The sequence below is a fragment of the Lactiplantibacillus daoliensis genome (genome assembly GCF_005405005.1).
Classification (GTDB): Bacteria; Bacillota; Bacilli; order Lactobacillales; family Lactobacillaceae; genus Lactiplantibacillus; species Lactiplantibacillus daoliensis.
On record NZ_BJDH01000004.1, the window covers coordinates 1 to 115,343 of the forward strand.

A 115,343-nucleotide genomic window follows, 5' to 3' on the forward strand; every position below is an offset into this window, starting at 1 on the left:
CTACCACTATAAAGTAATAGAGGCATAGGAGCACCCCGTCGGGTAACTTCTATGCCTCTAAGCTTAGTATTTTTTTATTTTGGTGTCAGTTATTTTGAATGTTTTAGTCTAAATATGACTCGGGCTGATCAAAGACCGTTTGTAACTCGTTTAAAAAGGTACTGACATGGTAACCGTCCGCTACGGCATGATGAACTGTCATGGAGAGTGGCATCATGGTACGTTGGTCAGTATTAGTCGTAAATTTACCAGCCTGAAAAACGGGTAAAAATGATTGGAGCGGTGTAAACGGCAACGGTGTATAACTTGTAAAATCAAGCCACGGTAAACTCCCAATCGTGAACAAATTAGCCGATAAGGGTGTTTTAGGCATTGGCCCTGGCAATTGACCGTATTGTTGTTGATCAGCTAAATACGCGGCGTAAAATTTTTGGAAATTTTGATCATAAGCGGTCCAAAGATTGGCAATGCTATGATCCGCATGTATCACCGTGTAGGAAGGATGGACGACGTCATAGGTCACGAGTTGGTCATCAACGCGGCCAATCCGAAATTCAGAATGACTGGTCAACAAGCGACTGACCAAGTATAAGTAGACGGCATTGAACTTGAGATTATTTGCCTTAACCCAGGTCAGTGTTGCGCTGATATCGAGTGTGACGGTAACGGTAAAGCCAGTTGGCATCATTTTAGTAAAATAGTAAAAATAATCCCGTCGCGACCAATTTTGCTGGTCGATTGGTGTGAAGTGGGTATTTAACATGTTAGTCATTATTTTCCTTCCAATCTTTCGGCCGACGATTATAACCAATTTCATCAAATGGCTGAAGGCGGTGAAGCCAAGTGTTTTTTAATTCCTTTAAGGTTTGTCGCATATTGAGAACATCAGCGGCATCTTTTTTCCAAAGAATTTGATAATCAAAATCTTGACCAGCTTGATGCTGCCAATCTTGTTGTAGTGGTGTGCCATGATAAAAATCTTTATTCAGATTTAGCTGGTAAAAGGCCCAGCGATTATGCAGATTCGCGGCAGTATCAATGAAGATTTTATGGTTCCGACGATTCTGAATTTGAATCACGCCATAATAGGTCGGCTGTAATTTGTACGCTTGTTGCAGTTGTTGTTTTCTGTTAGTATCCATAAATTAATCCTTTCGATTGTCATTGGGACGTCGATACTCGCGACCATCGGCACTACGCTGTAAAAAGCCGTAGTCAACCAGATAGCGTCGCACGGTCACATAGTCAAAGTAAACGGGTTTTAAGAAGCTGTTGATTTCTGGCTCAGTTAGCGGTTGTTCGATGGGGATTTCCGTAATGATCCTAGTCAATACGATGATGATCGTTTTTTGCTTTTGGGGCCACCGTTTTAGGCGAATGGGTTCTTGGTCAAAGTTAAAATAGTGCTGGAGCGTCTGGGCAATTTCGTCTTCTGTAATGAGCCAACGGTCGTCAAGCATCGTTGCTTGAGCTGGTGGCTCGATCAATTGATCTGACGAGTCCGGATGAGCAAAGACACTTTCGTAAGTGGCCAAATATAATTTAGCTTGTTTGGCTTTTTCACGAAAGGTAAATTTTTGATGGCGAATTGTCGCCGCCGCCACTTGCAATTGATCAGCGAGTTCTTGATCTTTGATACCGCTGGCAAAAGCAGTCAGTAGATCTTGTTGCTTAGGAGTTAAGGTGTTGTAACGACTTTTTAAATGTAATAATTGTGCCTGATTACCGCCGTGAACGAGCTCGAGGTGTTCCTGACGCTGTTGGGGTGACGATGCTTGCGGCCAAGTGGCTTGGCAGTAATTACAAGCGAACCCGGTCTCAGTTGAATGCCAACCATTTTTTAAGTCGGTTAGACTTAAGTTTGCTAAATTCATGAGTGCTCCCCCTTGGTGAGTACATATTAACAATGTTTACAGAAATCGTCAACACTATTGTCCATAATGTTTACCATATCTATAAACGTTAGCTCTTAGATGACTGTATTAAGAATAAAAGATACAATAAATATTAATATTTTCAATTATTATTGTATCTTAAGTACATCAATGATATTCTTATTTCAACAAATGAAAACGATTACATTGGTGAAGGAAGGTTTAAGTATGATTGGTTTTTCGGTCTATTTAAATGATGATTTAAGTCAAACGAAGCTAGATCAACTCGTTGCGTTTAAACAAGCCGGTTTTACGGGCGTATTCACATCGCTACATATTCCTGAGGATGACGCTACCAAATATTTGCCGAGGCTTAAGCAGTTGGGAAGTGCATGTCAGCAATTAGGGTTACGCCTGATCGCGGATGTTTCAGCGACCGGCATGAAACGATTAGGAATCGATATTGAAAATGTGACTGCCATCACCGAGTTGGGAGTCACTGGATTACGAATCGATGATGGGATTGAAATGGCGGTTGTCGCCCGATTGTCACTGAAATTGCCAATCGCACTGAATGCTAGTACGATTACAGCGGCCAATATTACGGCGCTAAAAACTAATCAGGCCAATTTTGATCATTTGGAAGCGTGGCACAACTATTATCCACGACCAGAAACTGGACTAGATGAAACTTGGTTAACGGCCAAGAATGGGTGGCTCAAAGCACAAGGTTTTAAGACGATGGCTTTTGTTGCCGGCGATGGGCAACGCCGAGGGCCACTAGCGGTTGGACTACCGACCTTAGAAACTGATCGTGACCAATTACCCTTAGCCGCAACGATCCGTTTAATGAAACAAGATCAGGTTGATGATGTTTATGTGGGCGATCCTGGCTTGACTGAACACAGTTGTGAGCAATTTAAACAATATTTTACACAACAGGTTTTATTGCTTGGTGTACAAACCGACTCGACTTGGCTGACGGATCAAGTTTGGCATCAACGCGCAGATGTGGCTCGTGATGTGGTTCGGTTGGTCGAAGGACGGCAGCAGTTCAAACAAGTTTCGCCCGATCGAATACGGGCGCGTTCAGTTGGGAGTATCACGTTGGACAATGATCACTATGGTCGCTATGTCGGTGAATTACAGCTGGTCAAGCGACCACTCTTGGCAGATCCACGTGTGAATGTGATTGGCGAGGTCGCACCAGCAGATTTAGCATTGCTCCCACTCATTGACGGTGGTCAAGCCATTAAATTTATTCAGGAGGATTGAGCTGATGGATTTAGAGAAATTAACAACCGAAACACGCAATCAAAAGACGATGCGGTTGGACACGATGTCAACACATGACGTACTCGTGTTGATGAACCAGGAAGACCAGCAAGTGCCAAAGGCGGTTGAAAAGGTATTACCTCAAATTGAAAGCGCCGTCGGGATTATCACGACAAATTTTAAACGTGGTGGGCGGTTATTCTACATGGGCGCCGGGACGAGTGGCCGCTTAGGTGTGCTGGATGCAGCTGAATGTGTCCCAACCTTCGGAACCGATCCCGAAATGGTCCAAGGCTTAATTGCCGGTGGGATGTCCGCGATGACGGTTGCAGTTGAAGGCGCCGAGGATTCGGCTAAGTTGGGACAACAAGATTTGTTGCATGCCAAATTAACGGCAAATGACACGGTCGTAGGGATTGCAGCAAGTGGTCGGACGCCTTACGTGATTGGTGGTCTGGATTATGCGACGACCATTGGCGCAGCGACGATTAGTCTGGCTTGTAATAAAGACGCGGTCATTAGTGCACATGCCCAAACGGTGATTGAAGTTGAGGTTGGACCAGAAGTTTTGACAGGATCAACACGGTTGAAATCTGGAACCGCCCAAAAATTAGTTTTAAATATGCTATCAACGGTTTCGATGATTGGCATTGGCAAAGTTTATAAGAACTTGATGGTCGATGTGAAACCAACGAACGAAAAACTGGTTGAACGGTCAAAGCGGATTATTATGGCGGCGACGGATTGTTCGTTAGCAACGGCAACTCAGGCGTTCAACGCTGCTGATCAAGACGTTAAGTTAGCGATCGTGATGGTTTTAACCGACCTGAGTCGTGCCGAAGCCACCACCAGATTACGTCAGGCTAAAGGATTCGTTCGTCAGGCAGTCAACTAAAAGGAGGACTTAATTATGGCTGAAGATAAATATGTGCGGCTTGCGCATGCGATTTACGATCATGTAGGGGGACCACAGAACATTTCAAAACTGATTCATTGTATGACCCGTGTTCGGATGACGATTCGTGATGAATCATTGGTTGACATGGACGGTTTGAAGGCAATTAACGGTGTGATGGGGGTCGTTCAAGAAGATACCCTGCAAGTGATCGTTGGACCGGGAACCGTTGATAAAGTTGCTGCTGAAATGGTGAAAGAAGTAGGGGTCGGTCTTGGTGAACCATTCCCTGACCCTGAGACATTTACGTCACAGCCGACTGCGAACAAGTCGGAACATCAACTTGATAAGGAAAAAGTTGAAGCCAAGGCTAAAAAGGTCCATGCCAAGCAAAAAGCTAAAATCAAACAGACGCCAATGCGGAAAATTTTAAGTGCCATTTCTAGTATTTTTATTCCATTAATTCCCGTCTTTGTTGGCGCTGGGCTGATTTCTGGGATTGCAGCGATCCTTTCAAACATGATGGTGGCCGGTGATATTGGTAAGAACTGGACGGACTTCATTAATGTGTTGAAGGTCATCAATGGTGGGTTATTCTCCTACTTAGTGATCTACGTTGGGATCAATTCAGCGACCGTCTTTGGTGCTACCGCTGGTCTAGGTGGGGTCATTGGGGCCGTTACTTTATTGACTGGGATTACCCCAGAAGCCCCAATTCACAACATTTTTAATGGCCAAGCCTTGTCTGCTGGTCAAGGTGGGATTATTGGGGTGATCTTTGCCGTTTGGGTACTTTCAATCGTTGAAAAATGGTTGCATAAAGTTATTCCAGATTCAATCGATATCATTTTGACGCCAATGATCACACTGCTTGTAATTGGCGTGTTCACCATCTTCTTAGTCATGCCAATTGCTGGCGTCATTTCGACCGGATTAGTTGGTGGTATCGAATGGGTCTTAAATGTTGGCGGCGCATTCTCAGGCTTTGTTTTGGGGCTGTTCTTCTTACCGATGGTGATGTTCGGCTTACACCAAATTTTAACGCCAATTCATATTGAAATGATCAACAAATTAGGCTTTACGCCACTCTTACCAATTTTAGCAATGGCTGGTGCTGGTCAAGTTGGTGCCGCTTTTGCACTTTGGATTCGTTGTCGGAACAACAAAGAATTATCGAACTTGATTAAAGGGGCACTTCCAGTTGGGATTCTTGGTATCGGCGAACCATTGATCTATGGGGTCACCTTACCACTTGGTCGGCCATTCATCACTGCTTGTATCGGTGGTGGGATCGGTGGGGCCGTGATTGGCGGTCTTGGTCATATCGGAGCTATTGCGATTGGTCCTTCCGGGGTTGCTTTGATTCCATTGATTGCTAATGGTCACTGGCTCGGTTATGTGATTGGCTTGTTAGCAGCCTATGCTGGTGGCTTTGTGGCCACCTACTTCTTTGGGATTCCCAAAGATGCCATGGTTGCTAAAGACAAGGATGGTCATTTAATTAACGCTTAAAAAATGAGGACGGAGGCAGCTAATGACTAACATCTTATTTACAATTCACAGTCGGCTGACAGATTTTTCTAAAGCTGACCAAAAAGTTGGCCGTTATATTTTGGCGCATGCCCATGAGGTAATCAAAATGAGCACCAATGAGTTGGCCACTGCCACCGGTGTTAGCACGGCAACGGTCGTTCGCTTTGGTAAAATGCTCATTCCGGACGGCGGTTTTCCGGCGCTGAAATTAAAACTGTCGGCCGAAACTAATGTTGATGAAAAGTTATATGCAGAAATTAATCCGCAAGATAGTTTGGATGCCGTTAAGTCAAAATTGACCCTCCGTATCACGCATACTTTAGAAGAAACAAATCTTTGTTTGACCAATGTCGCGCTGGCCCAGGCCTGTCAGTTGATTAATGACGCTGAGACGGTCTATGTTTATGGCATCGGCGCGTCGGATGTGGTTGCCGCAGACTTGCAGCAAAAACTCATGCGAGTTGGTAAGCCCGTCATGCATACGCAAGACACGCATTTGATTACGGTGGGGCTAACCACCCACAAGCAGCGTGGGTTGCTGGTATTGATTTCTAATTCTGGTGAAAAACAGGAGAGTGCCCGGTTAGCCGCGGTGGCGGCGTCGGTCAAGATGCCAATTGTGGTGATTACTCGCAATGTGAAGAGCACCTTAGGCAAATTTGCGGATGTTGTGTTGTTAAATGATGACAGCGAAGAGAATCAAACGGCGCGGAGTGCAGCGACGACATCATTGATGGCGCAGCTCTATGTGATTGATTTACTGTACTACACGTATATCAAGACGGACTATCAGACGCATATTGCGCAATTAGTCGAATCACGTGAAGCAATTAAGGCTAATTTTTCGACGGATTAAGCTAGGAGGCATTTTATGTTTGGATTTAAAAAGAAAACTAAGGTTGAGACACTCGGCGCAATTGCGACCGGTCAGTTAATCCCGATTACTCAAGTTGCGGATCAAGTTTTTTCGCAGAAGATGATGGGCGACGGGGTTGCGATTGAACCTAGTAACGGTCAAATCGTGGCACCAGCCGCTGGTGAAATTACGATGGTTGCGGAAACGAAACATGCGATTATGATGACCACCGGTACTGGGCTGGAGATAATGTTACATCTTGGACTAGATACCGTGGAACTCAATGGCGCCCCATTCACGGTTAGAGTTAAAGTTGGAGACCAGGTGAGTGCTGGTGCACCATTAGCAACCATGGATCTGGCAGCAGTTAAAGCCGCCGGTAAGGGAACGACCGTGATGACGGTGATCACTAATATGGACGCCGTTGACCGGTTGACTGTTGAAGCAGCGCAGACCGTTCAAGCCGGCAATGAGGTTGTCAAAGTAATCGTTCAATAATGTGAGTATTTATCGTCTGTTAAAATAAAACGCCCAGCAAGTCACCTGACCAATTTGATGGTGGTGACTTGCTGGGCGTTTTTATTATTTCTTTGGTGAAAGCTGATCGACTAAATTAGCGTCAGGTGAGACATACAAGGTTTTTTGGCCTTCGTAGATAACAAAGCCAGGTTTTGCCCCGTTTGGTTTACGAATTCGTTTCACTTGGACGTAATCAACCGGTACAGTGGCTGAATCACGGGCCTTTGAGAAGTATGCTGCCAGATTTGCGGCTTCAGTCAAAGTCTGTTCGCTGGGTTCAGCGCTGTGAATAATGACGTGTGAGCCGGGAATTTTTTGCGTATGCAACCAGAAGTCAGTTTTGCGTGCAGTTTTTAGTGTTAACTGATCGTTTTGTCGATTGTTTTTACCAACAGAGATTTCTGTGCCGTCGCTTGCCAAGAATTCTTGGGGTTGACTAGGTTTACGCGAGGCACGTTGCTTCTTTTTCGTTTTACGTTGCTTCAGATAACCTTGTTGGGTTAACTCTTCACGAATTTCAGCAATATCGGCCGGGGTGGCAAGCTCAATTTGAGTTTGAATATTATCCAAATAGTCAATTTCGCCTTGAGTGATGGCTAACTGTTCATTCACATAAGTGACGGCATTTTTTTGCTTTTGATACCGTGAAAAATATTTTTGCGCATTACGTGAAGGCGATAATTGGTTGGATAACTGGATTTTTAAGGGCACATTGTCGTGATAATAATCGGGCAGAGAGATTTCAGTCATCCCACGCTTGACTTCATGTAAGTAAGTCGTGAGAATTTCGCCTTTCAATCGAAGCTCGTCAGCCTGTTTGGTATTAGCAAGCGTTTGTTGTAGTTTTTTATACTTGTTCCGATTCTTCTTCAAATCATTACGAACGACACGAACCAGATTACCAGCTTGTTGTTGGACGCGTTCACGTTGTGCGGCGTCCTGATAGAAAAAGTCTAGCAAGGCACTCAGTGAATCGAACCGCCGACGTTGTTCGCCAAACGCGGCAAAGGGACCTGCAGCGAACATGGTTTTATGATTACTGAGGGTGATCAGGGTTGGTTGTGGTGCCTCAAATTGGGTTAAGAAATTTTGGTAGTGTTCGGCTAAATCGCCTGGTTGATGCAAATCCGCTGCGAGTTGAGTTGCACTATCACGGCCAAGACCTTGATAATGTTGCTGCAACTGCTGAGCCAGCACGGTGTCCGTTGGATACTGTTGGACGAGGTCGCGGTAATCCTGATTGGATACAAATGGATTCTTCTTTTCCTGTTTAGGTGGTTCAATATAAGTTGCACCGGGCAATAACAAGCGGTAGCGGTTTTGATCGGCACCGACGTGTTTAATAACGTCGAGGATTTTCCCGGTTTTATTGTCGACCAAAATGACGTTACTGTGACGGGCCATAATTTCGATAATCAAGGTTAGCGTTTCGGCATCACCAAGTTCGTTGCGTGTGGTAATCGTAAAATGAACCACGCGGTCGTTAGCTAGTTGTTTGATTTCAGTAATAATGGCACCCTGCAAGTATTTGCGCATCATCATGGCAAAATTAGTTGGAACGGCGGGATTGACATAAGGAATCTGCGTGACTTGGACGCGGGGATAGGTCGGATCAGCCGAGAGCAAAACGGGCCAATTTTTACCGTTGGCACGGACTGTCAAAATGAGTTCGTTTTGATAAGGCTGATGAATTTTTGCAATCCGTCCGCTGACTAAGTTGTGTTGTAGTTCGGTGACCATGGCATGGGTAAATAGACCATCAAAAGACATGTGATCACTCGCTTTCGTTTTATAGGATCGTTTTTTGACTGTGAAAAGCAGTCAACCTTAACTAGTATACCGTGTGGCACGGTTCGGTGCAAAGGAATTGGTCGGGCCTATCAAGGGTGGGGATACTGGCAACGAGGCAGTTTGCGAAATGATTTTCGGAAGACAAAACTCAATGCTATATGCAATAACGGTTAAAGCAACATTTTGGTTAAAAATTGGTTTCATCAACGACACCCTTATTGTATAATACAAGATGAATTGAAACTTTTTGGGAGGGTCCATCATGAAATCGAGTTTAGCCGCGTTGGCGGCCACTGCTAAGCAACAAACGGTGGTTTTAAAACAAATCACCAAAGCGCAAGGCGTGACAGTCGCCGAATGGCAACTATTGGCACAGTTATTGGCTGGCTTTAATACACAAGAAAAGTTAGCTACAGAGATGCAATTAGATACTTCGACACTGAGTCGCCAATTGGCGAGTCTAGTTAAGAAGGAAAAGCTAAGTAAGGAGGCTGTTGGCCGTGATCGGCGCCAATTGATTTATACGGTCACACCCGCGGGTGAATCGGCAGTCTCAGACATTAATCAAGCTTACAATGACTATGAAGCGGCGGTGTTTGACAAGTGGCCTCAAGATGAACAAAATTTATTAAAAATCTTGTTAAACCGCTTAAATAAATCAGTTGATCGTACCTTGGTCGAGTAAGCCACTTTAACGCGTTGTTATCAAGCTGGAGGCTGCTTTAGTTTTATGCTATGATAATGAGTATTATTTTAGATGAGAAGTAGGTGTATGTCATGAAGATTGCTGTTGTTACTGACAGCACCAGCTATTTGACGCCGCGAGAACTTGCTGACAACGATATTCGTGTTGTACCGATTCCGGTGATCATAGATGGCAAAGTGTATCAAGAAGGCGTCGACATTACGACGGAAGACTTTTATGCCAATATGAAAACATTTAAGTCTTTCCCAAGCACGTCCCAGCCACCCGTTGGGGAAATGATTGAATTTTATAATAAGTTGGGTGACGAAGGCTATGATGCGGTCATCAGCATTCATCTCGCAAGTACAATTTCTGGGTTCTACAATAGCCTGGAAAAAATGCGTGAACTGGTGACCAACATTAAGTTGATTCCTTACGACTCACAAATTACTGTTCGCTTGATGGGATATTTAGCGATTGAAGCGGCACGGATGGCTAAATCCGGTCATTCGGTTGAGGAAATCCTAGCACGTTTGGATGACTTACGGGCAACGATGGGTGAGTATTTCATTGTTGATGATTTGCAAAATCTTGTTCGTGGTGGACGTTTATCCAATGCATCAGCCTTTATTGGAAGTGTTCTGCGAATCAAACCAATTTTGACGTTCAATGAGAAGCATGAAATTGTGGCGTTTGAAAAGGTGCGGTCGTCGAAAAAAGCCATCGCGCGGGTTGAACAGTTATTTGCGAAAGCCCAAGCTGAAATCAATTATCCGTTGCGTGCCATTATCGTGCAGGGAAATAATTTAGATGCGGCTCAGGCTTGGAAAGTGAAGTTACAACAAAAATATCCAGATATGCCAATTGACATTACTTACTTTGGACCGGTCATTGGGACCCATCTGGGGGATAAGTCACTGGCACTAGCCTGGTTGAAAGACATTGATAAGGCGTATTAAATGTTAACTTTTAAATTTTCAAAATCAGCAGCGACCCAGGCCGCCGCGTATGCTTTACGGCAAGCCGTGTTTGTTGAAGAACGTGGCATTGCCGCAGAAATTGAGTTTGATGAAAAAGACACGGATGACCGGTTGTATTTAGTGGCCTATGCTGATTCAAACTTGCCAGTCGCCACGCTGCGTTTGGAACCACAAGCGGAACGGACGATGCGCTTTGGTCGTGTTTGTACGCGTCAAAGCTATCGCGGTCATGGTATCGGCCAACAATTGTTGACGGCCGCTGAAAAGTGGGCCAGACAACAAGGCTATACGCAAGGCCTGATTCATGGTGAGGTTTCTGCACAAGGGTTTTATGAACGTTGTCATTATCAGGTGACTGCCGGGCCATATGACGAAGATGGGGCACCAGTCGTAGTCATGATGAAGCAGTTTTAGCAATTTATAAGGCGTTACGGCCGGTGTCGTGACGTTTTTTTAGTCAAGCAGGGTTCGCCTAAAATTAGGATAAAAATAATTATCGGGGGTGCGTGATCGAATGAAAACTCGTGGGGAATTGAAACAAGAAGTTAAGCAATTATTTAAGGGGCACTGGATCAGTGCGATTTTGCTCTGTATCGTCGTGAGCTTATTGTCAGTATTCGGTATTCTCACACAAGCTTCAAATGGTGTGAACAACTCAACCTCACATACACCGACGGACTATTCGCAATTCAGCCATTTACCAGCGTTCAGCTGGCAAGAGTTGACGGTGATTGCAGGCGCGATGGTAGTTGGACTTGCGATTCAACTGGTCTTTTACTTTGTTGTAAAGATTTTTGCGATTGGGACCGTGTATTCAATGCTTGATTGGGTACGTAATCCGCAACGTGAAATCCATCCAGTGAGTGATTCGACCATTGGCTTTACCAAAGCATACGCTTGGCCAATTATTTGTCTGCAAATCTGTCAATCAGTGCTGGTTTTCCTCTGGAGTTTATTGCTGATTGTGCCTGGGATTATTAAAGCATTTGCATACTCACAGACTTATTTTGTGTATAAAGATCTATTGGCTGCGACTCCGGCTGGGCAACCACGGCCACGGTACCGTGACGCAATTACCCGCAGTCGTCAATTGATGGTCGGCCATAAATTCGAGTATTTCGTCTTGCAACTGAGTTTTATTGGTTGGGCGATTTTAAGTGGGCTAACGATGGGAATTGGACAGCTATGGTTGACTCCTTATCGTTTCGGGGTCTTCGCTGCTTATTATGATAATTTAGTGGCACTTGACTCAGCTGCTTAGGTTGAAATTGAAGTGTCACGAGTCGTGAAGTTGATTGAGTCCCTCACGACAATTTTTAAAAAATATGGTAAACTTGCGGAAGCAAGAAAGGAAGTGCGATAGTTAATGCCTGAACAACAGCCGACGCGCATGTCGCGGTTAAAAGCGCGGCAAGAATCGACGAGTCGTAAGCGATCGAAACCTAGTGCACCAAAAGGGCCGAATACGCCTAAAAAGCCACAGTCGCCGAAGACACCAAAAACGCCGAATAAAAAACGTCATCTTTCGTTATGGTTATTGGCTTTAATCGTGATTGCGCTTGGGGGGACAGCCGTTTACTTTGTCAAAGCGTCTACCAACCAAGACTTAGTTGAAACAACGAGTTCCTCAAGCAGTAGCAGTTCACGAGAAAGTTCATCATCAAAGAAGAAGTCTTCAAAAAAGAAATCTTCAAAAAAGAAATCAAAGCATTCCAGTTCAGCGAGTGAGACAGCGACGGACAATGGTACGCCTGTCACGAGCGCTGGCAGCAATACGACCACGAACAGTGCAGCGAACAATGGTAATTCTTCAACTGGGGGAACCGACCATACCAGTCAAGGGACTACCACTGCGGCCAGCTCAACGACTAATAATAACAGTCAACAGAGCGCGACAAGCTCATCACAGAGTACTGCCTCAAGCAGTGCGACGAGCAGCTCGGCAACTAGTGATGGGTCGAAAGATTTCAGTACGCTGGATGAAGCGACCAAGTATGGTCAAGCTCATTCTGGTGACTATACGATCAAAAATGGGGATACCAATGGGACGTATTATACCGTCACGCCCAAGTAATCAAAGTGCCTAGTTATTGAGGTCTGACTTGGCGTTCACCGTTAAACTCGGTATAATGTCCAGTGAAGTACAAGGATCGGAGTGGTGAGATTGACTCACAATGTTGAAATCAAATACCCCGCAATTTTTCGTGACGAAGGCACCTATTGGGATGTCCGTTTTCCGGACGTGCCAGCAGCGCAAACCTTTGGCGCAAGTGTTAAGGTTGCCGCGGATAATGCCGCGAATGCCTTAGCAATCGCTTTATTTGAACAAGATCCACCGCAAGCTTCCAATCCGCAATATTGGCGGTTAGCTTCGACTGAGTTTGTGGTGTGGATTACAATGGCTGACGTTGAATTCGGTCCGGGTTCAGAGTCACCTAAACCCATGAATTAAAATTTCTCTAGAACGGTTTGCCGCTTGGCAGACCGTTCTTTCGTCTTAGAAAGGATCGAATTGAATATGCAAGCACATCCGTTAGTTTTTGATACGGCGATTGCCAAGGACAAACCAGAAAATATCCGGCATCCGCACAATGATTGTCCGTTCTGTGAGCCAGCAGCGTTGACCGACATACTCGCCCAAGATGATGACCGTATTTGGTTAATGAATAAATTCCCAACGTTACAGGCGACGTGGCAAACAATCGTGATTGAGACGCATGATCACTTAGGCGATATTGCGAGTTATACGGCAGCACAGAATCGACGTATTTTTGCCTTTGCGTTACAACATTGGCAGGAGACGATTGCGAGTGGTCGTTTTGAGTCAGTGCTCCTATATAAGAACTTTGGTCCCCATTCAGGTGGCAGTTTACGGCATCCACATATGCAAATCGTTGGCCTGACTGATGTTGATGGCTACGCCAATGTGACCGCGGAAAATTTAACCGGCTATCCAATCATTTCAACCGGCGATCTTAGTGTGACGGCTTCTGATCAGCCAATCATGGGATTTGTCGAGTTTAATGTCAGTGTCCCTTGGGAAGCGCACGACTTGTTAGCGGATGCGGTTCAAAAGGTCGTTCAATACACCCTCAACGATTACTTCAATGGCCGTTGTGATAGCTACAATTTATTCTTTTATCCAGTAAAGGATCGCGTCGTCTGCAAAATTGAGCCACTTTTTAACGTTTCTCCATATTATATTGGTTATCGCTTGTCACAAGTTGATACGCCAGAACGAATGCGAGAAATTGCCGCGGCGGTCCGTCGCCGATTCGAGCGCTAAAAAAATAAGCTTGGACTTTTTGTCCGAAGCTTATTTTTTAGGCTGTCTCGTTGTTGGCAGTGAGTTTTGCCTGAATGGCATCAATCAACGGTTGGCGTTGATCTAAATCATCGTCACACTCAAAAAATGCCCCCAGTGGTTGGTTGAGCAGTTCTTTATCAGTGTCCATGTAGCGGCAATCATAACTCGTGAGTGAGTAATGGGTCGCATCGTCCACGCGGGCGACGACGCAACCTTGCGCCGCCTTATGACTGTCATCAGTGAACTCAACCGCGTAAACGACACAGTCGTTGTGTTTATTGTGCTGATAAATTTGGATACTTTTGGCGATATTACTAGCAATATCGGTTAATTTCATTTTTCGACACCTCATTGCAAAGTATAACGATTCTTAACCAGAAACGCTAGCCCTAATTAAGCTTTGGTTCAGTCGAAATTGAGTCAATATGGTATGATAATTAGTAAAGAAACAGACCAGATTGGTCTAGTGAGATAGAGTGGAGGAATGTCACGTGCAAAACTTAATTCCAGGTGATATGCTGGAGGTCAATCAAAAGCTTAAATGGGAACTCGATACTGGGATGACTGCTGATGAAAGTAGTGTTATCAATGAAGCAGTATTAGCTGGTACGCAATATTTTGTAGATGAAGCGCTTGAAGGCAGCTATTGGACGGTTAAATGGGACGCTAACCATCAGAATATCGATATTTATGGCATAAATGCTGTCGTCGTTGGGGCAATTAAACCAGTTGGTGCGAGTTTAGAGGCCGATTTCCGGCAAGATTCACAGGGACTATTCATTCGAATTGAAAAAGAAGTGGCGGTCGTCGTTCGAGACAATTAGGTGAGAAGTGAGGTGGCAACGATGTTTAATCAAAATGCAGAGCGGTATGCAACTTTCGGCTTGGTCGCTAAATTGCCAAGTGAGGTCATTGATGGGATTTGGGGCGTGATCGATCAGGATCTGCGTGGGGTAGTTGAATTACCACGGGTTCTACAGTTTGCGCTGATTGCCCGGCACGGTCGTGTGACTGTGGTTTTCGATGATCATCAGGAGTCAATCTTTGAATTTGACTTGCCATTTGATTATCAGCGCAGCTTTCCTGAAACCATTGCTGTCTTAGATGATGGCGAAAATCAAACGATGATGTTGCTTGAAGAATTAAATGCTTAAGGTTACGAGTCTGGACAAAACCCCAGGCTCTTTTTGTTCTTCCAAATATTATAGCCGAAACGTGGAACAAGGGGCTATGCTCGGTAGCAGACCGCCTTTTGTCCCACTTTTTTTGCATAATGTTTGTTTGCTCAGTGAGCATTACTTGGCAATTCGTCGTTTTTAAGTGAGGTAAAGCTTATAATCAAAGCAGTCAAGCAAAGGGAGTGAGCCGAATGCCCAAAACTGCAACCTGTTTAATTGACCATGCCACTTATGATCTAGTCGATGGCATGACCGTCCAAGAATTAGATCCACAGTTACAGTCTGCGATTCAACGGGATAATCCAGCGGCAACGCCGACGTCATTTATTTGCAGTGAACATCTAGTCGGGTATCGGATGCAGAAGATGGATCGGATGATTGCCAAAGATTATCAACAGAATAAAAAAATTAATCAGCAGTTAACGCATATTATGCAGAAGAATACCTATCAAGTGGTCGATGTTAATCGACAATTAGAAAACTCGTTGACGGTTGGTCAACGAGTTGCGGATGCCGTGGCCCGTTTTGGCGGGAGTTGGGCGTTTATTTTGTCATTTTTGAGTGTGATGGTCATTTGGATGTTACTGAATGTCTTACCATTATTTTGGGCGCATTTTGACCCTTATCCTTTTATATTGTTGAATTTATTCTTAAGCATGGTAGCCGCGATTCAAGCCCCATTAATTATGATGAGCCAAAATCGAGCCGCGGAATATGATCGGTTGCAAGCGGTGAACGACTTTCGGGTCAATTCAAAATCCGAAGAAGAAATTCGAGTCTTGCACAAAAAGGTTGATCATTTGATTCAACAAGATGAACCCAATATGCTAGAAATTCAAAAAATGCAGACTCAGATGTTGGGTGAAATTCAGGCTCAGGTCAACGAATTACGCCGGTTGCAAGCTCGACAGCATTAACCAGGTTATTTATACTTCATTTCTAAGCGACTCATCCAATAACCTAGCGCGATGCCAGCAATTAGTGAGAGCACACTGTAAACCAAAGTCATTGGCGTGGCACCAGCGTATGAAATACTTTCTGCTGCTTTAGGGTTAGGCACTAAGATTAGAATCGTGCTAGCGACCACGATACCTAGAATAAAGTGGTGGACTCGGGAATGAAAACGGTGAATCAAGAGTTCCATTCCCTTGGAGAAGAGGACCATCGCCAAGGCACCCCCGATAGCGATGGGCAGATAGACACCTAGCATATTGAAGCGTTTAAAACCGGTTAACATTGGTGTAAACAGGCCTAAAATTAACAGCAGGTTTGATGGGCTCAGGCCTGGGACTAAAACGCCTAATGCAATTAGCACGCCCGCAATCACAAAACCACCGAAATTGGCCGGTATTTGACCGAAAATATCGCTCATAAAAAAGAGCAGGCCGCCACTAATAATCAACGTTCCGAAAAACCATAAATAGTCGATGCCATCGCGGGGAGTCTTGGCACTGGCCGTTTTTGTCAGTGCTGGCAGGGTGCCAATAATGGCACCAGCAAAGCCCCATAACAGAATGACTTGTGCGTGGGCTAATAGGTATTCAAGTGGGGCTGACAACAGGGCAATGCCCACGATACCGCCCAGGCCAACCGGCACAAAGTACCAAAAATCGCGTTTGAAATTTTGCCGAAAATGGGCCATAAATCCCAATAGCCGTTCATAGATTCCTAAAATTGCCGCTAAGACGCCACCGGAGACCCCAGGAAGAATAAAGCCGAGGGCAATGATTACACCTTTAAAGAATCGTTTTAGGACACTGTCGGTTGGTTGAGTTTGCATAAGTAAGCTCCTTTAAATTGCCATCTAAATTAAGTAGTCTAAACATATCAAATCTAGGGTCTGAAAGCAATTGAAAACGATTCAATCAGCGGTTACGGGCACAATTAAGGTTGCCCGTAACTGCTTTTTAGCCTAAAATAGGCTAATATGAAAATAGCAATGATTTTATGAAAATAATCTCCAAGAAAGTTGAGGACTTATGGAAGATCAACAGCTGGCACGAAAGTTAAAACGACGACATGTTCAGATGATTGCGCTTGGTGGTGCGATTGGGACCGGACTATTTTTAGGCTCGGGAGCAGCCATCAAACAAGCTGGCCCATCAATTTTATTGGCATATGCAATTGGTGGGTTCTTTTGTTACCTCATGATGCGTGCATTGGGTGAACTGTTACTCTCAAATACTAAATTACATTCATTTTTGGAATTTATAAATTTATATCTAGGCAAGAAGTTTGAATTTGCCATTGGCTGGACCTACTGGTTATGCTGGATCAGTTTAGCCATGGCGGATTTAACGGCGAGTGGGATTTATATTCGTTATTGGTTTCCTTGGATCCCTCAATGGGTAACGCCACTCGTGATTATCTTGATCTTATTAATTTTTAACCTCTTATCAGTCAGTGCATTTGGCGAATTGGAATATTGGTTCTCAATGATCAAGGTTGTCGCCATTATTGCCTTGATTGTGACCGGAGCTATCTTGATTGGGTCGTCGGCGCACGTTGGTGGTCAAACTGTGACGATGGGTAATCTGGTCAATCACGGTGGCTTTTTTCCTAAAGGCATCAGTGGCTTTCTGACCTCGTTCTCGTTAGTGATTTTTGCTTTCACTGGGATCGAAATGGTTGGGATTACCGCTGGTGAAGCCGAGAACCCCGAAAAAGAACTACCACGGGCCATTAATAGTTTACCAATTCGGATTTCATTCTTCTACGTGGGCGCATTGTTTGTAATCATGTCGATTTATCCGTGGAATCAGATCACGACGACGCAGTCACCATTCGTCCAAGTTTTTAGTGATGTTGGGATCAAGGCAGCCGCAAGTATTATTAACTTTGTTGTCCTGACCGCGGCCTTGTCCGCCTGCAATAGTGCGATTTTCAGTACGAGTCGGACGTTATTTACGTTGGCTCACGGAGACAATGCCCCAAAATGGATGGGAAAAGTCAATCGTTATAATGTTCCAGCACGTGCACTGTTCTTTTCATCCATGATTTTACTGGTCATCGTGGTGTTGAACTATGTGATTCCAAGTACCGTGTTTACACTCATTTCAAATGTGGCGACCACGAACTTTATTATCGTGTGGTGTTCATTACTTGTTTGTCATTATGTGTATAAGAAAACGACGGATAGCCGCCAGAATCCGTTCAAATTGCCACTCTTTCCAGTGTCAAATATTGCGACATTGGTCTTCTTCATCGCGGTGACGGTCGTCTTATGTTTTGATGCAGTCAACCGTTGGGCCGTCATTGGGTCAATTGTTTGGTTTATTGGCTTATTGTTAGTCGAGACGGTTATGCGGCAAAGTTCAAATCGAGTGTAAAAAAAGCGCGACAGAATTAATTTTCTGTCGCGTTTTTATTTGGGTGTTTGAGTTGTTGTTCGATTGCCGCGGTTGTTTTTAATAAAACAGCTGAATCACTGAGGGCGAGACAGTAATGCTGACTCAGTAATTCCGGGGTCAGCGCATTGTAAACTGCGGTTGAAGTTAACCAACAGGTCTCATCCTGATCTGCGATTGGGGCTTGGCGTAAATCGTAACCATCGCTGGCGTCAACGTATACTTGAAAGCCAATACCAAGCTGTGCTTGTAATCGTTTAGCGTAACGCTGGTAAAGCGCTCGATTGGCTTTGGCATCGGTGGTTGGACCTAAGAGCCGGGTTCCGAGTTGGAGATTAGGAACGAGTATAACTTTCACAGAACAGACCTCCTTGATTGATCGATCAATTTAGGTTCATTTTAGCCTAAAATGGGACAAATTTCAGTATTGCTGCCCAGAAAAAAATAACCGATTCTAAGTTGTCCCAGTTAGGACACTCAGAATCGGTTATTTTTAAATTAAGGTCATTAAAGTAAGTCCAGCAAGTCCGATCAAAGCGGCGTAACCCAGGGCAGGTAGAATCGTTTGTCGTAAAATTGCCCCTTCCTGGCCGTTGAGACCGACGACAGAGCTGACGGCGACGATATTATGCACACAGATCATATTGCCAGCGGCGGCCCCGATTAACTGAGCAGCTAAGACGATGGGTTCGTTTAAGTGCGCGTTGGTGGCGATATCTGCCTGAATCTGTGCAAAGGTCAAGGTTGAAACCGTTGTGCTCCCAGTGACAAAGGAGCCAAGCTCACCTAAGAATGGCGCAATGATGATCCAGATACCTGCCAGGTACTTGGCGACAAATTTGGCGATATACATCGGCATGCTCGGTAAGTTTGCCGAATTTAGGCCAGAATTGGTGAAAACTTGGACCATAATCAGGGTCACAATCAGTGCTAGTGCGGTGCCACCCATTGAGCTCACTACTTTTTTGGCGGTGGGTGCAAGTGGGCGCAATGATCGCGCCTGGACGAGTAAACCGATGATGGCGGCCAATGCTAAGATGGTCCCTGGTGAGTAGAGAAACTCCCAATCGGAATTAATCGATTTAAATCCTAAAATATGTTGCCAAGATAAGTTCAACGTGGTTGTGAGTAACGCTTTCAGAGACTGCCAAACGCGGGTCGCTAACAAGAGAATGACGACAAGCAAGTAGGGAAACCAAGCTTGTAATAAGGGCATGGTGGATTTTGGCGCTGAGTGACTCGGTGCGGGTACATCGGCGACTTGCCACGGTGTTTCTCGAGTACTTGCGGGTAAAAGCCAGTGGTAGCGGATGCTGACAATGGCAACAATTAATGTCCCTAGTGGCGCTAAGATCGAAATAAATTCATAGCCGATCAGCCAGGCACTCAGTAACGCGATGCTACTGTATACGAAGCCAATCAGAAGTGCCCAGGGTAGGACGGTGAGCCACTGTTTGAAACGGTTAGTTTTAGGACCGAAGCCCATAATCAAGATGAGAATGAGTAGGGCCGGCATTAACGCTCCGACAAATAAATCTAGCTGCGTCACGCGCAAGCCAATTAAGTTTAGTCGGGTCGCATTTTCAGTCACGTTACTTAAGCCAACGGTGAGTGGGGTCCCAACCGCGCCGAATGCGGCGGGCGTTGAATCGGCTACCAGTGCTAAAACGACAGCGGCCATTGGTGAAAATCCCAGGGCAATTAATAGTGGGGCGGTCACCATCGCTGGGGTACCAAAACCGGAGACCCCTTCGATGAGGCCACCAAATAAGAAGGCCACCAACACCGTCTGGAGACGCATATCGGCAGACAGTGCCTTGAAGCCTTGATTGATGCGATCAATCGCGCCGGTTGCGCGGAGACTATTCAGCATTAAGAGGGCACCGAACAGGATCCAGAGAATTGGTAGCGACTTATGCAAGGCCTGTAGGATTGATGCCCCCAGGACCGCTGGTGATAGGTGCCAGAATAAATAGCCGGTGATCACCACGACGGCCGCGCTGATACTCATCCCGCGAGTGGCCGGCAGGTTAAGCCCGCCTAACAGGATCAAAGGTAAAATAATGGCAGCTAAAGCCACGAAAATCATAAAACAGCCTCCTTAGTGGTGCAAATGTGACGGACGTGATGATTTGAAAAAATGTTGTCCGTAAATTGTAACTATCGAGAGTAACAATGAGATGAGTAATAGCGGCCAAGCAACACCGTGTAAATAAGTTAACTTCAAACTGGCGCTACTTGGATTGAAAAAGGCCATTAGTTTTAAATTTTGCCAAGCACTGACGGTGACGAGTAAAGCAAATAAGCACAATTGACAGAGTAAACCACCGTATGTTGAGAAACGATATTTATTAATAATCGCCAAATCAGGGTCATTCTCATCGGCAGTGTAAACGCTGGTATTGATTGCTGGGTTTTCATAGCCAACATATAACGCAATTAGGAGTAACCCAATCGAATATAAGGCTGGGTTAGTGGTAAACGCCAGCAAGTGTCCTAAGATTAGGCCGACTTGGGCCAACTGTTTGCTACGGGCAGGATCTCGCCGACCGAGTGCTCTAAAGAGTGGCAAGCCGCCTTCAAATCCCAGCAGGTAGATGGCAAAGATGAGGTACATGCCGTTTTTACCTAGGATAAAGAATCCAAAGAAACTATTAAAGAGCAGCACGAAGCTGACTAAGAAGCCACGATTAACAATTCGTAATTTATTGGCCGGCATAGCGTGCCAATCGGCAGCAAGTTCTAGGTTCAGTAAAATGATCGCGAGTAAGACGATACCTAAGACGTACGGCAATGCAATCGACAAGTTAATTTTTCGTAGTAGTGTCAACAGGCCCATCAAGCTAAAGAAGACAATGAAGCCAGCCACGCGCCACGGTTTGACCGGATGGGCCTCGGTAATGGTATGCGTGTCATAGAAGGCCATTGAAAAGCCCTTTAACAATCTTCCGGCTGGCAGAGCAGCTAAGAAGAGTAATCCCAAGATCACAAATGCTAATTGGTAATGCAAGTCAAAGCTGAAGTCGGCAACGAATAGCAGACCTAAAGCGGCAAAGATCAACCAATAGAGACGTTTTAGTTTAAAATCAGTACTCGTGGTTAAATGTAGCTTGATCGTCAGGTAATATGGCCAAATGTTAGCGGATGTATAGCCGAGACAAAGGCCGCCAATAATTAACCATGGCAGGCTGGTTGTGATGCTGTAGATGACGCTGCCAATGACGCCTAACCAGAGACAAAGTAACAGATACGTGCTCGCCTTGAGCCCTAATCGCTTGGTCGAAAAGATGCTGGCCGCACGGGCAATGTAAAATACAATGATCGCAATTAGATAGGTCACGCTGTGGGAGACTTGATACTTAAAAAGAATCAAAACATAGGGCAACACGATCCCGATATTTGCCAAAAAGTTCAGGGTTGCAATTGAAAAATCTAAAAAAGAATTCCGTAATTTCTGCAATAATTTCACACACCATTCGTTAGTATCCTAGTAACAAGTATAGCAATTTATATCGTTAAAAGCTGTTAAAGTGACGAATTGTCGTAGATTACTTCGGCGGATGTCAGGCCTTGAATGAGACTTTACAGTGTCGAGAGAAATGCGTATGCTAAATGAAGTTGTTCCATCGAAACAGTGCAGTTGTAATATGCTACTTTAACTAAAATAATAACAACCCACAAACCCAAAACCACCAACAACATGGTCGCGACTTATTCAAGCGAACCACCTTTGGAATCAAAACTACCTTTTCAGTCGTGAACAAGTAATATTAAACAGTTAACAAATTAATTGCACTAGTGATCGCCAGCTTTACTGACGATTGCCAGTGCTTTTTTAAGGCAAATTGTCAAACATTCGTTATGATAGGGGCGTAAAGCATAAAAACTTGTTTGTTAGCATTTAATTGTTAACAATTAAATTGTCTAACACCGATAAATGATTTATAATAATAATGACCATTGAAGGAGGGCCCCAATTCACCATGCGTAAATTAGAAGACCACTTTTGCTTTTTAATGTATGTCACTTCCCGAGCGATTCAGCGCGCTTATCAGCCGGAATTAGCGGCTCAAGGATTAACTTATCCGCAGTATTTAGTTTTAGTTTTATTAGATGAACATCCAGATTTGACGGTCAAATCAGTTGGTAATTGGCTAGATTTGAGTACTGGGACAGTCACACCTTTGCTTAAGCGTATGGACGAAGAGGGGTTAATTACCCGTCAACGCAGTCAATCCGACGAGCGCCAAGTCAGTGTTAATTTGACTATTGCCGGACGCCATAAACGGGCGGCTGTTAGCGAAGTTCCAGAATTGCTCTTAGATCGTGGCGAGTTAAGCGACGAAGAGTGGCAAACACTCTCACATCTGACACACAAATTAATGATGAATCTGAAAAATTAAATTTATCTAAAACCAAGCTCCTCATTGTGCTTTTGCATGATGAGGAGCTTTTGTCTGTGAAAGGCTGTTTTAATGGGACTAACGCCATGGTAAGCTGAACCACAATTTAGTCGCTGCTCGAAAAAATCTATGATTATCATCAAGCTTTCGTCACAACCCGCTACGAAAAAATCACATTTTACCTTTATGCTTGATTCTATCAACCGAACGAGAAGTGGTAATGGGCAACAATCAGCTTATTATCTCTTTGAAATGTTGGATTTCAAAGCTATTTATGAAGCGCTACATGAGGACTATGTCTTCCTGCTTAAAATTCACCCATTTGTTCAGAACCAGCCCAGTTTCCTGTATGAATATGCTGATTTTTATTATGACGTCTCAGATTATCGTGAGATCAATGATATACTTTTAGTGGCGGATCAATTGATTACGGATTATTCATCGGTTTGTTTTGAATATGCACTATTGAACCGACCGATGATTTTCTTTGCCCCAGACTTAGCGGATTATATGGCAACTCGAAACTTTTATTTCGACTATTTTGACTTTATTCCTGGTCCATTGGCCGAAACGACGATTGACCTGATTACTCAACTGAAAGAACCACGTGTAGAGCAAGAAAAGTGGACTAGGTTTGTACATTTTTTCTATGATCAGCTTGATGGGAAAGCCAGTACACGGTTTGTGGAGGCGCTCGAAAATCAATTCGGTGACGCAACTCAACCGGCAACTCAGGCAACCACTATAGTTAGCGATGACGGCAAGGCCATTCCTAGTTGGGGGAAGCACGCCACTAAATAACTTATTTCACGACTATCACGATTTAACTGATATTGGTCGCTGAAATACAATTTGGAGGAAACGTATGAGCACGACTAAAATTCGTCAGTTAACGCTGGCAGACACAGAAGCATTACAACAGCTGAGTGTAGAAACTTTTCAAGATACTTTTGGCGATCAAAATACCGCGGCAAACATGACTGCCTTTTTAAATAGCGCCTACAACCTGCCTAAGCTTGAAAAAGAATTACAGCAAACAGGATCACGCTTTTACTTTATTGAAACTGATGGGCAGCCACGGGGCTATTTAAAGTTAAACGTGGACTCAGCACAATCTGAAAAAATGGGACCAACTAGTTTGGAAATTGAACGGATTTACATTCGTCCGACCCAAAAACATCAAGGGTTAGGAAGTCAGTTTTTAAAATTTGCAATTAATGTTGCTAACAACGAGGGAAAAGATCTCATTTGGTTGGGAGTTTGGGAACATAACGAGCCTGCTAAACGTTTTTATGAAAAGTGGGGTTTCCAACGCTTCAGTCAGCATGACTTTGTGATGGGGACAGACGTACAAACCGATTTCTTAATGAAGAAGCCATTAAAATAAACTCCTGCTAAAAAGGCGACCGACAAATCCTGTTGGTCGCCTTTTTAAACGCGTTTCTGTAACTTCAACAGCCATACCCCATAGGCGAGCAGCGCTAAAATAGCTAGCAAGTTAATTCCGAACCACAGCATAGTCAGTGTTTTGGAATTGAGATATAAATTAGTCAGAACTACTGGATCGCTTACCCCTAACCAGTAAATGAACACTTCACGTGGTGAACGTAACCACCAATATCCTGATTGGATCGGCGTGGTCGGTAAGGTTGTCATTGCTAGGATCAGTAACGGTAATAGGAAGGAAATCGTGAGGGCAACCCAAAAGCCTTGCTGGTCACCACGCACCCACGCATCGGGACCAAACAGGCTATAATGTACCGCCACGGGTCGGCGGATCTGGGTTCTAAAGAGTGCCACTAAGATTGGTTGGCCAACAATTAGGCTAATCAAAATCCATCGTAACTGTTTCATGTGATCACCGTCATTTCTAAATGAATAAGGCAATTATGGGCTTACCATCAGTCAACTGAATGCTTGATCCTGTTAAGTTTTTGTAAACCAATTGTAAATCACGAGCGGTAAAAATTTGATATAAGCAATTTCATTAGTTCACTATGCTTTCACAGCCCAATTGGTAGGGATATTTTGTGTAGCTGTTTATAATGTAGAACACAGTCCTAATAAATTAAATTGTTTTGTATGGGTTTCGAGGGGAGTCACTATGATAATTTTGAGTCGTATCGCAATCACGATTTCCAGTCTGTTTTATGGCTATTTCTTGTTAAATATTCTATTGATCAACCACTATCGTGAACCGAGTCAGTCTTTCAAAAAAGGGACTCAGCCATACCGTTTGTACCTGATTATCCCAGTTTTGAACGAAGCCGGTGTGATCACGACCACCATCAATCGGTTGTCGCAAGAATTAGCTAAACTACCAGACAGCATTGAACCACAAATCATTGCGGTTGATGATAACTCCAGTGATCGTAGCTTAGCAGAGTTAGCCGCATCTAAATCGCCTTTTCTACAGATCCTGCATCGTGCTGGTAATGAACGGCAAGGTAAAGGCGCCGTTATCAATACCGCGGTCCATTACTTACAAAATACCTTAGCCCGCCAGGCATCGCCGGAAACGACGATTATCGGCGTTCTGGATGCCGACGCTTTTATGAATTCTCAAGATTTGACCAAAGTCGTCGCGCAATTTGAAGCAATGCCTAAAATGGCAATGTTGCAAACGGGGGTGAGCATTAACAACCAAACAAACTGGCTCACCCGTATGCAGAACTTTGAATTCATGTGTATTAATAGCTCAACGCAACAGCTTCGTAACCGTCTGGGACAAGGAATTGCTTCCGGTAATGGGCAATTTGTGCGGCTGTCACTAGCCCGGAACAACGCCTGGGGAAATAGTCTATTGGAGGATTTGGAATATACTTTGCGGACTTGGTTATTAGGTGGACAAGTCCGGTTTACGCATACGATCGTGGTTCAACAAGAAGCAGTTCGTCAGTTACCAGCGTTCTTCAATCAACGGGTGCGCTGGTGCCAAGGCGCCGTGCAGTGTATGCACTATTTACCGGTCCTTTGGCGTTCACGCTTTGTTAATAATTTTCAAAAGTTTGATACGACTTTTTGGATTACCATGCCCATCACAGGTTGTCTGGTCCCGATTACCAGTTTAGTGGCACTGGTAACTTTGATCACTCATAGTTTACAAAATTGGTCCGATGGCTGGCATCATTTGGCACTTATGACCATTTTAATCATTACCGTACTCAGCTGTATTGTTTTCACAAATTTGTTTGAACGCAATACCCGCGATGCCCATTTGCCGTTCAAACTTTGGTCAACATTACTGGATAGTTTCAGCTTTCAAGTTTATTTGTTGATTATTGGCCTAACGCCGTATGCCGCCATTACGCGCCAATTGATTGGCCAAACTAAGTGGACAAAAACGACTCATGGCTCAGCACCAGTCACTGAGGATCTAAAGTCGCTCGTCAAGGGGGATGAGTAGATGCTAAAACGACATGTCTTAATCACGCTACAAGGTGTCACCTTAGCGACAACTATTGGCCTGCTAATCTGGATGATGTTTGCAGCGGCAAGAAATGCGCAACAAACGAGTGGCCTACAAGTGAATTTTGCACTGCTCGTCGCTGGACTGACGATTGGGTTCATCGTCCTCAGCATTGTGTTACTGACCAAGTGGTTAAGCCGGAAAAAATCGAGTTGGCTGGTCACAGTTTTTATTGGCCTGACGTTGCTAAAACTCCCACTATTAGGCCTATTCAAAATTGCGCCAACATCTGACTTTTGGAACTATCATGCACTCGCAGCGTTTAGCGCACAGGGCCTAACGTGGAAACAACTCTTCTTAAAAGGGGCCATTGGAAACTATGTCATCTTTCCACATGCCATTAATATTGCGAATTTTTTCAGCTTGGGGACGGCCTTTTGGGGTTCTGCCTTTGTCATTAGCCAACTGATCAACATTGCTTGTACTTTATTAGATTTATTCTTGATCTACTGGCTAGTCGCTCGTTGGCTCTCACGGCCATTGGGGATTGCAGCGGCACTGAGTTTCAATTGGATTCCCGCTTACTGGCTGTATAGCAGTTTGCTGAATGGCGCGGAACCAATTTTCTTGACTTGTCTCTTAATAGCCATGTTGGCACTGACCAACATGGTTCAACCGCTACCGACAGCTACCCCCAATGATCACTGGGTCAACTTTACAATCGCACTGCTTGCTAGCTTTGTGGCTAATATGGTCCGGCCAATTATGATCATCTGGCTCATTGCCTTAGTTTTTCTGGGAACAGGGGTCTGGTTGCACGGCAGGGGACCGCTTCCGCGTTCGTCGGTTAAAGGCTTCAGTCTCTTTATCGTCTCATTAGCCGGTTTAATGTTGATTTCGTCACCGGTCTATAACTGGTTGTATGGTTTTAATGTTGCGCCTAATCGGGTTAGCACAGCCTATAGTCTTGCGACTGGCACTGATCCCAAGACCGATGGCGCCTATGATGCCGCCTTAATGACAACGGTGACGCATGAGTTAAAAGTTGCGCCAGTTTCTGGTCGGACCTACACCAAAATTGCCGCTAAAATGACACAGCAGACACAGCGTCAGCTTGATGAGCTCTCGAAAGCAGGGCGGTGGGGGCCATTCTTAAGTAGAAAAATGCAAAAATTTATGGCTGAAGATTATGGTTATGATTGGGTGTTATATAATCTTGGTCATCAACGGTCGCAGCAAGCTCGCAATCACTGGTGGCTATGGAGTCGCGGATTCTGGAATTGGTTAGCCCTCATCTATTTTGAAATCTTGATGGCTGTGGCCCTGATCAGCAGTTGCTTAGGCGGCTATTTATTGTGGCGGCGTCACGACCACTATCTCAATCAATATTTCTTTTACGCTACGTTATTGCTTGCGGGCTTTACAATCAGTAATATGTTTGTCGAAGTCCAAGGACGTTATCATATTATTTTATACTTGCCATTAATTTTCTTAGGAATCTGTGGTTGGGCAACACTCAAATCACGTGCTTGGCGCGTTAAAACGGTCAAAACTGCCTCAAATCAAAGATTGTCGTAATTAGCGGCAATCTTTTTTGGCATTCTGAGTGATTAATTGAAAAAAGTTACCGTTTTTGTTGACTATGACCGAACGGGACGGTTTATCATATAGTGTGATGGTTTGTTTTTAAAACAAACTTTTTTAAGTTAGGGTTGAAGTCGAGGGTGATTATTTATGGTAACTGATCAAAAACAAGTTGAACATATCAGTGTTCGGGGCGGAAACGTCCATAATTTAAAAAAAATTAATGTTGATATTCCTTTAAATCAATTCGTGGCAATCTCAGGCCCATCTGGTTCTGGTAAAAGTTCTTTGGCCATGGGAATTTTATACGCCGAAGGGTCACGGCGTTATTTAGAGGCGCTGTCGACTTATACACGCCGGCGAATTGGTCAGAGTAAACGCTCGCAGGTTCAGGAAGTTAAGCATATTCCTTCCGCCATTGCGTTACGCCAGCGGCCAAGTGTTCCTTCAGAACGTTCGACAGTCGGTTCCATGAGTGAACTGTTTAATGTCGTCCGACTCATTTTTTCGCGGCTAGGATCAATCGTCTGTCCGAACGGTCATCGCATCGCACCGAGTTTAAAAGTCGCACAATCAATGGATTTGCCTGGTGGTGAAGACAGTAAAATGGGCTATATTACCTGTCCAGAATGTGGCGTTGAATTCATGGCTAAATCAGCCGAAGACTTCGCCTTCAATTCTGGGGGTGCCTGTCCAGAATGCCATGGCACTGGTAAAGTTCGCGAATTAGATGAAAGTAAGTTGATTGGCGATGAAAATCTGACGCTCGCTGAAGGGGTCGTCGCTGCATGGCACTTACCAGGTCGTAACTTTATGCCTACCGTGGCAGAAACATTGGGTGTTCGAACTGATGTTCCGTATAAAGATTTGACGGCAGCTGAAAAAGACATTATTTTAAACGGTGAAAAAAAGCAGTATCCCGTTGACTTTCGGACTTCAACCGGCCGAGTATTCCATACTGATAAAACACTATACGAGAATGCCCATGCAGCCGTCTATGATTCACTAAAAACCGTCAAGAGTGACCGTGCCATCAATAAAGTCAACGAATTCTTTCATTTTTCCGTTTGTCCGACTTGTCACGGCACTCGTTTGAATCCAGAATTATTGACTCAGTTGGTTGGTGGCAAAAATATTGCCGAAGTCGCTGACCTGACGCTAGGTAGCTTATCTGATTGGCAGGCAGACGCACAAAAAGCCTTACCTGCTGAAATGCAAGGCATGGCCACGATCCTGTTCAAAAATTTGACGGACACATTGCGGCCACTACTTGAATTAGGGTTAGACTATTTAACCCTATCTCGCAATGGGAATACTTTGTCCACGGGTGAATTACAGCGATTACAGTTAGCCAAAACGATTCGGACAGAGACGACCGGTGTCTTGTATGTGTTGGACGAGCCTTCGATTGGGCTCCATCCCGATAACGTACAGGGGCTCATTCGGATCTTTAGAGAACTGATTGCGCAAGGAAACTCATTGGTGGTAGTCGATCATGAGGTTGATATTATTGAAGCAGCCGATTGGGTTATTGAAATTGGTCCCGGATCTGGTGATGCTGGTGGTAATGTGATTGCTGAAGGCACACCACAGGACCTGGTAGGTAACCCGCAGTCTTTGATTGGCCCGTATATCTCAGGTAAGGCGTCAATTATGCATGACAAAGTCCCGGTTGGAAAAAAGGCATCCGATCTGCGTACGGATTTTGAAGTGAAAAACTACTTTAATTTGCGAGATGTCGCTGTTTCAATCCCAGGTAATGAAATCACCGCAGTTACGGGTTTTTCTGGTGCGGGGAAAACAAGTTTGATTTTAGACAGTCTGGTCCCAGCCATCAAAGCTCGCAAAGAAAATGCAGCACTGCCTAAACAAGTTGCGACGCTTAAGACGCACTTAACAGACGTCGTATCGGTTGATGCGAAGCCAATTGGGAAAAATACCCGTTCAACGATTGCCACCTATACAACAATTATGGATAATCTAAGACGACTCTTTGCGGCTTTGCCAGCAGCGAAAGCTAAGAAGTATGGTCTGGCTTATTTCTCATATAACAATAAACAGGGCGCATGTGAACATTGTGGTGGTCTGGGGACAATCACGCTGGATATTCAGTATTTACCAGATATGGAAGAAATCTGTCCCTATTGCCATGGCGCACGCTATAAAGACGAAATTCAGCAAATTCGTTGGCATGATTATAATATTGTCGATTTATTGAACCTGTCTGTACGTGATGCGTTATCCGTGTTTGAATCGGTTCCCAAGATTGAGAAACAGTTACAGTTACTCAATGAAATGGGACTGGGCTATTTGCACCTGGGTGAAAGTACCCCTAGTTTATCGGGTGGTGAGGCCCAACGTCTCAAGCTTATGAGCCACTTAAATAAACGTCAAAGTAAGACACTGTTCATTTTCGATGAACCCTCTGTTGGCTTGCATCCTCAAGACGTGCAAACCTTGTTAGGCGTGATTAATAGTCTAAATGCCAAGGGTGCAACGATCATTATTATTACACATGACCTTGATTTGATGACTAATGCTGATTATTTAATCGATTTAGGGCCAAAGGGGGGCCAAGCCGGTGGGCAACTCATGGCCAGTGGCCGGCCACAGCAACTTATTCATGATAAGACCAGTCACAGCTTGACGCTCACGTATTTAAAGGCCCATTTTGAAAAATTTAACTTAGCTTAACAGCTACTTAGGCATCTGGAAAACTTAACATGATACCAGTGATTAGCCCTTTGACTTTATAGACTATGTTCCATTCGTGATCTTTTGTTCTACGTTTCGACTATATGTTAGCAATCATGATTGGAAGAGAACAGGGATAGTCAACGATATTGTGTAGTGGAAAGTAACGGTTTCACTTTTTCATACCGACATGGTATAATTACTTTTGAGGTGAAAGAAAGAATGGATTACGTTGCTGAGAACCGCAAGCTTGCAAAGATTTTAAATGATTCCCGGTTACTAGTTAAAAATTTTGGCCGCGACCGGGCTAAAAGAATTCAAACCAGGCTTGATGAGTTTGACGCTGCGACTAGTTTACAGCAGATCCCATCTGATCCGCCGCCTCGTTGCCATCGTCTACACAATAATTTAGAGGGTAAATTTGCTGTTGATGTCAGCAAAAATTTTCGTATCATTTTTGAAGGCTATGACAAAAACGATCAGCTTTCCGTTGAAAAGTCAGAAATCGTGACCGTTCAGATTATACAGATTGAAGACTATCACTAAGGAGTTGACTATCATGTTACATCGCGACAATAAAATTCGGCAGTATCACACCAGTTCGGCTGCTGACCTCATTAAAGAAACGATGGAATTTTATCGGATTACACAAATTGATTTAGCTGACCGATTAGGGGTTAGTCAAAAAAACATATCCGATATTCTCAAACGTAAACGATTTATTAATGAGATACTAGCTTTGAGAATTGAAACTGTGATGGGGATTTCTAGTCAATTATTGTTAAGCTTAGACGCAAATTTCAAGTTGCATCTTGCCAAAAAAACTGCTGAAAATGCTGTACCACAAAATAAATCAGATAAATTCCTCAAACGATATGATTGGGTAACAGCCTGATTTTGATCGAGTTGATTACCTGATCAAAAACAAGAACATATTCTTTTACAAACTGTATCACCACGACATTTTTTGTGGTGATACAGTTTTTTCATGGAAACTATGTTGCTAGCTTTGTCTGAACTGTTTATGTCACTAGATTCAGCAGAAAATAAATGATTACTCAAAAAAAGCGTTTGTAAATGCTCCCGATGGATAAAGAAATCACTGTAACATCTGTTGAATTAAAAGTGATTGGAATCAGTATTTGACCGAACGTCAAATCAGATTAGAAAGCTGAGCTCATACTGATTAATGAGCTTCATGTATTAACATATTTAGCTGACAGACTAGATTTAGAATTATTAATTGTAAATGATGACTATAAATCCAGTCTGTCAGCTTAGTTATTATTGCGACATAAAATTTTTGGCTCGTTTTAGATTCATCTTTAGTGATTAATCTCAGTAATTGCAACGTTTTTGATAAATTTAAAACAAAAAGTTAAGACTTCAGTGTCGTAAAACAGAGAAAAAGATGTCACTTTGGCATCACTGCACAAGTCGCACACGTAAATCCAGCGGGGCGCTTTTTTAATTATTCTAGTTTACATAATATATATTATACGAAGTAGAAGTAAGAAGTAAAATACTCCCCCACGATCTAATTTAGACCCCCCTGAACCCATTTCGGCGTTTTTGTAATTAAACTTGGTCTATTATTACTTAGCAAGTAGCTATCTGTATCAATCAAAAAAAGTTTTATTTGTGTTTTGTTGGTAACTTTCGTTTAAGTTCTGGTTAAAATTAAATCAGAACTTAAACGAAAGTTGGTTCTAGAAAAATAACACGTAATTACTGGTAAAACCATATTAACGTGTTTTAAATACATTAACTTAGACGATTACTTGTGTGTTTAAAAGTTGAACTGATGCTTAGAATGCGTCTCTCAGCAACCTTGGCTAATAGCTTGTTTTTGTATTGAATTTGTGTTTAAGTTAAAGTAACAATTTATACCTAGAAAGTATGTGACCTACTAATGACAGCAAGTTTCCCGTTTGAAAAAAGCTTTATTGATCAACTGACTGTTGACGGCAAACAACCGCAGACCATCGTCCAATACCAGCTCACATTACGCGACTTTTTCAATTACCAGCAACATTTTAATCCCACATATCAGTCCAGTGGCTTGCTGATTGATATTACCGAAAATGATATTCAAGCGTACTTAGGTATGCTCAAGGACCAACGTCAATTTAAAACAAGCACCTTAAATAAAAGCCTTTCTAATTTGAACGGCTATTTTAGCTTTCTATTTGCACATCGTCGAATTACAACATTGCCAACGTTTGCAATTAAAGGCCAACCAATCACTGGTAAACAGCCTGCTGACGATTGGCCAGAATTGTTGCCACAATTATTAGCTAACGATGACTTGCACGTCTATACGCGAGCATTTTTGCTGTTTACTTGTCACAGCTTTACTGCTAGTGAAATCTTGAAACCTAATTTTTACGAGCAACTTAATTCTCTCACTTTCTCCAACGACGAACAAGTGTTCTTAACGAAATTCAGGGCCTTTTTAGCGCCATTACAAGCGACGCTGCAGACTAAAGATCTATTCTTAAAACAACGCAAACGTGGCGTCGATCCACGACTCAGCTTAGCCGCACTTCATAAATATCTCAGTGGTGATAGTCAACGCGCTGGCATGGCTCTAAAGCCAGTCTGGTTGCGTCAGAGTTACATTCTCTGGTACTTACGTGAACATCGCGTAACCGACCTAACTGTTGTCATGACTAATTTGCGCTTAGATTTAGCCAGTTTAGGTTATTATCAAAACTTAGCACGCCAACAAGAGTTACGCCGACTGCGAGCGTCAAAAAACTAACTGTGTGTTGCAATCTCTTTACAATAATTTACAATCGCATCACAAACTTTACAACTGATTTGCAAGTTAGTTAAGCTCCCTTTGAATCCTGTACATTGCTTTGAAATGCCGTTAAGATAAGGCTTATCAAGTTTTGAAAGGATGAATCTAGATGATGACATTTTATCGCTGGCTAGAACCATTTATAAACCAACGGGGGCCCTATAATTCGGCTGCCTGCTACGCGCATGCTGATTTTGATTTTCCGCAAACGAGCAACATCACCGAATTATCCGACTACATTACTTATCTGAATACTCGTGATACGGTTAAAGATTCACTTTATTCGGCATTGGACGCCTATCAAGCAGCTTAAAAAAGCAATTCCGCCTAGTTGACATAACTGGGCGGAATTTTTTACAATCAGAGCTAATCTTTAAATAATTCGATATACCGCTCGTAACCAGACCGAGCTAACTCAGACGCCGGAATGAATTTCAAAGCTGCTGAATTGATACAATAACGCAGCCCACCTTTGTCTTTGGGACCATCAGTAAAAACATGACCCAAGTGTGACTTAGCTTGTTGACTTAATACCTCAGTCCGATGCATGCCATACGTGTCATCAAAGTTTTCGGTCACTTGATCTTTTGCGACTGGCTTAGTGAATGAGGGCCAACCGCAACCAGCATCATACTTGTCACGTGAGCTAAATAACGGCTCACCACTCACAACATCCACATAGAGTCCTTCCTGATAAAAATCATCATATTGACCGCTAAACGGCCGTTCAGTGGCTGCTTCTTGTGTAACTGCATACTGTTCAGCAGTCAATTTTTGTTTTAATTCTTCCTGATCCACGAGCAATCAACTCCTTAATATATAATCGATTCGACTAGCATTACCAATAATTTTATTGCTGTAGCGCAGTAAAATACTTTCTGAACTTTAATCTTGTTTTGGCAATTATGTCACAAACAGATGTTCAAAGTCTAAAAAAAAGACACCCAACAAAGGATGTCTTTTACAATTCAAATTTAAGCGTTGAATGCGTCAGTTAATTGAGGCACAACTTGTTTCTTACGTGAAACGACGCCTGGCAAACTCAAGCGATTATTCTTAATCGTTTTACCGAAGGCTTTTTCAACCGGTTCAGTTGGTGCACCAACGACTAACAATTCAGAATTGCTATCCAAGATGTTCGTTGCTAAGATCAAGAATAAGTCGTAACCTTCAGCTTCGTTTTCAGCCTTGGCAGCAGCTTCTAAAGCGGCTTGACGGTCAAAGACTTCTGGCAAATCAACTGTATTGATTTGGGCCACACGGACGGACTTCCCAGCCATTTCGAATGACTTAGCATCGGCATCGATTAGTTCCTTTTCACTCTTGCTAGCTAAGTTAGTCCCAGCTTTGAGCATTGCTAAGCCGTAGCTTTCGTAGTCGACATCAGCAATCTTAGCTAAGTCCTTAACAACTGCAACATCGGTTGGTGTGGTAGTTGGTGATTTCAATAATAAGGTGTCTGAAATAATGGCAGATAACATCAAACCAGCTAATTTAGCAGGAATTTCAACGTTATTTTCCTTGAACATCTTGTAAATCACTGTACTACAGCAGCCAAGTGGTTCGGCACGATAAAACAATGGTTGTGCCGTTTCAAAACCAGAAATCCGGTGATGATCAACAACGACATCAACTGTCACGTCAGCGATATCACTGACACTTTGTTGTGGTTCGTTGTGGTCAACTAACATCACTGAGTCAACTTCTGGTGCAGCCTTAGTGATAATCCGGGGTGCGGGTTCGTTAAAGTGATCCAAAACGAACTTAGTTTCTTCGTTAGGTTCGCCCAAAGCAACGGCTTCAGTATCTTTACCTAACTTGTTTTCTAAATATGACAAAGCTTTGGCCGCCACAATAGCGTCAGTGTCAGGACTTTGGTGACCAAAAATTAGTTCTTTACTCATTATCGAAAAACTCCTTTTGTGTTATTTTTGATTAATTTTTTGTAACCGTGAGATATAGTCTTCTTTACGAAGATAATTATCAAATTCATCCAAGAAATTCTTAATTCGAGGAATCTGGTCCTTATCTTTACGGAAGACAAAGTTTAAATCAAATTTGATGGCCGGTTCAAACGACACCGTATGGAGATTATCGTCGGCAGGATTAGCAACCATAAATGAACTTGGCAATGCTGTGTTCGTCCCAGTCGCAGCTACGAAACGATAGATCTGTTGTGGTGTTGTAAACCGCGCAATCGGCGTCGGTAAATCAGCAAGCTGATTCTTGTAAGACTCCTTAATAACTTGATCCAAATAATAATTTTCAGGATACATGACCCAAGGTTCACTGGTCGTATCCTTAAATTTGATGCGCTTCTTTTTCGCTTGCTTAGGATCACTAGTGATGAACAACAAATCTTCCTGGACAATCTTTTTCGATTGATAAGGTTTCCAGTTTTTGATGCTTTCATCTGGTAAATACATGACTGCTAAATCAATCCGGTTATTCTCTAAACGTTCCCAGATTTCCTTCCGTGTTAACATATGGAAAGAAATGACCACGTTCGGATTGGCTTCATAATATTTGATGGCAAAATCTTCAAACACGTGGTCCTCAATTGAAGCTAACACCCCAATATTAATTGACCCTTGCGTTGCACTTGTCGTCTGTTGAATTTCATCGGTCGCCTTATTCAACACATTGTAAATATTATGTGTTGCATTTAACATCGTGTAACCAGCATCGGACAATCGTAACTTTTTCCCGACAGAATAGAATAATGGTGCCCCAACCGTGCGTTCCAACTTTTTAATTTGTTGTGTTAACGCGGGCTGAGTGATTCCCAAAATCTGAGCAGCTTGCGTATAATTCATTGTTTCAGCTAATTGCAAGAAATAGGTCAATGTTTTAGAAGAGAAAATACTTTCTTGAGTTGTTTTCATGAATTTTACCTGATCCTTTCGTCTTATCTTCATCTTATGATGTCTATAATATATACAAGATTAGATTTTAAAGCAAGCGATTGTTATCGGTAAATAAACCCCACCTAATTATTAAGTGATCATTTTTAACCTATTTTCATAGTAAGCTAATGCTAAAAGCCTTGCAAGCGTTGGCGTTCTATTTTTAAACTGTCAACGGAATTGGGTGAATCTGAATGGCCACTGGGACCCCTTCAGTATCAGTATCCACGACAAATGAGCCATTGGAGTATCGGGCACTCACTGGATGATCATCACTGAGAATCGAATGTTCTTTCAAACGATCTGTCAGCACTTCCAAAGCAACACCAGTCTGATCAGCACCAATCAGCACATAATCAGCAATGCGATGCGGGTTACTCTTCAATTCTCGCAAGACTTGAACCCCACGACGCGCACGACTCGTGACTGGAATGTCACTGACTTTCATCTGTTTAAAGGACCCTCGTTGTGTAATCATCGCCAGTAAATCATTTTCACCAGCAATCGTTGCTCGAACGATCAAATCATCACGCAAATCCATCGATTTCACACCCACCGCTTTGGCTCCAACGGTTGGCACCTCACTGAGGTCATAGCGTAACCCATAACCGTGCTGCGTCAACAAGACTAGCGTACCATTAGGAACAGTTGGCAAGTAGTTGACCGTCACAACTTCAGACGTGTCAGACTTTAATTTGATGAATTGGCTGGCCCGCGTCTTATAAGTTCGGCCCGGCGTGTAATCGGCAAAGTCAGTTTGCTTGATATAGCCGTCATTAGTGGCTACCAAAAATTTCCCAGTGGCTTTTAAATCGGCAAAATTAAAGACCCAGGTAATGCGTTCATCAGCAGCTAAGCCGATAGTTTGCGAAATGTGTTCCCCAGTATCTTTCCATTTGGCATCAGCAATCTCATGCACTGGTCGATAAATCAAATGGCCCTGATTTGTAAACATCATCAAATGGTCCAAAGTATTATTTTTCGCCAAATAAATTGGGAAGTCTTCATCCTTTAAGCCATTATCGTCAATATCAGACGCCGTGTATGAACGCAAGCTCGTCCGCTTGATATAACCATCATGGCTAATCATCACCACCACATCTTCTTGTGGCACAACGACTTCGGTATCAATCTTCAATTCTTGAACTTCGGATTGAATTTCAGTAAACCGTTTGCTTGGATAAGCCTTCTGAATCGCTTTTAACTCACGACGCAACACTTTGTCCAATTCTTTCGGCTCAGCCAAAATAAGTTGATACGTTTCGATTGCTTGTGCTAATTCAGAGGCTTCTTTTTCCAGCTGCGTCACATCGGTATTGGTCAAGCGATATAACTGCATCGTCACAATAGCTTCCGCTTGCAACTCGGAGAAGTCAAATTTGGCAACTAAGTTCGCTTTGGCATCCTTCTTATCCTTGCTGCCACGAATAGTCGCAATCACTTCATCCAAAATGGACATCGCTTTAATGAGTCCTTGGACGATATGCTGACGGTCAGCGGCTTTTTGCAAATTGAATTGCGTCCGTCGCGTAATCACATCGCGTTGATGTTCCAGATAGGCGCTAATAATCGTCTTTAGACCAACATGTTCTGGCCGTTGATGATAAATCGCAACCATATTGAAGTTATACGTAATCTGCAAGTCGGTATTTTTGAATAAATAATTCAAAATTCCTTCCGCATTCACATCACGCTTCAATTCGACCACGATTGATAAACCTTTACGATCACTCTCGTCGCGAACTTCCGCAATGCCTTCAATCTTCTTCATAATGCGAATCTCGTCCATCTTTTTAACAAGTTGGGCTTTATTCACTTCATAAGGAATCTCTGAAATCTCAATTTGTGACTTATTCCCCTTGATTGGGACAATCTGCGTACGTGACCGCACCACAATCCGGCCACGACCAGTTTCATACGCCTTCTTAATGCCGTCAATCCCTTGAATAATCCCACCAGTTGGGAAGTCTGGACCTTTAACAAAGTCCATCAGATCAGCCATTTCGGCCTTGGGATGATTCATCAAATACAAGACGGCGTCAATGACTTCCCCTAAATTATGCGGTGGAATTTCCGTTGCATAACCTGCTGAAATCCCAGTAGCTCCGTTAACCAGTAAATTGGGAAAACGCGCTGGTAAGACTGTTGGCTCATATTCCGTGTCATCGAAATTCAAAACCATATCAACGGTCTTTTTATCGATATCTTGTAACATTTCACCGGCAATCTTGCTTAAACGAGCTTCGGTATACCGCATGGCAGCCGCCGGATCACCATCCATTGACCCGTTGTTCCCGTGCATTTCAATGAGGGGTTCCCGTAGCTTCCAGTCTTGGCTCAGGCGAACCATCGCTTCATAGATTGAAGAATCCCCATGAGGATGAAAGTTACCCATGACGTTCCCAACAGATTTAGCTGATTTTCGGAACGCCTTGTCGTAAGTATTCCCATCCTGATTCATGGCATAGAGAATCCGGCGTTGAACCGGCTTTAAACCGTCACGAATGTCGGGTAAGGCCCGTTCCTGGATAATATACTTAGAGTAACGGCCAAAGCGGTCGCCCATGACGTCTTCCAGGGTTAACTCCTGAATTTTTGGTTGTTCAACTGTCAAATTGCGACCTCCTTATTGCTTTAATTGTTGTGCGAGTTCTTCGTCAGCTTTTTCGTGAGCCGAACTAAGCGCTTGATTATCGAGTAACGAACCGTCTTCATCGAGACTGAATTGAACGTTATTTTCAATCCACTTTCGACGTGGTTCAACTTTGTCACCCATTAACGTAGTGACCCGTTTTTCGGCTAAAGCTGCATCATCAATCCGGACACGCACTAAGGTCCGTTTTTCTGGATCCATCGTCGTTTCCCAGAGTTGTTCCGCGTTCATTTCACCGAGCCCTTTGTAACGTTGTAAGGCATAACCTTTGCCAAAAGTCTTAGTCCGAAGCTCAAGTTCTTCATCGGTCCAAGCATATTCAGTCCGCATTTTTTTGCCTTGCTTTTTCTGCAAACGATATAACGGTGGCAAGGCAATATAAATCTTCCCAGCATCGATCATCGGTCGCATGTACTTATAGAAGAAGGTCAGCAACAGAATCTGAATATGCGCCCCATCGGTATCGGCATCAGTCATAATAATGACTTTGTCGTAGTTGCTAGCTTTGAGGTCAAATTCAGTCCCAACACCAGCACCGATCGTATAAATCATCGTATTAATTTCTTCATTTTTAACAATATCTTGTAGCTTGGCCTTTTCGGTATTCAGCACTTTCCCACGTAATGGCAAAATTGCTTGAAACTTACGGTCACGGCCTTGCTTAGCAGAACCGCCGGCAGAATCCCCTTCGACTAGGAAGAGTTCATTCCGCTTGGCATTTTTAGACTGGGCTGGCGTTAATTTACCAGACAACAGCCGTTCCTGTTTATGCTTCCGCTTCCCATTACGACTCTCATCACGAGCTTTACGGGCGGCTTCACGGGCTTGTCGGGCTTTAGTGGACTTACGAATCAGCATTTGGGCAAATTCACCATTTTCCATTAAGAAAAATTGTAATTGCTCGCTGACCACACTATCGACGATCGTCCGTGCTTCCGGTGTCCCAAGTTTTTCCTTCGTCTGACCTTCAAATTGAAGCAGATTTTCAGGAATCCGTAATGAAATAACAGCAGATAGCCCTTCACGGACATCGGACCCTTCAAGATTCTTATCCTTTTCCTTCAACAAGCCTACTTTACGAGCATATTCGTTGAAAGCTTTGGTCCAGGCACTGCGGAACCCAGCCTCATGTGTCCCACCGTCTGGCGTCCGCACATTATTAACAAAGGAGAGGAGGTTTTCAGAGTAGCCGTCATTATATTGCGCAGCGACTTCAACTTCGACCCCTTCCTTAGTCCCATCGAAGAACATCACATCACCAAGTGTGTCCTTATCTTCGTTGAGATAAGTGACGAACTCTTTGATGCCTTCTTCATAATGGAAAACTTCTTCTTGTTGCTGTCCTTCACGTTCATCGGTCAACGTAATCTTGACGCCCTTCAATAAGAACGCAGATTCCCGCAACCGCTCGGACAACGTTTGGAAATTATAAACCGTCGTCGTGAAAATGCTAGCATCAGGTTTAAAGGTTAAAGTGGTCCCAGTGGGTTTATTGGTCTTACCCTTTTTCTCAAGTGTTCCAACTGGATGTCCGCCGTTTTTAAATTTTTCTTGATAACGATAACCATCACGAATAATCGTCACGGTCAGTTCCGTTGAGAGCGCGTTAACCACACTAGCACCGACCCCATGCAGCCCACCGGAAGTTTTATAGCCACCTTGGCCAAACTTCCCGCCGGCATGCAAGACCGTCAAAATGACTTCTGGGGTTGGAATTCCAGAAGCGTGCATCCCAACTGGCATCCCACGGCCATGATCGACGACCGTAATACTATTGTCCGCGTGAATCACAACGTTAATTTCTTTACCGAAACCAGCCAAAGCTTCATCGACCGCGTTATCGACAATTTCGTAAACCAGATGGTGTAAGCCGCGACCGTCCGTTGACCCGATATACATCCCAGGTCGTTTGCGGACGGCTTCCAATCCTTCAAGTACTTGAATTGAAGAATCGTCATATTTTAGTCCTTTTTTAGCCATTCATGAATTGCTCCTTCGTGTTTCTGGTCATAACCGGTTAATTAGTCATAGTGCCTAGTTACTAGGCTTGACAACGCTAACTTAAGCCATGCAAATTAAATTATAGCACAGCACCTTGAATATTCAGATACTTTTTTACTTTTTAACGTCTCTGAGACGCTTTTTAAGCGTCACTTCAGATAAATTTAAGCAAAATTGTAGTTTTCAGTCTTAGATAAACATTGTCCACACACGAACGTGTGTTCACTACATTGTAATGACTCGTCACCTTGCTTGTCAACTGAAAGTTTTTTAGGTAAAACTGACCCATCAATCGGCAAAGCATGCTAAAATATTGGTTGACTCTATTGCAGGAGGTTTCAATCGTGGAAATCATACTTATGCTGATCGTCGCCTATTTATTAGGCTCGATTCCTTCGGGTGTCATCATTGGCAAGCTATTCTTTCATACAGACATTCGACAAGCCGGTAGCGGCAATATTGGCACAACGAACACGTATCGTGTCTTAGGTCCCGTTGCCGGGACGATCGTCATGGTGATGGATATCCTAAAAGGGACCTTAGCAGCGGCACAACCGGCTATCTTCCATTTACCAGTCAATGCCCTCCTCATCGGACTAGCGGCGATTCTAGGTCACACCTTCTCCATCTTTATCGGTTTTAAGGGTGGTAAAGCGGTCGCAACCAGTGCCGGGATTCTCCTCGCCTACAACTGGGAATTTTTCCTAATTGCTAGCGCGATCATGTTCACGTTGGTCTATCTGACTAGCATGGTAAGTGTTGCCAGCATGGCGTCACTCACATTGGTCAGCCTAATTGCAATCTTTTATTACCAAGATTGGATTTTATCGATCGTGGCCGTCGTCTTGACCATCTTTATTTTTTACCGCCATCGTGCAAATATCGCGCGGATCAAAGCTGGCACAGAATCACTCGTCCACTTTGGGCTCGGTTGGCGTCGTTACCAAGCAAAGCAGCACTAATCAAAATGGTCACCGCTAAGGGTGGCTATTTTTATGGCCTTTTTTCACCCAGACTGTTAAGCTTGTTACTGGTTTTGATTTTGAATTGTGATGAATTAGTTAAAGTAACATGTTACAACTATACTATTTTGCTTATTTTTCAACAGCTAGCTAACCTACTTCCAAAAAGTGCACACAAAAAAGTTGCCAGCATCCCATTTTAAGGAAGCTGACAACTTCGTCAATCACTAACGGTCATTAAAAGAACTTAATCGCATAGTGTTGATTAAAGGTCTGGTTAGCTGCTAAGTGGTTAATACCCATCTTATGGCTCAATTGACCATCATGATCAACATTGTCCGCAATGCCCCACCATGGTTCCAAACAAACGAACGGTGCATCCGCGGGATATGGTGACCACATGCCGACGTACGGCGCATCCTCAATCGTCATTGCCACACCATGCTGATCTAAGTCAGAACTCAAGGTTAACGTGGTCGTTTGATTGGCTAAGCCTAAGATCACAGCGTCATCTTTGAAGAAATCCCGTGTCAATGACAAAGGGTTGCTCAAATCCAAGTCCGTTGCATTTGCGGCATCGTTATATGGCGCTTGTAATGGAATGTGTTGATACTTATGTCCTGGCGTAACCGTGAGCCGGTAATCGTCTAAAGTTCCCGTAGACGTCACTAATGGGACGTTAAATGCAGGGTGACCACCGATTGAGAACAATAAGTCGTGGTTAGCTGGATTATGAACTTCGTAGCCGACCGTTAATTCTTGCCCAACTAAGGTATAAATTAACCGTAACCGGAACGCAAACGGATAAATTGCCCGCGTTTCACTGCTGTCAGCTAATTCTAACGTCGCTGTGGTTGCCGTTTGGCTCACCAAGCGAAAGACATGATCACGCGCAAAGCCATGTTGACCCAAATGATAAGCTTGTCCCGCAACTGTATATTGATCATCCTTCAGCCGACCAACAATTGGGAACAATACAGGTGCATGCCGACCCCAAAACTTAGGATCCGCTTGCCACATGTATTCAATACCATCCGCTGATTTGACACTGCTGAGTTCTGCCCCGGCTTCATTAATCTTGACCGTGAGTAACTCGTTTTTTAATTCAACTGTCATTCACCCTGACTCCTTTGATTTAATTAAAGAATGTAACGACTGAGATCCTTATCCTTGGCAATGTTACCAATGCGTTCATTGACGTAATTTTCGGTAATCGTGACCTCGCCCATTTCCATATCTGGGCCTTCGTACAATAGTTCTTCCAATAACTTTTCCAAGACCGTGTGTAAGCGTCGAGCACCGATATTTTGGGTCTCATGATTAACCTTATAGGCAATCCCCGCAATCGCTTCGATGGCTTCAATCGTAAACGTCACCTTAATGTTATCCGTCCCAATCAAGGCAATGTATTGCTTGATCAACGCATTCTTTGGTTCCGTCAAAATCTTCACGAAGTCTTCCTTAGTCAAGTCGTCTAATTCGACCCGAATTGGGAAACGACCTTGCAGTTCGGCAATTAAATCACTTGGCTTGCTTTCCGCAAATGCCCCAGAAGCAATGAATAGAATGTGATCCGTATTGATCGGACCATATTTAGTTGAAATTTGTGAGCCTTCCACGATTGGTAAAATATCACGTTGAACCCCTTCACGCGAAACTTCACCAGAATTTTGTTGGCCACCACCGGTAATCTTGTCGATTTCATCAATGAAGATAATCCCGGTGTTTTCTGCCCGGACGATCGCGTCATGATAAATATCGGCACTATTAACCAGTTTTTCAGACTCTTCTTTGACTAAGATCTCACGCGCTTCTGAGACAGGCATGGTCCGTTTGATCCGCTTCTTTGGCATGATCTGGCCTAAGGTATCGCCTAAATCAATTCCCATCTGACCGAGCATGTTGTTATTGCCACTGGCAGTTTGTTGGGGATCATCCATTTCGATGGTTACTTCGGAATCTTCCAATAAGCCATTTTTCAATTGGTCTGAGACAGATAAACGAGAATTGCGAATATCATCCGTCACTTCTTCATTATCCGCATTATCGGCAGTTGGCATTTGACCGGTTTGTTGCATCTGGTTAATCATGCTCATCATGTTTTGGAAATCATTACCATTAGACTTCGCTTGTTTCTTCTGAGCAGGCACTAGGAGCTTGACTAACCGCTTATCGGCTTCACGCACGGCTGAAGAACGTACGCTTGAATAGGCCTGTTCCTTTTCCATCTCAATCGAAATATCAACTAAGTCACGCACCATGGATTCCACGTCACGGCCGACATAACCAACTTCGGTAAACTTAGTGGCTTCGACTTTGACAAAGGGGGCATGGACGATTTTAGCTAAACGCCGAGCAATTTCGGTCTTCCCAACCCCAGTCGGTCCGATCATTAACATGTTCTTCGGGGTAATCTCTTCTTGCATATCGGCTGAGAGTTCCATCCGGCGGTAACGGTTACGTAACGCAATCGCGACGGCTTTTTTAGCTGCGCCTTGACCAATGACATAATTATCAAGGTCAGCGACAATTTGTTTAGGGGTCTTATTTATCATTTCCATCAGGGTTGCTCCTTTTATAATTCTTCCGAAATAACGTTGTGGTTCGTAAAGATATCGATGTCACCGGCAATGTTGATTGCGGCTTCGGCGATTTCTTTGGCACTCATGTCTTTGGCATGGAGTTGCATGGCCCGCGCTGCAGCTAAGGCAAAATTACCACCAGAGCCGATTGCTAAGACATCGTTATCCGGGGTGATGACTTCACCGCTCCCAGAGACAAGTAGCATCTCATCCTTGTTCATGACGATGAGTAAGGCTTCTAGCTTTTGTAAAGCTTGGTCACTCCGCCATTCTTGAGCTAATTCCACGGCCGAACGCTGTAAATTGCCAGAAAACTCGTTAAGTTTCTTTTCAAAGCGTTCTTCCAAATTAAAGGCATCCGCCACACTACCGGCAAAGCCGACCACTACTTCATTATTATAAATGCGGCGAACCTTGTGAGCAGTTCCTTTCATAACGACTTTCTCACCCATGGTGACTTGGCCATCTCCGGCCATTGCATTATGCCCGTTTTGACGAACGGCACAAATCGTAGTTGCTTCAAATTTTACTGTCATGACAACTCTCCTTAATTATTTCCGCGTGGCGCGGGGAAAAAAGTTTCGATAATCTTGTTGTAAATGTTCTTTAGTGACGTGCGCATAAATCTGCGTCGTCGACAGGCTGGTATGGCCTAATAATTCTTGCACAGTCCGTAGATCCGCCCCATTGTTCAGCATCTGGGTGGCAAAAGTATGCCGCAACATATGCGGATGGATGTCGGCCGTGAGACTGCTTTTCTTAACCAGCTGATTCAAGACGTACTCAATGCCCTTGCCGGTGATTGGCCCACCGTGACGATTAATAAACACCGTCTGATGCACCTGCTCATACTGCGCCATGATCGGCGTCCGACAACTCTCAAAGTACTGCCGCAGTGCATGGGCCGCATACCGACCAAAGGGGACGTAGCGTTCTTTATCACCCTTCCCACGGATCAACATCATTTTGAGGTCAAAGTCGACATCCGCCAACTGTAAATTGACACATTCACTGAGTCGAATCCCGGTGCCATACAGGACCTCCAGTAACGCCGCATTCCGGGTACCCATGATGGACTCATCCGCATAAACGGTCTTAAAGAGCACATCCAATTCCTTTTGGTAAAAGAATCGCGGTAATCGGGGCGCATGCTTCTTCAACTGCACATAGACGAATGGATTCAGCTTGGCAAGGTCATTTTTGACTAAAAAGTTATAAAACGACCGTAAACTGGACACCTTACGCGCAATTGAGTTCCGCGTTAAATGTCGATCATATAATGAACTTAAGTAAACGTTCACATCCAAATGGTCAACTTCAGTATACGCTTTGACGCCACCGTTCGCCGCTAAAAAATCATGAAAGGCTTGAATATCTTCTTGGTAGGCCTCAGCGGTTTCTTCTGAATATTGACGCTCAACACGAATATACTTTAAAAATAAGTCTAATTCAGATTCTGCCAATCAAAAAACCTCCATTCGTTGCTACTTTAGCAAAGTCTGGAGGAAAACACAATTAAGTGTCTTGATTATTGGTCAACTTTAGTCAAATTTAAGGCATTGGCTTTAAATTCCGTTAATTCTGCTAAGGCCCGTTCAGAGACAGCGGTATTTCGTTCCCGCTTATCACGAATACGTTTTGTCAACTTCGGGACAATTCCAAAGTTCGCATTCATCGGCTGAAAGTGAGCCGCATTCGTATGCGTAATATAATGGGCCATCGCCCCCATCATCGTGTCCTTTGGGAAAACGACAGGGTCTAAGTCTAAGGCCAACCGCGCTGCATTAATACCAGCAACAATCCCACTAGCCGCACTTTCGATATAGCCTTCGACCCCAGTCATCTGACCAGCGAAGAATAAGTCCGGACGCTGCTTAGTTTGATAGGTCGGTTCCAGTAATTTAGGCGACTTCATAAACGTGTTGCGATGCATGACACCATAACGCACAAATTCTGCTTTTTCGAGTCCAGGAATTAGCCCAAAGACGCGCTTTTGTTCGCCCCACTTGAGATGGGTCTGGAACCCAACGATGTTATAGAGTTCGCCGGAAGCATCATCTTGCCGTAATTGCACGACCGCGAATGGTTGGCGACCCGTCTTAGGATCTTCTAGACCAACTGGCTTCAACGGACCAAACAGCATGGTTTGTCGACCACGTTGCGCCATGACTTCGATGGGCATACAGCCTTCAAAAACATCTGAGTTTTCAAAGTCATGTGCTTCAGCCATCTCCGCATGAATCAAGGCATCATAGAAAACATCAAATTCTGCTTCGGTCATCGGACAATTCAGATAAGCTGCTTCACCACGATCGTAACGGGATTTTAAGTAAACCTTATCCAGGTCAATCGAGTCTTTCGTCAAAATCGGCGCCGCCGCATCAAAGAAATGCAGATCATCTTCTTCATTGAACGCCTGAATCGACTTCGCTAATGACGCCGCCGTTAAAGGTCCGGTCGCCACCACGGTAATCCCTTCCGGAATCGTCGTCATTTCTTGATTGATCACTTCGACATTTGGCAAGTTGGTAATCTGATCCGTGATCTCTTGTGAAAAGGTCTCACGATCAACTGCCAAGGCACCACCAGCAGGCACCGCATGATGTTCAGCGGAACACATCACAACGGAATCTAACTGACGCATCTCGGCCTTTAATAAACCGGCCGCGTTACTGAGCTGGTTAGCCCGTAACGAGTTCGTACAAACTAATTCTGCAAACTGTGGCGTGTGATGCGCCGGGGTCATTTTTGTCGGTCGCATTTCGTAGAGCCGAACATTAACGCCCATGTTCGCAATTTGCCACGCTGCTTCGGAGCCAGCGAGGCCCGCGCCAATCACATTAACTGTTGGTATTGATGCCATCCAGAATTCCTCTTTTCATTTAACAGTACCCTTGATAGTACTTGTTGCTAATGATACCGGAAATCCCAGTCTGATACAAATAAAAGCGTTACCAAAGTCCAGCTTTTAACCGAACCTTAATAACGCTTCAACTATTTATTTTTGAACATTTTCTTTGTAATCGCCATTAGGACAAAGGACTTGTTTACCGCCCTTGACCTTCTTTTCGACCAAATAATGACCATCCTTAGGACAATCACGACCGATGGGCTTATCCCAGGAAACGAAGTCACATTCTGGGAAACGGGAACAGCCGTAAAAGATCCGGTTCTTCTTGGATTTCCGTTCAATGACTTGTCCCTGCTTACATTGCGGACAAATAACGCCAATTTCTTTGACGATTGGCTTCGTATTCCGGCAGTCTGGGAAGCGTGAGCAAGCAAAGAACTTACCGTAACGACCCATCTTAACGACCATCGGTGCCCCGCAAAGCTCACAGTTGAAGCCGGCAAGTTCATCCTTGATCTGGATCTTCTCCATGCCTTCTTCAGCTTTGGTCACTTCCTTGGAGAACGGCTGGTAGAAGCTATCGACGACTTTAACCCAGTCTTCTTGACCTTCTTCGGTCGCATCCAATTGTTCTTCCAACTTAGCCGTAAAGCCAACGTTGACGACATCTGGGAAATATTCCAAGATGATGTCGTTGACGATTTCACCAAGCTCGGTTGGCACAAAGCGCCGGGCTTCCAATTTGACGTAATACCGCCGTTGGATCGTATCCAGGGTTGGCGCATACGTCGATGGGCGACCCACACCGTTTTCTTCCAAGGCCTTGATTAAGTTGGCTTCAGAGTAACGTGCCGGTGGCTGGGTGAAATGTTGTTGCGGATCGGTCTTGCTTAGCTTGACCACGTCGCCTTCCGCTAAATCAGGCAAGACATTGTTCTTTTCGGTCTTGTCATAGATCTTCGTGAACCCGGCGAACTTTGTCTTCGACCCATTCGCACGAAATTGCACGTCATTTTGGTCAATGGTGACGGCCATCGTATCTAATACTTCCGGCGTCATTTGGCTGGCTACGAATCGTGACCAGACTAATTGGTACAACCGGAATTGGTCTTTTGATAAATAGTCTTTAATACTAGCAGGGGTCCGGAAAACGGATGACGGCCGAATCGCTTCATGGGCATCCTGAGCACCTTCTGGTAACTTGCCCTTAACTGGCTTCGTTGCCGCGTATTCAGCCCCATATTCTTTGTGTAAGAACTGTGACGCTTCGTGCTTAGCAATAGACGAGATCCGCGTTGAGTCGGTCCGCATATAGGTGATTAACCCCACGCTACCTTCTTTACCGCCGACGTTGATTCCTTCATACAATTGTTGGGCCGCCATCATGGTCTTACGTGTCCGGAAATTTAACTTCCGGTTCGCGTCTTGTTGCATGGTTGACGTGGTAAATGGCGGTGCTGGGAACCGTTTCCGTTCCTTTTTAACGACTTTAACCACGTCAAAATCGCCTTTGCGATCCAACTGACCCAAAATCTTTTGGACCGCGTCATTATCGTCCAACGGTTGTTTCTTGCCATGAGTCCCGTAAAAGCTGGCCATAAACTTCGAACGACCCTTTTGGAACTCACTTTCGATCGTCCAATATTCTCGTGGGACAAACGCTTTGATTTCTTTTTCGCGTTGAATAATCAAATCTAACGCAATGGATTGTACCCGCCCAGCGGAAAGGCCTTTTTTGACTTTTTTCCACAACAATGGACTGATCGAATAACCCACTAACCGGTCTAAAATTCGCCGTGCTTGTTGGGCATCCACCAGATCCATATCAATCGAACGGGGCTCCTTGAACGCATTCTTGACGGTGTCTTTCGTAATTTCGTTGAAGACCACGCGGTTCTTATCCTTAGGGTCTAAACCCAACAAGTAAGATAAGTGCCAGGCAATGGCTTCACCTTCACGGTCCGGGTCAGATGCGAGATAAACGGCTTTGGCCTTTTTGGCTTCACGCCGTAATCCCTTGATCACATCACCCTTACCACGGATAGAAATGTAATGGGGATCATAATTATTATCAACATCGACGCCCATTTTACTTTTTGGTAAATCTCTAATATGACCTAAACTGGCCACGACCTTATAGGAACGGCCTAAATATTTTTCAATCGTTTTTGCTTTTGATGGTGATTCAACAATCACTAATTTTTTGCCCGTTTGCCGAGTGCGCCGCTTGGTAGCGGTCTTCTTGGCTGGTTTTCGGGTACTAGTTTTCTTTGTTGCCGCCTGCTTGGCTTTTGTTGTTGTACTAGCAGCCACTTGATCAGCTCCTTACGCTTTTGATCATGATTATTTGGGGCATTTGCACTTGCAAATCCTTGTAATCATATTTCAAAAATTCGGGCTTGTCAAATTTTGTGGTAAATCTCTTCTATTATATGTCGCGAATTTAGTACCGGTTTGGCTCCCGCTAGAATTAATTGGTTACACCCAACGGACATTGGTGCGTCAATTGGTCCAGGCACTGCGAGGACATTGCGGTTGTTTTGTAACGCCAAATTCGCAGTAATCAAGCTACCAGAATGTTCACGGGCTTCAACGACCACGATTGCCTGGCACAAGCCGGCGATAATTCGATTCCGCTCGGGAAAATGAAATCGTGCCGGCGGACTGCCAAGGGGATATTCACTAATTAGTAAACCAACCTGACCAACTTCTCGCTGTAAGGCTAAATTGGTACGGGGATAGACCACGTCAAGCCCAGTCCCAATCACGCCGATCGTTGGCAATTTGAGTCGGAGTGCTTGGTGATGTGCACAACTATCCGTCCCCTGCGCTAAACCACTTACAATCGTCAAATTGCTCGTCGCCAGTGGGGTCAGTAGTTGTTCGACACAGCGAGCAGCATACGGACTGGCACGGCGAGCGCCAACCACCGCCAACTGAGTGGTGGCCAACAAGCTCCGGTTGCCTTGCAAAAATAACACTAATGGTGGCTGGTAGCTCTCCATTAGTGTTATTGGATAATCGGTATCTAAAATCGTCAAAATAGCCAGCCCACGGTGGCATTCAATCGCCTGATTAAAGCGGTCACTTCCCCAATCTGTCCGAAATCGACGGGCCGCCTTGGTCGTTAAGTGTGCCGCTTGGCTAATCTCCGCGACGGTCGTCAAAACACGATGCTGGCGCAAACAAACGTGTAAGACCTTCGCGATGCCAGCATACCCGATTCCCTCGGCCAAGTGTAAACGAATCAATAAACTGCGTAAATGCATTTAGTCACCTCTTTAAGAGTTAACTACGCAACCGCAATTATTCTGCGTCTCGCACCGGCGAAAAAGAATGCCGATGAATTGGTGTGACGCCGAATTGTTGCAACCCAGCAAGGTGTTTGGCCGTACCATAACCCATGTTGTCCGCAAAGTCATAACCTGGGTATACTTGATCATACATCGTCATCAAGTGATCACGGGCAACTTTAGCAACGATACTGGCCGCAGAAATACTGGCACTCTTCGCATCACCCTTGATTAAACGGTTTTGGTGAATCGGCACCGGAATCTGCATCGCATCGACTAATAACAACGTCGGCTGAACGGTTAAATTTTCGACCGCTTGCCGCATTGCCACCCGCGTGGCTTCATAAATATTCAGTCGATCAATGGTTGGTGCATCCGCCACGCCAAGACTAACCGCGACCGCTTCGCTCAAAATTTTGGGCATCAGTTCAGCGCGCTTTTGGGCCGTGAGTTGCTTGGAATCATTCACTTCAACGAGATCAAAATCCTGTGGTAGCACAACTGCTGCCGTGACGACCGGCCCAGCGAGCGGTCCTCGGCCGACTTCATCGATACCGGCGACATATTGCCCACCGGCTTGCCAAAAATGACGTTCCAAGGACATATGTTGATTAAAACGGGCCAACAATTTAGCCTGCTTTTCGGCCTGTTTCAAATAACGTTGATACGCTTGTTGCACCCCTTTGCGGGAGTCAGCCTGTGCGGTGGCAAGTACCGCGTCACTAGGCTCATCAGCTAATAAGCGCTTATAGTCTGCGACCGTATACTCAGGCATCTGGTTGCGCCCCAGTCAAATCTAAGGTAAAGCGGCCTAACCGTCCTTTACGGATATCCAATAGGAACGCCACGCAGAACCGTTCCCAATCATCGCGCATCCCGACATTTTTCGTCATGGTAACGAGCAGCTCTGGCTCGCTTAACGCCAATTGCTCCGGCGTCACATGATAACGGGCAATCAATTGATCTGCATGATATTTTTTGAAGAACGTCAGCGCATACAGGGCGACATCATCATTGGGATAAATGTTTTCCTTGATGGCACCAGTAACGGCTAATTTCGTCCCGACAATGGGATCTTCAAACTTCGGCCACAGAATCCCCGGGGTATCCAAGAGTTCCAGCTTTTTAGAAGCTTTCAGCCACTGTTGGCTCTTCGTCACCCCAGGCCGATCACCGACTTGCGCGATTTTCTTATTAACGATATGGTTCAAAAGTGTTGATTTACCCACGTTAGGGACCCCAACACAAACGGCTCGGACTGGTCGATTGGTGATCCCACGTGCTTCAATCTTGGCAATTTTGTCCGCCAACATCGTCGTCGCGGCATCCGTGATCTGCTTGGCGGTATTCCGATTCCGTGAATCGACCGCAATCGCGACTTGCCCTTGCTCCCGATAATGAGCAACCCAGGCGGCCGTCATTTGTGGATCAGCGAGATCCTTTTTCGTCATGATAACTAATTTAGGCTTATTTTGAATCACCTTTTCGATGGCTGGGTTCCGTGAAGCTTCGGGGATTCGCGCATCGACTAGTTCAAAGACCAAGTCAACGAGGTGTAGCTTATCCTCGACTTGATGGATGGCCTTCGCCATGTGACCTGGATACCATTGTATGTTTGCCATGTCTATAAATTCCTTTCATCTTGCGGGTTTCAAGACCCGATGTTCATCATTTTATCGTTAAAAATTCCTTTTTGCTCGCCGAACGACTTCTGTTTAATTAATCCGTCACTCTCGCTCGACGCCATAAATCAGCATTTCCATTTTAACACATAACCAGTGGTATCTTCCGACCATTCGCGTCACGACGACACTGACTACTCGCTGCCGACCAATCTGCCAGCTTGACGTGTTTGGCCCGCTTGAGAAACCAGCCCAAGCCCCAGACGCCAAGGCGTCTATTTTAGCCCATGGTTCAAAAAAATTTATGGAGGCTATCACTATGAACAACACTCATTTTCAAGCAGTACTGGACGAGATCACCGATGATTTAGAGACTCAGGCTGGCATCATCTTAACGCCCACTCAGCTACGGGAGTTACAACAAACCAATCAGCTCTGTTTTGACCCCGCGGAACTCACAGCTTACAACATTGCCGGACTTAAAGTCTATTTGCAGGCGACACCGGTGCAGAAACGTGTTTGGGATTGCTACCAACGGCTCTCAGACAACAGCTTAATTGTGACCATCCTGACCACCGCGCGCTTCGTTACCATTCAGGCCAGTTAGCCTCAGCAACCTCGACTGCGGTCGGGGTTCTTTTTTCAAACGTCGTGCAAAAGAAAAACGCCACTATTTCAAGTGACGTTTCTTAGCAATCTAACTATTTGTGAGTGACGACTGACCTTCAAGTGAATGTCAGTCGCTCACTTTTGTCTTAATACTATTAACAAAAAAGCTTAATCTTGAGCATGCTTGCCACGACGATAACCAGCAAAACCGAACAAACTGATCACAGCGGTCAATCCCAGCAGGAACATTCCTCGACTTTGATCGGTGGCATCACCAGTTTGTGGTAATTGTTGGCCTTCAGCGGCTTTGCGGGCAACCCGACTCATGGTCGTTGCGGCCGGCGTAACCGTGGCGGTATTAGCGGTTTGCTTTAAACCGGTGTTATCGGTCGCTACCTTGATAATATTACCGTACGCATCAACCATTTGACCGTTAACGACTTTCCAGCCATTGACGACTTGGTTGTGACTGTCAAGGACTTGATCGCCAGCAATGTGATATCCGTTTGCTTGGGCCGCCTTTTCGCTGGCAAGCCGATGTTGTTCACGGGCAACATTTTCGGCCAAGGTCTCGGCGTCCTGAGCTGATTTCAAGTTGGCTTTCGCCGTTGCGAGTTCGGCTTCGGCAGTCTTCAAGTTAGCATTGGCTTGATCTAAGGTCGCTTTGGCTTGGGCAGTGGCGGGTTGTGTCGCTTCCAGCGCACTCTGAGCAGCTTTCAATGTGGTCTGAGCATCAGCATACTTATCCTGAGCAGCGGTTAAATCAGCCTGTGCTTTGGCTAAACTAGCGTTGGCATCTGCTAAAACTTGTGGGGCATTCTCGAGCTTAGCTAAGGCAGCTTCAGCATCGGTAACGTCTTGGTTCGCTTTAACTAAAGCTGCCTTGGCCGTCGTGAGGGTCGTTTCATCACGGGTTAAGGTATCTTTGCTAGTCGTTAAATCAGCATTAGCGGTATCTAAAGCGGCTTGGGCTTTGGTTAAATTGTCAGCCGCAGTCGCAGCGGTCGCTTTAGCTGCATCTAAGGCCGCTTGCTTAACTTCAGGATCTTTCAAACTTTCTTGGTAGACGGCTTGAGCGTTCTTCAGGCTCGATTGAGCGGCCGTCAAATCCAGGTTAGCCCCCGCTAAATTATCATTAGCCGTCTTCAAGGCGGTTGCCGCAGCCGTTTGCTTGGCAACAGCATCATTATGCGCAGTCGTTGCGGTGTTAACGGCATCCTTGGCATTGTTATAAGCAGTTTGGGCTGTTTGTAAGGCCGTCTGAGCGTCAGCGTGCGCGGCATTGGCCGCAGTTTCTTTATCAGAAGCGGCTTGGACCGCTGCCTTCAAAGCAGTGGTGTCAGCCGTTGAGGCAACTTTCAGTCCAGGGGTTGGCAAAACGGCCTTATTGTAGCTGCCTGGTGTGATGATGGCATCTTCCGTATCAGGGATGATTGCCATGCGGAAAACAAGTGGTGTGTTGCCGGTGTTTCCGAGTTTACTTTCCCACATGCCGAAGAAGCTATTGGCACCGTTCGGGTTGTTGTTAAGTTGTGCCTTAGTAATGCCTAAGACTTGCTTGCCAAGTAATTCATTAGCGTCACTCGTAACGGCAACGGATGGGTTTGAATACATTGAAGTACCTAAAATTTCAACAGGCTGTGTAATGTAGTAGTCAATCATGAATTGTTTGACATCTTTTAAGGTTAACGATTTCTTGATAATCCCGCCACTGTCAATAATACCGAAATCTTGATTGTCGGAATTGACGATTTTTGATAACATGCCTTTGGAAACACCAGTGCTATTAGCCAAGTTGTTTAACGCCGTGGTGATATTGCCAGACATGCCAGTTAAAGTCTTGGCGATATCTTTGGCTTGTTGGTTAACTTCAACGTAACCGACATCTGGAATGATGCCTAATTGGACCCGTAGTTCGTTAATCGCACCGGCTAAGGCTTGTTGTAATTCCGCAATTTCATCATTGTTCAAGGCTTCTAAGGCGTGGTTGTAACCGTCAGAATCATTTTGGGTGCTGAATGATTTGGAATCATTAGCTGTGTTACCGGTGTAGCTGATTTTGATTGCACCGTTATCAATTTGATTACCAAGCGCGTTGCCGATAGCGGTCATGTCATTAGTTAAGGTTCCGGTAGCGGCACCGGCTTTGGAATCTTTGATGTAGTTTTGTACGGCACCACGGAAGGCTTGTGAGACCGATACCGACGCGTTAGTCGGCGTGCTGACACTCGTTTGAGCGGCGTTTAAAGCGTTTTGCGCAGCAACCACGGCAGCGTGAGCATCACTAGCCGCCGTCCCCTTCGCAGCTTCATCACTAGTGGCATTGTTCAAAGTCGTGTTAGCGGCATTTTGAGCATCCGTCTTTGTTGCCAAATCATTGGCTGTATCGGTGACGTTCTGGTCAGCAGCAGTTTTATCAGCGGTGGCGGTATCAACTTTTTGTTGCGCGTCCGTTTGATTTTGTGTCGCAGTGTCAACATTATTCTGAGCCTTGTCAACATTTGCTTGAGCCGCAGCGGTGTCCATAGCCGTTTCGGCATCAGTTACAGCCTGATCAGCACTAGCTTTGTCAGTCGTAGCAGTCTTTTGAGCATCCGTGGCAGTGTCAACCGTCTTTTGGTTATCGGCAACGGTTTGGGTATCCGTATCAACTGTTTTCTGCGCTGAGTCTTGTGCTGCTTGGGCATCGGTTTGCGTTTGCTTCGCTGAATCAATGGTTGATTGGGCATCAGCCTTTGCTTCTGGTGTCGCCGCATCGGCATCTTTTTGGGCTTGATCCGTGGCAGCTTGATTTTGATCGACCGTCTTTTGACTATTATCAACGTCAGTTTTAGCGTCTGACACGCTCTTAGTTGCTTGATCAACGGCCTTTTGAGCAGCAGCCGTCTTACCCGCAGCAGTATCGTAGTTACCTTGTGCTGCCGATTGGTCTTGCTTAGCACTATCAACATTTGATTGCGCGTCATTGACATTTGACTGTGCTGATTCGACCGGTGTTTGACTCTTAGTGGTCGTCTTCGCGGTGGCGGTCACTGAAGTGTCAGTCGTGGCTGTTGCAGTATCGGCATGTGCCGTTGTCGTAACGACCCCCGTCGTAGCTAAAGCAGCTGTCGCCGTTGCAGCGGCCATTACAAGCTTGTGATTTTTAACATTCTTATTCATATCTAAAAACCTCTCCTTGTTAACTTAATTAATTTAAATCCAAAAACGTCAACCTAATTTAGGCCCTGACCCGTCCAATTGGAACAGTCGGAATGTGCCAATGGTCTGACGAGTCCAAACAATGATTAAACCAAAAACCTCTAAATTTTCCGACCCATATCACGCCCCGCCTACACTTGATAATTTTAATAATTAATTAAGACCTATTTGTCTTATGTGTCTATTAGAACACTTATTTTATAATCCGACAAGAACTTCTTTTGTACTCTAAAAATATTTAGCCTTTGTTGTAAGTAGGATAAATTATGACAAGGGGGTATTTTATGTATGGATAACAACGTTGGCGCCAACATTGCACAGGAACGACATAACCAGGGCATGACCCAAGAACAATTAGCAGAGTTGAGCGATTTAACGATCAATTATCTGTCTAAAGTTGAACGGGGCGCCGCTAAGCAAATTAGTGCAAACACTTTATATAAACTCTCCAAAGCCCTTGGACTGTCGATGGACTCATTAATGACTGGCACGAACACACAGCCCATTGATCAGGGTGGGCCGAATCAGCGGCAACTAAACACCTATTTGAATCGATTGACTGACAAATCGCGGGAAGAAATAAGCAAACAAGTTTTAGAATTATTAAAAGTGAGTCAAACTGAATAAACCTTATGTACTTTACTGGGGTAAATATTTCCTTTACGAAAAAAAGACAAGCTGATTTTAGATAATCAGCTTGTCTTTTCCTCTATATTGGATATTTCAAAAACAAAATTGTCAGTCACGCCTGTATTTCTTTGACCGAGTTTCTCCGTTTAATAGGCAATTTTATGACTAATAACTTGCCACTTTGTTAGTCATTTTTTACGAGTACTAACCATGACGGTACTCAGTACTGGTATTTCCCGTGCCTCTCCTTGTTACCATAAACATAGCGTGAATAACCGTAGTCTCAGAAAAAAACTTCAAGGAGATTTATCAAATAATGACTAATTACCCAGAAATCATTGCTCAAGTTGTGGATGACTTGGAAGACCAAGCAGGAATCATCCTGACCCCACAACAACTATACACTTTGCAACAAACACATCAGATTAGTCTTAAACAGTCTGAGTTAGCACCCTACAATATTGCTGGGATTAAACACTATCTGAAACAAATTCCTACCAAAGTACGCTACAGGAACTGTTACAAGAATTTAGCAAATGGTCGTTTAGTCATTGTAATCGCTTAACGACTTACAACATACGTAGCCCAATAAAGAGAAATTCACCCATTCTCCTACTTGTATCTATCATCTTCAAAATAGACTTCGACTCTCAAAAAAGATCATCAGATATCCATTAAACACCATTTTTCAGAATTTAGTTACCTGCGTAAATTCCCAACTACCAAAAAGTTGCATATTCAATCGTTTTACACAGTACATTTTTTCTTGAATCCATGCAATAGTATAAAGTTTTTAGAATGTATCTCTAGCCCAACCACCTAGACCTATAGACCATTTACACGTTACTTTAAGATTTTTAATAACCCTTTCGAGGGTGACAACTCGAATGATAATTTACACTTTGACTTGATACCTGTTCTTTGAGAATCTTAATATTTACGTCTTCCAATAATATAATAGTTTCATCTAGCAAACTATTTGTAGCAGTGAACACATACTTTTTAACAACCCTAATACCAGGCACAAACGAAATTGCATAAAGCCAAAAAATAAGAATTTCGAGTGCTATTCCTGTCCAAGAATTTGTTTTTGCAAATCCATTAACCGTGTATGCCAACATAACAGATAGAAAAATAGTTGTAATGCTCATAAACGTTGCAAAAACAGTACCATTTTCTTTTCGCTGCTTTAGACGTCTCTCCTTTTCAATGTCAATGTATTTAGTAATTAAAGGCAGTGAATCCATTTGTTGCTGTTAAAAAAAAATGTAAAAAGTATTAATCATTTCATCATCTGTTTTTTTTTATTGAAGAACGTCCATATTTATACAAGCTAAGCCATATTAGCACTATCAAAGTAGCCCAAATCGCTACAAAAATCCATACTCCTTCAAGACTACTGGCCGATGTCAAAATCAGGACAAAGATAAAACACCATAACCGCATAACTCGCACTACCTAATCGGGCATACGACTCCGCCCGATTTACGTTTGTTAGATTACCAACTACACCTTCAATTGCTTCAACATCTCTCATATGTTTCTCCACCCTAACACGTCTTTTAATTAGATACTACATTACTTTCACTCATCAACATTAATTAGTCAATGATATTTTACAAGCAATTATCCTTCTAATTTTGGTTTATTTCCATTGCAGAAATGTCCACTTGATTGCTTCTGTCAGTAGTTATCTCACTTGATTTTGCATGTCATTCTTTGAATCAGGCCAATAAAAACCCAGTGAGGTTTTTATTGGCCTGATTCAAAGAACGCTCATAAATTGGACTGACTTGACCCATATCTAAATTTGTTCCATCTTGCAACAATTCAACCAGTGCACGTTCCTGGGAGTTCGCTCGTATAGGGTTCACTAATTGTTGATATAAGTTTGCTTAACAACAAGGTTTTCCGATAATTTATAGCCTCACTAGAATGCCATTTATATCTGGTAAATGAATCGATTCGACATTGAATTTTCGAAAAATTCTTCGCAAACTAGATTATTTAAAAAGTGAATGTTATCCATAATTCGTTATAGCATTCATTTCGCTAATCAATGAAGTCAAAAACTGCACATCTGACATATTCACTTCAAACGTGCACTGATTTTATTGTCGGTGTCATTTTTCGAAAAAGAATGGCTACAAAAAAAGCACCCAGCTCTTAAACTGAGTGCCTCGTATATACTATTCTGACATCAATTTCAACGCGGCATCATACGCTTTGTCATTATCACTGATTTTAGTAGCTAATTCAGTTTCCAGCTTCGTCAACGTGTTCTTGTCAACGTTACCGGTCACTTGGATATTAGCGTGTTTTTGATAAGCCTTCACGGCAGCCGTCGTTGTACTACCGAAGTAGCCATTGACGTCATCCTTGAAATAGCCCATCGCTTTCAAGTATTCTTGGAAGGTCTTCACATCATCGTTGACCTTGCCGGCTTTCAAGTCATCCGGTTTACTGATAACCGTCAAACTCGCGTAACTCGGTTCAGTTGCTTTAATATCTGGGGTTAAGCCCTTCTTGTTGATCCAAGTGCCATCTGGCGTTAACCATTTAGCCACCGTGATCTTCATTTCGGTCTTATCCTTAAAGCTCGTCACCGTTTGCACGGTCCCTTTACCGTAAGATTGCGAACCCACTAATTTAACATTAGCGGATTGATGTAATGCAGCGGAGAAGATTTCGGCGGCGGAAGCACTCCCACCATCAATTAAGACCGTGGTTGGCTTGGTTTCCTTGAACCCGCCATCGTACTTCTTACCGGCAACGTATTTTTCGGCTTGGGCACCACGCGGCTGCACTTGCATGATGGTCTTCCCATTCTTCAAGAACATGGAGGCCATCTTCAAGGCCGCCGTCATCAAACCACCCGGATTGCCCCGCATGTCAATGACTAACTTCTTCGCGCCTTTTTTGTCCAGGGCCTTCAAAGCCGTCTTGAATTCCTTAGCCGTATTCGTTGAGAAGGTCGAAACGGTAATATAACCGATCTTCTTGTCACCACCGACCAGTTTGTAATTCACGGTCGTCACTGGAATTTTGGCCCGCTTCAAGTTAACCGTGAACGTCTTACCAGCACGCTCAATCTCAAGTGAGACGGACGTCCCAACTTTCCCACGCATTAAATTAACGGCTTGGGTCAACGTCTTGCCGGCAATCGACTTGCCATTCACTTTTTTGATGACATCTTTAGGCTTCAAGCCAGCCTTTTTAGCAGGTGTATCTGCGATTGGCGAGATGATTTGTATATAGCTCCCAGCCTTTTGCACCTGAGCACCAATCCCGGAGAACGAACTATCAATTGTATCATTCAAGCTCTCAGTCTCACTTTTATCCATGTACTCAGAGAACTTATCACCCAGCGAACTGACCATCCCATTGATGGCACCGTTCGCCAATTTATTCGAGTTAACGGGTTCATAGTAGTTATCACTGATCGTTGCGTAAACTGATTGAATCTTCTGCATCGCACTGTTCGTTTGTTGCATACTATTGATCTGTCGCGTCACCGCACGACCTAGGACCCAATAAGTCCCGCCAATCCCAATCACGAGTGCCGCAATCACCGAGAGAATATAGGTCCATAGACCGACACGGCGCTTACCCTTTTTAGGCTTGACTGGTGGCTTAACACTTTCGTCCGTGTTTGTTGCTGTTTGCTTTGGTTGTTCTGGCATGCCAGACTCCTCTTTCCTCACTAAATTGGCTTAGGCTTCACTTGCCAAATAGGCCTGCCAGCTGTCATCGAAAATGGTCATCGATGGCAAATAACCAGCATTTAATTCTAAATATTGTGACACCTCGTGAAAATCCTTACTCTGTTTTGGAAATTGGGGATCGAAGAAGGCGTTATTAGCGAACTCGGCCTCGCTCTCCGTACTATCAGGATTCCGCTGGGTCATTAAATATTGATAAAACGTTTTGTGCATGAACACGCCTCACTTAGTTGGTCTTTGGAATGTGCATTTCAAAATTGAACTCATTGTTAGGAATATCTAATTTATCAACACTAAACCGGACATCATTTTTCCCAACGATTTTGTTCAAATATAAGTTAATGGTCTTGTTTCTAGCGCTCAACTTAGCCCATTTTGGCAGCTTGTAGTTATTATTAATATAATTAATCACAAAGCTAATTGGCAACGACATCGTTCCCACGGACAGCTTCGTAGCCTTTAGTGAGATATTACCGTCGCTAATAACTGTTGGCTGCATCGTAATGACAAACGACACATTTTGACCGAGGACTTGGGTCGTCCCAAGTAAATAAGCTGCATCAGCCCGAACGACAAAGCGATATTTCAAATCTTGACCTTTTTGCAAATCAGTTAAGTAATAATCTGCTAAAGCGTTCAATTGATGCCGATTCATTTTAATTGGCACACTGGCGGCATCGGTCGTTTTGGTACTAGTGACCAATTGGGCTTCATTCGGTGTCCGAAAGACTTGGATCCCGAAGTACGCGCCACCGCCTAAAATAAGGGCTAGTAAGATAATCGCCAGCCATTTCCAAAAATTAACGGGACCACGGGACTTTTTCTCAACCGGTTGTTTTGCTGCCCGTTTTGCTTCTCTCATCTAAACGCCCTTCCTTACTTTTTAATTAGCCAAGCATCATGCGCCATCATGGTTTGATACAGCTTGGTCGTAAATACGTGATAACCTCGTTTATTCGGATGGAAGTTATCGCTATTTGAAATTAAATCATTGTCCTTGGATTCGGTCGTTAAGGCGGTACCCAAGGCCTTCGAATTGGTGATCTTCGTCAAATCCGTATTCGTCGACGACTTTTCAAGTTGCTTGATCTGTGCCGCCGTCTTGTACTGACCATGTGACATAACCGAATTAATATCCATAAAGTAAGCATGCGGATAGCTGGCTAACGTGGTTTCAGTCTGATGATTCCACTGATCGACATATTGCGAGATTGCCGTCACATTAGGAAAATTCACATAAATTGGATTATAGATACTAAACACAAAAATCGAAGCATTGGCATTTAAACTTTTCAATTTATCAAATAGCTTGGTCAACTTTTGCGCGTACGTATTTTGAGCCTTCGTAACAGTCGCATCGTTCTTCGTGGTGTTATTCGACGTCACTGAACCTTCCAGTGTCTGGAGCAAATCATTACCACCAACGGTCACCGTTAACACATCCGCATTCGCAATCTTGGTTTGTAACGTTTTGGATTCGTTGATCCGTGCCAAAATTTGGTCACTGCGATCACCGGACTTACCGGCGTTCGTCGCTGAGACCGTCAGTTTTTGTTTCTTCGTCAAGGTTTGCTTAATTTGACCAACGTAGCCACCTTCAGCTTCATCACCGACACCTTCCGTCAGCGAATCGCCGACCGCCACCAAGTTAATGGCTTTTTTATGCGCGATCGTTGTTTTTTTCTTAGCGCTCTTTTTAGGTGTTTTAGCGGCTTTTTTCTTGGTTGTCGTGGTGGTCGTCGTTGCTGGTGCTGGGTGCAACACATGATTCAGACCCCAAAAGGCCCCACCACCAACGATCGCCAAGACAAGCACGATTTTAACAACTTCCCATACTTTCCGCATGCAGTTCTAACAACCTTTCTTTCAGGGTTAACTTAAAACAAGAAGAGCTTGGGGGGTGTCCCAAACTCTTTTTTACAACGACAACTATTTAAGCAGGTGTCTGCGTATGGAATTCCACGGCAAAGGCACCGGGACCACCATGGGTCGCAATAATTGGCACCGTTGGTTGGACACTGACTTTAAGACTGGGGAGCGCTGCTTGGAGTCGAGACTTGTATTCTTCAACCCGTTCCGTCGCACCCACGTGTGAAATTGCGACTTCGACCACATTAGGCGTATTAATAATTTCTTCGATGACTTTGTCAAAGAATTTGTTAATCGCCTTGACCCCGCGACCTTTCATCTTCACGTCTAAGGCGCCATCGTCGACTTCCAGCGCAATTTTGACGTTCAATAAGGTACTAATCGCACCGGTGATGCGGCTAATCCGACCACCAGCAACTAAGTTATTTAACGTCATGACACCCATAAATAATTTAGTGTGCTTCTGCGTCGCATGGACCATGTCAATAACAGCTTCTTTGTCAGCACCCGTTTGAGCTAATTTTGCGGCGTTTAAAACTTGAAAGGCCATGGCACGATCGGTCGTACGCGCATCAATGACGGTCACATCCGTCTTACTGATTGAAGCCGCCTGTTCAGCGGTGTGCACCGTCCCAGAAATGGCTTCCAGCATATTGATGCAGACCACGGCAGAACCATCGGCACCTAATTTATCAAAGGTTTCGATAAATGTCCCTAGTGCTGGTTGGCTGGTCTTTGGTAACGACTTGGCCGTTGCCATCTTCGCGATAAATTCATCACGAGTAATTGTTTCATCTTCAATATAAATTGTGCCATCGATCATGACGGACAACGGAATCACTGTAATATCGTATTTTTCAATTTCGGCGTCCGTTAAATTTGCCGAAGAATCGGTCACAATCTTGATTTTCGTCATACTTTGCCACGCTTTCTTATACATGTAACGTTTACGGAACCATTACAATAAAATTAATGATTTTAGTATAGCAGAAAAAGCGTCTAGTTTCACTGTTACTTGTCGATTTAACGCCGTTGGTAATCCGTAAAACTAAACGCCCAAGGGTTCTGATCATCAGCATCGACCGTCTGCTCAGCGGTAACTCGCCACTGCGTATAATCAATTGCCGGCATCCAGGTGTCACCGGTAAACGCTTGTTGAATCTTAGTTTGATATAACCGATCAGCATGCGGTAAAACGGCGGCATAGACCGTCGCTCCACCAATCACAAAGATCAGCTCATCCGGTTTTTGCGCATTTAACGCCCACAATTCCGCCAACGATTGGAATTGTTGGACACCCGCGGGCAAAGCTAAAACTTGATGGGATAAGACGATATTTTGTCGATTGGGCAGGGGTCGTTTGAATCCATCAAAGGTTTTGCGGCCCATTATGACCGTATGATGACTGGTCAGGGCTTTAAAACGCTTGAGATCGGCGGATAAATGCCACGGCATTTGACCATTCGCACCGATCAGTCCATTTTCATCCTGCGCCCAAATTAAGGCAATCATGGCAGCCTCCTAAATAGCGACCGGCGCTTTGATGGCCGGTGCCGGATCATAACCAACGAGTTTGATGTCACTCATCTGGTAATCGAAGATACTTTGATGCTCGCCACTCAATTGCAACTGGGGTGCCGGTTTCGGCGTCCGTTGCAACTGTTCCCTAATTTGATCCACGTGATTCGTATAAATATGCGCGTCACCCAAGGTATGCACGAACTCACCAACTTGCAACCCAGTCTCTTTGGCAATCAACGCCGTCAGTAAGGCATAGCTGGCAATGTTAAACGGCACGCCCAGGAAAACATCTCCAGAACGTTGATACAATTGACAACTCAACTTGCCATCGGCCACATAAAATTGAAACAGCGTGTGACAAGGTGGTAAAGCCATGCTAGGCACATCTTCTGGATTCCAAGCAGAGACGATCAGGCGCCGTGAATCCGGCGTTTTTTTGATCATGTCGATGACGTTCGCGATTTGATCAATCGTTTCACCACTGCGCGTTTGCCAGTGGCGCCATTGCGCACCGTAAACATCACCCAAGTTACCGAATTTAGCCGCGAAGGCATCGTCATTGAGAATTTGGTCATCAAATTGTTGCATCGTCGCTTGATAGATCGGCTTAAAGTCGGCATCATCCAACCGGCGATGTTCAAAATTAGTCATGTCAGGGCCCTGATAAGCGGGACTCGTGACCCAATTTTTAAATGCCCATTCATCCCAAATATGATTATGATGTTTTAATAAAAACTGAATATTAGTATCACCATGCAAAAACCACAATAATTCACTTTTAATCAAGCCAAATGGGACTTTTTTAGTCGTGAGAATTGGAAACCCGTCGGCGAGGTTAAATCGCATTTGAGCCCCAAATAAACTGTAAGTTCCAGTTCCGGTACGGTCATCTTTGTAAGTTCCGTGATCTAAAATATCACGAGCTAATTGCAAATAAGGTTCCTCTAACATGCGGCACACATCCTCTCATTAATCGGCGTATTGACTCAAATAATCCCAACGATCCATTTTTTCATCAATCGACTTTTCAGTCGCGGTGAGTTCCTTTTGTAAATCAGCCAACTTGCCATAATCACTAGCGTTGTCGGCCATCGCAGCTTCAAGCTCACTCTTATGACTATCTAGGTCTTCAATGACCCCTTCGATCTTGTCATATTCGAGCTGTTCGGCATAAGTCAACTTCACCTTTTCTTTAGGTTTATCAGCTTTTTCCGGCGTTTTTTCTTCCGCTTGCTTCGACTTGCTCGTGACTGGTTTGGCAGCTTCTTTTTGATCTTTTAAGTAGCTTGAGAACCGACCGGCGTAACGCTCGATATGGCCTTGACCATCAAAAATCAACAGCTTCGTTCCCACTTTATCCAAGAAATAACGATCATGTGACACCGTAATTACGGTGCCCGCAAAACTCGCCAAGTAGTTTTCAAGGACGGTCAAAGTCCCAATATCCAAGTCGTTCGTCGGTTCATCTAGCAATAGAACATTCGGTTGTTGCATCAATAATTTAAGCAAATACAACCGGCGTTTTTCACCACCAGAGAGCTTTCGAATCAGCGTTCCGTGCATGGACCGTGGGAAGAGAAATTCTTCCAGCAATTCCGTGACGGAAACACGTTCGCCTTGTTTATTCAAGACATTTTCCCCGACCTCCTGCAGATAAGTAATGATGCGCTTATCTCCCGGAATCGGTTCCGTTTGTTGCGTATAGTACGCCATTTTGACCGTTTCACCGATCGTGACAGTCCCAGAATCCAGCGGCAACCGTTCAGCAATCACGTTCAACAGACTGGACTTACCTGCCCCGTTGATCCCAGTAATTCCGATGCGGTCATTAGCCTGAATCAGCATGGAAAAGTCATTCAGAATCGTCTGGTCGTCAAATTTCAAACTCGCATTTTTCAGTTCAATAACTTTTTTACCGAGGCGTTGCTGACCAAGCGAGATATCAACGTCGCTATCGACTTGTAAGGTATTCAAATTACCTTTCAAATCGTTAAAGCGATTAATTCGACCTTGTTGTTTCGTGCTACGCGCTGGCGCCCCAGCTCGCATCCAAGCAAGTTCTTTTTTATATAGTTGTTGCTGTTTGTGTTCGGCTGTCACGTCGCGAGCGACCCGTTCGGCTTTAGCTTGCACAAATGCTTGGTAGTTACCCGTATATTTGTACAGCTCACCGAAAGATAATTCAAACATTTGGTTAGCGACTTGATCCAAGAAATACCGATCATGGGTCACGACCATTAGTGCTCCTTTATACGAAGCCAAATAGGTCTCTAGCCACTCGATTGAATCAAAGTCCAAGTGGTTGGTCGGTTCATCCAATAGCAACAAGTCTGGTGACTGAATCAAGACTTGTGCCAGGCCGACCCGTTTTCGTTGTCCACCAGACATCGTTTTAACGGTCTGACTCAGATCAGTGATATGCAACTGCGTCAAAATCGTTTTAACGTCACTTTCAGCGGTCCATGCATCCTCTTGGTTCATCTTCGTTTCCGCATCCATATAGGCTTGTTGCGCCTGGGGATCTTCGGGATGTTGGCCATAGACAGTCAAGGTTTGTTCATAGTGTCGAATTGTCCGAAAAACTTGTTGACTACCGGCAAGGACGGCATCGATTACTGTCAAATTTTCGTCCAAATCTGGCTGTTGTTTCAAGTAACCAATTTCATAATTTTTAGGCATGACTAGTTCGCCAGCTTCTGGCGTCGTGATGCCCGCTAAGACATCCAATAAACTCGTTTTACCAGAACCATTGACGCCAATCACGCCGATACGGTCATGTTCATTAATAATAAACGAAATCGCTTTAAATAGTGTTTTCTCACCGTATGTGCGGGTCAGATTTTCTGCTCTTAATGTTTGCATGTTCTACGATCCACCCTTTTTACATCATTACACATCTTGTTCTAGTGTTAGACTTATTTTACCGCCTGCCGGTTGGGACCTAAAATGCTGGAACGCCATGGGCCGTTTTGAAGCCCAAAAGCGGTCTTCAAAGCCGACCTTGGTCTAAGTCCGGGGAAACACCCGCACTAAGACCAACTTCATGGCTGAGCATTTTAGCTCCTAACCTCTCGGCTAAACTTGTAGTATTTCTACTAAATAAAAATAGCAAGTCATCTAACGCCGGACGGTTCGAAATTGGCTCAGTGGTGTCGTTTATCTTTGACGGTGGTTTTCTGTCTTAGATAAAGCCCGGCTTGGAAGACCGCACTTTGGCTTCCAAACGTGGCCACCACGTTCCAGCCAATTTCGAACCGTCCAGAGTGGCAAAAGTTACACTCCAATACAAAAATGCATCATTACGTTCTATCTTAGCTAGAATTCAAGGAAAACACAACTCGCAGGTTAAATTTCGACAATAAAAGAGCTCAGGTTTTCACCCAAGCTCTCAGTCGGATTACTGCTTATTTCTGATCGCCGTAAACATCTAAAACAGTGTTTTCAGCATCAACAACTAGATGTAATAACCCATCCGTTGACAGTGAACTGGTTTGATAAACATTATCTAACCCATCCACGTCCTTGGCTTTGAATGGCAAGTAAACTTGTTCACTCCCACGTTCGTCACCAAACAAGATATCAACTTTTTCAATATCTTGGAAATGTGTGACCCGTTCGAACATCCCACTAGTTACGGATGCCAAATGAGTTGTATCTGGATCGACGGCGTCAGCATCTGGTTCAAATTCAGCCTTGAATGACTTGCAAGGATGAATAATCGTCATTTTGCCACCTTTGATCCGGCCATAACTGGTCGTGACCCGGCTGATCCAAAGGTCGGAAATATCCTTATGATTAACGACCCAAGTATCACCATTGCGGAAATAAAACTTTAATGCTTCTAATGCTCTATCCATATATGATCACCTCATTGAAGAATTAGTTTCACCTCAATCGTAACAGATTAACAGAAAATATCAATTATTTTCTGTATCCGCTACCATCGTTGCAAAATCAAGCAATTTTTCAAGTTCATTTGGAACTTGGCTCGTCACTACAGCCACTAACAGTTGCGCTAAAACCTGACCCATTTGTGGCCCTGGTTGCACAATTTTCTGTTTTAACAAATCGCCACCATTAATTGCCAAGGCGTGCTTGTCTTGAATCGGCAAAGCCGCATATGCCGCTGTCAATTCCGACTGTGGTCGACCGAAGCCGAGCAAATTAGCCACAGTATTAGCCGTTTTAAGCGCTGCTGCCCCCGCTGTGAACAAAGTCATTGGTGCCAGGGTCGCGTCCTGCTGCAAGGCTCGCATGACCGTCCACGCCGCTGTCACGTGGTCAATCAGCTCATTGCTGGTCTTCCATGCTTTTAACAACTGCCTGATTGCCGCTTCATTAGGCAATGCCATCAGCCAAGCCAGCAAGGTCCAAGTGCTCTCGATACTGTCCAAATGCCATTCTGGTAGGACAATCAATTTTTGTAACATTGGCAACTGATCGGCCATTTTTGGCATATAACGATACAGTTCCGTTTGCACTAGTGCCTGCAGCCCACGGTCTGGTCGTTGACCCATTAATAGTTTTTCCCATTCAACGCGAGTACGTTCAACGGCGATCTTGGTCAAAAGTAGCGCATTGTCCGCAATTGCCTGTTGCGTGGCGGGTTCAATATTAAAGCGGAGTTGACTAGCAAAGCGAACGGCGCGCATCATGCGCAACGCGTCCTCGTGGAAACGATCTTCAGCGACACCCACGGCCCGAATCACCTGAGCATCCAAATCTGCGAGACCATCGAATAAATCAATGACTTCACCATTTGCCCGCATTGCCAACGCGTTGATCGTAAAATCACGGCGTTTTAGATCTTCTTTGAGTGATCGGACAAACGTGACCTGATCCGGCCGACGAAAATCTTGATAGCCAGATTCCGTCCGAAATGTGGTCGTTTCATAACCCTTACCGTGATCCAAAATCATTACCGTGCCATGCTCGATTCCTGTATCAACGGTTCGCTTGAACAAGCCTTTGACTTCGGCTGGAAACGCGCTCGTTGCAATATCCACATCGTGAATCGGTTTGCCTAAAATGGTGTCACGAACGCTCCCACCAACAAAGTACGCTTCATAACCAGCCGCTTCAATCGTGTCAATAATGGGCTTAGCTTGTTCGAACTCGGTCGGTAATTGCGTCAAAATCATAGTAAGTTCTCCAAGCCGATAAAGAGTTCATGATACTGGTTAATTTTTTCAACCGCAACCTTCACACCAGTCATGAATGAAATCCGGTCGTATGAATCTTGACGAATCGTCAAGCCTTCACCGGGACCACCAAACATCACTTCTTCATGTGCGACTAAACCAGGTAAACGAACGGCGTGGATACGCATGCCTTCATATTCCGCCCCACGTGCACCAGGTAAGGTTTCAGTAGCGTCTGGGTTGCCTTGTTGCTTAGGCTTACGAACTTCCGCAATCTTCTTAGCAGTGCTAATCGCCGTCCCACTTGGTGAATCAATTTTGTCATCGTGGTGCATTTCAATAATTTCAACATCTGGGAAATATTTAGCGGCTTGTTGTGCGAATTGCATCAGCAAAACTGCACTAATCCCGAAGTTAGGGGCGATTAAACCGCCAACTTGCTTTTCTTTAGCTAATTTTTGTAAATCAGCCACTTGTTCATCGGTCATCCCAGTCGTCCCGATCACTGGTGAAATGCCATGATTGATTGCAAATTTAGCATTCTCGTAAACCGCGGTTGGAATCGTAAAGTCGATCCAAACCGTGGCGTCCGTTTTAATCGCGTCTAAATTATGGAAAGCTGGGACATCTTGACCCTTGAACCGGTCGTCTTCACCCAAGTTACTATCCTTACCGCGCGCATCAAAAACTCCGACCAATTCAAAATCAGCGTTATCGATCACCATTTGAGCAGCCGTGCTACCCATCCGACCATGATAGCCGGCAACCATTACTTTAACCAAATTAATTTCCTCCTCAAATTTAACTCGGCTCGGTGTCGAACACTGAGTCCAGTTAATAATCACTATTACAGTTTAACAGATAACCGCGCATTGGTTAATCGTCAACCTTTTAGATTACACTTTCCGCTGTGATCAGACTGGCAGACGCCGAAATGTGGCTTTCACTACTGTGCATCCACCCAAACAAAAAAAGGACTACTAGTGGCGCTAGCAATCCTAATTTAAATTAACTAACATTTGAAAAATCGATCACGACAACCTAATCACCAATCTGCGTGTTAAATCAAACCATCGATCGTATCCAACACACCATCATGGTTGTTGTCTAAGGCGGTTTCATAATTAGCCATCGCTTTGACCGTTGGGATAGCATTTCGCATGGCATAGCTGTAATCGGCCTCACGTAACATTTCCAAATCATTACTATTGTCGCCAAAAGCGGCGGTCTGGCTCGCGCTGATCTGCCAACGACGCTGTAAGAACGCTAGTCCAAACGCCTTATCAACATTGGGGGCAATCACATCTAAACCACCGTAACCGCTCGCAGTAGCCCGTAAACGACCCTTAAAGTGGTCATTAATCACCGTGGCGTGATATTCAGCGCGGTGATCTTGCCAACCAAAAGTCGCCTTGTAAATATGATCATCAACTGCGGCCAGATCATTGACCACCGATAGATTGCTCAAGAAATACTGCATCACTTCATTATCATCTTGTGGCCGAATATAAGCCCCATTTTTACCAGACAACGAAGCCCCGGCACCGGCTAACTCGGGGGCCGTCGCCACAAAAGTCAGCAACTCCTGTAAAACAGTCGGTGTCAACAAGCTTTCGCTCAACACATTGCCATGATTATCAATCACTAAGCCGCCATTTTCAGCAACATAAGTAATTTCGCCCTCGATTTTGTCGAAAACTTCAATACAATGTTGTAACTGGTTCCCGCTAGCAACAGCGAAATGTTGCCCATTCGTCGCCATTTGAGCCAATTGCGCTTGAAAACGGCCGTGATCAAAGCCATGATCATCTCGTAAAAAAGTCCCATCCAAATCGGATGCAATTAACGCTACTTTCAATCCAATGCCTCCTAGTTTAGTCAACCTCTTGTTTTATTCTACCAAACTTGTAAGCATTTTCAATCGCTTAGTAGCCCTGATCCTCGAAATCTTCTAACATTGCGACCATTTCACCATCATCCGGTTCAATCGCCAAGTAGTTCCGTAACGCCATGACTGTTTGTTCCGGCATCCCAGCTTCACGGAAGAAGTAAATCGCTGGCTTCAAGAAGTCCTCATTATGCTCAAAGAACGGATAGGCCGCAACATAATTGTCCTTCGCCGCCTTAACATGATCCAAATGATTATTAGAAATCGCTAGGTTCCAATAGAACTGCGGATCAAACTCATTAATTTGCAAATATTGATCCAGCAAGTCGATATTATCTTGATAGCGCTCCTGTTTGACCAACAAGTTAGACAGCTCCAAGACAGTGGTTAAATTATCCGGATCAATACTCAAGCCTTCGCGTAAATACTTCTCCGCCAGATCTTGATCATCCAACTTCAAGGCAATTCGAGCCGTCTGCAAGTACAATTTTTCATTATATTGGTCGACGGAAAGCCCTTCTTGTAACGTCATCAAGGCATTATCAAGTTCGTTTAGCTTTTCTTGGGCCTCCGCCAAATATGGATAAACCGTCGCATATTGCGAATCTTGTTCACGTAACTTGTTGAAAACATCAATTGCTTTGCGCGGTTCATCTAATTGTAAATACGTAAAGCCGAGTTCAAATTGACTATCTGGCGTCAACTTCGCCGGTTTAATCTGTTCCAAGTAGCCGACCGCTTGTTCAAAGTGACCGGATTCGGCGTATGAAACACCTAAACGTTCGACCAAGTTCACCTTAGAAATTTCAAGCTGGCCCTTTTTGATCAGGTCTAAATAGAACCGAACGGCTTTAGCATAATTACGAACCAAGAAGTAAAATTCAGCCAAAGCAAACTCGACCACGGGTTCATCTGGTTCTAACTGATACGCTTCGACTAATTTCTGTTCACTCACCTCAAACAATTCCTGTGTTTGATAGAGGTCCGCTTCAACCAGCAAGGCTTGCACATAGGCGGATGAGTCCGGCTTGACTTCAGACAAGTAGTTCAAAGCCAGGTCCGTGTCATCCTCATCAATCGCAATATCAGCCAAACTGGTCCGTAAATCATCTTCATCTGGATAACTTGCTAATAATTTTTTATAAATACGAGCAGCTTGCTTCAAAAAGCCTAAGCCATATAGCTCTTCTGCCAAGCTATATAGCGTCTCGTCATCATCTTTACGTAACGCCCAAGCATAGTGCTTATTGGCGGTTTCTAGTTGCCCGTTGGATAACGCCGCGAGCATTTTTTCTGAATAAGTCATCGCACCCATCCTTTAGCCATTTTTTCTTATAACTCGACTTACTATCATAACGCAAACGACAACAAAAAAGCCAGTATAACGGTTGCTATACTGACTTCTCAAGTAAACTTTATGACGCTTATTTAACTGCATCCTTTAAAGCTTTCCCTGGCTTAAATGCAGGTACTTTGCTTGCAGGAATTTGGATTTCATCGCCAGTTTGTGGATTGCGGCCCTTACGAGCGGCACGTTCACGTACTTCGAAGTTACCAAATCCGATTAATTGAACTTTTTCACCCTTTGCAAGAGTGTCTTGGATTGATGCAAAAACTGCGTCTACCGCAGCGGTTGCGTCTTTCTTAGTCAAGCTAGTTGCAGCAGCAACGTTGTTAACTAATTCAGCTTTGTTTGCCATGTTTGATTCACCTCCCCTTTACAGAGTGAAGATGTATGTATTCGAGTACGTACATCCAGATGATCATTTTTGAGTGGTCCAAAAATGAGAGAAACGATGACAAGCATCATTTCTTCATCAAAGATAGCATAGGAATGCTGTAATAGCAAGCTTTTTTGGCCTTTTTACACAAAAAACGAAAAATAAGTATTAATCGTTTACAACTTTTAAGCCTTATGCTAAAATGCCGGTTTCAAGCCATTTCGACTACTTTCGACGCCGTTCGATCATGTGGATCGGGGTCCCGGTAAAATCGAAGGCATTCCGAATCTGATTTTCCAAGAAACGTTCATACGAAAAGTGCATCATATCAGGGTCATTGACGAAAACGACAAAGGTTGGTGGCTGAATGGCCACTTGCGTCGCATAGTAGACCCGCAGCCGTTTACCATTATCACTTGGCGTTGGATTCATCGCAATGGCGTCCATGATGACATCATTTAAGACAGACGATTGAATTCGACGTGAATGGTTCGTATTGACAGTCCGAATCATCGCTGGCAATTGGGCCAAACGTTGCGTGGTCTTCGCAGATACGAAGATAATGGGCGCATATGCTAGGTAGACGAATTGATCACGAATGTAAGCTTCGAACTCTTGCATCGTATGATTATCCTTCTTGACCAGGTCCCACTTGTTGACCACGATAATGATCCCTTTACCGGCTTCGTGTGCATAGCCCGCAACTCGCTTATCTTGTTCACGAATCCCCTCTTCGCCGTTAATGACGAAGAGAGCCACATCACTATTATCAATGGCCTTTAAGGCCCGCATGACCGAATAACGTTCCGTATTTTCGTAAACTTTACCCTTTTTACGAATCCCGGCCGTATCAACCATCACGAACCGATTGCCATCGGCATCAGTAAATTTCGTATCAATGGCATCCCGCGTCGTCCCAGCCACGTCTGAGACAATCACCCGGTCTTCACCAAGCAACGCATTCACGATGGATGATTTACCAACGTTAGGCCGCCCAATCAAACTAAACCGAATCGTTCCGGGTTCATCCTCACCCGTTGAATCTGGAAAGTTTTTAATAACAGCATCAAGTAAATCCCCGAGACCTAAGCCATGGGCTCCAGAAATTGGGAATGGTTCGCCGAAACCTAATGAATAAAAATCATAGATTTCTGCCCGCAGTTCCGGATTATCAACTTTATTGACTGCTAAGACAACGGGTTTGTCCGAACGGTACAAGATTTGAGCCACATGTTCGTCAGCGTCCGTGACGCCTTCTTTAGCACTAACCAAATAGACGATCACGTCAGCTTCATCAATCGCAATTTCAGCTTGTTGGGTAATTTGTTTAATAAATGGGGCGTCGTCGATATCAATCCCACCAGTATCAATTAAACTGAATTCCCGACCTAACCATTCACTGTTGGCATAAATACGATCCCGAGTAACCCCAGGCGTATCTTCAACAATTGAAATACGGTCACCGGCAATCCGGTTAAAAATAGTGGATTTACCAACGTTTGGTCGCCCGACAATGGCGACAACTGGTTTTGGCATTTAAATTCCTCCTTCACAGAGTAAGTCATTGTTATCGATTCATAAAAAAATATCCTTCAAGGCCAGCTTGAAGGGTATTTTTAGAAGCAATCAATGATTACTTTTCATCATCATTGTGTTCAGCGTTCTTCAAAGCGTCACCAACTAAATCACCTAAACTGAAACCAGTTGATTCTTCCGGTGCATTAGCCGTTGAGCGTTCAGATGCAGAACGGTTGTCGCGACGATTGTTGTTGCGACGGTTGTTGTTACCGCCACGATTGTTGTTGCTGTGGCTTTGAGGTTGTGCTTCTTCTTCGCCTTCAGCAGCTTGTGGTTTTTCTTCCAAAGCTTTGATTGACAATGCCAACCGTTTTTCGTCTGGACGAACATCCAAGACTTTAACTTTGATTTCTTGACCCACTTTTAAGACATCGTTTGGTGTTGCAATATGTTGATGTGAGATTTGTGAAATATGAACCAAACCTTCAACACCAGGGAATACTTCAACAAAGGCACCAAAGCTAGTCAAGCGTTTAACTTTACCATCAAGAACGGCGCCTTGAGGAGCTTTTTCTTCTATCCCGTCCCAAGGTTCTGGTAAGGTTGCTTTAATTGAAAGTGAAACCCGTTCGCGGTCTACATCAACAGATAAAATCTTAACTTGAACTTCTTGACCAACCTTCAAAACATCAGCAGGCTTTTCAACACGTTCATATGAAATTTCAGAAACGTGAACCAAACCATCGATGCCGCCAAGGTCAACAAAGGCACCAAAGTTAGTCAAACGAGCAACTTTACCACTGACAACAGAGCCAGCTTCTAAGGTTTGTAAAGCTTCAGCACGTTGCGCTTCGCGAGCCTTTTCAACAACGGCACGGTGTGACAAGATCAAGCGGTTTTCGCTAGGTTCAATTTCAATAATCTTAAGTTCAAGTTCTTGGCCTTTGTAAGCACTCAAATCTTCAACGTAATGATCATCAATCATTGAGGCAGGGATGAAGCCACGAACGCCAGCATCAACGACTAAGCCGCCTTTAACTACTTGCGTTACAGGAGCTTTAATCGTATGACCTGCTTCGTATTCTTTTTCTACATCGTCCCAAACTTTGCGAGCTTCTAACCGACGATGTGACAGTAAGTAACTGCCGTTTTCTTTATCGGTGCCAATTCGAGAAATAACAACTAAGTCTAATACATCGCCAACTTTAGCGACTTCATTGACATCTTCAACCCGTTGTGTTGAGAGTTCCTTCAAAGGAACGACCCCTTCAACGCCGGTACCTTGGATACCAACAATAACTTGTTTGTCGTCGTCAATTGCTAAGACTTCACCCTTAACAACGTCACCGACGTTGACTTCTGAGACACTGTTTAAAGCGTCTAAAAGTTCTTTTTTCTCATTTTGACTGTTTTCATTTTCACTCATGCAAATTTCCTCCTGTCAACAATAACTCTAACCTATATCATAGCTGAAAATGCCATGAAAAGCTAGTCTAAAGCACCAACTTGTGCAATTAGATTGTTGAACTTTGTTTTTTTATGATAGCCGCAATGGCAGCCACCACTTCTTCGATCGACATTGGCGTCGTATCGACCAAGACCGCGTCTGCGGCTTGGGTCAGTGGTGAAACCTTGCGAGTTGAATCCTTATGATCACGGAGCTCAATTTCTGCTTGTAATTGTGCAAGCGGTGTATTGATCCCTTTGGTAATATTTTCAGCGTACCGGCGCTTAGCGCGTTCCGCTGCAGAAGCAACCAAGAAAATCTTCACTTCTGCTTTTGGTAAAACGGTCGACCCAATATCGCGGCCATCCATGACGACACCGCCAGCCGCAGCAATCTGACGCTGATGGTCCGTTAACAATGCGCGCACTTTTGGCAAGGCGGCAATTGTTGACACATTATTAGTCACGTCTGGTTGGCGAATTGCAGCGGTGATGTCTTCATCGTTAGCAAATACTAACTGATCAGGTTCACCTGGCTTGAAACTAATCGTCAGTGATCCCATCATCTTGGCCACCGCGTCGTCATCTGCTAGTGGCACCTGATGGGTCATCGCCCAATAGGTTACTGCGCGATACATGGCGCCAGTATCCACGTAAATATAGCCAAACCGTTTGGCAACTAGTTTAGCAACGGTACTTTTCCCAGCCGAAGCTGGACCATCAATGGCCACTTGTAATGCTTGTTCTGCCATAAAGGTTAAATCCTCACAATTCTAAAAATCGCGTTTTTAACGGACACGTAACCGTTGACCAGCTGAAATTGTCGAGCCAGATGATAAGCCATTCAATTGCAATAACTCATCCACTGAAATTCCAGCGTTGGTCGCAACCCGGTAAACCCCTTGCCCAGCAGCAACCGTCACATACTTTTCACCAGATTCTGATGATTCGCTGCTACTGTCACTACTCGCCGAGCTCGAAGATTCAGCCGTACTAGATTCAGTTGACTTGGACTCAGCCTTACTACTAGCCTTAGCTGCGGCTTTGGAACTTGCTAATGCCAAGCTACTACTTTTAGCAGCAGCCTTCTTCTTAGCAGCAACCGACTCACTCGACTTGTCGGCTGCTTTTGACGCTGATTTGGCTGCCGTACTTGAAGCTTTTTTCTTCGAGCTGGAGCTGGCAACCTGTTCAGTCTGTTGCGGATTATTCAATGAATTTTTCTTCACCAAAAAATAACCAATTGGTGCAAGCGCAAGCAACAAAATTAAAACCACTAGAACGGTGGTTAACGTAGAATTACTGCTATCCTGTTTACGTTTTTGAGTTCGCGATAAATTGCCTGAATCATCCCGATCGTCTTCAAAAGTTTTATCCCATGGTTTGTCTTTTTGGGATTTTTGATCATCATTTTTTTGACTCATAGGGTGTTCCTCCTCAAAAAACTTTCACCAAATATTGTAACATAACGCCTAACTGATTTCTTTAAGAATTTTGTAAAAACAATTGTGCTAAAATCTGTTGCCATGGGGTTGTTGCCGCTTGCGGCGTCTTTGCACTGGCGGTTAACCCTAGTTTATCGAGTGGGAGTGGTTCCCCAGCAAGCTGGCAACAGTGCGGTGTATGGGCCGGCGCGGCCTCATTAAAGTAAGTCATCAAAACCGCCCGCCGACAGGTTTTCGTCTGGATATAAGTTAATAGTTGCGCCAGTTCAGTTTCTTTCGCCCGTTGACGTTTTTCAAATTGGGCCGTAACCTGCTCAACTGAATAGCCATGGGTCCAATAATACTGCAAAACCGCGCTTAAATCCGTCCCCGGCGCTTGTTCTTGTTGAAATCGTTGCTGATCACGTCGAATTTCGATGGGACTCGCCATCGTTAGATCATTAAGATTACGGACCAATTGTTCATCGCCAGGCGCATACAGTAAAACTGCTAATGCTGGCTCGCCATCACGACCAGCCCGCCCAATTTCTTGGACATAATCAGCTAAATTATTAGGCAAATGATAGTGAATGACTTGGCGAATATCCGCTTTATTAATGCCCATGCCAAATGCCGAAGTTGCACAGATGACATCTAGGTCACCGGCCATAAACTGCTGCTGAATCTTGAACCGGTCTTCCGCCGACAGTCCGGCGTGATAGGCAGCGACCCGTAAGTTCGTGGTAGTCCGCAGCCACTCCGCAATCAGGTCCGTCTGACGTTTGGAGCTAAAATAGACGATACTTGGTCGTTGCACGGCCAAGACTAGTTGCTGCAACCGCGTCCGCTTGTCCGCCTCGGAAGCCACTTGTTCGACCGCCAAGTAAATATTGGGTCGATTGACCGAATAGATCACTTGTTGGGCGGCTGGAACTTGCAATTGCGTCAAAATATCCTGACGTACCTTGTCAGTCGCCGTCGCGGTTAACATCAGTGTTAGTGGCTCACCAAGGGCTTGCTTTAACGCGCCTAACGATAAATAATCAGGGCGAAAATCCGGTCCCCAAGTCGAGATACAGTGTGCCTCATCAATCACTAACAAGCTGATTGTCGTCGCTTTGAGTGCCGTTAAAACTGGCGGTTGTTTCAACATTTCCGGTGAGATAAATAAGAATTTTAATTGGGTTAAATGAGTCAAAATCGACTGACGACTACCGTAGTCCAACTGAGAAGTTAACGCCGCAACTTGCTTCTCACCCTGATAATTCAGTCGGGCAACTTGATCCTGCATCAATGAAATCAATGGTGAAACCACAATCACTAGCCCTGGGACGAGTGATCCAACCAGCTGATAAATAAGTGACTTACCGGTACCGGTCGGCAGTACTGCTAACACGTCTTGACCGGCCAACAAATCGCTAATGACTTGATATTGCCCTGGCCGAAATTCGTCGAACCCATATTTATTCTTTAATAATTGGTAAAGGGCTTCACGCTGCATCATGACACCTCATAATCTGATAGAGTCGGAACCAAAAAAAGTCCATCTCCGGCAAGACCGCTTGCACCGTTTGAAAACGCCAAGTCTCAATGACCGGATTGTCAGCAAAGATTGCCGCAAGTTGTGTTACCCGCGTGGGCGTCAACAATTCCGCGGCCGGGAAATCCGGCCACAAGATAGCAACTTCTAACAAGTGTTCACGCACCGTGCTCAATTTCAATCGACGGCGCTGCGAAATCTGTGCCAAACTCTCACCAGTTTTATAGTCCTGATAAGTTTGCCAGGCGCTACTGCTCACCGGATTCGGTTTTAAGTACGGCTGTAACAACGCCGCCAGTGGCGTCCCTGGATTTTCTTTCAACCACGCAACCCAGTGACAACTCAAGTCTTTCCGCATGACCAAAATTTCAATTGGCTGCCGATCAACTTGTGCTGCCAACTGTTGATCCGTTTGGCCCGGAAAGTTAAAGCCAGTTAAGCTTTGACTGAACACCGTAGCTAATTCTGACGACTGTGTTTGTAAAAAAGATGTTAGTTCCTGATAAATTTGTTGTCCAAGTGTCGGACGCTGCCACTGTCGAAACCACTGTTTGACCGTCCGCTGAATGCGTCGGTCGGTAGTAATCGGATAATATCGGCGTTGCTGGTGGACGGCTTCTGACACCACTTGCAAAGCCAGTTGGCTCGTAGCCGTGAATTGGCGGACATCCGCCGATTGAAAGCCTTCCCACGCCGTTGGCAAATATAGCGTAGTCATTAACTGCTGTTGATGTTGTTCCCCAGCCGGGGTCAACTTCAAATACCCCGGATCGGTTGTGACTAACCAACCCGCAGTCACTAACTGTTGGGTCGCCGCTTCAAAGGTCGGTAGCGCGACACCATGCCAACTGTCTAATAGGGACAAGGTCCCCGTCGTTAGCCCCGCAAATAATGTTGAGACCGTTCGCTTGCCGCGTAAGACATTAAACAACGCTTTCGGTCGGCGTGGTGCCGTTGTAAATAACAATAAGAGATAATCAGCAAACAATCCGGCACCTTCTTTCAACGAGTTAAGCTCATTAAGCATAGCATGTAACCACCCTGCTGACCAACTCAAAAAGGAATCAAACCGGTCACGTCGACTGATTTGATCCCTTGATTTTAATTGTTAATTAGCGATTGAAACTCGCTTAATTTAAATGCGGCTCATTAATTGGTTACGACTGCCTAGCCACTTTGCCAAGCGATGGTAGACCAACCAGAAGACGCCACCGACCAAGAGTCCCTTGATCAGATTAAACGGCACGACGGCGATCAAAACTAATGTATTTAGTGACACACTCAATTTCATTCCCATGACCTGCATGTAGAACGGCAGGACAAAGGTTAGATTTGCCAACGATTCCACAATCACCAGTCCAACTGTCGCTAACACAATCGCCAACGGCATCCGCCACTTTTCATTACCCCGGTAATAACGTAAAACCAAGGCAAACGCTAAGATTAAGACGGCTGATCCTAAGAAGCTCGCCAAAGAACCAATCAAATCCGGTAAAGCGAACCCCATTGTAGCTGAATGAAGGAATAATTTGACCAAGGTGATGGCAAAAGCACCACCCATCCCGTATAAAAACAGCCCGATCAAGATCGGAATATCTGAGAAATCAATCTTCATCCAAGCGGCAATTGGAATAATTGGAAACTCCAACAGCATCAAAATATAAGCACACGCGCCGAGCAAGGCAATGCCCACTAGTCGGCGTAACGTTGTTTGTTGCATAACGCACCCTCCTATGGGTCATCTTCAATGAACCGCTTTGACCTTTTCCACAAAAAAACGCCCGACAACAAAAGAACTGTCATCAGGGCGGGTTTATTTGCGAATTTATGCCAAATAAGCTCGATCTTCTTTATACCAGACTTTAACTGTCGACTTTGGAATTACACCAAATCACTATGCTTGCACATAGGTCGCGGGCTTTAACCGCCGGTCGGGAATTACACCCTGCCCTGAAGATGAACCAAGTATTATTTTTTTAACAACTCCAGTTTACACACTTAAACCGAGAATTGCAAGCGCTATCGTTCACCTTTTAACTTGCTAATTTCAATTGGTTTAAGTTTTCGATATTCACCCGCTTGCAAACTTTGCAAGTCTAGGATGCCATAGCGCTCGCGCTTTAGCTTAGTTACAGGGTGTCCGATTGCAGCCATCATCTTCTTAACCTGATGATTGTGACCTTCGTGAATCGTCAGTTGAACCAACGCATTTTGCTTCTTATGATCACTATCTAACAAATTCGATTTAGCCGGCGCAGTCGTGCGGCCATCAATTTCAACGCCTAAACGCAGTTGTTTTAGGTCAGCATTCGTGGGCACACCTTCGACCTTCGCCAAGTATGTCTTCTTAACTTCGTATTTCGGATGAGTCAAGCGGTTGGCTAAGGCACCATCGTTAGTCATAATCAATAAACCGGAAGTATCGTAATCTAACCGACCAACCGGATAGATTCGTTCAGGGACATCTTTAAAGTAATCCATGACCGTTTTACGGCCGCGCTCATCATGGACCGTTGTCACGACACCACGTGGCTTATAAAAGAGATAATAAACGAGTTTTTCAGCTAGAATTGGCGTGCCATCGACCTCAATGTGGTCATGCCGTTCAAACTTCTCACCTAATTCAGTCACCGTTTTACCGTTGACCTTCACATGGCCGGAAGTGATTAAGACTTCTGACTTGCGTCGTGACGCAACCCCAGCTTCAGCCATAATTTTTTGTAATCGTTCTGCCATTAATTTTCCTCACTATCTGGATGTTCTCCGTTGAGTTTTGCTTGAAATGCGGTTAAAAACAGATCCGTTTCCGGCGCCGGATGCTCACTATCTGTCAGGGCATCCAGATCAATCGCCGGTAAGTCATCGAGTGATTTTAACCCAAAATAATCTAAAAATAATTCGGTCGTGCCATAAAGAATCGGCCGGCCTGGTTCGCTTAAGCGTCCAGTTTCAGTGACTAATTGACGTAAGACTAACTTTTGAATCGTCGACCCACTTTGGACACCGCGAATCTCATCAATCTCAATTCGCGTTAGCGGTTGTCGATAAGCGATAATTGCCAAAACTTCCAATGACGCTTGCGACAAACTAGTCGACAACGGCGCTTCAAAGTAACGCTTAAGCACTGGCGCCAGTGCGGCCTTAGTGGCTAAGCGATAAGTATTCTCGGTTGATAAGATGACCAGTGCACAGTCGGTATCGTCAGCGTAGCGCGTCGCCAATGTCGTTAGCATCGTGTTGATTGCTGGTTTGGCAAAGCCCGTGGCGTGTTCAATCTCTGCAACCGTCACGCCCTCGTCTCCAGCGACAAAAAGTAATCCTTCAATCTGTTCAATGTTCGTCATGCGTTTCATCCTGTCGTAAATATAAGTGAATGGGACCCAGTTGTGCCGTTTGTAACAGGGTTACCTGAGCCTGCTTGGTTAATTCTAACACAGCCATAAAAGTTGTGACTAGCATATCATCACTAGCGCTCGGCGTAAACAGCGTCGCAAAATCAACGCCTTCTGGCTCAGTCACTAAGCGCTGACGCACTTGTTTCATTCGCGTCTCAATCGTCACTGGGTCTGCGGTCACCGTTTTTGTTAACGGTTGGGCCCGTCGCCGCTTCGCAACCAACTGTCGAAAGGCCGCTTGCAAGTCAGCTACCGTAATACCAGACGTGAGCTGTGGTGTCGGCAATTCCGCCGGCATCAACATGGCTTCACGGGTAAAATGCTGACGACGCGCTTGTTCCTTCACTCGGAGTTCGCCTGCCGCTTCTTGATAGACTTTATAGGCTAACAATTCCGCCACTAACGAATCACGAGGATCTTCATCTTCTTCAATATCCTCATCATCTGCTGGCGCTTGCGGTAAGAGATAACGGCTTTTAATTGTCATTAACGTTGCCGCCATCACCAAATAGTCCCCCGCAATATCGAGCTGGAGTGCTTGCATCGAGTGCAAATAATCCAAGTATTGCTTCGTGATGGCCGCGATTGGAATATCATAAATATCCATTTTATTTTGGCGTATCAAATGTAATAAGAGGTCCAAAGGCCCTTCAAATTCCGAGATTTTAATGGTGATCGGTTGTTCGTTGTTCATCACGACTTCGCTCCCATGCACCAATGATTGGTGCCATTTCTAACGTTCCCATGACCCGTTGTTGCGGGTACAGAGCTGCCAATTCGTCCAGCATTTGTTGTAAATTTTGTGGATGCCGTTCTTCCGGCGATAATGAGGCATGGTGGACCAGCACAAAATCGGACCCAACTTCGATGCCAATGATCCCACAAAAGTCCCCATCCGCTTGACGCCACAAGTAGAGTTGATGATTATTCGTTGCTTGGTACCACTGCATTTCAGTTTGTAAATGGGTAATTTCTTTAAAATCTGGAATAAAGGACAGTAACCCCATGGCAACTTTTTCATAATCCTTGCGATATTTGACTAGCATCTGAACCTCCTAACTACGCCCGCGGATGATACTTGTTATAGACTTCCGCCAGCCGTTTCTTCGTAATATGGGTATAAATCTGTGTCGTTGAGATATCGGCGTGGCCCAATAATTCTTGAACCACCCGCAAATCAGCACCATTCTCTAAAATATGCGTTGCAAATGAGTGCCGTAACGTATGTGGTGTTACGTCTTTTTCAATCCCGGCAGCCTTAACTTGGGCTTTCAGATTTTTCCAAACGCCTTGCCGCGTCAATTGACCCCCGTGATTATTTAAAAACAGGTAATTATTGCGGCGTTTAGCTGAGACCAGTTTTGGGCGGGCCGTTTTTAAATAACGCTCCACAAAGTCAATCGCAACATCCCCAATTGGAATGATCCGTTCCTTATCACCCTTCCCAATGGTTTGAATCAAGCCAAGGTCCAAGTGTAAATCATCCAGCTTCACATTAATCGTTTCACTGACACGTAACCCAGTCGCATACATCACTTCCAACAACGCCCGATCGCGGAGTCCTAGCGTCGTATCGATTTTCGGCACCGCCAGTAGTCGTTCCACTTCATGAGCCGATAATACTTGTGGCAAATGTTGCGCCCGTTTGGGGGTGTCGATTTTAAGCATCGGATCACTGTCGATCACATGCATCTGTGCCAGATATTGGAAAAACTTCCGTAAACTAGACACCGCATGGATAATCGTATTGCGGGCCTTGCCTTGCTCATCCAACACTTGTAAATAGTTTAAAACAACGTAACGATCAACCTGATTAAACGACGTCATTTTTTGCGTGGTTAAATAGCCAGCAAATTCAGTCAGATCCTGCTGATAACTTTTTAAACTGTTCGTAACTAAACCGCGCTCGACACGCAAAAAATGCAGGTAATCAGCAAGCTGGTCCTGCATCGTTTGATTAATCGTCGGCTTCGTCATTATTAACCTCAGTTAATTTAATTTCGCCCGGTTGCTGCGTGATCAACCGTTGTTTTAATAAATTACCGACAGCCCGTTTGAATTGGCCCTTACTAATATTAAAGTAAGTTCGAATATCTTCAGGATCGCTCTTGTCCCAGAATGGCAAACTATGATCGGCTTGATGTTGCAGTGCTGCCAACAACATTTGCGCATCATCACCGATTTCTTCGTAGCCGCGGGGCTTCAAAGACAGGTTTAGTTCGCCATCACGAAGATGACCAATCACCCGTGCCTTCATATGTTGGCCTAACCGAGGTTCTTGATCGCGTTCAGAAGGATGTACGAAGCCTAAATGGCCATCATCAGTAATCACAGACGTCCCCGCCATCTTTAATCGAAAAACCGTCACTTGGGTATCTGTATTCTTCATTTGATCACGGTCATACGGCGTCGCCATATCGGCGAAAACCGTTTGATCCGCCAAAGTACCCCATAGACGGTCTTTATTGTCACGATCTAACTTGACTAATAACCGATCATCTTTTTTAGGCCAGAGGCGACTAATTGTTGGTAATTCATCCAGTGAAACCACTAAATCCTTGTTGGGTAACCCAACGTCAACGAACACACCTAAATCATGACGGGTCCGCACCACGGTTCCCCAGACATAATTTTCAAATGAGATTTTTGGAATAAACCGCGTTAATTGCGCTTGATGGTTTTCATTTTCATATACAAATCCTTCATACAAACCACCGATATGCAATGGCTTTTCAGGTTCTTGTTTGTCGACCCATAATGTTTGTCCATTGACTTGAACAAAATAGGCGTCATCATTTTCATCAGTCACTTTTGCAGTGACAACTGTTCCCATAATACTAGCTTCCATAGTTAACTCCTTTAAATTACTGCAAACTTAAATGTAAGACCTGAATAATGCAATAAGTAATGCCGGCCGCGATAACCGGTCCGGCCGCAATGCCACGTAATAACACCACACCCATGATGGTTCCAAAAACTAGGGCCACGGTGATTTCTGGTGAGGCACTCAATAGCCCCACACCATGAAATGACAGCACCGAAACCAAGACACCACAGGCCACAGCAATCCAACCCACGGGTGACTTGAAGGCATGCCATAAATCACGAAAGCCGATTTGACCCGTCGCGATGGGGATCAAGATGGCAACGGTAATTACCGTGACACCCCAATTGATGCCTTTTTGACCGATCGTCGTTAATAACTTACTCGTGTTGGGAATTAGTTTAATCACCAATACGACCAAGGTAGCAATTTGAAGTGATTGATTTTTACCCAACCAGGCGATTAATAATATTGCTAATAAAAATAGCCAGCTTTCCATACGACACCTCACGTGTTATTAATTGTAACCGAAAACGCCCCAGATAGCGAGGATTGGTCATAAATTATCAGTCGACCAATCTTTCACCGGAACCAGATAAAATGGCCGTGTCGTGCAATAACTATGTAATAAAAAAGCCGCCGCTAAGCGACGACTTTTCAAATTCAGGTTTAAGTGAATTTTATAAGGCGTTTGAAGCACCGCGGTAAACGATCCCACGACGTGAATCAACGGTGATCAATTGACCATCAGAGATTACAGTAGTAGCATCCTTAACACCAACGATGACAGGAATACCCATTGAGATACCGACAACAGCAGCATGTGAAGTTAAACCGCCATTTTCAACAACCAAAGCGCTAGACTTTTCAATTGCTGGCAAGTAGTCTTTGTCAGTGGTCTTAGTAACTAAGACGCCACCTTCAACGGCCTTGTCGATTGCTTCTTGTGCAGAAGTTGCGATAACTGCTTTACCGATAACAGTTTCGTCACCGACACCTTGACCATCAGCTAAACGAGAACCAATTAATTGGATCTTCATGATGTTAGTTGTACCGCGTTCGCCAACTGGCACACCGGCAGTGATCAAGATTAAGTCGCCTTCCTTGGCAAAGCCAAGTTCAACAGCCTTTGAAGCAGCTAAATCGAACATGTCATCAGTAGTTTCTGGTTTGTCAGCGATGATTGGTTGAACACCCCAGTTAACCATTAAACCACGTTGAGTCCGTTCGTCAAAAGTGATAGCTAAGATATCAGCATCTGGACGGTACTTCGAAATCATCTTAGCAGTGTAGCCAGATTCAGTCGCAGCAACGATAGTCTTGATACCAAGGTTCTTAGCAGCACGAGCAATCGCGATACCGATAGTTTCAGTAACACTAGTCTTGTCGAAACGGTTCAATTGTAAGTTGCCGTTTTCAGCTAACGTGTTTTCGGCCTTTTGGTCGATCTTAGCCATCATGGCAACTGATTCAACAGGGTAAAGCCCATTAGCACTTTCACCAGAAAGCATCGTTGCGTCAGTACCGTCAAAGACAGCGTTGGCAACGTCAGATGCTTCGGCACGAGTAGGACGTGGGTTTTCTTGCATTGAATCAAGCATTTGAGTAGCAGTAATAACTGGCATGCCCAAAGCGTTACATTTCTTGATCAAGCTCTTTTGTACCAAAGGCACATTTTCAGCTGGAATTTCAACACCCATGTCACCACGAGCAACCATCAAACCATCACAAACCTTAAGAATTTCATCGACGTTGTCGATACCTTCTTGTGATTCGATCTTAGGGAAGATTTGAACGTGTTCCATATGCTTTTCTTCAAGTAATTCACGGATGTCTAAGACATCTTGTGGCTTACGAACGAAAGAAGCAGCAATGAAGTTGATTTCATGATCCAAACCAAAACGAATATCGTCTGAGTCTTTTTCAGTAATCCCAGGTAAGTTGATAGAAACGCCAGGAGCGTTAGTACCTTTACGTGAACCTAAGACACCGGCGTTTTGGACAGTGGTAACCAATTCGCGGTTAGCTTCGTCTTTTTCGTCGATCTTCATGTCTAATAAACCATCATCGAAGAGGACATGACCACCTACATGAACATCGTCAAATAGGCCATCATAGGTAACGGCAATTTTATCCTTGGTTGATTCAAGTGAATCGTCCATGGTAATACGTACCTTATCACCGATCTTGTATTCAGACTTACCGTCTTTTTGAACAGTCGTCCGAATTTCAGCACCCTTAGTATCAAGCATGATACCAACGGTCTTACCCGTAATCTTTTCTGCTTCATGAACCTTGTTTAAACGATCCAAATGTTCTGCATGGTCACCATGTGAGAAGTTAAAGCGGAAAATATTTGCGCCGGCTTCGATCAATTTAACAATAGTGTCAGTATCGGTGCTGGCAGGACCAAGTGTTGAAACAATCTTGGTTTTCTTCATAAGAAAAATCTCTCCCTTGAAAGTTTTTATAAAAAGACATTTACGTCATTTTTATCAAATTAGTAAGAAACAAGTTAGTTAAATGAGATTTCGTCATTTAACTTGGCTAGTGACGCTTCAGTTTCATGCTTTGAATCAAAAAGATCAAGCATACTGTGGTTCACTAACTCATTGTGTTGGATGCCGACTGCTAAGCCACCCTTACCGCTAAGTAAGAGTTCAATCGCATAGGCGCCCATCTTGCTGGCCATGACACGGTCTTTAGCAGTTGGACGACCACCACGTTGCATATGGCCAATCGTGTTAGCACGAGCATCAAAGTCACCATATTGTGATAACTTTTCAACAAATTCATCCGCACCCATAACGCCTTCTGCCAACACAATAATATTACTGCGATGACCGTTAGCGCGGTTGTGTTTGATTTTGTTAGCGACACTTTCCATATCCCAATCGCGTTCAGGTACGATAATTTCATCGGCACCGGCAGAAACACCAGCCCACAATGCAACGTCCCCAGCGCCACGACCCATAACTTCCACAACGAATGTCCGGTCATGACTGTGAGCCGTATCCTGAATCCGATCGAGGGCTTCAACGTCGGTGTTAACCGCCGTATCGAAACCAATCGTGAAATCAGTGAATGGAATATCATTATCAATGGTCCCAGGAAGACCAATTGTGTTGTAGCCATGTTCAGTTAAACGTAAGGCTCCATGATAAGACCCGTCGCCACCGATAACGACCAAGGCATCGATACCGAATTTCTTCAGTTGTTCGATCCCTTTCAATTGACCTTCGACGTGTGCGAATTCTGGATAACGGGCAGAATAAAGTAACGTTCCGCCTTCACCAACAACACCGTCTAAATCTACTGATTCTATTTTATGAATGTCACCAGCAACTAATCCGGCAAAGCCGTAATTAATGCCGTATGCTTCTAACCCTTCGGCCATTGCTTTACGAGCAACGGCACGAACGGCCGCATTCATACCAGGCGCGTCGCCGCCACTGGTTAAAATACCAATGCGTTTCATTTTTTCACCTCAGGCAATAAATTGAGTTCGTAACTCCATAAGTGATTTTAACACTTTTCATAAAAGTTGTCTGTTCTTTTTTGAAAATAGTAGCAATTAAAAACGCCGTCATATCAAGGGATTACGCTTTTCATAACAACATTATCGCGACCTAATAGGCTTGTAAGCGCTCCAATCATTTTAGCATCATCGTGGACCCAATACTGTGAATTTAGTTCAACGGTCTTACGAGCCACGCTGGAATAAATCAAGACGGGATTTGGTCCGGAAAATTGACATAAAATTGCCAGGATTTCCTTTTGAACAGATGCTGTCGCCGTTTCCGGTTGTAACCGCAAGAACAATTGACCAGTCGGTGCCGGGAAACTATCGGCGAGTTGCCATTGATTAACAATGACTTGTAACCCACGCTTCACTTCGACTTTGCCGCTAATCAAGACAATACTGTCAGGCTTAAGCGTCTCTTGCAGCCGTTGGTACGTGGTTGGAAAAATCGTCAAATCGATTTCACCAGACAAGTCGCTGCCCGTCGCAAAGGCCATTTGTTGTCCGCGCTTCGTCCGAATGACGCGAATCTTGGTAATATAAATTAATAATTTAACATTTTGCTCAGCACTGAGCGCACTGACTAGCGTCGTTTTTTGCTGTTGAGCTAACCACTTATATGATTCAACTGGGTGACCAGAAACATAAGCACCCAGCACCTCAGCTTCCTTGGCTAACCGTTCGGCCAAGGGCAGCTCCGGTTGCTTTTTGATTTTAGGGGCCAGCGTCGCAAATAAGCTCATGCTGTTGCCAGCCAGTTCAGCACTCGACATTAACTCGGGCACACTTGTCAGTAATTCTGCTCGATTCAAGCCAAAATGGTCTAAGGCCCCCGCATAGATCAACGCGTTCATTAAATCGGCTTTCAGCCACTTGGGGTCTAAACGTTGCATGAGTTGTTGCAAATTTTTAAACGGGCCATTCGCTTGTCGCTCAGCAATGACACTCGCAATAAAGTCCCGTCGTAGCCCCTTGATCGAACTCAGGCCAAATGTCAGCGCCTGACCGTCCCAATCAAAATACGCCCCGCTGACGTTAATGTCCGGTGGCACCACTTTGACGTGATGTTGTTTGGCTTCAGCCAAGTATTGTTTTAGTTTAGTCGCATTGCCAAGAATTGAATTCATCAGTGAAGCAAAGAAAGCACCAGAATAATGAACTTTCAAATAGGCCAATTCGAACGCCATTTTACTGTAAGCGACCGCATGGGAACGATTGAACCCATAGTTCGCAAACTGTTCGATATATTGATAAACCTGAGTCGCGACTGCTGGCGTAAAGTGTTGTTTCTCGGCACCATCAATGAATTTTTGTTGCATTTCATCGATAACAGTTTTTTTCTTCTTACTCATGGCTCGCCGCAATAAATCGGCTTCGCCAAGACTAAAGCCTCCCATGACCGCCGCTACCTGCATCACTTGCTCCTGATAGACCAAAATACCATAAGTTGGTCCCAAAATCGGTTGAAGTTCCGGCGCAGCATACGTCACTGGCTCACGCCCTTGTTTGCGCGCGATGAAGTGATCAATGTTTTCCATTGGTCCTGGCCGATACAAGGCATTGACTGCTGCGACTAATTCAAAATTGTCCGGGTGCAATTTACGCAACACGTTGCGAATTCCGGCCGATTCAAACTGGAAAACACCAGAAGTATCGCCCGCCTGAAACAGTTTTAACGTTTCGGGATCGTTTAAATCAATCTTAGTAATGTCTAAAGCCTGCCCCGTTTGACGCTGGACATAATGCAAGGCGCTCGCCAGTAATGACAGATTCCGGAGTCCTAGGAAGTCCATTTTCAGCAATCCCACGGCTTCCACGGTGTCCTTCGTATATTGCGTCATCATCATCGTTTCACTGCCCGCTTGAAGCGGCACGATTTCGATTAACGGCACTTGACTGAGCACGACTCCGGCGGCATGCGTTGAATAGTGCCGAGGCAAACCCTCGATTCGTTTGGCAGTTTCAAATAATAGTCGATTCTTGCTTGAATCGGCTATTAAATTTTGCAACCGCCGTGAATCTTGGTAAGCCTGTGTTAGCGTAATGTGAAACTGATTAGGAATAGCTGCACTCCAATCACTCATTTCAAAGGTCGACAGCCCAAAGACACGGCCAACGTCACGTAAGGCTTGTTTGGCCGCTAATGTCCCAAACGTAATAATTTGCGCCACGCGGTCATGGCCGTATTTATCATGAACATAAGCTAAGACTTGCTCACGCCGATTATCGGGAATATCCAAGTCAATATCGGGCATGTTCGCCCGTTTGGCATTCAAGAAACGTTCAAACAATAGCCCATACTGCAACGGATCAACATCCGTGATTTTCAGCACGTACGCCACCAATGACCCAGCTGCCGAACCACGACCAGGACCAGTTGTGATGTCAGCGCGATGCGCATAATTCATGACATCCCAAACAATCAAGAAATAATCGTCAAAGCCCATCTGATCGATAACTTGCAATTCGCGATCTAAGCGATCATGATAAGGCGCCGGATCAACATCCGTAGTCATCACTTTGAGACGTTCATTCAGCCCTTGTTCACAGAGTTGCCGTAAATATTGATTGGCTGGCTGCTGTTGTGGGGTTGGAAAATGTGGTAATTGCGGCTTTTTAAAGACCAGCTCAACCTGACAAGCCGCCGCAATCGTGTTGGTTGCTTCAATCGCCGCCGTCAAATTTAATGATAAATATGCAGCTACCAGTTCAGCTGAAGATCTGAGGTAATGTGATCCAGCAATTCCTTGCAAATTTTCTGGCTGATCGATTTGTTGCCCACTTTCGATTGCCCGTAACACCGAAACGGCAAAATAATCCGTGGCCTGAACGTAATCGACCGGATCTAGTGCGACAATCGGTAGCTGTTGCGCGCTCGCAAACGACACAAGTGTCGTGCGTAACGCCGGCGATTGATCTAAGGAAACGCCTAGGTATAGGCTGTCTGCATCACAACTGTTTTTCAACGCTTGGACCCAGCTGGCCGCCACTTGTGATTGGTCTTGTTGCAACAAAGCCACGAGTTCGCTGTCCTTAGCCGGCGTCATCACAATTAAATGCCCCAAGTGTGGCAAAATCGCACTCAGTGGCAACGGCGTGTCTGCCGGTGCCGTTTGCTTCAGCGTTGAGAGTTGCATCAAATTTTGATAGCCGGACCAATCTTTAGCTAAGACGACTAATTTGAAGGTTTGCTCAGCTAACTGACTGCCCGCCAATTCTAGCGTAATGCCAAGAATTGGCGTCATCTGAGCTTGACGACAGGCATTGTAAAAATCAACGATACCATACATCACATCCACATCCGTTAAAGCCAAAGCCGTATAACCCTGCTTCTTAGCAGTCTGAACCAGCTCCGTGACCGTGCTCGTACTCTGTAATAGGCTGAAAGTACTCATCACCTGTAATGGCACGACCTGCATGTTTACGTCTCCCTTCTTTAGTTTAATTAAACTTATTATACCAAACCCTTGTTCCATAAAGCAGTGATAAGGCAATTGCTTTTCTAGTTGGTTGTGCTAAAATTACTTTCATTGGGAGGTGTTAGAAGATGACGAAACAACTTGTAGTTATTTTCTGGAGTGTCCTTTTTGGTGAAGTTATCGGTTATATTGGTAGTGCCTTGGAAACGATGACTTACAATCCAGGCGAGATCGGCATCGTTGCCGCGGTATTCGCTTTGGTTGTGGTAAATGGCATTTCACTAATTACTAATCATTCTATGCCCTTTAAAGGTTCAGAAAACAAATAAGCAAGACTAAACGAAAAAGCCACTGCAATTTTGACATTGCAGTGGTCCTTTTGTATACTCGATTATTTTTGCGTTGGCTTTTCATTTTCGAAAACCAAGTGATCATTCAACAAATTAATTTTTACTGTTGATTGTGGCGCCACCCGACCGGCAATAATCTCTTTTGCCAATGGTGTCTCCACATTATTGGTGATAAATCGCCGTAATGGTCGTGCACCATAAGCTGGTTCATAACCTTGCTTTGCTATCCATTGTTTCGCTTCATCAGAAATTTCAAGCGTGATTTCACGATCCTTTAAGCGCGAGGACAACCGGTCGATCAACTTGACCACGATTTGTTCAATCGCAGTTAACGTTAATGGTGTAAACATCACGATGTCATCAATTCGGTTCAAAAACTCCGGTTTGAAACGCGTTTGAACCAGTTGCATGACCTGCTGATGCGTCTCCGAGGACAAGTGACCTTGTTCATCCACCCCGGCCAACAATAATTCAGAACCAAGGTTAGAAGTCATAATTAAAATCGTATTCTTAAAGTCCACCGTCCGACCTTGACCATCCGTCAAACGACCATCATCGAGCACTTGTAACAAAATGTTAAAGACATCCGGATGAGCTTTTTCGATTTCATCAAATAAAACGATGGAATACGGATTGCGCCGGACTGCTTCGGTCAGTTGACCGCCTTCTTCATAGCCGACATAACCTGGTGCAGCACCAACTAGCCGTGATACGGATTCCTTCTCCATATATTCACTCATATCAATCCGAACCATATGGTCATCCGCATCAAATAAGTTTTCCGCTAACGCTTTCGCTAGTTCAGTCTTCCCGACCCCAGTTGGGCCAAGGAACATGAATGACCCCAACGGCCGATTTGGATCTTGCAGGCCAGCTCGTGATCGCAATACCGCATCGGAAACCGCATTAACCGCGGCGTCTTGTCCCACTACTCGTTCATGCAAATGATCGGCTAAATGCAGCAACTTCTCACGTTCCCCAGCCACCAACTTATTGACTGGAATCCCAGTCATCCGCGAAACAACATTGGCGACTTGGTCAGCCGTAACTGATTCTTCAACGAGCCAGTCAGCATGATGATCATTGGCCTCCATTTGCTTGAGCTCATCCGCCAACTTAGGGATTATGCCGTGTTGCAGCTTGGCGGCAGTTTCCAAATCATACTTGCTTTCAGCAGTTTCCAAATCGTGCTTAGCTTTGTCCAAAGCTGCTTTTTTATCACTTAACGCCTTTAAACTCTTCTTTTCAGCGTCCCAACGTTCCGCTAACGCACGTTGCTTTTCTTTCGCACTTGCTAACTCATGTTGTAGCTCGGCCAAGCGCTTGATTGACGCCTCATCCGTTTCAGTCTTCAAGGCGGCTTCTTCAACTTCTAGACGCATTAATTGCCGATTGACTTGATCCAATTCCGTTGGATTCGAATTCATTTCAACTCGAATTTCAGCGGAGGCTTCATCAATCAAATCAAGCGCCTTGTCTGGTAAAAAGTGATCCGTAATGTAACGATCTGATAATTTGGCCGCTGCGACCAACGCATTATCATGAATACGAACGCCATGATGAATTTCAAATCGTTCTTTCAAGCCACGTAAAATACTAATCGTATCATCAACAGAAGGTTCAGCGACGAGCACTCGTTGGAACCGCCGTTCAAGTGCCTTGTCCTTTTCCAAATACTGCCGATATTCATCTAGTGTGGTAGCCCCAATCAAATGGAGTTCGCCCCGAGCCAACATTGGCTTCAGTAAATTGCCGGCATCCATACTACCTTCTGTTTTACCGGCACCAACAATATTATGAATTTCATCAATGAACATGATGATCTGACCATCACTCTTCTTGATTTCCTTCAAAACCGCCTTCAACCGTTCTTCAAACTCACCACGATACTTCGCGCCGGCAATTAGTGATCCCATATCAAGGGAGAACAGCGTTTTATTCTTCAGATTTTCCGGAACATCGCCACGGACGATCCGTTGTGCTAAGCCTTCCACAATCGCGGTTTTACCAACACCGGGTTCACCAATTAAGACCGGATTATTCTTCGTTTTGCGTGACAGAATCCGAATCACATCTAAGATTTCCTCATCACGACCAATCACTGGATCTTGATTACCTTGTCGGGCGGCTTTAACCAAATCAACGCCATATTTTTCGAGTGCTTGGTACTGGTCCTCTTGATTTCGTGAGGTCACACGTTGTCCGCCACGAATTCGATCGACCGCGTTCTTCACTTGACCGGCAGTAATTCCTTGCTGGGTCAAATATTTGGTCAGTTGATCACCAGTTTGGGCCATTAATGCTAAAGCGACCGTATCTGTCGCTAAGAAGTCGTCACCTAACGACTTGCGTTTTTCATCCGCCGTCTGCATTAAAGTTGCCAAACTGCTACTCAGGCTTTGACCATATTGAACATTACCACCGCTAACGGTACTAATTTCGTCCAACTCACGATCTAGCTCCGTTTGTAACTGGTCTAAATCGGCGCCAGCTTCACTAAAAATCTGCCGAACTAATTCACCAGGTTGGGTTAAAAACTTAAATAGATGTGGCACCCCAATCTCTTGATGATGCCGTGTTTGGGCAATCTTTTGTGCCTCTGCTAAGGCTTGTTGTAAACTTTCCGTTAATTGTTCTGGATTCATATTCGATAACCTCCTCAAATTTAGGTTAGCAAAAAGGCAGCTTCGGAAGCTGCCAATTTCGGTTTGACCTTTATTGACCATTGCATTATATAACGAATGACCAACCTTGCCAACTATTTAGTTTCTTGAGCGTTATCTGCAATAATTTGTAACACGACGTCGACCGCTTGAGCCATGACTTGTTCGGAAACATATTCAAAACGACCATGCATGTTCTCGCCACCAGCGAATAAGTTTGGTGTTGGTAAGCCCATGAAGGAAATCTTCGAGCCATCAGTCCCACCACGGATTGGTTCAATGACTGGTTCAATTCCAAGTTTAACCATTGCTTGCTTAGCTAACTCAACGACCGTCATATCTTTTTCAATCACTTCGCGCATGTTGTAGTACTGATCCTTCATCTCAACTTTAACGTGCTCAACACCTAAGCGTTCATTGATTTTAGCCGCAACTGCCTTAAATAATTGCTTGCGAGCTTCAAAGTTTTCACGATCATGATCACGAATAATATAAGTTAACTTAGCATTGTCAACCATACCATCTAAGGCTAACAAGAAGAAGAACCCTTCACGACCCTTAGTCTTTTCTGGAACTTCGGCCGCAGGTAACCCATTTTGAAAATCAACGGCTAATTGAAGGGCATTGACCATCACACCATAAGCTTCACCAGGATGGACATTGACACCGCTGATCTTCACTTCGGCCTGGGCAGCGTTGAAAGTTTCATATTCCAATTCGCCTAAAGGCCCACCGTCAACTGTATAAGCAAAGTCAGCGTCAAAGTCAGCAACGTTAAAATGATCAGCGCCAGTTCCGATTTCTTCATCGGGGCCAAAACCAAAGCGAACAGTCCCGTGTTTGATTTCAGGATGAGCTAATAAATAACCGGCAACACTGAATAACTCTGCCACCCCAGATTTGTCATCGGCCCCCAACAACGTGTTCCCATCGGTCGTAATCAAGGTATGGCCCGCATAGTTTTTCAAATGTGGAAAAACTTTAGGATCAAGCTCATAACCACTCGTGCCAAGTTTGATAATTGATTGACCGTCATAATTTTCAACGATTTGTGGTTGGATATTTTCTGAGTTAAAGTCTGCGGTATCAATATGTGAAATAAAGCCTAAAGTTTTAACATCGGCAGCCGTATTAGCCGGTAAAGTTGCGAACACGTACGCACTTTGGGGGTCCTGGTGGACATTACTTAACCCCAAATCAGTTAATTTAGCCATGAGTTGATTCAAGAAAGCCGTTTCTCGTGGTGATGAAGGGACTGTCGTTGAAGCCTCGTCTGAACGACTATTAACTTTTACAAACGATAGAAAATCAGAAATTAAATTTGGATAGGTTGCCATCTGTGTTTCCTCCTCAAATTTTAAATAAATGTAAATGGATCCGTATTTAGTTTTGATGCGACCACTTCAAGTGACCAGTCATTTTCGACTTGCCACTGCTTGAATAAGGCCGTTAAATGTGGTTTACAAATACTTTCGATATGATGACCAGGATCGACTACTGACAATCCGGCAGCCAACATATCGTGTGCCGTATGATAATAAACGTCACCGGTCACATAAACCTGTGCACCCTTTTTTAGCGCCGTCGGGTAGAATTTACCCCCGTCACCACCGAGAACTGCCACTCGCTTAATCAGCGCATCCGGCGTTTGACTGACTAAGCGTAGCCCATCAACATTGAAGGCTGTTTTACATTGTTCCGCAAACGCTTGGACAGTCATTGGTTCAGCCAGCTCACCGATACGCCCCATATAATACTGATGACCATCACTGACTAATGGTTGCAACTGATAATCCCACTGATTTGTGGGAACAAACTGGTTCACACCAGTAACTGCACCCGCGACAGCATCCTGTAAAATATCGACGGTGAACTGTTCACCAGAATTGAACGCATAACGATCCAATTTGGCTCCCGCCTGCTTGGTCAAGTATTCTTGGACCGCCTCAACTTGATCGGTTGGGACAATGGCCGTCAATTTAACGGCATCCGCGTGATAACCAGCAACTAACCCCGTCACGTTTTGTAACTTCAAAGCCGCAGCCAGCCAGTCATTCATGCCACCATCGGTACTATCGAGATTCGTGTGAGCCGCGTAAACGACAATATGATGGGCTGCAATCTTCGCGTACATTGCTTTTTGGGGATCTTGATAGTCTAAATTATTGGCCGGTCGAAACATAACTGGGTGATGTGCAAATATCATATCCGCACCAATCTCAATGGCCTCATTAACAACTTCTGGCCGAACATCTAATGTCACGAGAACTTTATGGATCGCTTGATTAGGATCGCCGATTTGTAACCCACTTGGATCACGGTCCCATTTCAAAGTTAATGGTGCAAACTGCTCAAAACGTTGGATTAACTCATTTGCCAACATCTGATAAGACTCCCTCAATTAATTGAATTTTAGTCTGTGCCGCAGCTAAATGTGCTGTTGGCGCAACCTTAGCCTGTTGCATCTGAGCAACGGCCGCTTGAGAACGTGCTAGTTCTCGCTGCCACTTGGCCACAAAAACTGGTGATTTTTCGATTACCAGGAATGGACCAAATAATTGTTCTTTGTCCGTATAGTAAACTTCATCCGTTGACCGATCTGCGACAATCACCTCATAGGTATGACCATCTTCTGCCAAGATTCGCTCAGCGGTAATCTTAAACTGATTGGCCATCAACCAAGCACGGACCGTGGCTTCACCAACATTTGGCTGTAACACCAGTCGTTTGACGCCCGTTAATGCGGCTGAACCAGTTTCTAAAATGTGGCGAATTAGTGGACCACCCATGCCGGAAATCGTAATCGTATCAATGTGATCAGCAGGTTGAATCGCTGCCAATCCATCTGCCAGGCGCGCCACAAGCTGACCGCCCAGCTGTAGCTTGGCAATCTCATGCCGCGCATTTTCAAATGGCCCTCTGACGACTTCACCGGCCACGCCGTAACTAATTCGTTGATTCAACACCAAGTTAGCCGGTAAGTAGGCATGATCTGAACCAATGTCGGCCACCCGTGCACCTTGTGGTACGAAGGCTCCGACCGTTGCTAATCGTGCTGATAATTGTTTGGCATCCACCGACATAACCCCTTTTTTTGTTGTATTTTAAATCGCTTTCCTGGGTTTATTTTACCATTATTTATCACGCTGTCAGTGACAATCAGCTAAATTAATCGCAATATATTTTGATGAATTTTAAATGAGTCACCGTACTCTTGCGTAACTGACAACTGTAAAGGAGACAGTGGTAGCTCACTGCGCATTAAATCTCAGTCGTTTACTATTGAAGTCAACCAAACCGAGGAGTGTTTAAAGATGATTCAATCGCAGTTGAAGGCCATTCTACTAGATCGGACAATCAGTAACCAAGAATTAGCCGCCATGACCGGAATCAATCAAAAAGCCCTGACCAAAATTATTGAGGGACGTGCAAAAAGTATTACCTTCACACAGCTCAACAAAATTATCCGAGCTTTAGATATTGAGCTTGACGATCTGTTCACGATTACACCAGACTTAGATCTAGAAGTCACACTCTTAACCATGGATGAAAAAGCCCATCAGTTCAATGGCACAGTTAGCTTTATCGATCATGCCCAACAGGTTCAATTTGACCTTCCCCTGACCGGCTACTATCGCCAAAATGGTAGCTTGTTTACCTTTACGCTCAACGATGCTTTTGATGATACCTTAGATGGCGACGGTATTGCCACCAGGTTAGATCAACTGCTCCCTGTGGAAACGATGTCTGCTTCCAAACGGACCTTGCTACAACTGTTGGAACAATATCCGGAACAACAAGCCTGGTTTGAGGCCGGTGGGATGCAGCTTAGCAACGAACCGACCGATGCCGAGTTAGAACGGTACTTAAAGGTTGGTAATCTAGTCGCGCGCACGCAATACGAACGGTTGCACCGTTTAATCGAACCGCTAGCAATGTACTTCTTAGCCGCCATCTACGGCCAATTTCCAAAATTTCTAGGGAATCCACAAGCCATCGCCTTACCCTGGGGCGTACCGGACACTTTCCGAGTCTTCAATTTCAATTTGGCAGAAAGCCCAGAATCACTCACGAACGGCGGAATTACCAAGCGACAGGAACAGCTACGCCAACAACAAGCTTTTCCCGTCAGCTACACCAGTTTAGATGTCATCAGTTACTTTTCTGCTTCTTAAATTCAAGTCCACATCAAACAAACTAGTGAAGACGCTCATTTTTTGAGAGCTATCACTAGTTTTTCTGTGCAACCATCGCCATATGTTATACTATGAAAAACTGTTTTAGAAAACGCTCACTGCTACTAAAAACTAACTGAAATGGAGCAGCCACAATGCGCAAATTAACTTTAATCATTCTGGCCTGTATGGGACTAATTCTCACAGGCTGTCAACAACAGCAAACGACCAAAACCAAGGCTGATTCGGTCAAAACAATCACGATCAAGACACTCAAACCGGCATCCAAAACTTGGATTTTTAGTCAATCCGTCAGTTCCAAACAAACGCCTAAACAAGGCGTCTCCAATCAATTGACGCCATCGGTCATTTCCAAAACCGATAGTTTAAACAGCTGGACGACCGCTAAAGGACAATTCATGTCATCTTCCGTCAAGTATCAGCAACTTTCTTTCGCTAAATGGCAACAAGCACAACGACAACATTTCGTCAAAAGCGCTCAAAGTAGAATCCACTACATGAGCGTGAACCAAGTTAACGCTGTCTTAAAGCAACTCGGTGCGACCTTTAAGATTCAAAAATTGAGTGACCTTGTCTATTTGGAAACCCAGACCAGTAGTCTCCCACTCGACCAAGCATTCGTCGCTCAAGGACACCACTTATACGGCATAAATATTCAATACATAGACAACCAACAGGCAATAACGATTAAACGAGGCACCGTCTTCACGGATACTGATACCAATACCAAGCAGGCCGGTAAACACCTTGACGTCGCAACTCTGAACGGCACCTGGATTGCTGCCGAAACCACCACCAGTGCTAGTGACACTGGCAAAATCATGGTTAAGGATGGCTATCTCTACCAACACCGCTACGACAGTTACGAACGTTCGGCCGTCCAAGATTTAAGTCATTATTCGCTGACATCACTCAATCAAAATACGACCTACGCGGCTCATAAAACTGATGCGACCCATGCTGGCTATCAATTAACCCAACAATCGGTTGCCAGTGGTGACACTACCGGTTACCTGTACCTTTTCATCAGTAAAAACCAGCTTATCCGAATTGGGCAAGGTCAAACGACGACCTATCAAAGAACCAGTACAACCATCGCGCCTGCCGACTTGCCACAGAGCGACTTAACCATTTTTAGTCAAGTTGATCAACAGCGGCCAGCTAGCAAAGCCGCAACAATTACGTCAAAGGCCGACGCACCAGTTGTCGGTCTGAGTGATAGCCTTAACTATTTAACCGACCCCAATGCCGGACAAATTACGAGTAACGTGGGAGTCAGTCTCAATCAGGGCAAACTCACATTGAAAAACTAGCTGTAATTTGATAACCAAACAAAAAACGGCGGTTCCAATCACTCCAATTGAGTGACTAGAACCGCCGTTTTAATCTGATTTATTCCAAGAAATCTTTTAATTGTTTACTACGTGATGGGTGGCGCAACTTCCGCAATGCCTTGGCTTCGATTTGGCGAATCCGTTCACGGGTAACGCCAAAGACTTTCCCGACTTCTTCCAAAGTCCGAGTCCGGCCGTCATCTAAGCCGAAACGTAATCGCAAGACATTTTCTTCCCGATCAGTTAAGGTATCAAGCACGCCTTCCAATTGCTCCTTCAAGAGTTCATAAGCTGCCGCATCCGCTGGAGAGGTCGCATCTTGATCTTCAATGAAGTCACCTAAATGGGAGTCATCCTCTTCACCAATTGGGGTTTCCAATGAAACCGGTTCTTGCGCGATCTTCAAGATCTCACGAACCTTTTCCGTTGGCATATCCATTTCGGCCCCAATTTCTTCAGGGGTAGGTTCGCGGCCTAAATCTTGCAACAATTGACGTTGAATCCGAATCAATTTATTGATGGTTTCGACCATGTGAACTGGAATCCGAATCGTCCGTGCCTGGTCCGCAATGGCCCGCGTAATCGCCTGGCGAATCCACCAAGTCGCATACGTCGAGAACTTGAACCCCTTGCGATAATCGAATTTTTCGACGGCCTTCATCAAGCCCATGTTACCTTCTTGGATCAAGTCCAAGAATTGCATGCCACGACCAACATAACGCTTGGCAATCGAAACGACCAACCGCAAGTTAGCTTCTGCTAGTTCTTGCTTGGCACTTTCGTCGCCTTGCTCGATCCGAAGTGCCAATGCCACTTCTTCGTCAGCAGTCAACAAATCAACCCGACCAATTTCCTTCAAATACATCCGCACAGGGTCATTGATCTTGATCCCAGTTGAAGAACCGGCAGTACTCAATTCCTTCTTGCTGACCTTTTTGACACTCTTAACGGCCCGCGCATCTGGTTCGCCCTTTTCATCGACGACACTGATCCCAGCATCTTCAACTTTTTGCAATAATTTATCAATTTTCTTAGCGTCTAAATTGAACGGCGCAGCAAGTTTATCTGATAATTCATCATACTTGATCGACCCAGTTTTCTTGTAATCTTTAATTAATGCCCGCACGGCCTTGTTGTATTCGGTCGTCGTGCTAGTTGATTTTGCTTTTGCCATAAAATTGCAGCCTCCTATATGTTGTCAGCTTGTTGTACCCGCTGTGCTTGCCGGTACAACTCAATTAATTCTAAAGTTAATTGTTGGACTAAATCACGATTGCCCAACTGTTTTGCCGCCGTTAATTCGGCTTTTTTACTGTTAATTTTTTCCGCGACTGGTTGCTGATTCATGATCACGTTGACCAAGTCAGCAACTTCTTCCTTTGAAGTCTCACCCGCCACATCCATAAATTCAAGACTGGTCACCACTGGTTGCAACGCTTGGTCACCCATAAAGTCCGTGAAATTCGCCAGTTCAAACTGTGCATGTGTCTTGAAGTACGCTTCTGCATAGACCAGAATCTGTTGATAGTTGTCATGCACAAAGTGAAAGCCTTCAATCGCCATCACCCGCAGCCAAACATCATGGTCATGTAATAATCGGAATAAGAGCAAGCGTTCAGCTCGTTCAACTCGACTTACCGGCCCATTGTCTGGCGCCATCCCCGTAATCGTTAGTGGCGGTGGTGTCATATCTACAGGTGGCGGCGGTGTTGGTGGACCGCCATGGGCCGATTGATGAACCGTTTTCTGGCCCGTCAAACTGCGTAACTGCTGTCGCAGATCGGCCTTATCTAAACCAAATTCTTGAACCAATTGGTTTAAATATAAATCTTGCTCAACATTGGAATTGAGCTGACTCAATTGCTTCAAAATCGCGGCGATGTAGGTCAGCTGATCCTGCGTATTTTGCAAATTTAAATCATGACGTAAATACTGCATTTCAAAGGCAGTTGGCGTCTGCTGGCCGGCACTAAAGACGTCTGCAAACTTTTCAGTTCCGGCTGCACGCAGATACTCATCGGGATCCATGCCATCCGGCATTTGAATCACACCAAGCTTCAACCGACTATTACCGCCTAATAGTTTCAAGGCGCGATCGGTAGCTTTCTGACCTGGCATGTCACTATCATAACAAATGTAGAGCTGGTCGGTCACTCGTTCTAACATATAAATCTGTTCGTTAGTCAGACTCGTTCCCATGGAGGCCACGCCATTTTGAATGCCAGCACGGTAGGCTGCAATCACATCCATAAAGCCTTCAAACAAGATAACTGATTTATGTTGGCGAATTGCTCCCCGCGCTAAATCAAAGTTAAACAGCACCGAACGCTTGTTAAATAGCTTCGTTTCCGGACTATTTAAGTACTTAGGTTCGTCAGGTGATTTTTTAAGCAAGCGTCCCGAAAACGCAATGACTCGGCCACTCGCATCCTTGATTGGAAATAAGACCCGGTCAACAAACCGGTCACGTAGTTCGGCAGCCTGATTTTCAATAAACAAACCTGATTGTCGCAATAATTGATAATCAATCTGGTGTTCTTGAAAGAAATCCAGTAAGAGTCGCTCGGGCGGGGCATAACCAATCCCAAAGGTCTTGATGATGTCATCATCCAAGCCCCGTTCATGCAAGTAACTCAGTGCCGCTTCGCCAGCTTCCGTATTCATCAAAACATGTTGATACAGTTTGGCACTGTCAGCATAGAGTTTTAATAAATCCGCTTGTTCTTGATCTTTAGGAGCAGCTGGTTGGTGTTGGGCCGTATAACTTGCCGGTAACTCGATATGACCAAAATCGGCGACCTTGGCGACAGCTTCCGGAAAGGATAAGTTTTCCAAATCCATAATAAAGGAGAACACGTTACCACCGCGACCACAACTAAAACAATGAAAAATTTGCTTCTCTTCATTAACTGAGAACGATGGTGTCCGCTCCTCGTGAAATGGACATAACCCAAATAAATTCTTGCCAGCTTTTTTCAACTGGACATACTGCCCAACAAAGTCTGCGATGTTGACCGCAGAACGGACCTGATCAACTTTTTCTTCTGGAATTAAATTGGCCACATCGCCACCCCATTTCTTACTATAACGACTGACAATGATCCAAAAATAGCCACAACATTGAAAAGCCGCATCACGACAACGAGATGCGACTATTAATGTGCGAATTTCTACAAAGTATAGTCTACCACAAGTTTGATAGCTGTGCAATAATAAGTCTCACTTATTAGACACATCTGTCAAGTTTGTCTCAATTTTTAATTTTGGATAAAAAAGGAACCTCACCAGTGCCTAGCACTAGTAGGTTCCTACGATTATACACCGCTAAATTTTATTTAACGATTAATTGGTTCAAGTCACCCATGACCGTTACCATATTCGCAATGATCAATAATTGCTTCAAATGATTGTCACGGACCTTTTCATCCTTACTCATGACCATCGTCGCTTCAAAGTAAGCAACGATCAATGGCCGTAATCCAGCCAAGGCCTTGAAACGTTCGTCCATTGGCATCGTTGGCGTAATCGTCTTTTGCAACTTTTCAATGGCATCATATAAATCTTGTTCCGCTGAATTTTCAAACAAGGCTGGATCAACAGTCAAATCGCTCAACTTGAGGTCTGATTTAGCCGTAATCCGTAGCAAACGCGTCAACGCTTCAATCGTATCCTTGAATTGAGGATCGTCCTGATGGGCATTGAGAACATCGGCAGCCTTGAACATTTGCCGAATGTCTTGACGACGACCTTTGACAACTGTATCCACGATATCATAACGAATCTTTTGATTGCTAAACCACTGCTTAACACGGTCCGTTAAGAAATCAGCAACTGGCTTAGTTTGGGTCGCAAAGTCCAAATTATAAGTGGCATCATTGGCCTTTAATTCCGCTTGAATGGCTGCTTCAAACTCACGAATTGGGAAATCCCAACCTTGGTCACGAACGATCCGCACAATTCCGAAAGCTTGACGACGGAGTGCGAACGGATCATTAGACCCATTCGGCACCAATCCAACCGCAAAGAAACTTGAGATTGAATCGATCTTGTCCGCAACTGCTAAGACGGCACCGATCTTCGACTTTGGTAAGTCACCATCCGCACTAATTGGCATGTAGTGTTCACGGATTGCTTGACCGACAGCTGGGTTCTCACCCTTCAAGACGGCATACTTGTCACCCATGACCCCTTGTAATTCAGGAAATTCGCCAACCATCCCAGTAACCAGGTCAAATTTATAAATTTGGGCGGCTCGGTGCAATTGGTTCTTTTCAGTTTCAGTTAAACCGAATTGGTTAGCCAAGAAGCCACTGATATACATGACCCGCTGCATCTTTTCATACATCGTCCCAATTTTATCGTGGAAGCTAACCTTCTTGAGACGTTCAACATATTCTTGAATTGAATGTTGTTGATCTTCATGGAAGAAGAAAGCCGCATCTTCCAAACGAGCAGTCAACACCTTTTGGTTCCCAAGGGCAACATTTTGTAAATGGTCTGCATTCCCGTTACGAACTGAAACAAAGTGTGGCAACAAGTTGCCTTCAGCATCCGTCACGTAGAAAAAGCGTTGATGATCACGCATGGAAGTAATTAGAACTTCATCTGGAATTTGTAAATATTTCGTATCAAAGTCGCCGGCAAAAGCAGTTGGATATTCGACCAAATTGGTGACTTCTTCTAATAAATCTTCATTAACTTGGATTTGCCATTCATGATCGGTTGCGAGTTGCGCAATCTGTTCACGAATTTTGGCTTTCCGCTTAGCGGCATCCGCCATCACAAAGACTTCAGCTAAGTCCGCTTCATAGTCAGCTGCAGCCTTGATTTCGACATCATGCCCGAGAAAACGATGGCCACGACTGGTTCGGCCAGCTTGCACGTCCAGGATTTCAACTGGCACAATTTCATCATCTAAGAGTGAAACTAGCCACCGAATTGGCCGAATATACTTAAAGCTGTATGTTGACCACTTCATCATCGTTGGGAAGTTCATCTTCGTAATGACGTCTTTAACCCCGGCTAAAACGTCACTAGCTGACTTGCCAGCAGTAAAGGTTTGGACAAAAACGTATGGCGTCCCTTTGATTTCTTTAAAGACAATGTCATCCGTTGAAGCGCCTTGGCCCTTTGAAAAACCAATCGCTGCTTTTGTCCAATTACCATCGGCGTCTTGAGCAATTTTCTTCGCTGGTCCACGAACTTCCTTTTTGACATCCGCTTGTTTGTCCGCTAAACCATTGATTTGAACGGTTAAACGCCGTGGGGTCGAAAAGGTCTGAATATCAGTATAAGCCAACCGTTCTTCTTTTAAGAATTTGGCAAAGCGTTCCTTTAACTGCATCACACTCGGAGTAACCACGTGCGCGGGCATTTCTTCCAAACCGATTTCCAATAAATAAGTTTTAGCCATTACTTCGTTTCCTCCTTCGCATGTTTTAACAATGGGAAGCCCCGTTTTTCACGTTGCGCCACAAATTCCTTGGCGATCGACTTCGCCATGTTCCGAATCCGATCCAGATAACCGGCACGTTCCGTCACGGAGACCATGCCACGCGCATCCATCAAGTTAAAGGTATGGCTACACTTCAAGCAGTAGTCATAAGCTGGATGCACCAACCCATTCTTGATCTGCTTCTTGGCTTCTTTTTCATATTCATCAAACAACATCAACAATAACGCTTCGTTGCTTTCTTCGAAGGCATATTTTGAGTTTTCGAATTCAGGTTCCAAGAAAATGTCGCCGTATTTGACGCCATCGCCCCATTCCAAATCAAAGACAGAATTAACGTCTTGAATGTAAGAAGACAGCCGTTCCAAACCATAGGTAATTTCAGAAGTCACTGGATCGACTTCCAGCCCACCGACTTGTTGGAAGTATGTGAACTGACTGATTTCCATCCCGTCTAACCAGACTTCCCAACCAACACCGGCACAACCCATTGACGGATTTTCCCAGTTATCTTCAACGAAACGAATATCATGTTCTAAGGGATTAATCCCTAATTTTTGTAAACTTTGTAAGTATAATTCTTGGATATTTTCAGGTGATGGCTTCATCACTACTTGGAATTGATGATGTTGGTATAACCGGTTAGGGTTTTCACCATAACGGCCATCAGCCGGCCGCCGTGATGGTTCTACATAAGCCGCATTCCATGGTTCTGGCCCAATTGCCCGTAAAAAGGTGTATGGGCTCATTGTCCCAGCCCCTTTTTCCGTATCATAAGCTTGCATTAACATACAGCCTTGATCTGACCAAAATTCTTGCAAGGTTAAAATAATCTCTTGCACTGATAATTTTTTGCTCATTGTCTTCCTCCCAAAATTTGTGACTGAGTAGTTTGATGCCACAAAAAAAGTCCCCTGTCGTTCACTAAAAACGACATAGGGACGATTAACTCGCGGTTCCACCCTACTTCTGAGTTACCTCAGCAGCTTGATTAATTTCTGAAAGCTCCGAGAGCGCCAATTATCATTGCTTTTTAACCATTTCCCACCAGCATGGTCTCACTAGAAAAAACAAGTGATAACTTTCTCTCATCAACACTTAACTATTCAGTTCTTCATCATCATAGTCGACTCACACACGTTTGTCAATTGTCGTTTGACCGAGGTTTGAGTGGTTGATACCAACTCCCCATCTGGTCAATAAATTTCTTTGACTTCAAATGCAGACCAACTGAATTATCATAAATCTCGTCCAAAACACGCCGCAACTGTGTCGCAGTTGTCGCCTTGACCTTAATTGACTTAACTTTCGACAGATCCAGCACCGAGAAGCGACGCAAGTAAAAAATCGTGGCTTGACTAGCATGCAACCGATGCGGGTCCAAATGCCAATGCTGTTGACACAATAGACCACCATAACTCTCCGAATAATCAAACGGCAAGTCCTGACGTCCACAAACTGTACACCAGCGTAATTCTGGGGCCACCCCAAATGCGCCTAGTAGTTGAATCTCAACCACGTTGGCCACCAATGCTGGCGCCACGTTTTGATCAATCAATTGCAGGGCACTGGTGATTTGCTGATACCAGCGGCCCACGGGTTGATTGTCCGGATACGCCACATCAATCAAATTCATGATATACGTCGCATAGGCATTGAGACTAATGTCCTGACTAATTTGTTCAAAATATTGAACGGTCTTCACACTATTAATGTAGGACAACCCCTGGTCCTTCAAATCGCCAACGTACTCACCCATAGTAAAGGGCAAGAGTTCCGCTGCCATTTTAAAACCACGTCTGCGAGCCCCGCGAATGAAAAACATTTTTTTACCATACTCAGCGGTCAGGAACTTAATCAACATATCACGTTCGCGATAATCTCGTCGATAAAGCAAAATACCGTTGAAGTTGGTGACCATTTGTTGGGCCATCGCTTCACCTAACGTTTCTAATAATCATCTTGCCGGTAGCCATAACTAGCCAGTAAGTTTTCACGATCTTTCCAGTTTTCTTGTACTTTAACCCAAAGTTCGAGGTAAACCTTATCCCCTAACAAGGTTTCAATATCGCGGCGGGCAAGTGAGCCAATTTTCTTAAGCATACTCCCACCTTTACCGATAATAATTCCCTTTTGTGAGGAACGTTCGATAATAATCGTCGCTTGGATATGCACTTTTTCTTCGTCTTGACGCTTGATTGAATCAATCACGACCGCCGTTGAATGTGGCACTTCCTGCCGAGTCAACTCCAGGACTTTTTCACGGATTAATTCAGAAATAATAAACCGCTCCGGATGATCGGTCACTTGATCAGACGGATAATACTGTGGTCCCACTGGCAACTTAGACTGCAAAGTTGCCAACAATTCAGGAACGTTATTGCCTTCAAGGGCAGAAATTGGATAAATGTCTTCCCATTTAAGCGCGTCTTGATACTGATCCATAATTTCCAATAAGTGGTCTGGATGAATCTGATCAATTTTATTAATGACTAAATAAATTGGTTTCTTAACTTCTTTTAAACGGTCAATAATAAAATTATCACCAGCACCGCGACGCTCATCAGCGTTGATCATGAAGATGATCGCATCAACTTCACCTAACGTTGATAAGGCCGATTTGACCATAAAGTCACCCAAACGACTGTGAGGCTTGTGAATTCCGGGGGTATCAATGAAAACCATTTGCGACTCATCCGTCGTATAGATCCCCTGAATTCGATTACGCGTCGTTTGCGCTTTGTCAGACATAATGGCCACTTTTTGACCAACAATCCGATTTAAAAGTGTGGATTTACCCACATTAGGCCGGCCAATAATCGCCACAAAGCCTGAGTGAAAATCTTGCTTGTCCATAATAGTTTAATCCCTTTCTTACCACCAAGTTGAAACAAGTTGCCAAATTTTTGGCACAAATAAAATCAGCCCAATTAAAACTGCAAACGCCGCAGCAAAGACGACCGCTCCCGCGGCAATATCTTTCACCTTTTTTGCTAATGGTTGATAATGTGGGCCGGTAATTAGATCACAGATGTTTTCCGCAATCGTATTATTGATCTCACACAACATTACCAAAAAAATGGCCAAACAGAGCCAGAGCCACTGATTAACAGTCAGTCCGAAAAACCAACCAGCCAACAGCGCGACTGTCCCCAGCACCATGTGCGTTTGCATATTGCGTTCTTCACGAACAACCGTTTTTAAACCCGTCCAGGCATGCAACCACGACTGCCAAAACGAGTGATTTTTGCCAACTTGCGGTTGCTCTGGCTTATTTTTCCAAGCCATACGCATCAAGAATCTTTCGTTGTAGCCCGAACATTTCGGTTTCATCTGCTGGTTGCATATGGTCATAGCCATTTAAATGTAAGAAACCGTGCACGACTAGGTAACCTAGTTCTCGTTCTCGTGAATGCTTCAGGAATGCAGCTTGTTCGTCAACTTTATCAACAGAGATCATAATATCACCCAAGTTCAAAGGCATTTCGGCTGCCATCTCAGGATCCATGATGATCAAGTCATCCGCGTCATCATCGTGCATGGCAAAACTGATCACATCGGTTGGCCGATCAACACCACGATATTCTTCATTAATCTTTTGAATCGCATCATTATTCATTAACGTTACCGAGACTTCAGTGTCGTCACGCAACGCTAACATCTTCCCTGCCAGAGCAATCAAATCCCGAACAAGTTGTAAATCGGACGCTTTTGCTCCCGCAACGGTTTGATCAAACAATTCTAAATCCATGACTTCCTCCGTTTAACGTTGTTCTACCTTTTCATAGGCCGTAATAATTTTTGCAACCACTGGATTACGGACGACATCATCGGCCGTAAATTTCACAAACGTAATATTGCTAACGTCAGTCAAGATTCGTTCAGCTTGAATCAGCCCACTCGTCGTATTTCGTGGTAAATCAATCTGAGAAATATCTCCATTGACGATCATCTTGGAACCAAATCCCAGCCGCGTTAAGAACATTTTCATTTGTGCATTTGTCGTATTCTGTGCTTCATCTAAAATAACAAAGGCCCGATCCAGTGTCCGACCACGCATATACGCTAACGGTGCAATTTCAATAATGCCCCGATCCATCAACCGTTGTGTATGTTCGGCCCCGTAAATTTCATAGAGGGCATCATAAATTGGCCGTAAATAAGGATCAACTTTTTCTTTTAGATCCCCGGGTAAGAAGCCTAAACTTTCACCCGCTTCAACGGCAGGCCGCGTCAAAATGATTTTTTCAACATCACCACGTTTTAGGGCTGCCACGGCCATGACCACGGCCAAATAGGTTTTACCAGTCCCAGCAGGGCCAATCCCAAATGTGATATCGCTCTTAGCAACCGCCTGTACGTATTGACGCTGACCAAAGTTTTTCACACGCACCGGTCGACCCCGATTATCTTTAATCAAGGTCTCCGCATACAAATCTTTAAAGTAGTCGAGTGTCCCACGATTGCCCATTTTAATCGCACTAATGACATCGGGGGCGCCAATTTGAATGCCTTGCTTAATTAGACTTGTCAAATTCTCTAAAACAGCATAAGTTTTATGAACAGCTTCTTCATCATCGCCACTGATGGTCATTTGATCACCAAAGACATGGAGATTAACGTGTAGCCCATCTTCTATCATTGCGAGATGCTGATCTTCTGGCCCGAGTAACGCAACCGATTGACCGGGATCAGCAATGAGAAATTTTTGTTCGTAGTTTGAGTTTTCGGTCAAAAACATGGACTCCTTTATCGACAGATTTAATAACCATGAGTGTCTCCATGGCCGTCGCCAGCTCTCCCAATATTGCGAGAAAATTAGCGCTCTTTTGTGAACTAATCATAGCATAAAAGCCCGCCCCCTACCAGTTTCGCCCTCTTCACGGCCCTGCGACTCACAGACACGAAAAAAAGAGTGGGACAAAAGGCGGTCTGCTACCGAGCATAGCCTAGAAAGTCGAATGATTGGCATTTTCAATCGTTTGACTTTCGTAGCCCTGTTGCATCCGTGACCTTTTGTTCCACGTTTCGGCTATAAATATTAGGAATAACAAAAAAAGCCAAGGAATAATTTCCTTGACTTAACCGTTAATTCAATAATGATTTAACTGTTTGGTTGATAAGTTTACCGTCTGCTTGGCCTTTCAGCTTAGGCATCACAGCACCCATCACTTTACCAAAATCACCTTTGCCGGTTGCACCGACTTGTTGAATCGTCGCTGCCACAATTTGTTTGACTTCATCGTCAGACAATTGCTTAGGCATATACTTTTCAACGAGGGCAATTTCGGCTTTGACGCCGTCAACTAAATCTTGACGATCAGCCTTCTCGAATTCACTTAATGATTCGCGTCGTTGCTTCAGTTCACGTGAAATCACGCTCACTTCTTCATCGGCAGTTAAATCGTGCCCAGCATTAATCTTTTCATTCATTAATGCTGACTTAAGCATCCGTAAAACACTGAGGCTTTGCTTATCGCGTGCTTTCATCGCAGCTTTAAGATCACCATTGAGCGTTTCTGTTAAACTCATTGGGTACCCTCCTCAATCTCAAGTGTTAGTATCGAAATACTAATTACTTGAAACGACGACGGTTCTTACGTTTCCGTGCTGCTTCAGATTTTAACTTCTTCTTCACACTTGGTTTTTCGTAAAATTCCCGTTTGCGGTATTCTTGTAAAGTACCACTTTTTGAAACGGTACGTTTAAAGCGACGAAGAGCATCATCAAGAGATTCGTTTTTACGAACGACTGTTTTTGCCATAATAAATTCCCTCCCTCCGAGCTTAAAAAGTAACCGTCAAATTATGTAACCTTACATAATACAACTGTTCTAGTAAATTATACATAAATCGTAAAACCCCGTCAATGAAAGTTTAAAGAATAATAAAAATAATCTGTCGCTAATTGATAATCGCGGGCAGTAAATCGTTTTCATAACCCTATGCCTATGCTACACTAGAGTCATTATTAAGAATGAAACGGGGTTTTAACGATGCGAGAAATTAAGATCTTTATTTTATCAGATTCAGTTGGTGAAACAGCCCATTCAGTCGCGCAAGCAGCGGCGGCACAATTTTCCAACTTTCAAATCAACTATCAACGTTTTCCGTTCGTCCGGACAGAATCCTTACTCAAAACAGTCTTAGCACAAGCCGAAAAAGATCAAGCCGCTGTCTTCCATACTTTTGTTGATCGGAAGCTCAGCAAAATGGCAACTGAATTTTGTCAGAAACATGATCTACCTTATTATGATGTCATCACACCGGCATTGGATACTTTTTCTGGCATCACCCACACCCAACCGGCCAACCATCCTGGGACGGTGCATGCACTCAATGATAACTATTTCGATCGTATCAATGCCATCGAGTTTGCCGTCACATATGATGACGGTAAGAACGCATCCGGCTTTTTAGAGGCTGATGTGGTCTTACTGGGTGTTTCACGAACCTCAAAAACACCACTCTCTTTATACTTGGCAAACCGCAATCTCAAGGTCGCCAATTTACCATTAGTCCCAAAAGCACAAATTCCAGACGAAATCTGGCAAGTTGATCCGAAAAAGATCTTTGGTTTAACCAACGATCCAGAAAAGCTCAACGATATTCGGCGGCAACGGATGGTCCAATACGGGTTAAACCCTGACACCATGTATTCCAATACCGACAAAATCAAAGAAGAATTAGCTTCTGCAGACAAGATCTTCAAAAAGATTGGTTGCTTAGTCATTAATGTGGCTAACAAGTCGATTGAAGAAACCGCCACCCTCATTACTGAGAGTCTCGGCTACAATGAGGCCAATAAATAGCTTATACGCAAAAGCGTGACGACCACAAAGTCATCACGCTTTTTCTTTTGCACTTAAAACTGCTGAAACCAATTAAACTTGTGCTTCAATGTCAGCAATTAAGTTGGGATTGAACTGACCAGCTTTAAGCATGGCAATTTCATACTTGTAAGGGGCAACTTGATGCTTTTTGTCCTCACCGACGTAAGGTGTTTCCAAGATTTTACTAACATCATCTAGTTGTGGCTCGTGCGCAACTTTATTTAACGCCTCAAACCCAATTGTGCCCATGCCAATATTCGTATGACGGTCCTTATGTGCCCCTTGAGGATTTTTGGAATCATTCAGATGAATTACTTTTAATCGTTCGATACCAATTACATGATCAAATTCATTTAAAACCCCATCAAAATCATCCTTGATATTATAGCCAGCGTCACTCGTATGACAGGTATCAAACGTCACAGACAACTTTTCATTATAAGTGACCCCATCAATCATCTGCGCCAATTCTTCAAAGGTTCGACCAACTTCAGTCCCTTTACCGGCCATCGTTTCCAGCGCAATTTGAATCTTCTGATCCGGACGAATAACGGTATTCAAGCCTTTGACAATCTGAGCAATTGCAACATCCGCGCCCGCACCGATATGGGCCCCCGGGTGCAAGGTTAACTGTGTCGCCCCCATCGCTTCAGCTCGTTCAATCTCCTGCACCAAAAAATCAGTTGCAAATTCAAAGTATCCCGGCTTCTTGGTATTACCAAGATTAATAATATAGGGCGCATGAACCACGATTTGTTGCAGATCATGCTCAGCCATAACCCTTTTGGCAGCAGGAATATTCAGCTCATCAATTGGTTTACGGCGGGTGTTTTGTGGTGCCCCCGTATAAACCATAAACGTATTAGCGCCATAACTCACCGCGTCTTTCGCAGACCCCAATAACATCTCTGGTGCTTTCATTGAAACATGTGATCCTAATCGTAACATCAATCTTCCTCCACTCCTGCTAAGACACAGCTAACATCAAATTTTAAGCCTATTCTGAATGAGTCCGGCCACGCGGTCAATCATTTCGATTTTGGATAGAAATAATCCAAGGTACGCTGAGTGGCATGCCCATCGTTGCGCGTATTCCAGAGTTGATTAAACTGTGTCAACTGACTCTGAGCGGCCGGTACTGCCAATGCTTGCTTAAGCTGGGCTGTGGTTTGCACAAAGGCTCCCGGTGCCCATTGTTTGAAATCAGCTTGAAGTCCCACCGAACGTTGGAAATTAACCCAGTCAAACGTAAAGAAAATCATTTTTTGACAATTTGGCAGCAACGCATAATCGAAAATAACCGAAGAGTAATCACTAATCAAGGTATCGGTCACTGTCAATAGTTCATCAGTACTAAAGGTTGGGACTAATTTAATCAACTTGGGAAAGCAATCATGAAGTTGCTGAGCCTGATCCGCCAAATGCGGATGCAACTTTAGTACTAATACCTGATTATCCGCCAACTTTAAATCAGCAAAATCAGTTGGTAACTCAAATGTCACGCCGACGCGATAAGTTGGCGCATACAAGATCACTTCATGGTCACGTAATTCAGGATACTGCGCATAAATCGCCGTCCGCGTTGCGTTCACCCAATTTGATTGACAATAGCGGTCTGAACGTGGATAACCAAGGACTCGCATCCGCTGCGCCGGCACTTGATAGCTCTGTGCAAAGACTTGCCCCATCTTTTCAGACCCAACGACAAAGTCCGTCATTTGATCATAGACTGCTTGGAATCGCCGTTGATCGGCCGCATCACGATCACTGGTCTGTGGATCACCCCAACCGAACGCCTTAACTGCGCCACTTGCATGCCATAACTGGATTAATCGCTGACCAGTATGACGCTGTAGCCCGGCCGTAAAAGCAAAATAGTTATCACAAAAAATGTCAGCTGCTCCGGTCAATACTGGGATACCAGTGAACGCAAAACGCAGCGAATCGTGAAATGGTCGAATTGTGATTCCTGCTGGCAACAGTTGCGCCGCACCGTCCTTGGCAGCTGGCAAATAATAAACTACCAAACGGTCACCGACACGCTGGTGTAACTGTTTAATAAAAGCCAAATTGTCAGCAAAACTCATCAAATAAATGACACGTTGCGACCGTTTGAATTGGCTTAACCACGACACCAGTTTAACGAGCCACAAATAGATTATCTTTTTCACGCTAACTCACCTTTTCATCACTGTTTAATCACCCTTGCATTATATCATAGCGACGCACACACAAAAGGACCATCGACAAGCGATAGTCCTTTAACGTCAGGGCTCAGGTTCATAGAAACGCCCCAGAATTTTAACTGTATCGGAAATGCTAACAAACGCGTGCGGATCAGACTCCGACATCGCTGCCGTCAATTCTGACATTTCATAACGCGTAATCACAGTGAATAAAATCGTTTTATCGTCATGTTTATAGGCACCTTCGGCATTGTGCACGATGGTGACCCCACGGCGAATCCGATTTTGAACACTATCAATGACCGTGTTAGGCCGACTGGTAATGATCATGACTTGCATTTTTTGCTGGCGCGTATACGTCATATCAATTACGCGACCGTTGACTAACAGACCTAACGCGGAATAGAACGCATACGGCCAACCATAGACAAAACCAGCGGCAATCACAATAATCGAATTAAACGCCATGTTGATGGTGCCAATGCTACGCCCAGTCTTACGACGCAATACGATCCCGATGATATCTAGGCCACCGGTCGAAATCCCATTTTTCAGTGCGGTTCCGGTCCCAAAACCATTGACAGCACCCCCAAAAATCGCACAGATAATTGGATCATGAGTCAAACCTTCCGGTGCAACAACTTTAATCATGATACTAGACAACGCGACGGCTAGAAATGTAAATACCGTAAAACGATGTCCAATTTGGCGCCAAGCAATAATAAACATTGGGACATTTAATAAAAATAGCAATAACGCGGTCGATAATTGAATGGGTGAAAACTTGCCCAACAAGCTGTTAATTAATTGGGCTAACCCTGTGATCCCGGATGAGTAAATATGACCCGGGGTCCAAAAAAAGTTCATGGCGACGGAAACTAAAATCGCATAGATAAACGCCGTTGACGCCTTCGTCACATCGCGGTGGCGACG

The 115,343-nt window shown here is 44.5% G+C and carries 107 protein-coding genes, 1 pseudogene and 1 riboswitch (1 of these 109 running past the window's edge); of the genes and pseudogenes, 34 read left to right on the forward strand and 74 right to left on the reverse strand.

What is annotated here, in order from left to right; all coding sequences use genetic code 11:
• Positions 1-103 precede the first annotated feature (103 nt).
• From FFM64_RS05835 to FFM64_RS05845, 3 genes are read right to left on the reverse strand one after another with little or no spacing between them, the layout of a single operon-like run.
• Complete coding sequence (locus FFM64_RS05835) at positions 104-772, reverse strand: chloramphenicol acetyltransferase (protein ID WP_137607081.1); 669 nt, start codon at positions 770-772, stop codon at positions 104-106.
• Positions 765-1,142 carry a GIY-YIG nuclease family protein gene (locus tag FFM64_RS05840; RefSeq protein WP_137607082.1) on the reverse strand — a complete coding sequence of 126 codons (378 nt, stop codon included), beginning with the start codon at positions 1,140-1,142 and terminating at the stop codon, positions 765-767. Before FFM64_RS05840 ends, FFM64_RS05835 begins: the two co-directional genes overlap by 8 nt.
• A 3-nt stretch (positions 1,143-1,145) precedes the next feature.
• Entirely contained in the window at positions 1,146-1,874 is a 729-nt protein-coding gene (locus FFM64_RS05845; protein ID WP_137607083.1) for a DUF2087 domain-containing protein, read from the reverse strand.
• 228 nt (positions 1,875-2,102) lie between these two features.
• Here FFM64_RS05845 and FFM64_RS05850 point away from each other — a divergent pair, with 228 nt between their 5' ends.
• The 5 genes from FFM64_RS05850 to FFM64_RS05870 are packed head-to-tail and all read left to right on the forward strand — an operon-like array spanning position 2,103 to position 6,931.
• Complete coding sequence (locus FFM64_RS05850) at positions 2,103-3,149, forward strand: DUF871 domain-containing protein (protein ID WP_137607322.1); 1,047 nt, start codon at positions 2,103-2,105, stop codon at positions 3,147-3,149.
• 4 nt (positions 3,150-3,153) lie between these two features.
• Positions 3,154-4,044, forward strand: coding sequence for an N-acetylmuramic acid 6-phosphate etherase (murQ, locus tag FFM64_RS05855; protein ID WP_137607084.1), 891 nt, complete (start codon positions 3,154-3,156; stop codon positions 4,042-4,044).
• Positions 4,045-4,059: 15 nt separating this feature from the next.
• Positions 4,060-5,556 carry a PTS transporter subunit EIIC gene (locus tag FFM64_RS05860; protein WP_137607085.1) on the forward strand — a complete coding sequence of 499 codons (1,497 nt, stop codon included), beginning with the start codon at positions 4,060-4,062 and terminating at the stop codon, positions 5,554-5,556.
• Positions 5,557-5,578: 22 nt separating this feature from the next.
• Positions 5,579-6,433 carry a MurR/RpiR family transcriptional regulator gene (locus tag FFM64_RS05865; RefSeq protein ID WP_137607086.1) on the forward strand — a complete coding sequence of 285 codons (855 nt, stop codon included), beginning with the start codon at positions 5,579-5,581 and terminating at the stop codon, positions 6,431-6,433.
• Between the two features lie 15 nt (positions 6,434-6,448).
• The gene (locus FFM64_RS05870) at positions 6,449-6,931 is read left to right on the forward strand and encodes a PTS sugar transporter subunit IIA (RefSeq protein WP_137607087.1); all 483 of its coding nucleotides are present in this window, start codon (positions 6,449-6,451) and stop codon (positions 6,929-6,931) included.
• A gap of 84 nt (positions 6,932-7,015) precedes the next feature.
• On the opposite strand, the gene FFM64_RS05875 is transcribed toward FFM64_RS05870, so the two are convergent.
• Positions 7,016-8,722, reverse strand: coding sequence for an NFACT RNA binding domain-containing protein (locus tag FFM64_RS05875; protein WP_137607088.1), 1,707 nt, complete (start codon positions 8,720-8,722; stop codon positions 7,016-7,018).
• A 283-nt stretch (positions 8,723-9,005) separates the two neighbouring features.
• On the opposite strand from FFM64_RS05875, the gene FFM64_RS05880 reads away from it, so the two are divergent.
• From FFM64_RS05880 to FFM64_RS05910, 7 genes are all read left to right on the forward strand, one after another.
• Complete coding sequence (locus FFM64_RS05880; protein WP_137607089.1) at positions 9,006-9,428, forward strand: MarR family winged helix-turn-helix transcriptional regulator; 423 nt, start codon at positions 9,006-9,008, stop codon at positions 9,426-9,428.
• Positions 9,429-9,520: 92 nt separating this feature from the next.
• Positions 9,521-10,387, forward strand: a complete 867-nt coding sequence (locus tag FFM64_RS05885) for a DegV family protein (protein WP_137607090.1) — start codon at positions 9,521-9,523, stop codon at positions 10,385-10,387.
• Positions 10,388-10,822, forward strand: coding sequence for a GNAT family N-acetyltransferase (locus FFM64_RS05890; RefSeq protein WP_137607091.1), 435 nt, complete (start codon positions 10,388-10,390; stop codon positions 10,820-10,822). It begins immediately after the preceding gene.
• A 100-nt stretch (positions 10,823-10,922) separates the two neighbouring features.
• Positions 10,923-11,669: a DUF975 family protein gene (locus FFM64_RS05895; RefSeq protein ID WP_137607092.1), complete on the forward strand. Its 747-nt coding sequence runs from the start codon at positions 10,923-10,925 to the stop codon at positions 11,667-11,669.
• Between the two features lie 105 nt (positions 11,670-11,774).
• The gene (locus tag FFM64_RS05900) at positions 11,775-12,482 is read left to right on the forward strand and encodes a hypothetical protein (protein WP_137607093.1); all 708 of its coding nucleotides are present in this window, start codon (positions 11,775-11,777) and stop codon (positions 12,480-12,482) included.
• 84 nt (positions 12,483-12,566) lie between these two features.
• Complete coding sequence (locus tag FFM64_RS05905; protein ID WP_223876909.1) at positions 12,567-12,860, forward strand: RNA-binding protein; 294 nt, start codon at positions 12,567-12,569, stop codon at positions 12,858-12,860.
• Between the two features lie 66 nt (positions 12,861-12,926).
• Entirely contained in the window at positions 12,927-13,694 is a 768-nt protein-coding gene (locus FFM64_RS05910; protein ID WP_137607095.1) for a DUF4931 domain-containing protein, read from the forward strand.
• Positions 13,695-13,731: 37 nt separating this feature from the next.
• Here the strand turns inward: FFM64_RS05910 and FFM64_RS05915 are convergent, their stop codons facing one another.
• Positions 13,732-14,052, reverse strand: a complete 321-nt coding sequence (locus FFM64_RS05915) for a hypothetical protein (protein WP_137607096.1) — start codon at positions 14,050-14,052, stop codon at positions 13,732-13,734.
• Positions 14,053-14,206: 154 nt separating this feature from the next.
• Between FFM64_RS05915 and FFM64_RS05920 the strand changes: the two genes are divergently transcribed.
• The 3 genes from FFM64_RS05920 (at position 14,207) to FFM64_RS05930 (ending at position 15,810) form a co-directional block, all read left to right on the forward strand.
• Positions 14,207-14,539 (forward strand): hypothetical protein, encoded by a 333-nt coding sequence (locus tag FFM64_RS05920; RefSeq protein WP_137607097.1) that lies wholly within the window; start codon positions 14,207-14,209, stop codon positions 14,537-14,539.
• Positions 14,540-14,560: 21 nt separating this feature from the next.
• Positions 14,561-14,869 carry a DUF960 domain-containing protein gene (locus FFM64_RS05925; RefSeq protein ID WP_137607098.1) on the forward strand — a complete coding sequence of 103 codons (309 nt, stop codon included), beginning with the start codon at positions 14,561-14,563 and terminating at the stop codon, positions 14,867-14,869.
• A 215-nt stretch (positions 14,870-15,084) separates the two neighbouring features.
• Positions 15,085-15,810, forward strand: coding sequence for a DUF1003 domain-containing protein (locus FFM64_RS05930; RefSeq protein WP_137607099.1), 726 nt, complete (start codon positions 15,085-15,087; stop codon positions 15,808-15,810).
• A gap of 5 nt (positions 15,811-15,815) precedes the next feature.
• On the opposite strand, the gene FFM64_RS05935 is transcribed toward FFM64_RS05930, so the two are convergent.
• Entirely contained in the window at positions 15,816-16,673 is an 858-nt protein-coding gene (locus tag FFM64_RS05935) for a DUF368 domain-containing protein (protein ID WP_137607100.1), read from the reverse strand.
• Positions 16,674-16,872: 199 nt separating this feature from the next.
• Here FFM64_RS05935 and FFM64_RS05940 point away from each other — a divergent pair, with 199 nt between their 5' ends.
• On the forward strand, positions 16,873-18,222 hold the full coding sequence (locus FFM64_RS05940; RefSeq protein ID WP_137607101.1) for an amino acid permease: 1,350 nt from the start codon (positions 16,873-16,875) through the stop codon (positions 18,220-18,222).
• Between the two features lie 16 nt (positions 18,223-18,238).
• Here the strand turns inward: FFM64_RS05940 and FFM64_RS05945 are convergent, their stop codons facing one another.
• From FFM64_RS05945 to FFM64_RS05955, 3 genes are all read right to left on the reverse strand, one after another.
• A complete protein-coding gene (locus FFM64_RS05945; protein WP_137607102.1) occupies positions 18,239-18,598 on the reverse strand; it encodes a hypothetical protein in 360 nt (119 codons plus the stop codon).
• Between the two features lie 135 nt (positions 18,599-18,733).
• On the reverse strand, positions 18,734-20,329 hold the full coding sequence (locus FFM64_RS05950; RefSeq protein ID WP_137607103.1) for an L-lactate permease: 1,596 nt from the start codon (positions 20,327-20,329) through the stop codon (positions 18,734-18,736).
• 12 nt (positions 20,330-20,341) lie between these two features.
• Positions 20,342-21,700 (reverse strand): hypothetical protein, encoded by a 1,359-nt coding sequence (locus FFM64_RS05955; protein WP_137607104.1) that lies wholly within the window; start codon positions 21,698-21,700, stop codon positions 20,342-20,344.
• Between the two features lie 523 nt (positions 21,701-22,223).
• Between FFM64_RS05955 and FFM64_RS05960 the strand changes: the two genes are divergently transcribed.
• The 3 genes and pseudogenes from FFM64_RS05960 (at position 22,224) to FFM64_RS05970 (ending at position 24,030) form a co-directional block, all read left to right on the forward strand.
• Complete coding sequence (locus FFM64_RS05960; RefSeq protein WP_223876910.1) at positions 22,224-22,643, forward strand: MarR family winged helix-turn-helix transcriptional regulator; 420 nt, start codon at positions 22,224-22,226, stop codon at positions 22,641-22,643.
• 207 nt (positions 22,644-22,850) lie between these two features.
• A pseudogene (locus FFM64_RS05965) lies at positions 22,851-23,444 on the forward strand (CDP-glycerol glycerophosphotransferase family protein); the annotation flags it as partial.
• A 64-nt stretch (positions 23,445-23,508) separates the two neighbouring features.
• Positions 23,509-24,030: a GNAT family N-acetyltransferase gene (locus tag FFM64_RS05970; protein WP_137607107.1), complete on the forward strand. Its 522-nt coding sequence runs from the start codon at positions 23,509-23,511 to the stop codon at positions 24,028-24,030.
• Between the two features lie 44 nt (positions 24,031-24,074).
• Here the strand turns inward: FFM64_RS05970 and FFM64_RS05975 are convergent, their stop codons facing one another.
• Positions 24,075-24,497: a hypothetical protein gene (locus FFM64_RS05975; protein WP_137607108.1), complete on the reverse strand. Its 423-nt coding sequence runs from the start codon at positions 24,495-24,497 to the stop codon at positions 24,075-24,077.
• A gap of 250 nt (positions 24,498-24,747) precedes the next feature.
• On the opposite strand from FFM64_RS05975, the gene FFM64_RS05980 reads away from it, so the two are divergent.
• From FFM64_RS05980 to FFM64_RS06010, 7 genes are all read left to right on the forward strand, one after another.
• Entirely contained in the window at positions 24,748-26,049 is a 1,302-nt protein-coding gene (locus FFM64_RS05980; RefSeq protein WP_137607109.1) for a glycosyltransferase family 2 protein, read from the forward strand.
• A complete protein-coding gene (locus FFM64_RS05985; RefSeq protein ID WP_137607110.1) occupies positions 26,050-27,630 on the forward strand; it encodes a hypothetical protein in 1,581 nt (526 codons plus the stop codon).
• 156 nt (positions 27,631-27,786) lie between these two features.
• Positions 27,787-30,330 carry an AAA family ATPase gene (locus FFM64_RS05990; protein WP_137607111.1) on the forward strand — a complete coding sequence of 848 codons (2,544 nt, stop codon included), beginning with the start codon at positions 27,787-27,789 and terminating at the stop codon, positions 30,328-30,330.
• 222 nt (positions 30,331-30,552) lie between these two features.
• Positions 30,553-30,876 carry a type II toxin-antitoxin system RelE/ParE family toxin gene (locus FFM64_RS05995; protein WP_137607323.1) on the forward strand — a complete coding sequence of 108 codons (324 nt, stop codon included), beginning with the start codon at positions 30,553-30,555 and terminating at the stop codon, positions 30,874-30,876.
• Positions 30,877-30,889: 13 nt separating this feature from the next.
• Complete coding sequence (locus FFM64_RS06000) at positions 30,890-31,225, forward strand: helix-turn-helix transcriptional regulator (RefSeq protein ID WP_137607112.1); 336 nt, start codon at positions 30,890-30,892, stop codon at positions 31,223-31,225.
• A gap of 1,017 nt (positions 31,226-32,242) precedes the next feature.
• Positions 32,243-33,094: a site-specific integrase gene (locus FFM64_RS06005; protein ID WP_137607113.1), complete on the forward strand. Its 852-nt coding sequence runs from the start codon at positions 32,243-32,245 to the stop codon at positions 33,092-33,094.
• Between the two features lie 151 nt (positions 33,095-33,245).
• Complete coding sequence (locus FFM64_RS06010; protein WP_223876911.1) at positions 33,246-33,449, forward strand: YozE family protein; 204 nt, start codon at positions 33,246-33,248, stop codon at positions 33,447-33,449.
• A 53-nt stretch (positions 33,450-33,502) separates the two neighbouring features.
• Here FFM64_RS06010 and msrB read toward each other — a convergent pair whose 3' ends face one another.
• The 5 genes from msrB to parE form a co-directional block, all read right to left on the reverse strand.
• Positions 33,503-33,934, reverse strand: coding sequence for a peptide-methionine (R)-S-oxide reductase MsrB (msrB, locus tag FFM64_RS06015; protein ID WP_171000316.1), 432 nt, complete (start codon positions 33,932-33,934; stop codon positions 33,503-33,505).
• Positions 33,935-34,110: 176 nt separating this feature from the next.
• Positions 34,111-35,040, reverse strand: coding sequence for a manganese-dependent inorganic pyrophosphatase (locus tag FFM64_RS06020; RefSeq protein WP_137607115.1), 930 nt, complete (start codon positions 35,038-35,040; stop codon positions 34,111-34,113).
• Positions 35,041-35,061: 21 nt separating this feature from the next.
• Positions 35,062-36,021: a LysR family transcriptional regulator gene (locus tag FFM64_RS06025; protein ID WP_137607116.1), complete on the reverse strand. Its 960-nt coding sequence runs from the start codon at positions 36,019-36,021 to the stop codon at positions 35,062-35,064.
• Positions 36,022-36,205: 184 nt separating this feature from the next.
• Positions 36,206-38,656 (reverse strand): DNA topoisomerase IV subunit A, encoded by a 2,451-nt coding sequence (gene parC / locus FFM64_RS06030; protein ID WP_137607117.1) that lies wholly within the window; start codon positions 38,654-38,656, stop codon positions 36,206-36,208.
• Positions 38,657-38,668: 12 nt separating this feature from the next.
• Entirely contained in the window at positions 38,669-40,675 is a 2,007-nt protein-coding gene (gene parE / locus FFM64_RS06035; RefSeq protein ID WP_137607118.1) for a DNA topoisomerase IV subunit B, read from the reverse strand.
• Between the two features lie 365 nt (positions 40,676-41,040).
• Between parE and plsY the strand changes: the two genes are divergently transcribed.
• A complete protein-coding gene (gene plsY / locus FFM64_RS06040; RefSeq protein WP_137607119.1) occupies positions 41,041-41,658 on the forward strand; it encodes a glycerol-3-phosphate 1-O-acyltransferase PlsY in 618 nt (205 codons plus the stop codon).
• Between the two features lie 237 nt (positions 41,659-41,895).
• Here plsY and FFM64_RS06045 read toward each other — a convergent pair whose 3' ends face one another.
• From FFM64_RS06045 to ylqF, 9 genes are all read right to left on the reverse strand, one after another.
• Positions 41,896-42,774, reverse strand: a complete 879-nt coding sequence (locus FFM64_RS06045) for an aldose 1-epimerase family protein (protein ID WP_137607120.1) — start codon at positions 42,772-42,774, stop codon at positions 41,896-41,898.
• A gap of 23 nt (positions 42,775-42,797) precedes the next feature.
• On the reverse strand, positions 42,798-44,219 hold the full coding sequence (gene hslU, locus FFM64_RS06050) for an ATP-dependent protease ATPase subunit HslU (protein ID WP_137607121.1): 1,422 nt from the start codon (positions 44,217-44,219) through the stop codon (positions 42,798-42,800).
• Positions 44,220-44,233: 14 nt separating this feature from the next.
• A complete protein-coding gene (gene hslV / locus FFM64_RS06055; RefSeq protein WP_137607122.1) occupies positions 44,234-44,776 on the reverse strand; it encodes an HslVU peptidase proteolytic subunit in 543 nt (180 codons plus the stop codon).
• Positions 44,777-44,791: 15 nt separating this feature from the next.
• Positions 44,792-45,703: a tyrosine recombinase XerC gene (gene xerC / locus FFM64_RS06060; RefSeq protein ID WP_137607123.1), complete on the reverse strand. Its 912-nt coding sequence runs from the start codon at positions 45,701-45,703 to the stop codon at positions 44,792-44,794.
• A gap of 65 nt (positions 45,704-45,768) precedes the next feature.
• Positions 45,769-47,103, reverse strand: a complete 1,335-nt coding sequence (trmFO, locus tag FFM64_RS06065) for a methylenetetrahydrofolate--tRNA-(uracil(54)-C(5))-methyltransferase (FADH(2)-oxidizing) TrmFO (protein ID WP_137607124.1) — start codon at positions 47,101-47,103, stop codon at positions 45,769-45,771.
• 135 nt (positions 47,104-47,238) lie between these two features.
• Positions 47,239-49,404, reverse strand: coding sequence for a type I DNA topoisomerase (gene topA / locus FFM64_RS06070; RefSeq protein ID WP_137607125.1), 2,166 nt, complete (start codon positions 49,402-49,404; stop codon positions 47,239-47,241).
• A gap of 89 nt (positions 49,405-49,493) precedes the next feature.
• Positions 49,494-50,360, reverse strand: coding sequence for a DNA-processing protein DprA (gene dprA, locus FFM64_RS06075; protein WP_137607126.1), 867 nt, complete (start codon positions 50,358-50,360; stop codon positions 49,494-49,496).
• 37 nt (positions 50,361-50,397) lie between these two features.
• Positions 50,398-51,159, reverse strand: a complete 762-nt coding sequence (locus FFM64_RS06080; RefSeq protein WP_137607127.1) for a ribonuclease HII — start codon at positions 51,157-51,159, stop codon at positions 50,398-50,400.
• The gene (ylqF, locus tag FFM64_RS06085) at positions 51,152-52,006 is read right to left on the reverse strand and encodes a ribosome biogenesis GTPase YlqF (protein ID WP_137607128.1); all 855 of its coding nucleotides are present in this window, start codon (positions 52,004-52,006) and stop codon (positions 51,152-51,154) included. Before ylqF ends, FFM64_RS06080 begins: the two co-directional genes overlap by 8 nt.
• Before the next feature lie 319 nt (positions 52,007-52,325).
• On the opposite strand from ylqF, the gene FFM64_RS06090 reads away from it, so the two are divergent.
• Positions 52,326-52,613, forward strand: coding sequence for a hypothetical protein (locus FFM64_RS06090; protein ID WP_137607129.1), 288 nt, complete (start codon positions 52,326-52,328; stop codon positions 52,611-52,613).
• 170 nt (positions 52,614-52,783) lie between these two features.
• Here FFM64_RS06090 and FFM64_RS06095 read toward each other — a convergent pair whose 3' ends face one another.
• Positions 52,784-55,777 carry a hypothetical protein gene (locus tag FFM64_RS06095; protein WP_137607130.1) on the reverse strand — a complete coding sequence of 998 codons (2,994 nt, stop codon included), beginning with the start codon at positions 55,775-55,777 and terminating at the stop codon, positions 52,784-52,786.
• Between the two features lie 327 nt (positions 55,778-56,104).
• Here FFM64_RS06095 and FFM64_RS06100 point away from each other — a divergent pair, with 327 nt between their 5' ends.
• Together FFM64_RS06100 and FFM64_RS06105 are read left to right on the forward strand one after the other, a co-directional pair.
• The gene (locus FFM64_RS06100; RefSeq protein WP_137607131.1) at positions 56,105-56,443 is read left to right on the forward strand and encodes a helix-turn-helix domain-containing protein; all 339 of its coding nucleotides are present in this window, start codon (positions 56,105-56,107) and stop codon (positions 56,441-56,443) included.
• A 319-nt stretch (positions 56,444-56,762) separates the two neighbouring features.
• The gene (locus tag FFM64_RS06105) at positions 56,763-57,011 is read left to right on the forward strand and encodes a hypothetical protein (RefSeq protein WP_137607132.1); all 249 of its coding nucleotides are present in this window, start codon (positions 56,763-56,765) and stop codon (positions 57,009-57,011) included.
• A 1,624-nt stretch (positions 57,012-58,635) separates the two neighbouring features.
• Here FFM64_RS06105 and FFM64_RS06115 read toward each other — a convergent pair.
• The 31 genes from FFM64_RS06115 to dnaE form a co-directional block, all read right to left on the reverse strand.
• Complete coding sequence (locus tag FFM64_RS06115; RefSeq protein WP_137607134.1) at positions 58,636-60,129, reverse strand: S41 family peptidase; 1,494 nt, start codon at positions 60,127-60,129, stop codon at positions 58,636-58,638.
• A 30-nt stretch (positions 60,130-60,159) separates the two neighbouring features.
• Positions 60,160-60,381 carry a YozE family protein gene (locus FFM64_RS06120; protein ID WP_137607135.1) on the reverse strand — a complete coding sequence of 74 codons (222 nt, stop codon included), beginning with the start codon at positions 60,379-60,381 and terminating at the stop codon, positions 60,160-60,162.
• 13 nt (positions 60,382-60,394) lie between these two features.
• Positions 60,395-61,030, reverse strand: a complete 636-nt coding sequence (locus FFM64_RS06125; protein ID WP_137607136.1) for a YpmS family protein — start codon at positions 61,028-61,030, stop codon at positions 60,395-60,397.
• Positions 61,031-61,044: 14 nt separating this feature from the next.
• On the reverse strand, positions 61,045-62,013 hold the full coding sequence (locus FFM64_RS06130; RefSeq protein ID WP_137607137.1) for an SGNH/GDSL hydrolase family protein: 969 nt from the start codon (positions 62,011-62,013) through the stop codon (positions 61,045-61,047).
• Between the two features lie 88 nt (positions 62,014-62,101).
• Positions 62,102-62,953, reverse strand: a complete 852-nt coding sequence (locus FFM64_RS06135) for a DegV family protein (RefSeq protein ID WP_137607138.1) — start codon at positions 62,951-62,953, stop codon at positions 62,102-62,104.
• Between the two features lie 107 nt (positions 62,954-63,060).
• Positions 63,061-63,549, reverse strand: coding sequence for a dihydrofolate reductase (locus tag FFM64_RS06140; RefSeq protein WP_137607139.1), 489 nt, complete (start codon positions 63,547-63,549; stop codon positions 63,061-63,063).
• A gap of 9 nt (positions 63,550-63,558) precedes the next feature.
• On the reverse strand, positions 63,559-64,509 hold the full coding sequence (locus tag FFM64_RS06145; protein ID WP_137607140.1) for a thymidylate synthase: 951 nt from the start codon (positions 64,507-64,509) through the stop codon (positions 63,559-63,561).
• Between the two features lie 18 nt (positions 64,510-64,527).
• Positions 64,528-66,420, reverse strand: coding sequence for an ABC-F family ATP-binding cassette domain-containing protein (locus FFM64_RS06150; RefSeq protein WP_137607141.1), 1,893 nt, complete (start codon positions 66,418-66,420; stop codon positions 64,528-64,530).
• A gap of 542 nt (positions 66,421-66,962) precedes the next feature.
• Positions 66,963-67,415 (reverse strand): hypothetical protein, encoded by a 453-nt coding sequence (locus FFM64_RS06155; protein ID WP_137607142.1) that lies wholly within the window; start codon positions 67,413-67,415, stop codon positions 66,963-66,965.
• A gap of 60 nt (positions 67,416-67,475) precedes the next feature.
• Positions 67,476-68,699 carry a CCA tRNA nucleotidyltransferase gene (locus FFM64_RS06160; protein ID WP_137607143.1) on the reverse strand — a complete coding sequence of 408 codons (1,224 nt, stop codon included), beginning with the start codon at positions 68,697-68,699 and terminating at the stop codon, positions 67,476-67,478.
• Positions 68,696-69,481: a 4-hydroxy-tetrahydrodipicolinate reductase gene (gene dapB / locus FFM64_RS06165; RefSeq protein WP_137607144.1), complete on the reverse strand. Its 786-nt coding sequence runs from the start codon at positions 69,479-69,481 to the stop codon at positions 68,696-68,698. The genes FFM64_RS06160 and dapB overlap by 4 nt, the downstream gene beginning before the upstream one ends.
• Positions 69,482-69,759: 278 nt before the next feature.
• Positions 69,760-70,557, reverse strand: coding sequence for a Cof-type HAD-IIB family hydrolase (locus FFM64_RS06170; protein ID WP_137607145.1), 798 nt, complete (start codon positions 70,555-70,557; stop codon positions 69,760-69,762).
• Positions 70,558-70,624: 67 nt separating this feature from the next.
• On the reverse strand, positions 70,625-71,893 hold the full coding sequence (locus FFM64_RS06175; RefSeq protein WP_137607146.1) for a tetratricopeptide repeat protein: 1,269 nt from the start codon (positions 71,891-71,893) through the stop codon (positions 70,625-70,627).
• 118 nt (positions 71,894-72,011) lie between these two features.
• Entirely contained in the window at positions 72,012-72,287 is a 276-nt protein-coding gene (locus FFM64_RS06180; RefSeq protein WP_105448472.1) for an HU family DNA-binding protein, read from the reverse strand.
• A gap of 246 nt (positions 72,288-72,533) precedes the next feature.
• Entirely contained in the window at positions 72,534-73,844 is a 1,311-nt protein-coding gene (gene der, locus FFM64_RS06190) for a ribosome biogenesis GTPase Der (protein WP_137607147.1), read from the reverse strand.
• A 97-nt stretch (positions 73,845-73,941) separates the two neighbouring features.
• Positions 73,942-75,252: a 30S ribosomal protein S1 gene (gene rpsA, locus FFM64_RS06195; protein ID WP_137607148.1), complete on the reverse strand. Its 1,311-nt coding sequence runs from the start codon at positions 75,250-75,252 to the stop codon at positions 73,942-73,944.
• A gap of 88 nt (positions 75,253-75,340) precedes the next feature.
• Positions 75,341-76,024 (reverse strand): (d)CMP kinase, encoded by a 684-nt coding sequence (cmk, locus tag FFM64_RS06200; RefSeq protein WP_137607149.1) that lies wholly within the window; start codon positions 76,022-76,024, stop codon positions 75,341-75,343.
• A 36-nt stretch (positions 76,025-76,060) separates the two neighbouring features.
• Positions 76,061-76,696 (reverse strand): LysM peptidoglycan-binding domain-containing protein, encoded by a 636-nt coding sequence (locus FFM64_RS06205; RefSeq protein ID WP_137607150.1) that lies wholly within the window; start codon positions 76,694-76,696, stop codon positions 76,061-76,063.
• A gap of 61 nt (positions 76,697-76,757) precedes the next feature.
• On the reverse strand, positions 76,758-78,197 hold the full coding sequence (locus tag FFM64_RS06210; RefSeq protein WP_137607151.1) for a RecQ family ATP-dependent DNA helicase: 1,440 nt from the start codon (positions 78,195-78,197) through the stop codon (positions 76,758-76,760).
• Complete coding sequence (locus FFM64_RS06215; RefSeq protein ID WP_223876913.1) at positions 78,187-79,263, reverse strand: YpbB family protein; 1,077 nt, start codon at positions 79,261-79,263, stop codon at positions 78,187-78,189. Before FFM64_RS06215 ends, FFM64_RS06210 begins: the two co-directional genes overlap by 11 nt.
• A gap of 108 nt (positions 79,264-79,371) precedes the next feature.
• A complete protein-coding gene (locus tag FFM64_RS06220) occupies positions 79,372-79,956 on the reverse strand; it encodes an ECF transporter S component (RefSeq protein ID WP_137607152.1) in 585 nt (194 codons plus the stop codon).
• A gap of 119 nt (positions 79,957-80,075) precedes the next feature.
• Positions 80,076-80,198, reverse strand: a riboswitch (FMN riboswitch).
• 57 nt (positions 80,199-80,255) lie between these two features.
• Entirely contained in the window at positions 80,256-80,972 is a 717-nt protein-coding gene (locus FFM64_RS06225; RefSeq protein ID WP_137607153.1) for a pseudouridine synthase, read from the reverse strand.
• Positions 80,972-81,580: an SMC-Scp complex subunit ScpB gene (scpB, locus tag FFM64_RS06230; RefSeq protein WP_137607154.1), complete on the reverse strand. Its 609-nt coding sequence runs from the start codon at positions 81,578-81,580 to the stop codon at positions 80,972-80,974. Before scpB ends, FFM64_RS06225 begins: the two co-directional genes overlap by 1 nt.
• Positions 81,567-82,325, reverse strand: a complete 759-nt coding sequence (locus FFM64_RS06235; protein WP_137607155.1) for a segregation and condensation protein A — start codon at positions 82,323-82,325, stop codon at positions 81,567-81,569. Before FFM64_RS06235 ends, scpB begins: the two co-directional genes overlap by 14 nt.
• On the reverse strand, positions 82,297-82,677 hold the full coding sequence (locus FFM64_RS06240; RefSeq protein WP_137607156.1) for an N-acetyltransferase: 381 nt from the start codon (positions 82,675-82,677) through the stop codon (positions 82,297-82,299). Before FFM64_RS06240 ends, FFM64_RS06235 begins: the two co-directional genes overlap by 29 nt.
• 13 nt (positions 82,678-82,690) lie before the next feature.
• Positions 82,691-83,581 carry a site-specific tyrosine recombinase XerD gene (xerD, locus tag FFM64_RS06245; RefSeq protein WP_137607326.1) on the reverse strand — a complete coding sequence of 297 codons (891 nt, stop codon included), beginning with the start codon at positions 83,579-83,581 and terminating at the stop codon, positions 82,691-82,693.
• A 7-nt stretch (positions 83,582-83,588) separates the two neighbouring features.
• Complete coding sequence (locus FFM64_RS06250; protein WP_137607157.1) at positions 83,589-84,479, reverse strand: CvfB family protein; 891 nt, start codon at positions 84,477-84,479, stop codon at positions 83,589-83,591.
• Positions 84,480-84,495: 16 nt separating this feature from the next.
• On the reverse strand, positions 84,496-84,954 hold the full coding sequence (locus FFM64_RS06255) for a DUF441 domain-containing protein (RefSeq protein ID WP_137607158.1): 459 nt from the start codon (positions 84,952-84,954) through the stop codon (positions 84,496-84,498).
• A 181-nt stretch (positions 84,955-85,135) separates the two neighbouring features.
• The gene (pyk, locus tag FFM64_RS06260) at positions 85,136-86,896 is read right to left on the reverse strand and encodes a pyruvate kinase (protein ID WP_137607159.1); all 1,761 of its coding nucleotides are present in this window, start codon (positions 86,894-86,896) and stop codon (positions 85,136-85,138) included.
• A 74-nt stretch (positions 86,897-86,970) separates the two neighbouring features.
• Positions 86,971-87,933, reverse strand: coding sequence for a 6-phosphofructokinase (gene pfkA, locus FFM64_RS06265; RefSeq protein ID WP_137607160.1), 963 nt, complete (start codon positions 87,931-87,933; stop codon positions 86,971-86,973).
• A gap of 113 nt (positions 87,934-88,046) precedes the next feature.
• Positions 88,047-91,397: a DNA polymerase III subunit alpha gene (gene dnaE, locus FFM64_RS06270; protein ID WP_137607161.1), complete on the reverse strand. Its 3,351-nt coding sequence runs from the start codon at positions 91,395-91,397 to the stop codon at positions 88,047-88,049.
• Between the two features lie 128 nt (positions 91,398-91,525).
• Here dnaE and FFM64_RS06275 point away from each other — a divergent pair, with 128 nt between their 5' ends.
• On the forward strand, positions 91,526-91,726 hold the full coding sequence (locus FFM64_RS06275; protein ID WP_137607162.1) for a YjzD family protein: 201 nt from the start codon (positions 91,526-91,528) through the stop codon (positions 91,724-91,726).
• Positions 91,727-91,788: 62 nt separating this feature from the next.
• Here FFM64_RS06275 and clpB read toward each other — a convergent pair whose 3' ends face one another.
• The 4 genes from clpB to FFM64_RS06295 form a co-directional block, all read right to left on the reverse strand.
• Positions 91,789-94,392, reverse strand: a complete 2,604-nt coding sequence (clpB, locus tag FFM64_RS06280) for an ATP-dependent chaperone ClpB (RefSeq protein ID WP_137607163.1) — start codon at positions 94,390-94,392, stop codon at positions 91,789-91,791.
• Positions 94,393-94,505: 113 nt separating this feature from the next.
• Positions 94,506-95,747 (reverse strand): peptidase T, encoded by a 1,242-nt coding sequence (pepT, locus tag FFM64_RS06285; protein ID WP_137607164.1) that lies wholly within the window; start codon positions 95,745-95,747, stop codon positions 94,506-94,508.
• Positions 95,748-95,767: 20 nt separating this feature from the next.
• Entirely contained in the window at positions 95,768-96,793 is a 1,026-nt protein-coding gene (locus tag FFM64_RS06290) for a Nif3-like dinuclear metal center hexameric protein (RefSeq protein WP_137607165.1), read from the reverse strand.
• A complete protein-coding gene (locus tag FFM64_RS06295) occupies positions 96,780-97,487 on the reverse strand; it encodes a tRNA (adenine(22)-N(1))-methyltransferase (protein WP_137607166.1) in 708 nt (235 codons plus the stop codon). The genes FFM64_RS06290 and FFM64_RS06295 overlap by 14 nt, the downstream gene beginning before the upstream one ends.
• 237 nt (positions 97,488-97,724) lie before the next feature.
• Between FFM64_RS06295 and FFM64_RS06300 the strand changes: the two genes are divergently transcribed.
• Positions 97,725-98,585 carry a helix-turn-helix domain-containing protein gene (locus FFM64_RS06300; RefSeq protein ID WP_137607167.1) on the forward strand — a complete coding sequence of 287 codons (861 nt, stop codon included), beginning with the start codon at positions 97,725-97,727 and terminating at the stop codon, positions 98,583-98,585.
• Between the two features lie 155 nt (positions 98,586-98,740).
• Complete coding sequence (locus FFM64_RS06305) at positions 98,741-99,919, forward strand: hypothetical protein (protein ID WP_137607168.1); 1,179 nt, start codon at positions 98,741-98,743, stop codon at positions 99,917-99,919.
• 79 nt (positions 99,920-99,998) lie between these two features.
• On the opposite strand, the gene rpoD is transcribed toward FFM64_RS06305, so the two are convergent.
• From rpoD to rpsU, 11 genes are all read right to left on the reverse strand, one after another.
• Complete coding sequence (rpoD, locus tag FFM64_RS06310) at positions 99,999-101,114, reverse strand: RNA polymerase sigma factor RpoD (RefSeq protein ID WP_137607169.1); 1,116 nt, start codon at positions 101,112-101,114, stop codon at positions 99,999-100,001.
• Positions 101,115-101,128: 14 nt separating this feature from the next.
• Positions 101,129-103,003, reverse strand: a complete 1,875-nt coding sequence (gene dnaG, locus FFM64_RS06315) for a DNA primase (RefSeq protein ID WP_137607170.1) — start codon at positions 103,001-103,003, stop codon at positions 101,129-101,131.
• Positions 103,004-103,271: 268 nt separating this feature from the next.
• On the reverse strand, positions 103,272-105,353 hold the full coding sequence (gene glyS / locus FFM64_RS06320) for a glycine--tRNA ligase subunit beta (protein WP_137607171.1): 2,082 nt from the start codon (positions 105,351-105,353) through the stop codon (positions 103,272-103,274).
• Positions 105,353-106,252, reverse strand: a complete 900-nt coding sequence (gene glyQ, locus FFM64_RS06325; RefSeq protein ID WP_137607172.1) for a glycine--tRNA ligase subunit alpha — start codon at positions 106,250-106,252, stop codon at positions 105,353-105,355. The genes glyS and glyQ overlap by 1 nt, the downstream gene beginning before the upstream one ends.
• A 284-nt stretch (positions 106,253-106,536) precedes the next feature.
• Positions 106,537-107,313, reverse strand: coding sequence for a DNA repair protein RecO (recO, locus tag FFM64_RS06330; RefSeq protein ID WP_137607327.1), 777 nt, complete (start codon positions 107,311-107,313; stop codon positions 106,537-106,539).
• Between the two features lie 29 nt (positions 107,314-107,342).
• A complete protein-coding gene (gene era / locus FFM64_RS06335) occupies positions 107,343-108,248 on the reverse strand; it encodes a GTPase Era (RefSeq protein WP_171000318.1) in 906 nt (301 codons plus the stop codon).
• An 18-nt stretch (positions 108,249-108,266) separates the two neighbouring features.
• Positions 108,267-108,680: a diacylglycerol kinase family protein gene (locus FFM64_RS06340; RefSeq protein WP_137607174.1), complete on the reverse strand. Its 414-nt coding sequence runs from the start codon at positions 108,678-108,680 to the stop codon at positions 108,267-108,269.
• Positions 108,664-109,143 (reverse strand): rRNA maturation RNase YbeY, encoded by a 480-nt coding sequence (gene ybeY / locus FFM64_RS06345; RefSeq protein WP_137607175.1) that lies wholly within the window; start codon positions 109,141-109,143, stop codon positions 108,664-108,666. The genes FFM64_RS06340 and ybeY overlap by 17 nt, the downstream gene beginning before the upstream one ends.
• A gap of 12 nt (positions 109,144-109,155) precedes the next feature.
• A complete protein-coding gene (locus FFM64_RS06350) occupies positions 109,156-110,133 on the reverse strand; it encodes a PhoH family protein (protein ID WP_137607176.1) in 978 nt (325 codons plus the stop codon).
• A 347-nt stretch (positions 110,134-110,480) separates the two neighbouring features.
• Complete coding sequence (locus FFM64_RS06355; RefSeq protein ID WP_137607177.1) at positions 110,481-110,924, reverse strand: GatB/YqeY domain-containing protein; 444 nt, start codon at positions 110,922-110,924, stop codon at positions 110,481-110,483.
• A gap of 43 nt (positions 110,925-110,967) precedes the next feature.
• On the reverse strand, positions 110,968-111,156 hold the full coding sequence (rpsU, locus tag FFM64_RS06360; protein ID WP_003638914.1) for a 30S ribosomal protein S21: 189 nt from the start codon (positions 111,154-111,156) through the stop codon (positions 110,968-110,970).
• A 231-nt stretch (positions 111,157-111,387) separates the two neighbouring features.
• Between rpsU and FFM64_RS06365 the strand changes: the two genes are divergently transcribed.
• Entirely contained in the window at positions 111,388-112,203 is an 816-nt protein-coding gene (locus tag FFM64_RS06365; protein WP_137607178.1) for a pyruvate, water dikinase regulatory protein, read from the forward strand.
• Between the two features lie 72 nt (positions 112,204-112,275).
• Here the strand turns inward: FFM64_RS06365 and FFM64_RS06370 are convergent, their stop codons facing one another.
• The 3 genes from FFM64_RS06370 to FFM64_RS06380 form a co-directional block, all read right to left on the reverse strand.
• On the reverse strand, positions 112,276-113,172 hold the full coding sequence (locus tag FFM64_RS06370) for a deoxyribonuclease IV (RefSeq protein ID WP_137607179.1): 897 nt from the start codon (positions 113,170-113,172) through the stop codon (positions 112,276-112,278).
• Positions 113,173-113,252: 80 nt separating this feature from the next.
• Positions 113,253-114,395, reverse strand: coding sequence for a CDP-glycerol glycerophosphotransferase family protein (locus FFM64_RS06375; RefSeq protein ID WP_223876914.1), 1,143 nt, complete (start codon positions 114,393-114,395; stop codon positions 113,253-113,255).
• Between the two features lie 96 nt (positions 114,396-114,491).
• Positions 114,492-115,343: the 3' portion of a YitT family protein gene (locus FFM64_RS06380; protein ID WP_137607180.1), read on the reverse strand. The gene runs 24 nt beyond the window's last position; 852 of the gene's 876 nt are visible here — the last part of the coding sequence; its start codon lies beyond the right edge, outside the window — the gene reads right to left on this strand; it ends in the stop codon at positions 114,492-114,494.

Excerpts from the sequence above, each read along its gene's own strand:
- xerD (WP_137607326.1), bottom strand. The coding sequence starts at position 83,581 with ATGCAGGACCAGCTTGCTGATTACCTGCATTTTTTGCGTGTCGAGCGC.
- FFM64_RS06120 (WP_137607135.1), bottom strand. The coding sequence starts at position 60,381 with ATGCACAAAACGTTTTATCAATATTTAATGACCCAGCGGAATCCTGAT.
- murQ (WP_137607084.1), top strand. The coding sequence starts at position 3,154 with ATGGATTTAGAGAAATTAACAACCGAAACACGCAATCAAAAGACGATG.
- FFM64_RS05860 (WP_137607085.1), top strand. The coding sequence starts at position 4,060 with ATGGCTGAAGATAAATATGTGCGGCTTGCGCATGCGATTTACGATCAT.
- FFM64_RS06025 (WP_137607116.1), bottom strand. The coding sequence starts at position 36,021 with ATGAAAACAACTCAAGAAAGTATTTTCTCTTCTAAAACATTGACCTAT.
- FFM64_RS06350 (WP_137607176.1), bottom strand. The coding sequence starts at position 110,133 with ATGTTTTTGACCGAAAACTCAAACTACGAACAAAAATTTCTCATTGCT.
- FFM64_RS06000 (WP_137607112.1), top strand. The coding sequence starts at position 30,890 with ATGTTACATCGCGACAATAAAATTCGGCAGTATCACACCAGTTCGGCT.
- FFM64_RS06160 (WP_137607143.1), bottom strand. The coding sequence starts at position 68,699 with ATGATTTTGACGCAATTACCGACCGAGTTCGAACAAGCTAAGCCCATT.
- FFM64_RS06275 (WP_137607162.1), top strand. The coding sequence starts at position 91,526 with ATGACGAAACAACTTGTAGTTATTTTCTGGAGTGTCCTTTTTGGTGAA.
- glyQ (WP_137607172.1), bottom strand. The coding sequence starts at position 106,252 with ATGAGCAAAAAATTATCAGTGCAAGAGATTATTTTAACCTTGCAAGAA.
- dnaE (WP_137607161.1), bottom strand. The coding sequence starts at position 91,397 with ATGCAGGTCGTGCCATTACAGGTGATGAGTACTTTCAGCCTATTACAG.
- parE (WP_137607118.1), bottom strand. The coding sequence starts at position 40,675 with ATGGCTAAAAAAGGACTAAAATATGACGATTCTTCAATTCAAGTACTT.
- FFM64_RS06090 (WP_137607129.1), top strand. The coding sequence starts at position 52,326 with ATGAACAACACTCATTTTCAAGCAGTACTGGACGAGATCACCGATGAT.
- ybeY (WP_137607175.1), bottom strand. The coding sequence starts at position 109,143 with ATGGATTTAGAATTGTTTGATCAAACCGTTGCGGGAGCAAAAGCGTCC.
- dprA (WP_137607126.1), bottom strand. The coding sequence starts at position 50,360 with ATGCATTTACGCAGTTTATTGATTCGTTTACACTTGGCCGAGGGAATC.
- FFM64_RS06255 (WP_137607158.1), bottom strand. The coding sequence starts at position 84,954 with ATGGAAAGCTGGCTATTTTTATTAGCAATATTATTAATCGCCTGGTTG.
- FFM64_RS06340 (WP_137607174.1), bottom strand. The coding sequence starts at position 108,680 with ATGGCTTGGAAAAATAAGCCAGAGCAACCGCAAGTTGGCAAAAATCAC.
- FFM64_RS06205 (WP_137607150.1), bottom strand. The coding sequence starts at position 76,696 with ATGAGTCAAAAAAATGATGATCAAAAATCCCAAAAAGACAAACCATGG.
- FFM64_RS06095 (WP_137607130.1), bottom strand. The coding sequence starts at position 55,777 with ATGAATAAGAATGTTAAAAATCACAAGCTTGTAATGGCCGCTGCAACG.
- recO (WP_137607327.1), bottom strand. The coding sequence starts at position 107,313 with ATGGTCACCAACTTCAACGGTATTTTGCTTTATCGACGAGATTATCGC.
- FFM64_RS06305 (WP_137607168.1), top strand. The coding sequence starts at position 98,741 with ATGCGCAAATTAACTTTAATCATTCTGGCCTGTATGGGACTAATTCTC.
- trmFO (WP_137607124.1), bottom strand. The coding sequence starts at position 47,103 with ATGGCATCAATACCAACAGTTAATGTGATTGGCGCGGGCCTCGCTGGC.
- pyk (WP_137607159.1), bottom strand. The coding sequence starts at position 86,896 with ATGAAGAAAACCAAGATTGTTTCAACACTTGGTCCTGCCAGCACCGAT.
- FFM64_RS05875 (WP_137607088.1), bottom strand. The coding sequence starts at position 8,722 with ATGTCTTTTGATGGTCTATTTACCCATGCCATGGTCACCGAACTACAA.
- FFM64_RS06225 (WP_137607153.1), bottom strand. The coding sequence starts at position 80,972 with ATGGCAGAACGATTACAAAAAATTATGGCTGAAGCTGGGGTTGCGTCA.
- cmk (WP_137607149.1), bottom strand. The coding sequence starts at position 76,024 with ATGGCAGAACAAGCATTACAAGTGGCCATTGATGGTCCAGCTTCGGCT.
- FFM64_RS06045 (WP_137607120.1), bottom strand. The coding sequence starts at position 42,774 with ATGACAGTTGAATTAAAAAACGAGTTACTCACGGTCAAGATTAATGAA.
- FFM64_RS05980 (WP_137607109.1), top strand. The coding sequence starts at position 24,748 with ATGATAATTTTGAGTCGTATCGCAATCACGATTTCCAGTCTGTTTTAT.
- pepT (WP_137607164.1), bottom strand. The coding sequence starts at position 95,747 with ATGGCAACCTATCCAAATTTAATTTCTGATTTTCTATCGTTTGTAAAA.
- FFM64_RS06240 (WP_137607156.1), bottom strand. The coding sequence starts at position 82,677 with ATGCTAGTCAAATATCGCAAGGATTATGAAAAAGTTGCCATGGGGTTA.
- rpsU (WP_003638914.1), bottom strand. The coding sequence starts at position 111,156 with ATGGCAAAAACAGTCGTTCGTAAAAACGAATCTCTTGATGATGCTCTT.
- FFM64_RS06150 (WP_137607141.1), bottom strand. The coding sequence starts at position 66,420 with ATGCAAACATTAAGAGCAGAAAATCTGACCCGCACATACGGTGAGAAA.
- rpoD (WP_137607169.1), bottom strand. The coding sequence starts at position 101,114 with ATGGCAAAAGCAAAATCAACTAGCACGACGACCGAATACAACAAGGCC.
- FFM64_RS06355 (WP_137607177.1), bottom strand. The coding sequence starts at position 110,924 with ATGAGTTTAACAGAAACGCTCAATGGTGATCTTAAAGCTGCGATGAAA.
- FFM64_RS06010 (WP_223876911.1), top strand. The coding sequence starts at position 33,246 with ATGATGACATTTTATCGCTGGCTAGAACCATTTATAAACCAACGGGGG.
- FFM64_RS05940 (WP_137607101.1), top strand. The coding sequence starts at position 16,873 with ATGGAAGATCAACAGCTGGCACGAAAGTTAAAACGACGACATGTTCAG.
- FFM64_RS05890 (WP_137607091.1), top strand. The coding sequence starts at position 10,388 with ATGTTAACTTTTAAATTTTCAAAATCAGCAGCGACCCAGGCCGCCGCG.
- FFM64_RS06210 (WP_137607151.1), bottom strand. The coding sequence starts at position 78,197 with ATGCAGCGTGAAGCCCTTTACCAATTATTAAAGAATAAATATGGGTTC.
- FFM64_RS06215 (WP_223876913.1), bottom strand. The coding sequence starts at position 79,263 with ATGCTTAATGAGCTTAACTCGTTGAAAGAAGGTGCCGGATTGTTTGCT.
- FFM64_RS05865 (WP_137607086.1), top strand. The coding sequence starts at position 5,579 with ATGACTAACATCTTATTTACAATTCACAGTCGGCTGACAGATTTTTCT.
- FFM64_RS05970 (WP_137607107.1), top strand. The coding sequence starts at position 23,509 with ATGAGCACGACTAAAATTCGTCAGTTAACGCTGGCAGACACAGAAGCA.
- clpB (WP_137607163.1), bottom strand. The coding sequence starts at position 94,392 with ATGAATCCAGAACAATTAACGGAAAGTTTACAACAAGCCTTAGCAGAG.
- FFM64_RS05850 (WP_137607322.1), top strand. The coding sequence starts at position 2,103 with ATGATTGGTTTTTCGGTCTATTTAAATGATGATTTAAGTCAAACGAAG.
- FFM64_RS06250 (WP_137607157.1), bottom strand. The coding sequence starts at position 84,479 with ATGGAAGCTAGTATTATGGGAACAGTTGTCACTGCAAAAGTGACTGAT.
- FFM64_RS06370 (WP_137607179.1), bottom strand. The coding sequence starts at position 113,172 with ATGTTACGATTAGGATCACATGTTTCAATGAAAGCACCAGAGATGTTA.
- FFM64_RS06365 (WP_137607178.1), top strand. The coding sequence starts at position 111,388 with ATGCGAGAAATTAAGATCTTTATTTTATCAGATTCAGTTGGTGAAACA.
- FFM64_RS05960 (WP_223876910.1), top strand. The coding sequence starts at position 22,224 with ATGCGTAAATTAGAAGACCACTTTTGCTTTTTAATGTATGTCACTTCC.
- pfkA (WP_137607160.1), bottom strand. The coding sequence starts at position 87,933 with ATGAAACGCATTGGTATTTTAACCAGTGGCGGCGACGCGCCTGGTATG.
- FFM64_RS05880 (WP_137607089.1), top strand. The coding sequence starts at position 9,006 with ATGAAATCGAGTTTAGCCGCGTTGGCGGCCACTGCTAAGCAACAAACG.
- FFM64_RS05995 (WP_137607323.1), top strand. The coding sequence starts at position 30,553 with ATGGATTACGTTGCTGAGAACCGCAAGCTTGCAAAGATTTTAAATGAT.
- scpB (WP_137607154.1), bottom strand. The coding sequence starts at position 81,580 with ATGACGAACATTGAACAGATTGAAGGATTACTTTTTGTCGCTGGAGAC.
- FFM64_RS06175 (WP_137607146.1), bottom strand. The coding sequence starts at position 71,893 with ATGACTTATTCAGAAAAAATGCTCGCGGCGTTATCCAACGGGCAACTA.
- FFM64_RS06145 (WP_137607140.1), bottom strand. The coding sequence starts at position 64,509 with ATGTTAGAGGAACCTTATTTGCAATTAGCTCGTGATATTTTAGATCAC.
- FFM64_RS05990 (WP_137607111.1), top strand. The coding sequence starts at position 27,787 with ATGGTAACTGATCAAAAACAAGTTGAACATATCAGTGTTCGGGGCGGA.
- hslV (WP_137607122.1), bottom strand. The coding sequence starts at position 44,776 with ATGACAGTAAAATTTGAAGCAACTACGATTTGTGCCGTTCGTCAAAAC.
- FFM64_RS06005 (WP_137607113.1), top strand. The coding sequence starts at position 32,243 with ATGACAGCAAGTTTCCCGTTTGAAAAAAGCTTTATTGATCAACTGACT.
- FFM64_RS06235 (WP_137607155.1), bottom strand. The coding sequence starts at position 82,325 with ATGAACAACGAACAACCGATCACCATTAAAATCTCGGAATTTGAAGGG.
- FFM64_RS06130 (WP_137607137.1), bottom strand. The coding sequence starts at position 62,013 with ATGCGGAAAGTATGGGAAGTTGTTAAAATCGTGCTTGTCTTGGCGATC.
- FFM64_RS06125 (WP_137607136.1), bottom strand. The coding sequence starts at position 61,030 with ATGAGAGAAGCAAAACGGGCAGCAAAACAACCGGTTGAGAAAAAGTCC.
- FFM64_RS06020 (WP_137607115.1), bottom strand. The coding sequence starts at position 35,040 with ATGAGTAAAGAACTAATTTTTGGTCACCAAAGTCCTGACACTGACGCT.
- FFM64_RS06080 (WP_137607127.1), bottom strand. The coding sequence starts at position 51,159 with ATGCCTGAGTATACGGTCGCAGACTATAAGCGCTTATTAGCTGATGAG.
- glyS (WP_137607171.1), bottom strand. The coding sequence starts at position 105,353 with ATGGCTAAAACTTATTTATTGGAAATCGGTTTGGAAGAAATGCCCGCG.
- FFM64_RS06105 (WP_137607132.1), top strand. The coding sequence starts at position 56,763 with ATGACTAATTACCCAGAAATCATTGCTCAAGTTGTGGATGACTTGGAA.
- FFM64_RS06135 (WP_137607138.1), bottom strand. The coding sequence starts at position 62,953 with ATGACGAAAATCAAGATTGTGACCGATTCTTCGGCAAATTTAACGGAC.
- der (WP_137607147.1), bottom strand. The coding sequence starts at position 73,844 with ATGCCAAAACCAGTTGTCGCCATTGTCGGGCGACCAAACGTTGGTAAA.
- FFM64_RS05930 (WP_137607099.1), top strand. The coding sequence starts at position 15,085 with ATGCCCAAAACTGCAACCTGTTTAATTGACCATGCCACTTATGATCTA.
- FFM64_RS05835 (WP_137607081.1), bottom strand. The coding sequence starts at position 772 with ATGACTAACATGTTAAATACCCACTTCACACCAATCGACCAGCAAAAT.
- FFM64_RS06300 (WP_137607167.1), top strand. The coding sequence starts at position 97,725 with ATGATTCAATCGCAGTTGAAGGCCATTCTACTAGATCGGACAATCAGT.
- FFM64_RS05975 (WP_137607108.1), bottom strand. The coding sequence starts at position 24,497 with ATGAAACAGTTACGATGGATTTTGATTAGCCTAATTGTTGGCCAACCA.
- FFM64_RS06115 (WP_137607134.1), bottom strand. The coding sequence starts at position 60,129 with ATGCCAGAACAACCAAAGCAAACAGCAACAAACACGGACGAAAGTGTT.
- FFM64_RS05885 (WP_137607090.1), top strand. The coding sequence starts at position 9,521 with ATGAAGATTGCTGTTGTTACTGACAGCACCAGCTATTTGACGCCGCGA.
- FFM64_RS05900 (WP_137607093.1), top strand. The coding sequence starts at position 11,775 with ATGCCTGAACAACAGCCGACGCGCATGTCGCGGTTAAAAGCGCGGCAA.
- FFM64_RS05840 (WP_137607082.1), bottom strand. The coding sequence starts at position 1,142 with ATGGATACTAACAGAAAACAACAACTGCAACAAGCGTACAAATTACAG.
- FFM64_RS05895 (WP_137607092.1), top strand. The coding sequence starts at position 10,923 with ATGAAAACTCGTGGGGAATTGAAACAAGAAGTTAAGCAATTATTTAAG.
- FFM64_RS05935 (WP_137607100.1), bottom strand. The coding sequence starts at position 16,673 with ATGCAAACTCAACCAACCGACAGTGTCCTAAAACGATTCTTTAAAGGT.
- FFM64_RS06140 (WP_137607139.1), bottom strand. The coding sequence starts at position 63,549 with ATGATTGCCTTAATTTGGGCGCAGGATGAAAATGGACTGATCGGTGCG.
- FFM64_RS06155 (WP_137607142.1), bottom strand. The coding sequence starts at position 67,415 with ATGGATAGAGCATTAGAAGCATTAAAGTTTTATTTCCGCAATGGTGAT.
- FFM64_RS05910 (WP_137607095.1), top strand. The coding sequence starts at position 12,927 with ATGCAAGCACATCCGTTAGTTTTTGATACGGCGATTGCCAAGGACAAA.
- ylqF (WP_137607128.1), bottom strand. The coding sequence starts at position 52,006 with ATGGCAAACATACAATGGTATCCAGGTCACATGGCGAAGGCCATCCAT.
- FFM64_RS06100 (WP_137607131.1), top strand. The coding sequence starts at position 56,105 with ATGGATAACAACGTTGGCGCCAACATTGCACAGGAACGACATAACCAG.
- FFM64_RS06180 (WP_105448472.1), bottom strand. The coding sequence starts at position 72,287 with ATGGCAAACAAAGCTGAATTAGTTAACAACGTTGCTGCTGCAACTAGC.
- hslU (WP_137607121.1), bottom strand. The coding sequence starts at position 44,219 with ATGGAAATGATAAATAAGACCCCTAAACAAATTGTCGCTGACCTTGAT.
- FFM64_RS05915 (WP_137607096.1), bottom strand. The coding sequence starts at position 14,052 with ATGAAATTAACCGATATTGCTAGTAATATCGCCAAAAGTATCCAAATT.
- FFM64_RS05985 (WP_137607110.1), top strand. The coding sequence starts at position 26,050 with ATGCTAAAACGACATGTCTTAATCACGCTACAAGGTGTCACCTTAGCG.
- FFM64_RS06290 (WP_137607165.1), bottom strand. The coding sequence starts at position 96,793 with ATGTTGGCAAATGAGTTAATCCAACGTTTTGAGCAGTTTGCACCATTA.
- FFM64_RS05870 (WP_137607087.1), top strand. The coding sequence starts at position 6,449 with ATGTTTGGATTTAAAAAGAAAACTAAGGTTGAGACACTCGGCGCAATT.
- era (WP_171000318.1), bottom strand. The coding sequence starts at position 108,248 with ATGGACAAGCAAGATTTTCACTCAGGCTTTGTGGCGATTATTGGCCGG.
- FFM64_RS05950 (WP_137607103.1), bottom strand. The coding sequence starts at position 20,329 with ATGATTTTCGTGGCTTTAGCTGCCATTATTTTACCTTTGATCCTGTTA.
- FFM64_RS06220 (WP_137607152.1), bottom strand. The coding sequence starts at position 79,956 with ATGCAACAAACAACGTTACGCCGACTAGTGGGCATTGCCTTGCTCGGC.
- FFM64_RS05925 (WP_137607098.1), top strand. The coding sequence starts at position 14,561 with ATGTTTAATCAAAATGCAGAGCGGTATGCAACTTTCGGCTTGGTCGCT.
- rpsA (WP_137607148.1), bottom strand. The coding sequence starts at position 75,252 with ATGAGTGAAAATGAAAACAGTCAAAATGAGAAAAAAGAACTTTTAGAC.
- FFM64_RS05845 (WP_137607083.1), bottom strand. The coding sequence starts at position 1,874 with ATGAATTTAGCAAACTTAAGTCTAACCGACTTAAAAAATGGTTGGCAT.